Source organism: Flavobacterium sp. LC2016-13 (assembly GCF_009707955.1).
In the GTDB taxonomy this organism is placed as follows: Bacteria; Bacteroidota; Bacteroidia; order Flavobacteriales; family Flavobacteriaceae; genus Flavobacterium.
In genome coordinates, this window is the sequence record NZ_WMDQ01000003.1 from 346029 (window position 1) to 461371 (window position 115343).

The 115343-nt window shown below is 33.8% G+C and carries 87 protein-coding genes (2 of these 87 cut by a window edge); 28 read left to right on the forward strand and 59 right to left on the reverse strand.

Going from position 1 to position 115343, the window contains the following annotated elements:
• The 3 genes in view from GKZ86_RS08560 to GKZ86_RS08570 are tightly spaced (at most 8 nt apart) and all read right to left on the reverse strand, a layout consistent with a single transcriptional unit that may run on beyond the window.
• Positions 1 to 1339, reverse strand: the 5' portion of a protein-coding gene (locus GKZ86_RS08560; RefSeq protein ID WP_154782696.1) for a xanthine dehydrogenase family protein molybdopterin-binding subunit. It extends 872 nt beyond the left edge of the window; the window shows 1339 of its 2211 coding nt (coding positions 1–1339); it begins with the start codon at positions 1337 to 1339; its stop codon lies beyond the left edge, outside the window.
• An 8-nt stretch (positions 1340 to 1347) separates the two neighbouring features.
• Positions 1348 to 2328 (reverse strand): xanthine dehydrogenase family protein subunit M, encoded by a 981-nt coding sequence (locus GKZ86_RS08565; protein WP_154782697.1) that lies wholly within the window; start codon positions 2326 to 2328, stop codon positions 1348 to 1350.
• Positions 2325 to 2963, reverse strand: coding sequence for a (2Fe-2S)-binding protein (locus GKZ86_RS08570; protein ID WP_154782698.1), 639 nt, complete (start codon positions 2961 to 2963; stop codon positions 2325 to 2327). Before GKZ86_RS08570 ends, GKZ86_RS08565 begins: the two co-directional genes overlap by 4 nt.
• A 175-nt stretch (positions 2964 to 3138) precedes the next feature.
• Between GKZ86_RS08570 and GKZ86_RS08575 the strand changes: the two genes are divergently transcribed.
• On the forward strand, positions 3139 to 4275 hold the full coding sequence (locus tag GKZ86_RS08575; protein ID WP_154782699.1) for a cysteine desulfurase family protein: 1137 nt from the start codon (positions 3139 to 3141) through the stop codon (positions 4273 to 4275).
• Here GKZ86_RS08575 and GKZ86_RS08580 read toward each other — a convergent pair.
• The 3 genes from GKZ86_RS08580 to GKZ86_RS08590 all read right to left on the reverse strand — a co-directional run bounded on the left by GKZ86_RS08580 (position 4265) and on the right by GKZ86_RS08590 (position 6610).
• The gene (locus GKZ86_RS08580; protein ID WP_154782700.1) at positions 4265 to 4867 is read right to left on the reverse strand and encodes an NTP transferase domain-containing protein; all 603 of its coding nucleotides are present in this window, start codon (positions 4865 to 4867) and stop codon (positions 4265 to 4267) included. The two genes, GKZ86_RS08575 and GKZ86_RS08580, sit on opposite strands and share 11 nt — an antisense overlap.
• Entirely contained in the window at positions 4857 to 5981 is a 1125-nt protein-coding gene (locus tag GKZ86_RS08585; RefSeq protein ID WP_154782701.1) for an XdhC family protein, read from the reverse strand. Before GKZ86_RS08585 ends, GKZ86_RS08580 begins: the two co-directional genes overlap by 11 nt.
• 149 nt (positions 5982 to 6130) lie before the next feature.
• Positions 6131 to 6610, reverse strand: coding sequence for a copper resistance protein NlpE N-terminal domain-containing protein (locus GKZ86_RS08590; protein WP_154782702.1), 480 nt, complete (start codon positions 6608 to 6610; stop codon positions 6131 to 6133).
• Between the two features lie 227 nt (positions 6611 to 6837).
• On the opposite strand from GKZ86_RS08590, the gene GKZ86_RS08595 reads away from it, so the two are divergent.
• On the forward strand, positions 6838 to 7371 hold the full coding sequence (locus GKZ86_RS08595) for an NADPH-dependent F420 reductase (RefSeq protein WP_154782703.1): 534 nt from the start codon (positions 6838 to 6840) through the stop codon (positions 7369 to 7371).
• A gap of 103 nt (positions 7372 to 7474) precedes the next feature.
• Positions 7475 to 7807: a YegP family protein gene (locus tag GKZ86_RS08600; RefSeq protein WP_154782704.1), complete on the forward strand. Its 333-nt coding sequence runs from the start codon at positions 7475 to 7477 to the stop codon at positions 7805 to 7807.
• Between the two features lie 85 nt (positions 7808 to 7892).
• Here GKZ86_RS08600 and GKZ86_RS08605 read toward each other — a convergent pair whose 3' ends face one another.
• The 11 genes from GKZ86_RS08605 to rhaT form a co-directional block, all read right to left on the reverse strand.
• Entirely contained in the window at positions 7893 to 8807 is a 915-nt protein-coding gene (locus tag GKZ86_RS08605) for a type IX secretion system membrane protein PorP/SprF (protein WP_154782705.1), read from the reverse strand.
• Between the two features lie 422 nt (positions 8808 to 9229).
• The gene (locus GKZ86_RS08610) at positions 9230 to 9613 is read right to left on the reverse strand and encodes a helix-turn-helix transcriptional regulator (protein WP_154782706.1); all 384 of its coding nucleotides are present in this window, start codon (positions 9611 to 9613) and stop codon (positions 9230 to 9232) included.
• A 203-nt stretch (positions 9614 to 9816) separates the two neighbouring features.
• Positions 9817 to 10218, reverse strand: coding sequence for a hypothetical protein (locus GKZ86_RS08615; RefSeq protein WP_154782707.1), 402 nt, complete (start codon positions 10216 to 10218; stop codon positions 9817 to 9819).
• A 554-nt stretch (positions 10219 to 10772) separates the two neighbouring features.
• Complete coding sequence (locus tag GKZ86_RS08620; protein ID WP_154782708.1) at positions 10773 to 11669, reverse strand: carbohydrate kinase; 897 nt, start codon at positions 11667 to 11669, stop codon at positions 10773 to 10775.
• 100 nt (positions 11670 to 11769) lie between these two features.
• Positions 11770 to 12357 carry an LUD domain-containing protein gene (locus GKZ86_RS08625; protein ID WP_154782709.1) on the reverse strand — a complete coding sequence of 196 codons (588 nt, stop codon included), beginning with the start codon at positions 12355 to 12357 and terminating at the stop codon, positions 11770 to 11772.
• Entirely contained in the window at positions 12350 to 13750 is a 1401-nt protein-coding gene (locus tag GKZ86_RS08630) for a lactate utilization protein B (RefSeq protein WP_154782710.1), read from the reverse strand. Before GKZ86_RS08630 ends, GKZ86_RS08625 begins: the two co-directional genes overlap by 8 nt.
• Before the next feature lie 50 nt (positions 13751 to 13800).
• Positions 13801 to 14541, reverse strand: coding sequence for a (Fe-S)-binding protein (locus GKZ86_RS08635; RefSeq protein ID WP_154782711.1), 741 nt, complete (start codon positions 14539 to 14541; stop codon positions 13801 to 13803).
• A gap of 502 nt (positions 14542 to 15043) precedes the next feature.
• Positions 15044 to 16405 carry an FGGY-family carbohydrate kinase gene (locus tag GKZ86_RS08640; protein WP_154782712.1) on the reverse strand — a complete coding sequence of 454 codons (1362 nt, stop codon included), beginning with the start codon at positions 16403 to 16405 and terminating at the stop codon, positions 15044 to 15046.
• A gap of 147 nt (positions 16406 to 16552) precedes the next feature.
• A complete protein-coding gene (locus GKZ86_RS08645; RefSeq protein WP_154782713.1) occupies positions 16553 to 17827 on the reverse strand; it encodes a TIM barrel protein in 1275 nt (424 codons plus the stop codon).
• 187 nt (positions 17828 to 18014) lie between these two features.
• Positions 18015 to 20156, reverse strand: coding sequence for a bifunctional aldolase/short-chain dehydrogenase (locus tag GKZ86_RS08650; RefSeq protein WP_154782714.1), 2142 nt, complete (start codon positions 20154 to 20156; stop codon positions 18015 to 18017).
• Between the two features lie 35 nt (positions 20157 to 20191).
• Positions 20192 to 21241 carry an L-rhamnose/proton symporter RhaT gene (rhaT, locus tag GKZ86_RS08655; protein WP_154782715.1) on the reverse strand — a complete coding sequence of 350 codons (1050 nt, stop codon included), beginning with the start codon at positions 21239 to 21241 and terminating at the stop codon, positions 20192 to 20194.
• A 368-nt stretch (positions 21242 to 21609) separates the two neighbouring features.
• Between rhaT and GKZ86_RS08660 the strand changes: the two genes are divergently transcribed.
• Entirely contained in the window at positions 21610 to 22650 is a 1041-nt protein-coding gene (locus GKZ86_RS08660) for a GntR family transcriptional regulator (RefSeq protein WP_154782716.1), read from the forward strand.
• Positions 22651 to 22923: 273 nt separating this feature from the next.
• On the opposite strand, the gene GKZ86_RS08665 is transcribed toward GKZ86_RS08660, so the two are convergent.
• The 5 genes from GKZ86_RS08665 to GKZ86_RS08685 all read right to left on the reverse strand — a co-directional run bounded on the left by GKZ86_RS08665 (position 22924) and on the right by GKZ86_RS08685 (position 27345).
• The gene (locus GKZ86_RS08665; RefSeq protein WP_154782717.1) at positions 22924 to 23742 is read right to left on the reverse strand and encodes a hypothetical protein; all 819 of its coding nucleotides are present in this window, start codon (positions 23740 to 23742) and stop codon (positions 22924 to 22926) included.
• Between the two features lie 522 nt (positions 23743 to 24264).
• Positions 24265 to 24807: a hypothetical protein gene (locus GKZ86_RS08670; RefSeq protein WP_154782718.1), complete on the reverse strand. Its 543-nt coding sequence runs from the start codon at positions 24805 to 24807 to the stop codon at positions 24265 to 24267.
• 127 nt (positions 24808 to 24934) lie between these two features.
• The gene (locus GKZ86_RS08675) at positions 24935 to 25387 is read right to left on the reverse strand and encodes a hypothetical protein (RefSeq protein ID WP_154782719.1); all 453 of its coding nucleotides are present in this window, start codon (positions 25385 to 25387) and stop codon (positions 24935 to 24937) included.
• 256 nt (positions 25388 to 25643) lie between these two features.
• Entirely contained in the window at positions 25644 to 26342 is a 699-nt protein-coding gene (locus tag GKZ86_RS08680; RefSeq protein WP_154782720.1) for a LytTR family DNA-binding domain-containing protein, read from the reverse strand.
• Positions 26332 to 27345: a sensor histidine kinase gene (locus GKZ86_RS08685; protein WP_154782721.1), complete on the reverse strand. Its 1014-nt coding sequence runs from the start codon at positions 27343 to 27345 to the stop codon at positions 26332 to 26334. Before GKZ86_RS08685 ends, GKZ86_RS08680 begins: the two co-directional genes overlap by 11 nt.
• Before the next feature lie 140 nt (positions 27346 to 27485).
• Between GKZ86_RS08685 and GKZ86_RS08690 the strand changes: the two genes are divergently transcribed.
• The 6 genes from GKZ86_RS08690 to GKZ86_RS08715 all read left to right on the forward strand — a co-directional run bounded on the left by GKZ86_RS08690 (position 27486) and on the right by GKZ86_RS08715 (position 35046).
• Positions 27486 to 29030: a serine hydrolase domain-containing protein gene (locus GKZ86_RS08690; RefSeq protein WP_194632495.1), complete on the forward strand. Its 1545-nt coding sequence runs from the start codon at positions 27486 to 27488 to the stop codon at positions 29028 to 29030.
• A gap of 103 nt (positions 29031 to 29133) precedes the next feature.
• Positions 29134 to 31122, forward strand: coding sequence for a GAF domain-containing hybrid sensor histidine kinase/response regulator (locus GKZ86_RS08695; RefSeq protein WP_154782723.1), 1989 nt, complete (start codon positions 29134 to 29136; stop codon positions 31120 to 31122).
• A 78-nt stretch (positions 31123 to 31200) separates the two neighbouring features.
• Positions 31201 to 31566, forward strand: coding sequence for a response regulator transcription factor (locus tag GKZ86_RS08700; RefSeq protein ID WP_154782724.1), 366 nt, complete (start codon positions 31201 to 31203; stop codon positions 31564 to 31566).
• Positions 31566 to 32780 (forward strand): YaiO family outer membrane beta-barrel protein, encoded by a 1215-nt coding sequence (locus GKZ86_RS08705; RefSeq protein WP_154782725.1) that lies wholly within the window; start codon positions 31566 to 31568, stop codon positions 32778 to 32780. Before GKZ86_RS08700 ends, GKZ86_RS08705 begins: the two co-directional genes overlap by 1 nt.
• Positions 32781 to 32960: 180 nt before the next feature.
• Positions 32961 to 33602: a hypothetical protein gene (locus tag GKZ86_RS08710; protein ID WP_230328243.1), complete on the forward strand. Its 642-nt coding sequence runs from the start codon at positions 32961 to 32963 to the stop codon at positions 33600 to 33602.
• A 13-nt stretch (positions 33603 to 33615) separates the two neighbouring features.
• On the forward strand, positions 33616 to 35046 hold the full coding sequence (locus GKZ86_RS08715) for a glycosyltransferase (protein ID WP_154782726.1): 1431 nt from the start codon (positions 33616 to 33618) through the stop codon (positions 35044 to 35046).
• Between the two features lie 30 nt (positions 35047 to 35076).
• Here GKZ86_RS08715 and GKZ86_RS08720 read toward each other — a convergent pair whose 3' ends face one another.
• From GKZ86_RS08720 to GKZ86_RS08730, 3 genes are all read right to left on the reverse strand, one after another.
• Complete coding sequence (locus tag GKZ86_RS08720) at positions 35077 to 36945, reverse strand: rhamnogalacturonan lyase (RefSeq protein WP_154782727.1); 1869 nt, start codon at positions 36943 to 36945, stop codon at positions 35077 to 35079.
• A gap of 144 nt (positions 36946 to 37089) precedes the next feature.
• Positions 37090 to 39216, reverse strand: coding sequence for a hypothetical protein (locus tag GKZ86_RS08725; protein ID WP_154782728.1), 2127 nt, complete (start codon positions 39214 to 39216; stop codon positions 37090 to 37092).
• Positions 39217 to 39348: 132 nt separating this feature from the next.
• A complete protein-coding gene (locus GKZ86_RS08730; RefSeq protein ID WP_228526564.1) occupies positions 39349 to 42741 on the reverse strand; it encodes a DUF4450 domain-containing protein in 3393 nt (1130 codons plus the stop codon).
• Between the two features lie 238 nt (positions 42742 to 42979).
• On the opposite strand from GKZ86_RS08730, the gene GKZ86_RS08735 reads away from it, so the two are divergent.
• Positions 42980 to 45829: a glycoside hydrolase family 2 TIM barrel-domain containing protein gene (locus GKZ86_RS08735; RefSeq protein ID WP_154782730.1), complete on the forward strand. Its 2850-nt coding sequence runs from the start codon at positions 42980 to 42982 to the stop codon at positions 45827 to 45829.
• A gap of 125 nt (positions 45830 to 45954) precedes the next feature.
• Positions 45955 to 47454 (forward strand): rhamnogalacturonan acetylesterase, encoded by a 1500-nt coding sequence (locus GKZ86_RS08740; RefSeq protein WP_154782731.1) that lies wholly within the window; start codon positions 45955 to 45957, stop codon positions 47452 to 47454.
• A 126-nt stretch (positions 47455 to 47580) separates the two neighbouring features.
• Here GKZ86_RS08740 and GKZ86_RS08745 read toward each other — a convergent pair whose 3' ends face one another.
• From GKZ86_RS08745 to GKZ86_RS08780, 8 genes are all read right to left on the reverse strand, one after another.
• The gene (locus GKZ86_RS08745) at positions 47581 to 47757 is read right to left on the reverse strand and encodes a histone H1 (RefSeq protein ID WP_059114598.1); all 177 of its coding nucleotides are present in this window, start codon (positions 47755 to 47757) and stop codon (positions 47581 to 47583) included.
• Between the two features lie 285 nt (positions 47758 to 48042).
• Entirely contained in the window at positions 48043 to 49371 is a 1329-nt protein-coding gene (locus GKZ86_RS08750) for a glycoside hydrolase family 28 protein (RefSeq protein ID WP_154782732.1), read from the reverse strand.
• A 153-nt stretch (positions 49372 to 49524) separates the two neighbouring features.
• A complete protein-coding gene (locus GKZ86_RS08755) occupies positions 49525 to 50814 on the reverse strand; it encodes a DUF4861 domain-containing protein (RefSeq protein WP_154782733.1) in 1290 nt (429 codons plus the stop codon).
• 37 nt (positions 50815 to 50851) lie between these two features.
• Positions 50852 to 51181: an L-rhamnose mutarotase gene (gene rhaM / locus GKZ86_RS08760; RefSeq protein ID WP_154782734.1), complete on the reverse strand. Its 330-nt coding sequence runs from the start codon at positions 51179 to 51181 to the stop codon at positions 50852 to 50854.
• A gap of 38 nt (positions 51182 to 51219) precedes the next feature.
• Positions 51220 to 52290 carry a glycoside hydrolase family protein gene (locus GKZ86_RS08765; protein WP_154782735.1) on the reverse strand — a complete coding sequence of 357 codons (1071 nt, stop codon included), beginning with the start codon at positions 52288 to 52290 and terminating at the stop codon, positions 51220 to 51222.
• Between the two features lie 198 nt (positions 52291 to 52488).
• Entirely contained in the window at positions 52489 to 54021 is a 1533-nt protein-coding gene (locus tag GKZ86_RS08770; RefSeq protein WP_154782736.1) for a sialate O-acetylesterase, read from the reverse strand.
• A 171-nt stretch (positions 54022 to 54192) separates the two neighbouring features.
• Positions 54193 to 55728, reverse strand: coding sequence for a RagB/SusD family nutrient uptake outer membrane protein (locus GKZ86_RS08775; protein WP_154782737.1), 1536 nt, complete (start codon positions 55726 to 55728; stop codon positions 54193 to 54195).
• Positions 55729 to 55734: 6 nt separating this feature from the next.
• Positions 55735 to 58878: a TonB-dependent receptor gene (locus tag GKZ86_RS08780; RefSeq protein ID WP_154782738.1), complete on the reverse strand. Its 3144-nt coding sequence runs from the start codon at positions 58876 to 58878 to the stop codon at positions 55735 to 55737.
• 407 nt (positions 58879 to 59285) lie between these two features.
• Between GKZ86_RS08780 and GKZ86_RS08785 the strand changes: the two genes are divergently transcribed.
• Both GKZ86_RS08785 and GKZ86_RS08790 read left to right on the forward strand, forming a co-directional pair.
• The gene (locus tag GKZ86_RS08785) at positions 59286 to 62084 is read left to right on the forward strand and encodes a glycosyl hydrolase (protein ID WP_154782739.1); all 2799 of its coding nucleotides are present in this window, start codon (positions 59286 to 59288) and stop codon (positions 62082 to 62084) included.
• 23 nt (positions 62085 to 62107) lie between these two features.
• Positions 62108 to 63232, forward strand: coding sequence for a glycoside hydrolase family 88 protein (locus GKZ86_RS08790; protein WP_154782740.1), 1125 nt, complete (start codon positions 62108 to 62110; stop codon positions 63230 to 63232).
• Between the two features lie 49 nt (positions 63233 to 63281).
• Here the strand turns inward: GKZ86_RS08790 and GKZ86_RS08795 are convergent, their stop codons facing one another.
• The 13 genes from GKZ86_RS08795 to GKZ86_RS08855 all read right to left on the reverse strand — a co-directional run bounded on the left by GKZ86_RS08795 (position 63282) and on the right by GKZ86_RS08855 (position 82117).
• Positions 63282 to 63635 carry a hypothetical protein gene (locus GKZ86_RS08795; protein ID WP_154782741.1) on the reverse strand — a complete coding sequence of 118 codons (354 nt, stop codon included), beginning with the start codon at positions 63633 to 63635 and terminating at the stop codon, positions 63282 to 63284.
• A gap of 70 nt (positions 63636 to 63705) precedes the next feature.
• Positions 63706 to 64239 carry a hypothetical protein gene (locus tag GKZ86_RS08800; RefSeq protein ID WP_154782742.1) on the reverse strand — a complete coding sequence of 178 codons (534 nt, stop codon included), beginning with the start codon at positions 64237 to 64239 and terminating at the stop codon, positions 63706 to 63708.
• A gap of 384 nt (positions 64240 to 64623) precedes the next feature.
• The gene (locus tag GKZ86_RS08805) at positions 64624 to 65367 is read right to left on the reverse strand and encodes a rhamnogalacturonan acetylesterase (protein WP_154782743.1); all 744 of its coding nucleotides are present in this window, start codon (positions 65365 to 65367) and stop codon (positions 64624 to 64626) included.
• A gap of 304 nt (positions 65368 to 65671) precedes the next feature.
• On the reverse strand, positions 65672 to 67021 hold the full coding sequence (locus tag GKZ86_RS08810; protein ID WP_154782744.1) for a glycoside hydrolase family 28 protein: 1350 nt from the start codon (positions 67019 to 67021) through the stop codon (positions 65672 to 65674).
• Between the two features lie 99 nt (positions 67022 to 67120).
• Entirely contained in the window at positions 67121 to 69130 is a 2010-nt protein-coding gene (pelA, locus tag GKZ86_RS08815) for a pectate lyase (protein ID WP_154782745.1), read from the reverse strand.
• A gap of 236 nt (positions 69131 to 69366) precedes the next feature.
• The gene (locus tag GKZ86_RS08820; RefSeq protein ID WP_154782746.1) at positions 69367 to 70965 is read right to left on the reverse strand and encodes a glycoside hydrolase 43 family protein; all 1599 of its coding nucleotides are present in this window, start codon (positions 70963 to 70965) and stop codon (positions 69367 to 69369) included.
• A gap of 180 nt (positions 70966 to 71145) precedes the next feature.
• A complete protein-coding gene (locus GKZ86_RS08825; protein WP_154782747.1) occupies positions 71146 to 72366 on the reverse strand; it encodes a glycoside hydrolase family 105 protein in 1221 nt (406 codons plus the stop codon).
• 40 nt (positions 72367 to 72406) lie between these two features.
• A complete protein-coding gene (locus tag GKZ86_RS08830) occupies positions 72407 to 73618 on the reverse strand; it encodes a glycoside hydrolase family 105 protein (RefSeq protein ID WP_154782748.1) in 1212 nt (403 codons plus the stop codon).
• Positions 73619 to 73766: 148 nt separating this feature from the next.
• The gene (locus GKZ86_RS08835; protein ID WP_154782749.1) at positions 73767 to 74732 is read right to left on the reverse strand and encodes a DUF4861 family protein; all 966 of its coding nucleotides are present in this window, start codon (positions 74730 to 74732) and stop codon (positions 73767 to 73769) included.
• A gap of 10 nt (positions 74733 to 74742) precedes the next feature.
• A complete protein-coding gene (locus tag GKZ86_RS08840; protein ID WP_154782750.1) occupies positions 74743 to 75678 on the reverse strand; it encodes an alpha/beta hydrolase in 936 nt (311 codons plus the stop codon).
• Between the two features lie 91 nt (positions 75679 to 75769).
• Positions 75770 to 77458 (reverse strand): RagB/SusD family nutrient uptake outer membrane protein, encoded by a 1689-nt coding sequence (locus GKZ86_RS08845; RefSeq protein WP_154782751.1) that lies wholly within the window; start codon positions 77456 to 77458, stop codon positions 75770 to 75772.
• A gap of 10 nt (positions 77459 to 77468) precedes the next feature.
• The gene (locus tag GKZ86_RS08850) at positions 77469 to 80615 is read right to left on the reverse strand and encodes a TonB-dependent receptor (protein ID WP_228526563.1); all 3147 of its coding nucleotides are present in this window, start codon (positions 80613 to 80615) and stop codon (positions 77469 to 77471) included.
• Positions 80616 to 80677: 62 nt separating this feature from the next.
• Positions 80678 to 82117, reverse strand: a complete 1440-nt coding sequence (locus tag GKZ86_RS08855) for a glycoside hydrolase family 28 protein (RefSeq protein ID WP_154782753.1) — start codon at positions 82115 to 82117, stop codon at positions 80678 to 80680.
• A 288-nt stretch (positions 82118 to 82405) separates the two neighbouring features.
• Between GKZ86_RS08855 and GKZ86_RS08860 the strand changes: the two genes are divergently transcribed.
• A complete protein-coding gene (locus GKZ86_RS08860; RefSeq protein ID WP_154782754.1) occupies positions 82406 to 83434 on the forward strand; it encodes a LacI family DNA-binding transcriptional regulator in 1029 nt (342 codons plus the stop codon).
• Between the two features lie 159 nt (positions 83435 to 83593).
• On the opposite strand, the gene GKZ86_RS08865 is transcribed toward GKZ86_RS08860, so the two are convergent.
• The 9 genes from GKZ86_RS08865 to GKZ86_RS08905 form a co-directional block, all read right to left on the reverse strand.
• Positions 83594 to 85210: a UxaA family hydrolase gene (locus GKZ86_RS08865; protein WP_154782755.1), complete on the reverse strand. Its 1617-nt coding sequence runs from the start codon at positions 85208 to 85210 to the stop codon at positions 83594 to 83596.
• Positions 85211 to 85304: 94 nt separating this feature from the next.
• On the reverse strand, positions 85305 to 86747 hold the full coding sequence (locus GKZ86_RS08870; RefSeq protein WP_154782756.1) for a tagaturonate reductase: 1443 nt from the start codon (positions 86745 to 86747) through the stop codon (positions 85305 to 85307).
• A 220-nt stretch (positions 86748 to 86967) separates the two neighbouring features.
• Complete coding sequence (locus GKZ86_RS08875) at positions 86968 to 87639, reverse strand: bifunctional 4-hydroxy-2-oxoglutarate aldolase/2-dehydro-3-deoxy-phosphogluconate aldolase (RefSeq protein WP_154782757.1); 672 nt, start codon at positions 87637 to 87639, stop codon at positions 86968 to 86970.
• 10 nt (positions 87640 to 87649) lie between these two features.
• Positions 87650 to 88672: a sugar kinase gene (locus GKZ86_RS08880; RefSeq protein ID WP_154782758.1), complete on the reverse strand. Its 1023-nt coding sequence runs from the start codon at positions 88670 to 88672 to the stop codon at positions 87650 to 87652.
• Positions 88673 to 88860: 188 nt separating this feature from the next.
• The gene (gene uxaC / locus GKZ86_RS08885; RefSeq protein ID WP_154782759.1) at positions 88861 to 90267 is read right to left on the reverse strand and encodes a glucuronate isomerase; all 1407 of its coding nucleotides are present in this window, start codon (positions 90265 to 90267) and stop codon (positions 88861 to 88863) included.
• 24 nt (positions 90268 to 90291) lie between these two features.
• On the reverse strand, positions 90292 to 91083 hold the full coding sequence (locus GKZ86_RS08890; RefSeq protein ID WP_154782760.1) for a gluconate 5-dehydrogenase: 792 nt from the start codon (positions 91081 to 91083) through the stop codon (positions 90292 to 90294).
• Positions 91084 to 91088: 5 nt separating this feature from the next.
• On the reverse strand, positions 91089 to 91925 hold the full coding sequence (gene kduI / locus GKZ86_RS08895) for a 5-dehydro-4-deoxy-D-glucuronate isomerase (protein ID WP_154782761.1): 837 nt from the start codon (positions 91923 to 91925) through the stop codon (positions 91089 to 91091).
• An 88-nt stretch (positions 91926 to 92013) separates the two neighbouring features.
• The gene (locus GKZ86_RS08900) at positions 92014 to 93330 is read right to left on the reverse strand and encodes an MFS transporter (protein ID WP_154782762.1); all 1317 of its coding nucleotides are present in this window, start codon (positions 93328 to 93330) and stop codon (positions 92014 to 92016) included.
• Positions 93331 to 93377: 47 nt separating this feature from the next.
• Positions 93378 to 94823, reverse strand: coding sequence for an MFS transporter (locus tag GKZ86_RS08905; protein ID WP_154782841.1), 1446 nt, complete (start codon positions 94821 to 94823; stop codon positions 93378 to 93380).
• Between the two features lie 458 nt (positions 94824 to 95281).
• Here GKZ86_RS08905 and GKZ86_RS08910 point away from each other — a divergent pair, with 458 nt between their 5' ends.
• From GKZ86_RS08910 to GKZ86_RS08950, 9 genes are all read left to right on the forward strand, one after another.
• The gene (locus GKZ86_RS08910) at positions 95282 to 96220 is read left to right on the forward strand and encodes an alpha/beta hydrolase (protein ID WP_317173579.1); all 939 of its coding nucleotides are present in this window, start codon (positions 95282 to 95284) and stop codon (positions 96218 to 96220) included.
• A gap of 792 nt (positions 96221 to 97012) precedes the next feature.
• Positions 97013 to 97327, forward strand: a complete 315-nt coding sequence (locus GKZ86_RS08915) for a hypothetical protein (protein ID WP_154782764.1) — start codon at positions 97013 to 97015, stop codon at positions 97325 to 97327.
• Between the two features lie 230 nt (positions 97328 to 97557).
• Positions 97558 to 98247: a hydrolase gene (locus GKZ86_RS08920; protein ID WP_154782765.1), complete on the forward strand. Its 690-nt coding sequence runs from the start codon at positions 97558 to 97560 to the stop codon at positions 98245 to 98247.
• Between the two features lie 171 nt (positions 98248 to 98418).
• Positions 98419 to 100203, forward strand: a complete 1785-nt coding sequence (locus GKZ86_RS08925) for an amidohydrolase (RefSeq protein WP_154782766.1) — start codon at positions 98419 to 98421, stop codon at positions 100201 to 100203.
• 2 nt (positions 100204 to 100205) lie between these two features.
• Positions 100206 to 101576: an alginate export family protein gene (locus tag GKZ86_RS08930; RefSeq protein ID WP_154782767.1), complete on the forward strand. Its 1371-nt coding sequence runs from the start codon at positions 100206 to 100208 to the stop codon at positions 101574 to 101576.
• 310 nt (positions 101577 to 101886) lie between these two features.
• On the forward strand, positions 101887 to 102450 hold the full coding sequence (locus GKZ86_RS08935) for a 2'-5' RNA ligase family protein (protein ID WP_154782768.1): 564 nt from the start codon (positions 101887 to 101889) through the stop codon (positions 102448 to 102450).
• 526 nt (positions 102451 to 102976) lie between these two features.
• Positions 102977 to 103900, forward strand: a complete 924-nt coding sequence (locus GKZ86_RS08940) for an AraC family transcriptional regulator (RefSeq protein WP_154782769.1) — start codon at positions 102977 to 102979, stop codon at positions 103898 to 103900.
• Between the two features lie 283 nt (positions 103901 to 104183).
• Entirely contained in the window at positions 104184 to 104909 is a 726-nt protein-coding gene (locus GKZ86_RS08945) for an SDR family oxidoreductase (protein WP_154782770.1), read from the forward strand.
• 125 nt (positions 104910 to 105034) lie between these two features.
• Complete coding sequence (locus GKZ86_RS08950; protein ID WP_154782771.1) at positions 105035 to 105799, forward strand: SDR family NAD(P)-dependent oxidoreductase; 765 nt, start codon at positions 105035 to 105037, stop codon at positions 105797 to 105799.
• Positions 105800 to 105894: 95 nt separating this feature from the next.
• Here the strand turns inward: GKZ86_RS08950 and GKZ86_RS08955 are convergent, their stop codons facing one another.
• The 4 genes from GKZ86_RS08955 to GKZ86_RS08970 form a co-directional block, all read right to left on the reverse strand.
• Entirely contained in the window at positions 105895 to 106407 is a 513-nt protein-coding gene (locus GKZ86_RS08955) for a hypothetical protein (RefSeq protein WP_154782772.1), read from the reverse strand.
• Between the two features lie 172 nt (positions 106408 to 106579).
• A complete protein-coding gene (locus tag GKZ86_RS08960; protein WP_154782773.1) occupies positions 106580 to 107053 on the reverse strand; it encodes a PepSY-like domain-containing protein in 474 nt (157 codons plus the stop codon).
• 88 nt (positions 107054 to 107141) lie between these two features.
• A complete protein-coding gene (locus GKZ86_RS08965) occupies positions 107142 to 107840 on the reverse strand; it encodes a LytTR family DNA-binding domain-containing protein (RefSeq protein ID WP_154782774.1) in 699 nt (232 codons plus the stop codon).
• Positions 107837 to 108877, reverse strand: coding sequence for a sensor histidine kinase (locus tag GKZ86_RS08970; RefSeq protein ID WP_154782775.1), 1041 nt, complete (start codon positions 108875 to 108877; stop codon positions 107837 to 107839). Before GKZ86_RS08970 ends, GKZ86_RS08965 begins: the two co-directional genes overlap by 4 nt.
• A 163-nt stretch (positions 108878 to 109040) precedes the next feature.
• Between GKZ86_RS08970 and GKZ86_RS08975 the strand changes: the two genes are divergently transcribed.
• The 4 genes from GKZ86_RS08975 to GKZ86_RS08990 all read left to right on the forward strand — a co-directional run.
• Positions 109041 to 110423: a TolC family protein gene (locus tag GKZ86_RS08975; RefSeq protein ID WP_154782776.1), complete on the forward strand. Its 1383-nt coding sequence runs from the start codon at positions 109041 to 109043 to the stop codon at positions 110421 to 110423.
• A 10-nt stretch (positions 110424 to 110433) separates the two neighbouring features.
• On the forward strand, positions 110434 to 113718 hold the full coding sequence (locus GKZ86_RS08980; RefSeq protein WP_154782777.1) for an efflux RND transporter permease subunit: 3285 nt from the start codon (positions 110434 to 110436) through the stop codon (positions 113716 to 113718).
• Positions 113708 to 114793: an efflux RND transporter periplasmic adaptor subunit gene (locus GKZ86_RS08985; RefSeq protein ID WP_154782778.1), complete on the forward strand. Its 1086-nt coding sequence runs from the start codon at positions 113708 to 113710 to the stop codon at positions 114791 to 114793. Before GKZ86_RS08980 ends, GKZ86_RS08985 begins: the two co-directional genes overlap by 11 nt.
• Before the next feature lie 495 nt (positions 114794 to 115288).
• Positions 115289 to 115343 carry the 5' end (the start) of a VOC family protein gene (locus tag GKZ86_RS08990; RefSeq protein WP_154782779.1) on the forward strand. The gene runs 377 nt beyond the window's last position, so 55 of the gene's 432 nt are visible here — the first part of the coding sequence; it begins with the start codon at positions 115289 to 115291; its stop codon lies beyond the right edge, outside the window.

Consider the following 115343-nt stretch of genomic DNA (forward strand, 5'->3'; position numbering starts at 1 on the left):
CTAATAAAAATTTGGCCTTTACAGTACTTGAATTTCTATAAGAACCAAAAGTTCCAGTTCCCATTCCGTAACCTACAAGCCATTCGCCTTCACGAACACTTCCCGGTTTATTATTTCGGTTTTTCCAGCCAATACGTTCCATTCCCGCTTCATAGCAATCTAAAAGATATTTGCTGCTCCACGGTTTATTTTGTTCCAGATCTTTTTCGGCATAATTACGTTTACGAAACTCAATCGGATCCATATCTAATTTATACGCTAATTCATCCATGGCACTTTCTAAGGCAAAAGAACCCGTTGCTTCTCCAGGACCGCGCATCCAGATTGGTGTACAAGTATCTAAAGGCACAATACGATATCGGGTAGAAACATTATCGCAGTTATAAATAAATCGCGACATGTTTACAGTACCTTCCATAAAATCTTCATAACTCGAAGTCATTGCGACCGCTTCATGCGTTAATCCGGTTAGTTTACCATCTTTCGTGGCTCCTAAACCCATTTTTTGAATCGTATAAGGTCTAAACCCAACATTGGTAAACATTTGTTCTCTATGCAAAACCAACTTTACAGGTCGGTTTAATTTTTTTGCACCAATAAGTGCAGCAATTTCGTATGGCCAAGTGTGTAAACCCATTCCAAAAGCGCCTCCAAGATATTCAGAATTTACAGAAACATCTTCAGCAGGAATTCCAAAAACACCAGCTACGCTTCTGCGAGTTCCCTCAACACCCTGGCTTTTGGTAAATAAACTCGGTTTATTTCCATCCCATTTTGCAATAATATTCGCCAACTCCATCGGGTTATGAACTTCTGTCGGAATCGTATATTCTTGTTCTAAAACAACTTCGGCATTTTTATAACCATCCTGAACACCTCTATGGTAATCATTGCCTTTATCTGTGTCTATTTTTTTCTCTTTGTCTTTCGCTTTATTAAGATCTGTGGTATGTTCTTCTTTTAAATATTCAGCTTTAATAAGACTCGCCGCATATTGCATTCTTTCGAACGTATCTGCAATTACAAGCGCAATTGGCTGATCGTAATACAATATAGAATCATCTTTGAAAACCTGAAGCGGCTGACCAAAATTGCGTTTGTCTTTTGCTTTTTCGTATCCAACTGGTTTATCTACATTAAGATGTGTAATTACGGCTAAAACTCCCGGCGCCCATTCGGCTTTTTTAGTATCGATAGATTTAATTCGTCCTTTTGCAATTGTGCTTCCAACCAAACATGCATAAACAACACCAGGTGTTTTATACTCGGCAGAATAGGTTGCAGAACCTGTTACTTTAGCAAATCCGTCAACTCTGTTTATATTACTTGTCTTGCTCATAATTCGAATTATTTAGATGCTGCTATTGTTAATGCTTCTGTGATGGCGTTTGGTCCGAGTGTCAATTTAAAATCATTGTCACCGTAACTTCTTGCGCCTTTCATAGCCAGGTCTGCTGCTTGTTTAAAAATAGTTTCAGAAACTGTTTTCCCTTTCAAAAATTCTTCTGCTTCAGTCAATCGCCAAGGTTTATGTGCCACGCCGCCCATCGCAAGTCTGGCATTATTTATTGTGTTGTTTTGAATATCTAAAGCAACGGCCACAGAGATTAATGCAAAAGCATAACTGCTTCGGTCACGTACTTTTAAATAATGAATGTTTTTGGTGAAATTATTATCCGGAATTTCTACTGAAGTAATGAGTTCTTTATTTTGAAGCGTGTTGTCTTTTTCCGGTGTATTTCCCGGAAGGCGATGAAAATCTGTAAACTTAATTTCTCTTTTTCCTTTCGGGCCTTCCACTAAAACTGTCGCGTCTAATGCTGCAAGTGCCACACACATATCACTTGGATGAACGGCAATACAGCTATCAGAAGCACCAAAAATAGCATGCATTCTGTTTGAACCTCCAATTGCGCCACAGCCACTTTTAGGAACACGTTTATTGCATGGCATATCTGTATTATAAAAATACGAACAACGTGTACGTTGTAACATATTTCCGCCCACAGTCGCCATGTGTCTTATTTGTTGAGAAGCTCCGGCCGCTAAAGCCAAAGCTAACAAAGGATGTTTTTCTTTGATTGATTTATCTTCGGCAACCTGACTATTTTTTGCCAATGCGCCTATAGAAACTTTTCCGGTCAGGAATTCAATTTTCTTTAAATCTAAACCCGTAATATCTACAAGTTTGTCCGGAGCAACCACGTTTTTTTTCATCAAATCAACTAGGTTTGTTCCGCCCGCAATAAACATGGCTGAATTTTCCTTGTTAATACTGGAAACGGCTGAACCGGATGATAATGCTCTGATTATTTGAAAGTTTTTCATAATTCCTTCCCTCCTTCCTTAACTTCGGTAATGGCATCAACAATGTTATGATAAGCTCCGCATCTGCAAATATTACCACTCATATATTCTTTAATTTCTTCTCTGCTGTTAGCGTGTCCTTCTTTAATACAGGCAATTCCCGACATAATTTGTCCGGGCGTGCAATATCCGCATTGAAAACCGTCATTTTTAATGAAAGCTTCCTGCATTGGGTGTAATTTTTTTCCTTTGGATAATCCTTCGATGGTCGTAACCTGTGCATTTTGCTGCATTGATGCCAAAGTTAAACACGACAAAATTCGGGTTCCGTTTACATGAACCGTGCAAGCACCGCATTGGCCGTGATCGCAACCTTTTTTTGTTCCTGTTAACTGTAAATTTTCTCTAAGTAAATCGAGTAAAGTTGTTCTTGGCTCAATGTTAAGATCGTGCTTTTTGCCATTTATTTCAATAGAAAGTGGAACTGTTTCTAAATATTCAGCTATTTTTTCATCCCATTTATTCTCTGACGCCATCACCAAAGAAGGCGGTGTCAGGGCGAGAGCGGTAAAAAGTCCTGATTTTTTTATAAAGTCACGACGAGAATTCGACTCGTCTTCTGTTGCTTTATGGTTGATTGTTTTTTTAGCAGCCATTCATTTCTGTATTAAATTAGCAAATCAATCTAGGTAATCCTAACAAATTTAACGATCTTAGATGAGAAAAAGTTATAAAATTCACACCAAAACCTTATTTAGAATAATTTCAATTGAGAGAAATACTATTACATTAAAATTCTAAATTGTAATTTTACAAGACTAAGTCTTAATTATGCCTCATCAACCCATTATATATCTCGATAATAATGCAACTACACGCGTTGATGAACGTGTTTTAGCAGTTATGCTTCCGTATTTTACAGAAAATTATGCGAATGCCAGCAGTAGCCATTTAGCAGGATTAACAGTAAATGAAGCTGTAGAAAATGCTGCCTGGCAAACTGCAAATTTAATTGGGGCTAATGAAGATGAAATCATATTTACTTCCGGAGCTACAGAAGCTATTAATTTAGCGATAAAAGGACTTTCTAATCAGGATAAAAAACATATTATTACAGTTGCCACTGAACACAAAGCGGTCTTGGAAACCTGTCACTATATGGAGACAATTGGGTTTGATGTGACGTATTTGCCTGTTGCTTCTGACGGACTTTTAGATCTTCATCTTTTAAACGAATCAGTTACAGATAAAACACTGATTATCATTATAATGAAATCAAATAATGAAATTGGTGTCATGCAGGATATTAAATCAATTTCTGCCATAGCGCATGCTAAAAATGTGTTGCTTATGTGTGATGCAACTCAGGCTGTTGGAAAAATTCCTTTGGATGTAAAAAAACTTGGAATTGATTTTTTAGTTCTTTCTGCACATAAATTTTACGGACCAAAAGGTGTTGGTGCTTTATACATTTCTTCATCTTTAAAAGTAAAACCGGAAACTCAATTGCACGGCGGCGGACAACAACGAAAATTACGCAGCGGAACGCTAAATGTTTCTGGAATTATTGGCTTAGGTAAAGCTTGCGAAATTGCTGAAAATGAATTAGAAAGCGATCAAAAAAGAATAACTGAATTACGAGATAAACTTGAAAAAGGTTTATTGCAAATTGAAGGTTCTTTTGTAAATGGAAATACGCAAAACAGAATTTACAATACTTGCAACATTTGTTTTCCGGGAGTTAATTCTGAAAGGTTGATTATTGCGTTACAGAATATTGCCGTTTCTAACGGATCTTCGTGTTCTGCGGTAACTTCAGAACCTTCGCATGTATTAAAAGCTTTGGGATTATCTGATGAAGAAGCGCTGAGTTCGATTCGTTTTAGTTTGGGAAGGTTTACAACTTTAGATGAAATTGAAGAAACTATTCTAAGAGTTCATGATTTAGTTATTCAATTTAGGAAATAAGGTTATTATAATCTTCCGGAGTATCGATATCAATGTTTCCTTTTTCAAACGGAACCGAAACTGTATCTTCTAAAAATCTATTGATTATTTTTTTTGCTCCTTCCTGCCCTTTTAACGCTAACAATTCTTTAAAATATTTTTTATCGAAAAGTACAGGCGTTCCCAATGTTCCGGCGTAAGCAGAAGCTATAATTCCTTTGTTGTTTTTTTCGTATTGATCCATTAAATTTTCAAAAATAATATTTGAAACATACGGCTGATCGCAAACGGCAAAAATACATTTTTCAATTTGCGGATATTCCAATAATAAATCACTTAATCCTTTTGCTATTGATGATGACATTCCAATTTCCCAATCCGGATTATAGCTTATTTTGATTTCATCTGTTTTGATTTCTTCTTTTATCAATGCATGATTTGAACCTGTTACAACAATAAGTATTGCGTTTCGAATTAACGATGCTTCTTTTATTGTGTTTTTTAAAAGTGTTGTGTTTTTATAAGCCAACAACTGTTTGGGCTGTCCTAATCTCGCAGAACTTCCTGCAGCCAAAATAACGATGCCCGTTTTATTTAAGATGTCATCTTTCATAAACAGTTGTATTATGTATTTTTTCTGTTTTAAATTTTAAAGAAGTTCCTTTTCTGGCACTTATTACGGCTTTAATTTCAGCTATTATCGAAAGGGCAATTTCTTCTGATGTTTCAGCGCCAATATCAAGTCCGATTGGACCATAAATTCTGTTTAATTGTTCCTCATTAATCGTTATGCCTTCGTTTTGCAAATCATCGAGCATTCGGTTTAATTTTGTTTTCGGACCAAGAATTCCAATGTAAGTACAATTTGTTTCTAACAGCAATTTTAGCATTGCTAAATCATATTTGTAATTGTGGGTTATTAATACGAAATAAACCTGATCGTCAATTGTTATGTTTTCTAATAATTGTTCGGGTTTGCTAACAAATACTTGTTTTGCTTCGGGAAATCTCTTTTGTGTGGCGTGTGTGGCGCGGCCTTCTCCTACTGTAATTTCCCAGCCTAAAATTTCGGCCATTTTTGCAAGTGGCTGAACATCATTTCCTGCTCCGATAATAACAATTGAAACGGGAGGATTTATATACTCTAAAAGTGCTTCGTTTTCGTTGTTGTCTTCTATTTTTTTTATGATTGAAGTTTTATACTGCAGTGTATCTTTTACCTCCGAAAAAATATTCAATGCGATATCATTTTGAAATAAAAAGGGCTGGTTTTCTCTATAAAATAATATGGTTCCAATTTGTGCTGCATTTCTTTTTAAGGAAAATAAAGTTCCGACAACTGCTCCTTTTCGCTCCCATTTTAATTCTTGTAAAAGCTTTATCGGATTATTTTGAATATTATCATCAATATACTCAAACAGAATATGTACGATGCCGTTACAGCCTAATTGCAAGCCAACTTCACTATCATTTTCATTACTTGTATTATATGTAATGAGTTTATTTTGCTGTTGATTTATAGCGAGTAAAGCTTTTCGTAACGCATCGCCTTCTAAACAACCTCCGCTGATAGCTCCTGTCAGGTTTCCATCTTCGGTAACGAGCATGCGTGCTCCGGGCTGGCGATAAGAAGATCCTTCTACTTTGACAACGGTGGCAAGAGCGGTCTTTTTATTGGCTTTTTTTGCTTCTGAATATGCTCTTAGAATTTCTGTAATTTCCCTCATAAGAATAAATACGATCAGCTTAAATAGTGCTGATTGTTTTTGATGTATTAAAAATAGAAAATATTACAAACTTAATCGTATTGAATGCGATTAAGTTTATAATATTCGTATTTAAAAATTACATTTTATTCTTAAAATTATGGTGTGAATTATTTTTTTAAGGTCAAAAAATAATTTAATTCTGATTTAATGATTTCTCTTTTATTGGTTAAGAGATACATCTTTTTGGGATTTTCACTTTTGTATCCGTAATAAATTCGATCAGATTCCGGCTTGTCCCAATTAAGCACATAAATTGTTCCGTCAGGATCGTTTTCTAATCCTCTTTCATAATTAAAGTTGCCTTTTTGAGTAAAGGTTTTTTCGGGTTGTTTTCCTTTATAAATAGTTGTCAATTCAAACTTATAACTTTCTATTGTTCCATCTCCTTGATAAATTTTCAATACCGTTTCAATTCCGCTACAATCAGCACAAGGCAAAAGACCTTCGTAAATATTTACTTTAATTAAGCTATCCTTTGCTATAACTGGGTTCTCTTTTGATAATGGTTTAATTATTTGCTCATTTTTTTTAGAATTACAGGAAATTAATTGTCCTGCTACAGCAAATATAAGTACTAAATTTCTCATGTTTTTCTACAAATATATTAAATATCTTACTAAATAATATTCTTCTGTATTTGATAACATTTGAAAGGATGAAATTACTATACAATTATTTAACATTAGCAACTTTAAAACAGGTAAAACTACGGTAAACCAAGACGTTAGCTTTTTTTAAATTCACTAAATAATAAGAAACCATTTCTTATTATTGATTAAATAAGCTATTTAGGAACAATAAAAAAATTGATATTATGAAAATAGGAATTATTGGAACCGGTTTTATTACTTTAGACTATGCTCATAGAGCCGCTGAATCTGGACATGAAGTATTGATTAGTAATCCGCGTGGCACGAATACTTTAAAAGAAATTGCTCAAAAAATGGGCAAAAATGTAAAACTGGTAAGCACACAAGAAGCTGCTGAAGCCGAGATTATAATTCTTTTTATTCCGCGAGAAGATTTGGAAATTTCTATCGATAACTTGCCTGACATGACGGGAAAGACAATATTACACACAAACAATCCTATTTTTAACCTAAAATCTTTTTTATCTACTGTTTCAGGGCAATCGTCATGCGATCTTGTAACGTCTTTATTACCAGCTGCACATGTCGTAAAAATATTTAATGCAATAGAACAGCCAACAATTTCAAATGATAGAAAAACTCATGAAAAAACAAAAATATTTTATGCCGGAGATAATCGAAGAGCAAAAAATAATGTGAAGGTATTTTTAGAAACGTTAAACTTTTCCGGAGTCGATCTCGCTGGTTACGTTAATTAATTACTATAAAAACAATTATTTTTTTCTACAATATATTTTGTATAATGAAGTTTTGTATTTTTATAATGTAATAAATTCTAATACACAACCTAAACCAAAAACTATGGGAAAATTTGTAATTACTAAAAGAGCGAACGGAGAATTTCAATTTAATTTAAAAGCCGGAAATGGGCAAACTATTTTAACTAGTGAGGGTTATTCTTCAAAAGCTGGCGCTACGAATGGGATTGAATCTGTAAAAACGAATTCGCAGGATGATTCTCGTTTTGACAGAAAAGAATCTAGCAACGGAAAACCGTATTTCAATTTAAAAGCTTCTAACGGTCAAATAATTGGTAATAGCGAAATGTATGAAAGTACTGCTGCCAGAGAAAACGGGATTGAATCAGTAAAAACAAATGCTCCGTCAGCAACTACAGATGATCAAACAGTATAGATAATCATAATATCATTTACATAAAAAAGGTTCTGCGCAAGTAGAACCTTTTTTGTTATAAGCTATCGAGCCAGTATTTAAATCATTAGAAGAATCTTGGCGTTACGAGTCTGGCTTTTGATTTCCTTATTAAGTCAAATCTTAAAAATAATTCATGAGAGCCTGAGTTATAATTTCCTATTCCTGTGGTATCATGATCGTATCCATACCCAATTTGTATTATGTCTGTAACCTGAAAACCGGCCAATGCACTTACAGCGGCATCCCAACGGTATGCTGCCCCAACGGTAAATTTATCGTTTATTAAAAAACTTGCGGATACATCTACTGAAATTGGCGCACCAAAAACGGCTTTTACCAAAGTCGCCGGTTTAAATTTTAAATTAGGATTTAGATTTAGTACATAACCTGCAATAATATAAAATTGTGATTTTGCCGAATAGACAGTTTCTTTAACATCATCATAAAAATTGGTTTTTAATAATTTTGGAGATGATAAACCGATGTACCAATCAGGAGAATGTATGTAAAAACCAACGCCTACATTTGGCGAAAACTGAGACATTTCTCCAACAAAATTCGGATCAGGATTTTCAGGATTTAACATGGAATAATCGACTGAAAAATTATCGAAACCGCCACAAATACCAAATGAATATTTTATATCTGTGCCCCCTAAAATGGTATAAGCAAAATTTGCCATTAAGCCAATATTACTTGCAGGACCAATTTCATCATTTACGATATCCAAACCAATGCCATTGGCACCGGAACCAATTGGGGTCTGGATTGAAAAATTCATCGTTGTTGGTGCGCCATCCAAACCTACCCATTGCGTTCTGTATAAACCCATTGTTGTTGCTACTTGTCTTGATCCTGTATAACCGGGATTAAAAGTCATAGTATTATACATATATTGCGAATATTGTGACTCTTGCTGTGCTGAGATACTAAATGTGCAAAATAAAAATAACATTAAAAAGAGTAATTTATTCTTCATAGATTTACTTATTAGAGTTATCAAACATTTAATTATTACAGTGATAAAAAAACTGATAAGCAATGTCTTTCTAAAGAACATGTACCCTTGGCATAAGTTGTTTTATTTCAAGGCGTAGAATCGTTAACGGCAGAACAAAAAATAGCATGCATAAACAAATATTATTTAGGATAACATGTTTACGGTACGGGTTGAGAAAAAATATTAATTAATTGGCATGAAACAATTAAAGGAAGAATTTAATGCAAATTATGCACTGAAATTAAGTAGTAGGTGTAAAAAACAATCTTTCTTTAATTTTAATTAGATGTAAATATAACTAATCATAAAATACTAATAATCAAATAGTTACTTTATTAATAAAAATATTTCCTGAAGTTATTATTCTTTAAGGATTTATATTTTTGTGTCTGGGTCAATTTTTAAATTTGTCCGAATTTTTTTTTATAGCGACATAACTCTTCTTCTGTTTTTTTTAAAAGTTTTTCGAGGAGTTTTATTTTATCTTCGTAGAGTGTTTTTAAGGTTTCATTATCGGCATTTATCATAATACTGCCATTATTGTTTCCTTTTACGTTATTGAAATTATTGAAGTATTTTTGACTGTCAAAACTAATAATGTCTTCTACGCTAACTTCTAATATTTTGGCAATTTCAACTAATTTTATATAAGAAAGAATGGTTTTTCCTTTTTCAATTTTACTGTAACCTGCCTGCGTGACACCTAGTTGATCTGCCATATATTCCTGCGTATAATTCTTAAGCTCTCTTATGCTTTTTATTTTATTTTTTATTGAAGTGGCCATAAACTTTATTTGGGGGATGGTATAGCTATTACTACAATGGATAATCTTATAAACTACTACATTTGTAGGATAATGAAGCAGTTATTTTTTTTTCTGTTTTCTTTTATTGATAATGATAAAACCATACACAATTGCAATAAACATAAATGCAAAATCGAAATTTGATATTCCGAATATTAATTTATTCATTTTCTTCTGAAGCTTTATGTAATTTGTAAAATTCGATCAAACTTCAAATTCAAATACTGATCAATTTGTTTTCCGATGGCAGGTCGATCGAAAGCGTTAATTTTGGTCTTAATTTCTTTTTTATAAATATCTTTTACAATAACATAATAGTCGAATTCAGGGTCGTTATGAAATCTCAAAATAATTAAAATTGTGTAACACAGTAAAACAGGTATTATGTAATACAACTCAACTATATCTGAAAATATCAAAAAATAATAGGCTAAAGCTGTGACGGTAACAAAAACACTATTTTCAAAAAGGTAGGATTTCTTTTTTTTCAGTAATCCGAGTTCTACAATTTCATTAAAATTGTATTGCCAGTGTTCTGATCCGTAGTAAAACTGGACTTGGTCATGCGTAAGGGTAATGAACATAATTAATTAATCTTTATTATAACACGAGAATTTGTTGTAAAAAACTTAAACCAAGTGGCAGCTCAAAAATCAATTTCATTTTTTAAATTTTGGCATAAAAGAAGCTAAAAATCTAAATAAACCTTGGAGTCGCAATATTACGCATAATCTACTATCTTATTCTTACAAACCCTCTTATAGAATATAACTATGAGTTGTAATTCAATCTAAATATAAATTTTTACTTATTTTTTGATTTTCCCGTTTAGGGATTTACTTATGTTATTTTTTTTGCGTTGGCCTTGAAATCCGTGATGCTTTTCAAAAAAATATTAAATCTGTTTTGTTTATAAAGATTGTAAAAAAAACAAACAACTGTTTTATAGCTTTTATCTTAATATTATAAAATAAGCACGTTTAATTCAATTTGAAAAAATTCACTTTTTTAGTTAAAAATTAATTTTCAATGTTATTTTTTCACTTGTAATGTTATAAGTAAGAATTAACTTCTGATCTGTTTTGTGTACTTCATAATGGTATATAATGAAAATGCCCGCAGAAATTGCGGGCATTTTTTAATTATTAATCATATCTTGAATTCTCGTAAATGAAATTTTGGGATTTGCTCCGGGAGCTGCGGCAACCAAAGCTCCAACGGCACAAGCAAAATCAATTGCTTTTTGAGGTTCTGTATCTTTGAGTAAATACGTTATCAAAGTTGCCAAAAATGAATCTCCCGCGCCTACCGTATCTGCAACTTTAACGGGATATCCATCATTTTCATAAAATTTCCCTTTCCAAAAAAGCAAGGCGCCATCTTTGCCTCTGGTTACACAAATAGCTTTTGTGTTCGTTTTTGCTGAGATATAATTCACGTTTTCTTCAATACTAGTAAAAGATGATCCCAAAGCTGTGGCAATTTCAATTATTTCTTCATCATTAAACTTTATAAAATCAGCGGAAAGCATCAATTGCTCCAGGATTTCGTATGAATAATGAGGTTTTCTTAAATTGACATCAAATACTTTATAAACTTTTGTTTCTAACAATTCTTCAAGTGATTTTCTTGAAACTTCGTCACGGCAAACTAAACTGCCATAGATCAAAACATCAGCATTTGTAACCAAATTTTTCGCCAAATCATTTAGCACAATTTTATCCCAGGCTGATGGATAATTGATCACATAACTTGCCGAACCGGTTTCGTTTAAAGTAACATTGACCAATCCTGTCGGAAATGATTCTGATTGCATAATAGCATCAGTTTCAAGTCCTAATTGTTTCACCTGAGTTAGTATTGCGCCTCCATCTTCATCTATTCCAACACAGCTTATCATGGCAACTTCACAACCTAATGTTTTCATTCGTAATGCTACATTTAGTGGTGCTCCGCCAATTTTTTTTTCATTGCCAAAAACATCCCAAAGTACTTCTCCGTAAGCTACTGCTTTAAGATTTTTATCGTTATTCATTCTAAGATTATTTTATTTCCTTACTTATACAAACAAAAAAAGGGCGATCAATTGCCCTCTTTTTTGATATAATATAAAGATAAAAATATTTTTTTAATTTTTAATCTAATAAAAAAACGATTAATCCTCTTGCTCCATGCGCTCCTAAAACTAAAGATTGCTCAATATCTGCTGTTTTTGACGGACCTGCTATAAAAGTTCCGAAACCGTATTCCTGATTTCCAATTCTCTCATAAGCCTGATGCATTGTTGCAACAAGATCTTTTTTATGTACTATAATTGCCAGATATTGCGCAATAAAAGGCGAAACTCGTTGCCCTAAAACAGCATCGGTTACCCAAAGAGCACTATTTTCTGCAACGCCAAAATGCGCTTTTATAATCGTTAATTCAACATTTTGGAGCGAATGCGCATCATCATTTGTCCAGTCTAATCTCGCAATTTCAGAAAGCTCGGGAATTGTTGAAATGATTCTCTTTTCGACTGCATAATTTGTTTTTATGTAGTTGATGATTTCGTCGTAATTCGCAACTTCTACAGAATCTCCTCCAATATTTTTCAATATCGTTTTATAGGTTTGAAGAATATCAAAATGCTCAGATCCCAAAACATTTAAATTTGGAAGTTCTGTAACGAAACCAGGTTGATTCTGTTTTATTTTTTTTAGAATTTCAGCTTTACTACTCATCTTTTTTCGCTTTAGATTCTCTTGAATTCTTCTTGTACCATTCTCTAAAAGATTCTTGCGGAACAGCTGGCATTTCGCGTTGGTCGTACCATTTGTTCATTTTATTATTGACTAACGATGGAATGTTTTTCATTACAAATCTTCCTGATTTTCCGGCAATATTAAAGATTGTTGGATTCGCCAAAACGGTTGCCATTGTTTTCATCGCAACTGTTTTTGCTGCTGGCGTATGCCCTTCTTTAACCAAAACCTGACGCCATTTGTATAATTGATCGTGAATGTCAATTTTTACGGGACAAACATTGGTACAAGAACCACAAAGCGTACTTGCAAATGGTAAATCGGCATTTTTGCTCATATCGAGATTAGGTGCCAAAATAGCGCCAATTGGTCCGGCAACAGCATTATGATAACTGTGTCCGCCACTTCTTCTGTAAACCGGACAAGTATTCATACACGCGCCACAGCGAATGCATTTTAGAGAATTTCTAAAATCTTCTCGTCCTAATTGTGTGCTTCTGCCATTATCGACAATAACAATATGAATTTCTTTTCCGTCTCTTGGTTTTTTAAAATGACTTGAAAAAGTCGTAATCGGTTGTCCTGTTGCACTTCTCGCTAATAATCTTAGGAAAACGCCAAGATGTTTTCGTTGCGGAATCAGTTTTTCAAATCCCATACAGGCAATATGAACGTCGGCTAAATGTGCACCCATATCAGCGTTTCCTTCATTAGTACAAACTACGATTTCTCCTGTTTCGGCAATGGCAAAATTAACTCCGGTTAAAGCTACTTTTCTGGTTAAGAAGGTATTTCTTAAACTTAACCTTGCAGATTCGGTTAAATATTGAGGATCTATATTCCCTTTTTCTGTTCCTAAATGTTCATGAAAAGTTTCGCTTACATCTTCTTTTTTAAGGTGAATGGCTGGTAGAACGATATGACTTGGTGGTTCTTTACGAAGCTGAACAATATATTCTCCTAAGTCAGAATCGATTACTTCTATACCTTTTTCGGCTAAATAATCATTCAAATGACATTCTTCCGTAAGCATCGATTTTGATTTCACCATTTGCTTTACGTCATGTTTTGCCATGATCGAATGCACAATTTCATTATGTTCTTTGGCATCGGCTGCCCAATGTACAATAATGCCGTTTTTTTGAGCATTTGCCTCAAATTCAATTAAATAATCATGAATATTAGAGAGTACATTATTTTTTATTTGCGAAGCTGTTTCACGAAGTAATTCCCAATCCGGAATTTGATGTGCGGCTTTGTCACGCTTTTCACGAACAAACCAAAGCGTTTCATCATGCCAGTTTACACGTTCTACATCTTTATTAAAACGTGTTGCGGCTTCGCTATGTTCGATTATTTTTTTTGAAGACATCTTTTATGAATTAAAAGTAAATTTTGAAATTATGTGAATTTCTAAATCTTTTAGTTTTCGAACGAATTTAAAATTTCGGCAATATGAATGGTTTTTATGTTGCTTTTTTGTCTTTTCAGAATTCCTTCTAAATGCATTAAACACGACATATCGCCACCGGTTATATAATCAACATGATGATTTTCATGGTCTTTGATTCTGTCTTGTCCCATTTTTACAGAAACGGCTTCTTCTGTAACGCAAAATGTTCCTCCAAAACCACAACATTCATCTTTTCTTGCCAGCGAAACCAAATCCAAACCTTTTATATTGCTTAATAATTGTTCGGGTTTTGAGAAAAATGGCGCGTTTAATTCTGTCATTTGCGAAAGCTTTAAGCCTCGTTGACCATGACAACTTACGTGCATTCCAACTTTATACGGAAAACTCGCCTCGATATGATCTACTTTAAGAATATCAGTAATAAACTCTGTCAATTCGAATACTTTTTTTCTCATTTCAGTTGCCAACTCTTCTTGCTTTTCATCATGTAAATGTTCTTTCACATGCAAAACACAACTTCCTGACGGACAAACGATATAATCAAAACCAGTAAAATTGGCTATAAAATTGGCATCGCATCCTTTTGTTAAATATTGATAACCGCTATTAGCCATTGGTTGTCCGCAACAGGTTTGTCCCATCGGAAAATGTACTTCGCATCCTAATTTCTGTAAAAGTTCATAGGTTGCTATACCCACTTTTGGATAAAACTGATCGACATAGCACGGTATAAAAAGTCCGATTTTCATATTCTTGGTAATTATTTTTATTTTTTCACGCAGATTTTAAAATGATTTAGGCAGATGTGCACAGATAATTATTCAAATTAATCTGCATTAATCTGCATTGATCTGCATTGATCTGCATTGATCTGCATGAATCTGCAAAATTTGCGTGAAATAAAAATCATTTTAATCTTGTAATCTGTGGCTGTTTTTTTCTCTCGCAGATTTGGCAGATTGAGCAGATTTTTATTTTTTATTCTTTATTCTTTATTCTTTTCTTGTTTCACGCAGATTCAAAATGATTTAGGCAGATTTGCACAGATAATTATTCCAATTAATCTGCATTGATCTGCATGAATCTGCAAAATTTGCGTGAAACAAAAATCATTTTAATCTTGTAATCAATCTGTGGCTGCTTTTTTCTCTCGCAGATTTCGCAGATTGAGCAGATTTTTATTCTTTATTCTATTTTCTTTTTTTCTTTCACGCAGATTTTAATTTTTAATTCTAAATTTTTAATTCAATTCTAGTGTTTGTAAAATTTCAAATCAATTAAATCGTTTTGAATTGGTTTTGGGTTCCAGTTTTGATGAATTGCCAACGCTGCGCCCAAAGCACTTGCCTGCGCCATTGATGCCGCGTATACTTCTACATCAGGAAAAGCTTCTGCAAGCAAATTCATAAAAATTGAATTTTTACTAAATCCTCCGTCCACAAAAATCTTTTTTACAGGACTATTATGAATCACTAAATTAGTCGAAAAAACCTGTTGTTCTACCAAATCCAGCATCAATTGATGATAGGCTATGTCGTAATTTTTAAACGTAGCCAGATCTCTTTTTTGAAATGGACATTCTTTAAGAATATCAAAATCATATTTCTTCGGATAAATGATTTGAAAGTTTAAAGCTCTTAGGTTTGAAACTATCTTTTTATCAAAATAAACGTCTTTAAAAGTATCAAACGGAACATTAAAATGTTCTGCTAATCTTTTGGCTTGTATTTCATGTTCGTTACCAGAAAATAAACGTGCCGCTTTTACCGGTTTTTCGGTGTATTGCATATAACACAAACAATCGTTTCGAAGCTCTTCAAACGTTAGTTCCTTGTTATTAAATGGATTTAATGAAATACTCCAGGTTCCCGTCGATAACAAAACAAATGGCTCTGTAAAGTTGATGGTGTACGGAATAATGGCTGATGAACTATCATGCAAACCAATCCCTACAGCTACATCATCATCTTTTTTAATGACATCTTTTCCGTAATGAAGCGGTGCCAATTTTGGCAATATTTCTTCATTTTTGAGCCATTTATGGTATTTCATTTTTTTGAAATTCCACAAATTGGTATGACATCCAATACTTGTAATATCCGTGTATGCTTCATCAGTTAAAAGAAAACTCAGGTATTGCGGTAAATGCAGGCAATACTTTACTTTCCCGAATAAATCCGGATTTTCTTCTTTTAATCGGTAAATCTGCATTCCGGAATTTAGGCTTCCTAAAACAGGAGAAGCTGTTTTTACTGCAAAAACTTCTTCTCCTTTATATTTGTTGTAAAAAACCGTTTTTAGCGCTTTTGGATATTCTTTTAAATAATTGTACAAAGGCGTTAAAACCTTGCCTTCTTTATCAATATAAACAAAACTGGCTCCGTAAGTGCTAAAATTAATCGCTTTTAGAACATAGTTTTCCAGTGTTTTTATTTCTGATAATTGATCGAGAATCCAGTTTTTGAGAACCTCAATATCTTCACAAGGAAAACCATCTTCATCTACTGTTTCGTCCAGATTTACTGATTTCTCCCAGACAATTTTATAATTTTCGTTAAATAAAAATACCTTTTTGTTGGTTTTACCAATATCAAAAATTGCAACTACATTCATTTTAGTTAATTGTAAATTGTGAATTGTAAATTTTGAATTATGATTTTGTCCGAAGAATAAAATGTTATTAAGCTAAGTCTTTTGTCTTTATATCAATCAATATAATCAACAATTGTTTATTAACTTATAACTCATAATTCATAATTATTATAAGCCTGTAGCCATCGTTTTTAATCCTCTTTCTCCAATCAGGTTTTTTCTAACGGTAAGAGTGCGGTATAATTCAACCGGATTTAATGCTGCTCCTGAACGTAAACGGGCTTCAGCAACTAAAGCACGAACATCTGTACGGAATGCGTTTTGCAGAATTTCCTGTGCTTTTACAACATCATTTTCATCTTGTGCAATTTCTAACGCTTTTCTGTCTACCAAAAGTGCCTGCGCATACGCAATCATAATGGCTTCAACAGATTGTAATAAATCTTCTAACGGATCTTTTATGTTGTGAGATGCATCGATCATCCAGCCTAAATCTTTGGCGTGATTCATTCCTCTGGCATCCATTCCTTCTACTAATTCATTAAAAATCAAGAATAATTGGTATGGTTTTAAAGCTCCGGCTGTTAAATCGTCATCGCCATATTTTGAATCATTAAAGTGGAATCCGCCTAATTTGTTTTCCATTAATAATAAAGAAACAATTTGCTCGATATTCGCATTTGGTAAATGATGTCCTAAATCGACTAATGTTTGGGCTTTATCTCCTAATTTTTTTACATAAGAATACGATTGTCCCCAATCTGCCACAGTTGTAGAATAAAAATTAGGTTCAGCACATTTGTATTCTAAAAATAATTTCCAGTTTGAAGGTAATGCATCGTAGATTTCTTCTAAACTTTCTAAAGTGTTTTGATAGGCTTTACGGAAGTTTAATTGTCCCGGGAAAGAAGATCCGTCTGCTAACCAAACTGTTAACGATTCTGACCCTAATTCAATTCCGTGTTTGATAACTTCGATATTATGTGCAATTGCTTGTTTACGAATCGCTCTGTTCGCGTTTTGTAAAGAACCAAATTTATAAGAATGCTCCTGATTTGCCTGATCCTGAAAAGTATTTGAGTTCATGGCATCAAATTTTAATCCGTGTTGTCCGGCTAAGTTTTTGATTGCCTGATAATCTGTTGGAATATCCCAGGGAATATGCAATGAAATAGCCCCTGAAGCATTGTTTAATGCATGAAGCAAACCAACATCTTCGATTTTTTCTTCTAATGAACGTGGTTCTCCGCCTCCTGCAAAACGTCCGAATCGTGTTCCTCCTGTTCCTAAAGCCCAAGATGGAATCGCGATTTGAAAATCGATTAATTTTTGAATAATTGATTCTGTTTCACCAACTTCTGATGCTGTAAAAGCAAATTTATTTTGATGTTTTTTTAATAACTCATCATTATGAGATTCTATTTTGTTTGATCCAATTAACATATTATTTTTCTTTTAATGGAATTACAATCTATAAATATAATTTGAATTCCTGTTTTACTATACTATTTTATGTTATTTGTTTGTTTAAAAATTACCTTCTTTATTTTAAATACTAACGTTCGAGATTATCGAACGCTAGATCACAAAAAAACCACTTTTGCTTAAACAAACTTAAAAAAAACTGTCTTTATCTATAAAAGCCCATTGCAACTCCGCCGTCTACATTCAGGGCGTTTCCTGTTGATTTATTCAGGAATCCGCCAACAAAGGCAAAACACGCATTGGCAATATCATCGGGCAATATGATTTCATTTAATAGTGTACGTTTGGCATAATAAGCCGGCAATTCTGCTACCGTAATACCATACGCTTTGGCTCTTCCTTCTGCCCAGCCTCCAGACCAAATATTCGAGTCTGAAATTACGGCATCGGGATTTACCGTGTTCACACGGATTTTATCCGGTCCAAGCTCTGCTGCCATTAGGCGTGTTAAGTGTGCCTGTGCCGCTTTCGCTGATCCGTAACCCGGGTTGTTTGGTCCTGCAACAACGGCATTTTTTGATACGATATTTACAATATCGCCTCCAAATCCCTGTTTGCGCATTACCTCGATTCCGGCTTTCGATACTATAAATTGTCCTTTTACCAAAATGTCGTACAGTCTGTCCCATTCTTCAAGGGTATGTTCGGCTATCGATTTTGAGATGCTGATTCCGGCATTGTTCACAATAATATCAGCGCCTCCAAAAGCAAGACACGCCTGGTCTAATGCTTTTTCAGTACTTTTTTCATCGGTAACGTTTAAAAGTGTACTTGCAATAGCATCTTTCCCGAAAGTTTTGATAAAATCTGCTGTTGCTTCCTGCAGACGTTCTTCGTTGATATCGTTGATCACCACGCAAGCGCCTTCCTGGGCGAATTTCTTTGCAATTGCTTTTCCTATTCCGCCTGCCGAGCCTGTTATAACAGCTACTCTTCCTGACAATGCTTTTGGTTTTGGCATTCTTTGCAATTTGGCTTCTTCCAGTAACCAGTATTCGATATCAAAAGCTTCCTGATGCGGCAATGAAGTATATTCCGAAACGGCTTCTGCGCCTTTCATCACGTTTACGGCATTCACATAATATTCTGATGCCAAACGTGCCATGGTTTTATCTTTGGCAAAAGTGAACATTCCAACTCCCGGATATAAAATCACCACAGGGTTCGGGTCACGCATCGCCGGTGAATTCTCTTTTTTACATGTATTGTAATAATCCTTGTACATCGCTCTGTAAGCCTCAAAAGCCGGTGTCAGTTTGGCTTTGATGGCATTGACATCGGATAGATCTTCGTTTGGATCCAATTCTAAAACCAATGGACTGATTTTGGTTCTTAAAAAGTGGTCCGGACAGGAAGTCCCAAGCGGTGCCAGTTTTTCCAGATCGTTGGAGTTGATGAATTCCAAAACCCTTTTATCATCGGTATAATGTCCAATCATTTGGCGTTCTGACGAGCAGAAACCTCTTAGGATCGGTGCTACTTTTGCTGCTTTTAGTTTTCTGGCTTCTTCCGGCAGGCTTTCTATTTTTTGTCCTCCAAAAACAGGACGTTTTTTTCCGTAGTTATTCTCAAGATATGTGGCGCATTTCTCGATTACTTCAAGGGTATTGATGTAACTTTCGTATGATGTATCTCCCCAGGTAAATAATCCGTGAGAACCCAACATAATTCCTCTTAGTTTTTTGCCTTTTTTTCCGGCTTCTTCCAGACAAGATCTTAATTGTAATCCCAAGTCGAAACCCGGACGCTGCCAGCCTACCCAGCCTATTTCGCCGTCGAATAATTCCTCGGTGATTTTTGCCCCGTCTTTCGCTGCTGCAATGGCAATTGCCGCATCGGGATGTAAATGGTCAATATGTTTGAAGGGTAAGAATCCGTGTAAAGGCGTATCAATAGAAGGTGCTTTTGAGGCCAAATCAAAAATACAGTGGTTGAATAATTCTACCATTTCATCTTCGAATTCAATTCCTTTGTAAACGTTTTCCAAATTGCGTAATCGGTCTAAATACAATGCCGCACAGCCTGATTTGGTCAGTGTTCCGATATCTCCTCCCGAACCTTTGATCCACATTACCTCTGAACTTGCTCCCGTTAAAGGATCTTTGTCAGTGATTTTTACAGAAGTGTTTCCTCCTCCGTAATTGGTTAAACGCAAATCGGCCCCAAGCAAATTGGAACGATAAATGAAAAGCCCTACTTCATCTCCTGCCAATGCGGCTGCCTTACTCTCATCCCAAAGATAGCTTACGTGCTTAAAATTCATATTGATTGTATTTGTATTCGACATTGTTTTTATAATATATTTGGTTGTTTATTATATACTTATAATGAATTTCCGATTCCGACCAAAACAATCGAAAGCATGATTAATCCAATTCCCAATAAAAAAGTATTGAATGTTTTTTTAGAAACTCCTGACCATTCTTTTAAATAAAATCCCCAGAAATTGGCAGTTAAAATAATCGTTGCCATGTGCAGAATCCATGAACTGGCGCCATTTCCCAGTTTGCTTTCTCCCATTCCGTAAAAGAAAAACTGCAAAAACCACATGGTTCCGGCAAGGGCAGAAAAAAGAATATTTTTTGTAATTGGAGTTTGTTTATTGGTATAATCTCCAAAGGTTTTATTTTTAAAATTAAGGTATAAACACCAAATAAAATTGGTTGTAAGTCCGCCCCAAAGTAAAACGATATAGGTTACATTATTCTGAAACAAAGGGTTACAACCTGATACCACGGCAGCTTCGGCCATTGGTTTTCCGGCTTCGATTCCGTAATTGAAGAATGAACTTAAAACTCCAGATATTACTGCGATGATAAGCCCTTTTACCAAATTAAAATCTTTGTCTTTATCTTCATGTCCTACGGCGAAATCTTTCTCTTTTAGAATTCCGGCTTTCCCTGAAATGGCAATTCCCAAAAGACAAACCGCAACGCCTAATAAAACTAATTGTCCTCCGTTGCTGTGAAGCATGTGTGTAAAAGAAACTTTTCCCGGTGTTGGATAAAAATTATAATAAATAGAAGGAACTAAAGCTCCAAAAGCGGAACAAAAACCTAATACGATTGAATTTCCTAATGACATTCCTAAATAACGAACACCAAGTCCGTAAGTTAGTCCTCCAATTCCCCAAATTAACCCCATTGAGAAAGTAAAAGCTTTGATTGTTGGTGAGGCTGCAGCGATAATTTCCGGAAAATTTGGAATCGTTAAATAAGCTGCAATTGGCGGAACGATAAGCCAGGAGAAAAAACCTCCTACGAGCCAGTAACTTTCCCAAGCCCAATTTTTAACTTTTTTGAAAGGCATATAAAAACTCCCAGAAGAAAATCCTCCTATGGAGTGAAAAATAATTCCCAGTAATGATTCCATTTATAATTTTGTTTTTTGTGGTTATGTGATAGTTAATCTCGTTTTGTAAAATAAGAGAATGTAAAAAACAAAACTATCCTGTACTATCCTTTATATTATATGTTAAATAGACGTGTTATTACAAAGAAGAGTCTCTTTATATTGAAAAAATAAATTTAAAATTTCTATTTTAGCAATCGATTTCGCAATTACTAAAATCTCATTTATTTAATAAATAAAAAATCAGATTGAGGGCTAAATAAGCTAAATTAAGATTATTCTTATTATTTTAAATACCGTTATAATGGTAGTTTGCTAGTTTAAAACTATTTATAAAAATATAATTTAAAATTGCGTTTTATTAGGAGCGTAATTTGAAAATCAAGAACATGATCAAACTTATTAAAATAGATGAAGATTCAAGGGTTCCTAAGTACAAGCAAATTGTTGATTCGATTTTGCAGAATATTGCTAATGGAAATTTGAAAATAAATCAAAAAATCCCTTCGATAAACAGCTTTAGTGAAGAATTTTATATGTCGAGGGATACGGTTGAGAAGGCTTATAATATTTTGAAAGAGCGAAAAATTATTTCATCGATTAGAGGAAAAGGCTATTATATTACCCGGACAAAACTTGAATCTAAGGTAAATATCTTGTTTTTGTTTAATAAACTGAGTGCGTATAAAATGAAAACATACAACTCTTTTATTAATACGGTTGGTGCAAATGCTCACGTGGATTTGCATATTTATCATTGCGATGAAACGCTGTTTTTGAATCTATTAGACAAATTTGAGAGCGTTTATGACTATTATGTAATCACGACTCATTTTAAAACTGACGAACTTAAGCATTTGAGTTTTACGGATGATGTTGTAAAAGCGATTCAAAGAATTCCGCAGGAAAAACTGGTTATCATGGATAATATTAAGCTTTCTATGGAAGGCGAGATTATCAAAATATATCAGGATTTTGAAAATGATATATATAATGCTTTAAAAGAAGGAATCGCCAAAATATCCAAATACAAGCGATTAATTTTAATTTATCCTGAAAAAGCAGTTTACCCTTATCCAAGAAGAATTTTACACGGATTTAAAAAGTTTTGTGTAGAGCATGAAATAAATTTCGAGATTTTAAGCGAGGTTTATGATGATATGGTTTTGAAAAAAGGGGATTTATTTATTACGATTGAAGAATCGGATTTGGTGAATTTAATGAAACAGATTCGCGATGAAGAATATGTTTTAGGAAAAGATATTGGTGTGATCTCTTATAATGATACGCCTCTGAAAGAACTTTTAGGTATAACGGTAATGTCGACCGATTTTAATGTAATGGGCGAAACTGCTGCCCGAATGATTTTGAATAAAGAAAAAGGATCTGTTAAAGTGCCTTTTAATTTTATTGATCGGAATTCTATTTAGGTAAGGTTCAAAGGATCAGAGGTACAAAGGTTCAAAGGCTTTTTTAGGCGCTTCGGGACTGAGGTTCTAAGGGACTGAGGTTCTAAGAAACTAAGTATTTTAGCTGTTTGTGAAAAATCTGAAGTCTTTGTTAGATTTTGATTTTCATAAGAATATAAAAAAAATGCGCAAACGTCTTTGACTTGCGCATTTTTTCATTAAAACTTTTTGTAGAGCGGTATCTGAATTTTTTAAGCTTCAAATATATTAAATAGATCTAATCGCCTTTTATAATTAATTCTGTAATTGATTTTTGAGACTGTACAACTTACTTCTAAGATTTTTTAACATTAGAGGATCTGAAACTTTACCTTTAACCCTGTCTAAAAAAATAGGTTCTCCGATAGTCATTTTTAGAACATGTCCTTGTTTGTTAAACATTTCTGAGATTAATTTTGAAGTTTGCAACATGGGATGAATTGATTTTAACATACTGAAGAAAAAACCATTATTTCCATGAAAATATATCGGTAAAACAGGAACGTCTGATTTGCAGATAATTTTGCCTACTACAGGATGCCATTCGGGATCTGTTATTTTACTAGTCTTAAAATCATAAGATGAAACTTCTCCGGCAGGAAATATTGCAACAGGAGTACCTTCTGATAAAGTTTTGAATGTCATTTTTAATCCTGTAATGCTCGCAGAATTTTGCACATTCTCGAACGGATTTACCGCAATAATGCATTTTTCAAGATTTGGAATTTCCTTTAATAAAAAATTCCCCATATACAATGTATCAGGACGTATTTTCGCAATTGTACTTAACAAAGCCAATGATTCGATACCTCCATAAGGATGATTTGCAACAACTATAAATGCTCCTTCACGAGGAATATTTAGTAATTCGGTTGCATCAAATTGAACTTTTACACCAATTTTCGTTAAAACATGATTGGCAAAATCTGCACCCTCAAGATTACCGCCTTCTCTTACAACCTCATTTAAATTATTTATTTTCAATACTTTCATTAAATATGAGGATAATCCTGGTATTGGAATTTTAGAAAGTCCTGCAGCTTCTGAAAATTTTTCTTTGGATATCAATGTCATATTTTATAATTATTAAGGTTGAATGCGAAATCAATTAGAACTAGCAATAGTTATGTTTATTTGTGAAATTTTGTTTATTAAATCATGACTTGAAACAAGAAAAGACAGATGGTAAATCATCTCCGTATTTTTATTGCAATCGTGGTAAAGATAATCGGATTTTATATGCGAAAATTGAATATGTAAATAAAATAATTATTAAGAGAAAGTATATTTTTCTTAATGTTGTTTTTCTTAATTATAGAAGTGAAAAAATCGTCTGTTTTTTCTTTTTTTTGCAATCCTAATGTACAGAATTCGATTTTTTATTAGTGGATTTAAGGGTTTTAAAAGAAACCTAACTTTTCTGGTTTGAAGTTCTCATCGTCCACAAAAATTTAGAGACATCCAAAGTCATTTGATTTTGGAGGTTTTTCGTTTCAAGAAGGTTAATCTTTTATACTTGTGTTTGAATAGCCATATTTAATAACATTAAAGGTTCGAATTTTTTAAGTTATAAAATTAAAGCTAACCAAAAATGTTTTATAATCTATTTTCTATTTTATTTAGTTCTTTTATTGCTTCATCAGCTCCGACTAATCGGTCTTCAAAAAATGAATGGTATCTAACTGTATCTATGATTAACTCTTCAAATTCATTTTCTAAAACTCTTAAATGGAGATAATTTGGTTTAGCTTTTCGATAAATATTATAATCAATTATTGTAATACCGTCAATCTTGTTCATTTTAAAAATTAATTTTTCAAAGATTTTAACGTTTTTAGAGTTCTTCATTGTCCACGTTATTCTACTGATTTTTCCTGAATCAACTTTTTCCATTTGATAACTATCCTCTGGACTTAAGTCATATTTAGATACAGTTAATAAAATTTTGCTAAATTTTACTGCTTCTAAATATTTCCCATCACTTTTACTAATTAATTTTCCATGCTCACTTTTTCTTAAGTCATTACCTAAGCTTATACAAGTTTTTGAAAAATTAGTGTTACTAAAGGATAACTTCTCCTTACGATCTGTAAAAGAGTACAAAATAAGAATTAGAAATAGGATTATAATTTTTCTCATTTGTTATTCTTAAAATTGGTTAAAAATGTAAAAGCTTTACCTGTGGCTTTCTCTACTAAAGTGGAGATTCGCAGAACAGATTCAAATTACAATCCAATTATGGATGTTTAAAATTTAGATAAAAAAATCATTCCTGAATTGTAGAACTAAGAGATTTAAACTCTACAGTATTATTTTTATTGAATTTATAGCTGTAAATTGTTCTTCCAGAAATATGTCCATCGCTATAGTCAGCAATTAACCATTTATTTCCAAGAATTTGAATGTTTTCAAAAAACATTTTTCCACCTAAAATGGGCTCTAATGGAATTAATTCTGGATTTTTTCGTAATGAATTTTCAATATACTTTTCAGGATTTTTTATTCCTTTATTAATGAAATCTATTCCTTCAGATTCAATATCAAACCAGTAATTTTTATTCAACTTGGCTTTTTTAAATTCTATATTTAGGGAATCATTTTTCTGCTTCAAGTGAATGTTTTCTGATTTAAGCTTTTCGATGGTTAAATTTGACTCATAATTTAGTTTTTCACAACTTAAAATGGAAAATAACATTACAACTAAAATTAATTTATTCATTACGTTTATTTTGTAAATTTTGCTTTTTAATTGAATTGCTTGCTAGTATTAGCTTGCTCTATGAATAACTTTTTTTAGTCTAATATAAGAAAAATCTCTACAATAGCTAATTTATATTTTAATTCAAATATTTACTTAAAAACATCTGTTAGATTTAGAAATAAAGATCCTTCACAGGGTCGAACCAACGACATGAAAGTAGTGCTTTATTAAAATTAAAAAAAACCTAATCATAATGTAACTTCAACCAGAAATTTTAATACCCCAACAAACTTCTCACTCTTACTTTATAAGTTTCACCAATTGGCAATCGTTTCTTACCTATAACAATTTTGCCTTTTTCGAGATAATTAATCGAATTCAAATTAATTATAAAGGATCTGTGGATACGCAGAAAATGTTCCGGAGGTAATATTGTTTCCATATTTTTCATTGTTTCAAGGGTAACAATTTTTCCTGCTGTAGTCAAAAAGATTAAATAATCTCCTAATGCTTCGATGTATACTATAGACGAAAGATCTGTTTTATGAAGGCGATGTTCTGTTCTAAGCATTAAATGACCGGTACAATTTCCGAGATTATTCTGAATTCGCTCTTTGGCTTTTTCAGCTGCTACAAGAAAACGGTCAAAAGTTATGGGTTTAAGCAAATAATCTATCACATCGTTATTGAAACCATCTAAGGCATATTCCGCGTAAGCAGAAGTTATAATTACCTTCGTATTCGTTTCTTTTATGAGTTCCATTATTTCGATTCCTCTTATTTCCGGCATTTGAATATCCAGAAAAAGAAGATCTGCATTCTCCTGCAAAACTGCTTTTATGGCTTCGGGAGGTTCAGTTGTTTTTAAAACGAGAACAAAACCGGGAGTATCGGCCACATAAGAAGCCAGCAATCGTATCGCGGGATGCTCATCATCAAGAATTATACATCTTATAAGCTCTTTATTTATCATTTCTAATTGTCAGTTTTACAATAAACGATTCGTTATCTTTTTCGATTTCTAAAGTATGATTTCCGGGATATAGTAATTCAAGTCTCTTTTTTACGTTTTCGATTCCAATTCCGCCAACAGCATCTGTATTTATTCTCGTTGTTAGATTAGAACATTGAAAAAACAACTGTTCTGCATCACTTTTCAAAATCATTTTTAACCATGTTTGATCTGATTTTATTGCGCCGTGTTTGAATGCATTTTCTATAAAAGGAACAAATATCAACGGAGGAAATAGTTGCTGGGGATCTTCTATATCAATTTTAATCTCAATGTCTGATGGTTTCTCAAATCGGAGTTGCTGTAAGTAAATAAACTTTTCAAGATACTCGATCTCTTTTTCTAATGCAATTTTCTCTCCTGCATCATACAACATGTAGCGTAATAATTCGGCAAGATGGTCAATTGCGGGAAGTGCATGATTACTTTTTTCATGAACAAGTGAATATATATTGTTAAGATTGTTGAATAAAAAATGAGGATTAATCTGCGACCGCAAAAATAATAATTCTGTTTGCTTGTTTCGAAACTGCAGCCTAACATGTTGTAAATCCCGATATTGTGAATATCTGATAAGATAAAAAACACAACCAAATGCAATATTGATTATTGCGGTAAAAAAAACTAAATGAAAATGGTCACGGCTTCTTATAGGTGAATTTTCGAAAAATACCGTCCAAAAAAAACTCAAATAAAAAAATGAAACTGAAAGTAATAGAATTAGAACTAAAATAGCCAGCATATTTCTGAGAGGATAAAACCGATGCAAAGTCAAATATGTACCAATTGATAAACCATAGTAAAGAAACATATCAATAATAAACCGAATCCAGGTTTTTAGATGATAACTTCCGTTAGGAATATTGAAACGACCGTGAACAAGATTGGGCAGTTGACGCATTCCGAACGACAACATATAAAAGACTATAAACGCAAGCGTAAATAAAAAAATTCTTCTTTTCATTACACAAAGTTATATTATTATTGGCTCCGTTTTTAGAATTTACAAACGTGTTTATCGATGATTTTTCCGTGTTCAACGAAAAATTTAAAAAGACCTTAGTGTTTCCTGTTTCTTTGATTATGAATCAATTAAACAATCACATGAAAACTATTATTCTTTACATCGTAACTGCCCTCGCCTGTCTTATCATGCATCATTGTAATGGTCAGGGTGTCATTTCTAATTTAGAAAATTATTTTAAGATTCTTGCGCTTTCCAATCAGCATAATGGAAATATCCTTGTCGCTGAAAATGGAAAAATTGTTGCCGAACTTTCTTCGGGATATGCCGATATTCCTTTAAAGAAGCCTTGCATTTCCTATTCAAGATTTAATTTGGCATCGATTTCAAAAGTAATTACCTCAACGGCGATTTTGCAATTAAGAGATAAAGGAAAATTTAAACTTGATGATCCATTAATACTGTATTTGAAAGATTTTCCTTTTAAAGAAATTACAATCAGGCATCTTCTTACACATACATCGGGTTTGCCTGATCTTGAATTGTTTGAGGAAATTGTAAAACGTTATCCTGACACGATTATAACCAATCAAAACGTAATTCCCGAGCTTCAAAAATGGAAACATGGACTATATTTTAAACCTGGTGATAAGTTACAATATTGCAATACAGAATATAATTTGCTGGCTCTTTTAATTGAAAATAGAAGTGGACTAAAATTGGATAATTATTTAAAGAAAAACATATTTCGTCCCGCCGGAATGCATAATGCTTATTTAAGTATATATCCTGATTTCGTTAAAAACGATAAATTGGCTGTAATAGCACACGCCAAACCTCATCCAGGTTATGATAGTACTTATATTGCTGTTGATTCCATTCCCAGATACAAATACCTGAATTATAACAATAAAGGAACTGTTGGACAAGGAAATATAATGTCGACAACGAGCGATCTTTTACTTTTTGATAAGGCTTTTTTTGATGGTAAATTATTAAAAGGAAGTTCGGTTACAGAAGCTTTAACGCCGCTTACTTTAAACAACGGAACTACTTATTATGGCGGAATGGATACGCTTGAAGTCGAAGGAAAAATGACTTATGGATTAGGCTGGGAAATATTTGAACAACCTTTATACGGAAAATCCGTAGGACACGGCGGTTATAAAATTGGTCTTGCGACTTTTTACTGGCATAATATGGATAAAAATCAGGTCATTATTGGTTTTGATAATACCGCCGGCAGCGAATTTGGTCGGTTTCTAACTTCTTCTATTTCTATTTTAAACGGAAAAGCACCATTGGAATTACGTACTTCGAAATCTCTTGTAACACTTTATGGAACTGCTTTGGTAAAAAATGGAATTGATTATGCAGCCGCCATTTTAAATGCGAATAAAACAAATAAAAAATATTATTTAAGTGAATGGGAAATGAACGAATTGGGTTATAATCTTTTCTATATGTCTTCATTTAAAAACCATCAGGAACTTGCTATCGAAACTTTTAAATTGGCCACTTTTCTATTTCCGGAAAGTTTTAATACTTACGACAGTTACGCTCAATTATTGATGGAATCAGGTAAAAATGAAGAAGCTATTATGATGTATAAAAAATCAATTGAACTTAATGAAAACAACAAAGAAGGAAAACAAAAATTGGAGCAATTGCTAGGTCAAAAATAATTCTCCTTTTTATATACAACTGAACCTAAATTTTAAGCAGCTATAATATTTTGTAATCTTTTATTTAAATTATATTTATTTTTACAGTTCATTTTTATACAACATGACTACAAAAGAAGAACCTATACCACATAATGAATCAGAACGTTTGGCAGCATTAAGGCGTTATAATATTCTGGATACGCTTCCCGAACATACTTTTGATGATGCAACGAAACTCGTTTCTTATGTATGCGGCGTACCTATTGCGCACATTTCGTTTATTGACGAAAGCAGGCAGTGGTTTAAATCTGAAATTGGAGTGGGCGTATCTGAAGTTCCTCGGGAAATCACTTTCTGCAGGTATACTATTCTGGACTCTAAAATGGTTGAAATACCAGATACACATTTAAATGAGCGTTTTAAAAACGATCCTAATGTTACTGATGGTTATAAAGTCAGGTTTTATGCCGGTGTTCCACTTACAACTCCAGATGGTTATAACATCGGAACTCTTTGTGCGGTAGATCATGTTTCTAAAAAACTGAATGAAAGTCAGCGAAATGCACTTTCAATTATTGCAAAACATGTGATAAATCAGTTGGAATTAAGAACAAAAAATATAGAACTGGACGCTCAGAAAAAAATTGCCGAACTTGCAGTATTGGCAAAAGATAGTTTTCTGGCCAACATGAGCCATGAAATCAGGACGCCTTTAAATGCTATTATTGGTTTTACAGATCTTCTTGCCCAAACAAGGTTAGATGCTATTCAGCGTGATCATATTGACAGCGTACAAATCGCCGGAGAAAATCTGCTTCTTATCATTAATGACATTCTGGATCTTTCTAAGATAGAATCTGGCAATTTAACTATTGATGCACAGCCATTCAACTTAAAAAAAACGCTTAAACATATTTATAACCTGCTAAAGATAAAAGTTCCTGCAGCTGTAGAATTCAATCTTTTTCTGGATGCCGATATGCCGGAAATGGTAATTGGTGATCAGGGAAGACTAAACCAGATCCTGGTTAATCTTGCAGGTAATGCGCTTAAATTTACTTCTGAAGGTGAAGTAACTATTTCTGTAAAAAAGATTGATGAGACTGAAGATCAATATTCTATTCGATTTTCTGTTAAAGATACTGGTATAGGAATTCCCAAAAGCAAACTGGAAACTATTTTTGAACGTTTTACTCAGGCAGAAGAAAGCACAACGAGAAGATTTGGTGGTACAGGACTTGGTCTAAGTATTGTAAAGCAACTGGTAGAATTGCAAAATTCTGAAATTCATATAAAAAGTCAGGAAGGGCGCGGTTCTGAATTTTTCTTTACTCTTGTGTATAAGAAAGTAAATCAAACCCAAACAGAAACGGTAGTATCATCTGAAGAAAATTTGGACAAACTTAAAATACTGCTTTGTGAAGACAATGTTTTAAACCAAAAACTCGTAAAGAACGTTATTCATAACTTTGGATTTGAATTGGATATCGCCGAAAATGGTGAAGAAGCAATAGCTCTTTTATCAAAAAACAAATATGATCTGGTATTGATGGATCTTCAAATGCCTGTTAAGGATGGATACCAAACTACATTATATATTAGAAATGAAATGAATTTATCCATTCCTATTATAGCAATGACGGCACATTCTCTTGCAGGCGAACAAGAACGTTGTTATACCGTAGGAATGAATGCTTATGTAGCCAAACCTTTTAAACAAACTGTACTTTTACAGGCTATAAAATCAGTATTAAGCAACGCTGAAAAGCCAGTGCAAAAACGTGAGCTCGATTTATCTTACTTAGATGAAATGGCATGTGGCGACATAAAATTCAGGCAGGAAATGATAGATCTTTTTATAAAAATGATTCCAAACCAGGCTGATCAACTCGAAAAAGCTTTCAATATTAATGAAATTGATACCGTTAAAAAACTGTCTCATCATATGAAATCCAGTTTAGATATGTTTCTGCTGAAAGACCTTTCCAATGCTTTATCTGTTATTGAAGAAGAAGCTTATACCGGAGCATTTACTAGTGAAAGTGCAGATAAAATAGACCTGATACACTGTGGAATCGCTGAAGTAGTTAAAATTTTAAATGAACTATGATAAAACAAAAATTAAGTATAGCTTTACGTTATTTCCTAATTTTGTAGAATTAATTTGCTCCAAACAAAAATTTAAATCATGAGAATAATCTTAGCTGAAGATAATGATATCCTACGCAAATCATTATCCTTTTTCCTGGAATCTAAAGGATTTACTGTTGATCAATTTTCTGATGGTAAGGATGCATTACAAGCCATTGAAGTTAATAAATACGATCTTATACTAACAGATATAAATATGCCCGGCATAAGCGGAATGGAAATTACACAGTATGTAAGACAGAGAATTGGTTCTGACATTCCGATAATTATACTTACTTCTTCAGGCGTAGAACAAACCGAGCTGGATTCTTTTGATATAGGCGCAAACGAATTTATTGCCAAGCCTGTTAGTCCGGCTGTGTTGTTGGTGAGAATTAATAAATTACTAAATACACGCGCTTAATGAAATTTCTATATTATACCCTTTTTTTACTATTCATATCAAACACGATACTGGGGCAGGAAATTAATTTTGATACAGCCATGTCTGAAGCAAAACATGAAGTTGAAAAAGGCAACTACGATAAAGCTTTATCAATACTTGAACCTTTGAGTGCAAAATTTCCTGAAAATGAAGATGTAAAAATTTATATTGGCCGTATATACAGCTGGAAAAAAGATTATAATACCGCTATAAAAATCCTTTCCCCGATGGCAGACAGGTCAAAACCTGACGCTGAAGCTTTATTGGCTATTATTAATGTATATTTTTGGTCAGAGCAATTTGATAAATGCAATTTTTATTGTGACAAATATCTGGTTATCGACCCTAATTCTACAGATGTAATTCTAATAAAAGCCAACTGTCTTGAAAAACTGGGTCGTGACAAAGAAGCATTAGAAGCAGTTGAAAAAGTACCTGTAAATGAAAACAATACTCAGGCAATTACGGGCTTGCGAACACTTATTGGCCGTAAGGCAAAAAATGCAATAGCCGTTTCATACCTAAATGTCTCTACATCTAATCCGGGACAATCACCATTGCATTACGGATATGTCGAATATTCTCATAAGTTTAGCAAATCAGCACTTGTAGGACGTGCCAATGTGGGATACGCAAACAATGACACACAAATGTTATTTGAAGCTGATTATTATCAAACATTTTCCAAACGAAATTATCTTTATGTAAATGCGGGTGTTTCAACAGGACAAACCATATTTCCTGTTGCAAAAGCAGGTGTAGAATATTATTTTACTCCATACAAAAAGTTTGATTACTCACTTGGCTTAAAATTTATGCATTTTGAAACCGAAGATGTAACATTACTTACAGGGCAATTATCCTATCGAATGGGCACTTATACCCTCGCCTACAGACCTTTTTATGATACAGGAAACGAATTATTCTCTCACGTTTTAAGTTTACAGACTACAAATGAAGAAAAAGAAAGTTTGCTAAGATTAGAACTGCAATACGGAAATGTTCCCTACCTATATCTTTACAATAACTTTATTGAGCCTTTAAAAGCTTACAGAGTTGGCATACAATACCAGCAGCGTTTTGGAAAGTCATTTTTTGTAAGACCTATTTTCCTATACGAGTATGAAGAATATTTACCTGAGCAATACAGAAACAGATTTAATGCTCAAATAATTATTACTAAACGATTCTAATATGAGTAAGCTCTGGGAACTTTATAAAAGTGGTGTATGGGTACAGCCTTTTCTATTGCTGTCAATAATCTTGTTTGTAGCGACATCATTTATTCTGTATATATTGATTGTCAGTAGTCGTAGTAAGAATATAAAAAAGAAAGACTTCGTATCGAATACAATATTCTTATTGAAAAATTAATGTTCTCTATCGTTTTTCAGGACATCTCTTTTTCAACAATTAGTGAAGATTTGGAATATAGAAGACTTTCAAAAACAACTTTTTTTAGAGAAGTTCTAATGGAATCTATTATTAACCTTCATAAAAATTACGAAGGCATTCATGCAGAGAAACTTGAAGAATTTTATAAAGAATCGGGATTAATAAATGATTCCTTTAAAAAACTCAAAAGCCTGAAATGGGAACTAAAATGTAAAGGAATTACCGAGCTTGCCGAACTCAATATTACCGATGCTTTTCAGAGTATCATAAAAGTCTCTAAAGGACGAAATAAAACGCTAAAAATTACCGCCTTAAACGCCGGTATTAAACTTGCCGGAACAAAAGCAATAGTACATCTTACTGGGCACGCTCATCCTATTGATGATTGGACACAGATCAATATTATAAGTGCTTTTAAAAAACATGATATAGGAGATACTAAAGGTGTTGAACTCTTACTCGAATCTCAAAACACAACTGTTATTGTACTTGGTCTCAAACTTATAGAAGAGCTTAAGCTTACTCAAAAAATTCCTTATATCACACAATTAGTTGACAGGGCTCCAAATACGATGATCAAATATGAAGCGCAAAACGTATTGCAGCTATTAACAGTTTAAAACAATATAAGCAATGACTTTTTTTAATAGCGAAATAACATTATTTATTCATATCTATCTAATTCTTATACTTGGTTATGCGATATTGATTATGTCGTCCTATCTTATATTAGCTCATCTTTCTACAAGAGAACTAAAGGAATATCTTAAAAAGAACAGTTTTGTAGACTATAATGTGCTTCTTACAAGTCAGTTTGCACCAAAACTCTCCCTAATTGCACCTGCTTATAATGAAGCCTTTACCATTGAAGAAAATGTAAAATCTTTACTTTCCCTAAATTATAATAATTATGATGTAATTGTGGTAAACGACGGTAGTAAAGATAATTCAATGGAAATCCTCATTAAAACCTATGACCTTGTTTTAACAGATCTGAACATTCACCCAAAAATTAAAACAAAAAAAATCAAAGGTCTTTATACCTCTCGAAATGCTGCTTATAAAAAACTGATCGTTGTTGACAAAGAAAATGGCGGTAAAGCCGATGCTCTTAATGTTGGTCTTAACATTGCACAACATCCTTATGTGGTATGCATTGACGTTGATTGTATTTTGGATAAAGATTCGCTGCTTAAACTGGCAAAACCTTTTCTGGAATCTCACGGAAAGCGCATTATTGCGACTGGCGGCGTTGTGAGAATAGCAAACCAATGTATTATTAAAAATGGACGTTTGGTCGAAGTAAATATTCCGGATCTTATGTTGCCAAGAATACAGGTTTTAGAATACCTAAGAGCATTTCTTTTGGGAAGAATGGCTTGGGGCAGACTCGATGGATTATTACTTATCAGCGGTGCTTTTGGTGCATTTGATAAAGAAATAGCTTTACTGGCAGGTGGTTACGATACAAAAACAGTAGGCGAAGACATGGAACTGGTAGTCAGAATGCGTCGTTATATGCTGGAAAACAAAATCCCTTACTCCATAAGTTATATTCCTGACCCACTTTGCTGGACCGAAGCGCCGGAAGATTTTAAAATCTTCAAAAAACAACGCAGTCGTTGGATGAGAGGAACAATTGAAACACTTAGCCTTCACAAAAAAATGTTCTTAAATCCTAAATATAAACTATTGGGAATGTTAAGTATTCCTTATTGGACATTGTTTGAATTCCTGGCTCCCGCAATAGAATTTATTGGTATTGCGATTACAATCGTGTTTTTTGTATTCGGTTTAATTCACTGGCATTTTTTCTTTTTACTTTTGCTTTTTGTTTACTGTTTTGCAATTTTATTCTCCGTTATTGCCTTGTACAGTGAGGAGCGTACGTATCATAAATATCCAAAACAAGCAGACTTTTTTAAGCTGCTTTTAGCTGCTTTCATAGAACCTTTTTATTTCCATCCAATGGCTGTATATGCTGCTTTAATTGGTTATAAAGAAAAAATTATGGGAACCAAAGGCTGGGGTGAAATGACAAGAAAAGGCTTTACCAAGAAATAATAGATTCTAAAAACTTTGAACCTTTGAACCTCAGTTCCTTTGAACCTCAACTAAAACAATATTAGGTTTAGGCGCTGGTTTCATGCCTGCTCCCATATAAAAACTCGTATGTGGCGGCTGATTATAACCAACATTTTGCCACGCAATACTCAATCTATATTGCGGATCGTGCATTAAAGTATATTGCCTTATTTCTGTTGGAATTGTCGTAGAATAAATCCTCAATTCTTTATTATCTTCAGATCTTAAAATTAATTCTTCTCGCCAGTCTCCCAGAATATCGGCTGAAAGCGTCGGTGTTGATTTTGTGCCATTATTAGATGCCGCTCCGATTGCCATAAACAATCTTCCCTGGTTGTATTTATCAATATAATTTGAATTTAAAAGTTCTCGTGAAGAATCTCCATCCCAATAAATTAAAAAATTGGTTGATGTTGGTGCTTTCCCTATTATATTTCCTTTCATATCATGCAAATCCGGAGATCCGGACCACCAGCATTGCGCTCCTTTTATCGTGGAATCTATATTATCAGCGACGCCACGACCTACGTCTTCATTAAGAGAATCGGTAAATAAAACCTTCCCATCCGCTGCAGAAAATAATGTAACGCCCGGGCCTTTTGTTCCGTTTTCGATTTCATGAATTCCAAACGCTTTCAAACCGGGAATATCGGGATCAAGATCAGAAACATGCAAAGCGTCGCCATGTCTAAAACCTGTTGTATACAATCCTTTTCCATCATCATCCACACACATCGAACCATAAATGATTTCATCTTTTCCGTCATGATCAACATCCGCAACTGTAAGTCCGTGATTTCCCATTCCTGAGTATGGATTCTCGGCATCTTTACTATCAAAAATCCATCTCGAAGTAAGTTTACCATTTTTAAAATCCCAAGCCGCTAAAACCGTTCTTCCGTAATATCCTCTGCACATTACCACACTCGGATGAATTCCGTCTAAATACGCAATGCAAGCCGTAAAACGATCAATTCTGTTTCCTTTCGTATCGTTTCCTCCACTTCCACCTCTTCCGCCCCAGCCAGCGAGATCACCTCTTTCCGGAATATAATCTACAGTTGTAATCAATTTTCCGGTTCTCCCGTCAAAAACCGAAAGATATTCCGGACCTTTTAAAATTTTACCTAAAACCGGAGAATCAGGATCACGATCTACCCAATCTTTTGAGGCATCTCCCACAACATTATTTTGACTATCAGTTGTTCCGTCAGCCGTTTTGCAGACAAATTCTGAAATTCCGTCACCATCCAGATCATACACCATAAATTGAGTATAATGTGCGCCTTCGCGGATATTCTTTCCAAGATTAATCTGCCATAGAAATTTCCCTTCTAAAGTATAGGCCTGAAATATAGGCGGATCTGTAATTCCTTTAAAAGAATTATCTAAACTTTTTCCTGTCATGTGAACAATCAAATCGTATTTTCCATCTCCGTCTAAGTCTCCAACCGAAAGATCATTCGGAATATATCCTTCTACTTCTTTTAATTTAATTGACAAATAATCTTTATCAGGACTTTCGGCTGCAATTGTAAAATTTCCTTTCGCTTCCTGCTCTTTTCCTTTTAAAACCGTTTTTACAAACCATGTATTTTCTTCATGAACATTTGCTTTGATGTCCAGAAAATTGGTAGCACCAACAATAGGTTTTTCATTTAATTTGATTGCTTTTTTAGTACCGCTTTTTCGGTATAAATTAAAAGCCAAATCATCAGAATCTGTTCCTAAAACGCGCCATCCGATAAAAAAATGATCCTTATTTTTTATGGCAATTATGCCTCGGTCTAAATTTTCCATTTGCCTTTGAGCGAAAATGGTATTTATCAAAAACAATAAAGCAAACAATAATTTATTCTTTTTAAAAGCTATTTTCATATTTTATTTTTTTTTGTTTCACGCAGATTTTAAACAGATCTAAGCTGATTTGCACAGATTTTATTTTCTATTCTTTGCGAACTTTATGATAAATTTTATATTGATCTGCTTAAATCTTTTTAAAATCTGCGTGAAACTTATAATTTAAAACATCCTTTTAAATCCCTCACTTTGTACTTTCCATGTTCCATCTTTAGGGAAACCCGGGTTTTCTTCTGTCGATCCGTCCCAACCGCCGCACATCATGGCAACTGCCGTTAAAAGTCCACCGTTTCCGGGCAGATAAAGCGTTAATCTTTCTGCCTGATAATTGTGACCATTTTTTAAATATGTATTTGTGGTCACATTCATAAACAAGGCATCAATAGCTTTTTCAGGCATATTTAAACGCGCGGCCGACATCGCTGTCATCGGAAAATCCCAACCCCAGGTTTTATCCCACGACCAGGTTTTCCAAACCAGATCAAACGTATTCTTCATGATTTTTTTATCTAAAAGAGACGTTTCAGGAAGCATTCCAAAAGTTCCTAATACCGATGGGTGATCTGTTTTAAATTCTGGATTTGTGTATGAATCTGTAGCACTTTCTGTGGCTAAATAAACCTGATCTGCCACTGGCAACGGAGATAATTTAGCTAAAACCGTTTCCCATTTTTCAGGCACTTTCTGGTTTAACTTTTTCTTCCATGAGATTGCCGTTTTCAAAGCCCAGTTCCAATACGCCAATTCATAAGTTGGGTTAAAAGTTTCCATCGCCTTAAAGCGTTCTTGTGCCGGAATTACTCCGGGTCCCAAAACATAACGATCGTTTTTAGTATCATAATTTGCAAACGAAGCCATAAAATCAGCCGTTGCAAAAACGCGTTCGCTGTATAGATTTAAAGTTTTATTTGTTGAATTTGCCCTGTACATTAATTCAGCATAAGTTATAAAATGCGGCTGTTGCCAAATCAAAAATGAACCTACAGATGACGGACTTTCATTTCCGTCCGGATCTGTCATTTTTTGCCATCTTGCTCCTTCAAAACCTTGTCTTTTCGCTATGTTTTTTGCCTTATCAAAAACCTTCTGATACCACGGAAGACTTTTCTCTAATAATTCCGGTCTATTCCAAAGTGCAAAATGAACGCCATGCCACCAATGCATTTCTAAATGCGGTTTTCCGTACCAACTGTTATATGTTAAACCTGTTTCCTGTGGCGGAATTTTTCCGGTACATTGTACTTTGGTTAAATATTGCGACAAAATAACCCTTCGTTCTAATTCTTTCGCACGCGGGTCTGTACTTCCTGAAAAATCTACCGCAGCGCCACTTTTCCAGAATTGTTCCCAGCCTTTTATACTGCTGTTTTCAATTTCTGCAAAAGAAGAATTTGCTGCTTTTTTATCTGCCAAAGCAAAAAGACAACTTAACTCTAAAGTATTCGTATTTAATGCTTCAACTGTAAAATAATGATCTGCTATCTTTTTTATCTGCGCATTTCCTTTCCAGTTTAAATTGACATTGTATGAAATACTATCCATAACATGCGTTATAATTGCTTCTGTTTTAGACTTTTCTACAAGAGTACTTTTATAATCTTGTTTTCCTTCCCATTTTGTTCCCATATCTGACCAATCTCCGGTTGGAAACGGAATTCTCAAACTGATTTTTAAACGTTTTTGCAGCAATAAATCTGATTTGACTTTTACGCCAATTGCATCTTTTTCCTGATGAGAAACCGTTAAAACCGTTACCTGAATTCCTTCTACTTCAAAAGAACTTTCTATTTCTCCTGTCCATAAATTCAATTTTTGAGAAATCGATTTAATATCTTCAGGTTTTGCTGCGGTTCCGTCTTTCTTTGTAATTTCAAAACCTAAATTCCCCAATTGCAATAAATGCGGATTTTGCCTGAACCAGTTTACGGCTTCGACTTTTCGTGTTGGTTCTTTGATCTGAACGGTATACGAAATATCTCTTCCGTATTGTTTATAATCTCTTAATGTTTCTGAGAATTTATAATTATTGGTATTTTTATAACTATCCCAACCCCATTCTGACTGTGTTCCAAGCGGGATTCCGTTTTCATATTTTTTTGAAAAAGTCTGTAATCCGGTTGCATCAACTGTAAAAGCAAAAGCTCCGTTTCCAACAGTCAAAGAAGCCAAAGTATCAATAGCTGAAATTTGAACATTGTGTCTTGTTACCAATGCTTTTCGATCTATTTTCTGTTGCGCCGATACTGAAATAGAAAATAGAATTGCAATAATTAATTGATATTTTTTCATTTGATTTAATTGTATAGTTTCGTTTTTGATATTTTTAAATTCAACGCATTTTTGTCATCTTTATGAAGGAAGGATGACAAGATTGAGAATAAAGTTCCAAAACATCAGTTTTTAAAGTTTACTATTTTATAATTATCTAATTAGCGTCGCACTCATTAAACCAATTACAACATCATTAGCAATTGTTCTTAAAATCAAACTTTTCAGGGTTTTATTTTTATCCAGAGGCAAATCTAAAATAGTTCCTGCACCGCCATCAACACCATAATTCGAAAATCCTTTTATAGTTGTAAAATTTTTAAAGGTTCTAGAAATTTCACCTGTTTTAAAATATACTCTTGGTGGTTTTGGTGCATCTGTTGTAAATGCAAGTCCGTCAACAAAATAATCCTGCTCAATTGGCCACCAGTTTTCAGGATTTTTTAAAGGCAAAACCTCCGAAGTTCCATCAGTATAATTCACTTTTATTTCGCCATTGATCATTCTGCTTTGCATTGGGTTTGTTGTTCCGGCCATCATCAAATAAATATGAGAAGCTTTTCCGTTTAACGGAATATTGATGCTTTCTGGAAAATTATCCCACATGGATGTGAAGATGATATTTTTCTGATTTTCATCAGAAGGCGTTTGAAACGGAATTCCGTTTGGAGTTGTAATTTGTCCGTTCCCTTTTGCCTTTTCGCGTAAGCCTTTATCATCAATTTTTACAGAAACATTTGGATAACACCAATTTCCAATTCCTTGTTTTGGAAGCTGTAAAGTCACCGTATTAGGTCTTGGCGATACATATTCGTAATTAAAAATGTCGGTTACTTTTGAATTAAAAAAAGAAGTAAGCGAAATGGTTTCTGCACGTTTTGATTTATCTAACGGAATATCCCAATTTGTAATTTCTCTTTCCGATTCCGTTATAGCTTTAATATTCAATTCAATAGGTTTCCACCACGATAATTCTCCTTGACTTAATTCTACAAAAAAGACTTTGTTACCAACCGAATTCACTTTTGCCTTGAGCGCATTATCTGTTTTTGAAATAACACTTAAAACTTGCTGCGGATCGTAAAGAGAGATAATTTTTGCCTGAGCCGTTTTGATTTCAAAAATTTCATTAGAAACATAATCCGATTTTGGATTTATATCTTCTAAAGAATTTCCTTCCCATTTAATGGAAATCTCATAAATAGAATTGTACGGAACTTCAATACTGATTTTTGGTTTTCCGATGCTTTCCGTAACTACTTTCCATGAAACCGTTTTTCCGTTTACGGAGATATTTTCTACACTTTCAAAAGATGCATCCAAAACTAATTTCAAATTCATTTTTACAGAAAACTGATTTTTAATCCAATATTTTTCTTCTTTATTTTCTCTTTTAAAATCAATTGAAATATCCGGAATTTCTAAAAAAGCATTATTCCATGTTGAAGGAAAACCGGGTTTAATCGTTAAAACTTCAGCCAAAGCATCAGGCTGAATTCCGAAAAGACCTTCAACCAAAGTTCGCGATGCCATACCAATTGGATCAGCAAAATCGCGGTACAATTCACCACGTATGGCATCCTGATATAAAAGTTGCTCAAAACCACCCGGCGAAGCGCCCAAATACATACTTTCTACCAAAGCACTTTCCCACATTTTAAAAGCTTTATCAGCTTGTCCGCCTTGCCAAAAAGCCAGCGAAGTATGCAATTGTTCGGCCAAAGCCACATTGTTTATCGACCATGTATAAGGCTGCCAATTGGTTGTGCTTATGACATACAGATCTTTTTTATCAAGTCCTTCTGCAGAAATAGGAATATGCGGAATCTGAGTATCTACGTAATTCAACATTTGGTAACTCTCAAAAGGAGTTGATAATTCTGAATCAATGGTGTGATAAATGCTCCAGATTCCGGGTGTTTCATGCAATAATTTGTTTCCGAGCGCATCTTTATATTCTGCAAAAATTCCTTTATTCGGAATCCAAAGTTGGGCATTTGTAGCTTTTAGGATTTTGTCTGCTTCTTTTGAAAACGGACTCGGATCTTGTTGTATTTTTTTAGCTGTTTCTGCAACAACTTTATTCGCATAATAATTATACGCCGAAGAATGAATTACGCCTCCGCCGCTATATTGCAAAGCGTCGCTCGCCCAAATAGATGCATACGCATCATAAAGTCCGTCGTTATCAGGATCGAAATTTCGTTTTTCCCAATTTAAATGTCTTTGAATTGTTGGCCACATTTCTTTCATAAACGATGCATCACCAGTCCATTTAAAATGTCTGAGCATCTGATCTATAAAAACCAAATTCATATCATAATGATGTGCAACGTTATTTTTATTTGGGTTTCGGCTAATATAACCGCTGGTGAACATTGAGGTTCCCATTTCTTCTTTTTGGCGCGCTAAATTCCGAAGAGAATCAAATACAACCGGACCATTTTCAGGAGTTAAAACCTGAGAATTACTATAACTCGTAAAATGCGTTTTGGCGCGATCATGCCATCCCAACGGATCTGCGGTATAAGCACCACGCCAGGCATTTAGGTACATTCTCCAGGCAATTGCTCCGTGCAGATAAGCCGGACTTTCCCAAATTCCGTCAGCTGCAATCGAAAGTGCAGCACCTAAAGTATTGATATAAGGATCCGGAGTTGAGACTTTAACTCTATTGGCTAAAAGTTGTGTTTCCTGAACTGATTTTTCATAAAGCTGACTCAGGCCTTTTTGAGAAAAATCTATTTTTAAATCTTCGGTAGCAAAGAGCCAATACATTGCTTTATCTGCGTTATTTTTTGTTTTTCCTGTAATAACCGGCAACGATTCTGTATTTGAATTATAGAGTTCTAAAGGCGAATTTTGCTGTTTTGCATTTGCTAAATGTGTTGAAGATTCAGGAAAAAAACCAACCAGACTTTTATTATTTCCTGATTTTTGTTTGTTATTTTCAGAACCGTATTCCAATAAAAAAGATTGTTTTTTTAAAGTGTATTTGTTTCCCAGACAGTATTCGGGATGTAAATAAAATACAGATTCAGGATCTGCACCAATATCGCCGTCACGACTAAACTTTTTTCCTGTCGCGCCACCAAAAGCCCAAATTATATTGGTATTTTTCGACAAGTTTTTGCTGTAGACTTTTACAATAAATCCCTCTTTTTCTTTTAAGGCAACAACATCAATATATAAAGTTGCATTTTCTAAAATTGCATCCTGAATTTCATAATGCATTGTTCCCAGAATATATCGTGTCTCAATTTTAGAAGCTTCCGTAATCCATTTACTGGTATTTTCGTTTACAATTCCTAGTTTAAAATCCCCTCCCATTCCGGGCATGTACATTGCAAATTCAGGTAAATCGCCGGTTTCAACCCTAAATCCGGTATTAGAACCATAAAGTGCACGATTGAATTTTCGCGTACCATTTTTTAATACAAAACTATTTCCGTCGGGCGCATAATGTATTTTACGCAAGGTTTGTTTCTCCTGTCCAAATGTTAGAATTGAACATAAAAAAGACAGGTAAATTAGGGAATGTAGCATTTTAAATTTCATTCAAAAAGTCGCATTAAAAACATTAATTGTTAAGCTATATTTATAAGCCAATTCGTAATTGTTTGATAATTTAATTGCAATTTCATTGTTTTTTTATTTTTTACTATCCTGTACCTACCTGATTTTATCAATATAATAATTTAATATTCTTTAATATTTTAACATCATAGTACAGGATACTATATAAAATAAGAACTGCTAGTTTTGAAATACTATCTCATTAACTATGCAATTAAAAAACATCATTTATCTTTTTACAATTGTTGCAATTTTCACTCAAAACATTGCAGCACAACAAACTGACAAAATATTTCTTTCGGGAAAAGATTTTGAACATCCGGTACAATGGGATTTTTATTGTACTGATGGAAATAATAGTAAAACGTGGTCGAAAATAAATGTTCCGTCTCAATGGGAATTAGAAGGTTTTGGTGAATATACGTATGGCCGCTGGTACAAAGAATTAAACCAAAAAGAACCGAGTAAGGAAGAAGGTTTATACAAATATGAATTTGAAATTCCTGCAAATTACAAGGACAAAAATATTCTGATTGCCTTTGGCGGTGCGATGACGGATACGGAAGTAAAAATCAACGGAAAATTAGCCGGAATAATACATCAGGGCGGTTTTTATGAATTTAAATATGATATTTCTTCACTATTAAAATTTGATTCAACAAATATTCTTGAAGTTCATGTTTGGAAACATTCTGCCAATAAATCAGTAAATGCGGCTGAACGAAGAGCCGATTGGTGGCTGTTTGGCGGTATTTATCGTCCGGTTTGGTTAGAAGTTTCTCCTAAAACACATATTGAAAATATTGCCGTAAATCCTAAAATGGATGGTTCTGTTACGGTTGATTTAAATCTTAAAAATATTCCTAAAAACACCTCTTTAGAAGCTATTATTAAAGGCGTAAATGGAGAAAATTTTGAGACTTTTACTTTTCCGATTAAAGCAAAAACTACCAAAGAATCAATTACTGCGCAATGGAAAAATATAAAACCGTGGAATCCTGAAAATCCTAATTTATATGAATTGGAATTGGTTTTAAAACAAAACGGAAGTGTACTTCATGAATATCATAAAAAAATTGGTTTCAGGACTTTAGAGTTTAAAAAACAAGATGGTATTTATGTAAATGGCACTAAAATTATCATGAAGGGAATTAATCGTCATTCGTTTTGGCCGGAAGGAGGCCGAAGTACCAGCAAACGTATTAGCGAATTGGATGTTAAATTAATTAAAGATATGAATATGAATTCGGTACGTGGACATTATCCGCCGGACGAACATTTTCTGGACGTTTGTGATTCTCTCGGGCTTTTTGTTCTGGATGAACTGGCTGGCTGGCAAAACGCTTACGATACCGAAACGGGAACTAAATTAGCAACAGAAATGATAACACGCGATGTAAATCATCCGTCGATAATTATTTGGGATAACGGTAATGAAGGCGGCTGGAATTATAATATTGATACTGTTTTTACTGAAAATGATCCTCAAAAAAGAATTGTAATTCATCCATGGGCTGATTTTAACGGCTGGGACACGCATCATTATCCGACTTATTTAACGGGAATGCATCGGTTTAATTCGGGTGAAAATGTGTTTTTTCCAACGGAGTTCATGCACGGAACTTATGATAACGGACACGGTGCTGCTCTTGAGGATTTCTGGAATCGGTATAAGGAAAGTCCGCTTTTTGCCGGAGGTTTTATGTGGGCGCTTTTAGATGAGGCGGTAAAACGCTCTGACTGGACGGGAAATGTAAAATTTGATTCGAAAGGTTCGCTTGCCGCAGACGGAATTCTTGGACCTCATCGCGAAAGAGAAGGAAGTTATTATACGGTAAAAGAAGTTTGGGCTCCGATTCAGTTTCAACCTAAACAGGTTACAAATGATTTTGACGGTACATTTTTGATTACGAATGATTATCTTTTTAGTAATTTGAATTTGTGCAAAATGGACTTTAAAGTTGTAAAAGCAGATCATAATATTCTTTATAATAATGAAATTGCCAAAGAAATAAGTTCCGGAAAAATTGAAATTCCGAGTATAGAACCCGGAGAAACCAGAAAAATCAAATTTAATGTTCCGGGCAATTTTTTAGAAGGAGATATTTTATCGATATCGGCTTACGATCAATTCAATAAAGAAATTTATACCTGGACATGGCCGATTCATAAGGCTAAATTTTATGCCGCTAAATTTATAAATGTTCAAAATACAAAAGCAAAAGCTTCGGTAACTAAAACGGAAAAAGAAATCATTTTAAAAGGAAATAATGTTACGGTTACTTTTGATACTTCAACGGGAGAAATTTCTTCGATTAAAAATGGAGTTGCCATTATTCCGTTAACAAACGGCCCGCGCCCGATTGGAATGAAAGCTAAGCTTAAAGATATTCAAATTTCTCAGGAAGGCGAAAAAGCGATTTGTAAAGTATCTTATACCGGAGGTTTGTCTTCTATAAAATGGATTATGGAATCTGACGGGAGGTTTAAAATGGAATTGATTGCTTTGAAAAATGCTTCTGGCGGTGAAGGTTTTGACGGTGCTTTTTTTGAAGATAAAATCAGCTCTTTTGGAATTACTTTTAGTTTTCCTGAAAAGGAAGTGACGGGTATAAAATGGTTTGGAAGAGGACCTTATCGTGTTTGGAAAAACAGAATTAAAGGAACGACTTATGGTTTTTGGGAGAAAGAATATAACAATACCATTACGGGCGAAAGTTTCGAAAATTTGATTTATCCCGAATTCAAAGGTTATCACGCCAATTTATTAGCAGCTAATTTAAAAGCCGGAAATTCATCTTTTAAAGTCTTTAGTGAATCTGATCATTTATTTTTGAGATTATTTACGCCTGATTTGCCTAAAAATGCTTTTCCTGGAAGTAATCCGCAACCGGCATTTTCGGAAGGAGATATTTCATTTATGCATGAGATTCCGGCAATGCGCGATTTTAAACCTTTGGAGCAACAAGGTCCACAAAGTCAGCCTACTAATATTCGGATTAAAAGTGGCGATGACGGAATTTTAATGAATTTGTGGTTTGATTTTAGGGCAAATTAATATAATATAAAATGTTATACAAATACCTAACAGGTTTTGGAAACCTTTTAGGATACGCGCTATGATTTCCTAACAGGTTTTCAAAACCTGTTAGGAATGATTTTAAACGATAAAAATTAAGAAATATGAGATTGATTAAAATACTCTTTTTTATATCTCTGGCAGTATTATTTATCAATTTTACTTCCAACCAAAATAATAAACCTACTGTTTTTATGGTTGGCGATTCTACCGTAAAAAATGGTAAAGGAGATGGTGCCGGCGGGCTTTGGGGTTGGGGAGATTATATTGGTCAGTTTTTAGATACTACAAAAGTTAACATTGAAAATCATGCTTTGGGCGGAACAAGCAGCAGGACTTTTCAGGATAAAGGTTTATGGACTGTGGTTTTGAATAAGCTTAAAAAAGGTGATTATGTTTTAATTCAGTTTGGGCATAATGATGATGGAGCAATAAACGATAGTCTACGAGCCAGAGGAACAATAAAAGGTATTGGAAATGAGACTCAGGAAATTGACAATATCCTTACAAAAAAGCATGAAATTGTGCACAGTTATGGCTGGTATATTCAGAAAATTATTCAGGAAGCAAAATCTAAGGGAGCGATTCCGATTGTTTGTTCTCCAATTCCAAGAAACGACTGGAAGAATGGGAAAGTGCCTCGCAATAATACTTCTTACGGATTGTGGGCGAAACAAATTGCTGAAAAGGAAAAAGTAACTTTTATCGATTTGAATGATAAAATGGCCATTGAAATGGAAAAGTTGGGCGAAACAAAAATAACCGGAACTTATTTCTATAAACGTGATCATACACATACATCTGCCAAAGGCGCTGTACTTGCAGCTTCGGTCATTATCAATGAATTGAAAATCAGCAAAAATTCTTTAAAAAAGTATATTTTAGAGAATCACAAAATTGTATTTCCTCCTAAGAAAAAGGTGTTTTTAATTGGAGATTCAACTATGGCAAATAATGATAATCCTGATGCTGTTGGCTGGGGCGTTGTGTTTTCTACGTATTGTGATACAACAAGAATTGAAGTGATTAATAAAGCTCGCGGCGGACGAAGCACGAGAACTTTTGATTATGAAGGGCTTTGGAATGAAGTTAAAAATGAACTGCAACCGGGAAATTTTATTCTGATTCAGTTTGGTCATAATGATGCGGGAGCTGTTGACAAAGAAAAACTTAGAGGTTCACTGAAAGGAAACGGCGATGAAACCCAGCAAGTAATTCGACCTGATGGTACCAAAGAAATCGTGCATACTTTTGGATGGTATCTGGAAAAATTTATTCGGGAAGCCAAAGAAAAGGGTGCGATTCCGATTGTTTTAAGTCAGACACCAAGAAATGAATGGCCGAATGATAAAGCTGAACGAAGAACAGAAACTTATAATAAATGGTCGCAAGACGTTGCAAATAAAGAAGGCGCTTATTATATTGATTTAAATCAAATTATGGCTTTAAAATATGAGGCTTTGGGAAAAGAAAAAGTTAAGACATATTTTCCTAAAGATCACACTCATACTGACTTTGAAGGCGCAAAACTTAATGCTCTTACCGCTGCTGAAAGTATCAAAAAATTAAAAGAATGTGATTTGAAAAACTTTATTGAATTATGAGTTAAATGTTAGAAGTAAGCTATACCAAGTTAAACTCATAACTTATAATTCACAATTCATAACTAATAACTTTTGGGCAAAAAAAAACCTCGTTTAGAACGAGGTTTTATCTTTTGAATACAAAGATTATTTTTTTGATTCTTCGATAGAAACTTTTCTAAACTCTTTTAAAAGTTTTTCAATTTCTAAAGTAGCTTTACGTGCTCTAGCTCCTGCAGCTTTAACTCCTTTTTCAGTTAATGACTCAGATTCTGTTTTGAATGTTTCGATTTCGGCGTTGATTTTTACTAATAGATCTTTCATGCTTATACTTGTTAAATTAAGGCGCAAAAATAAAAGTTTGCTTGAAACATAACGCAAGTTTATTGTTAAAATTATCACTCAATTTGTCATTTCAGTTAATATTTAATTAACCGCGCTTCTTCATTATTCATAATCAACCTATTACAAAAAATACTATTAAAATATTTTTTTTGTTATTAGTTCATAATCACTGCTTAATAATCTATTTCGCTTGTTTTTCTTACGCTCAAATTCAGTCAAAAGAACTTAAAATTCAACATGCCTATAACTTTGTTCTTCTGTTACTTACTCAATCAACTGTTTATTTACATAAACATTTTTGAATGTTACACCGTTTATAATCGTTTTATCAATAGCGGTTTTGGTGGCTTCGATATTTAAATTTTCGAAAGTAAAATTCGATAAACGAACATTCGGATCATTTTCTACTCCGTAAAAAGTCTCACATTTAAGATCGATATTTTTTAAGGTTACATTGTCTCCGTAAGACAACGGAATATCGGGACGGCCTTTTAAATCAAAAAATTGTTTCCAGGCAAAAACGGCCAGACAGGTTTTGGCTTCGCCTTTTATATCTTCAACTCTTATGTACTCGTATTTTTGGGGTGTATCCGGGCGCATTTTAAGCCATAATAATCTCGAAGCGCCATCGATTTTGCAATTACGCATGATTATATTTCTGTTGTGAATAGATTCGCTTCCGTTGGTTAATGAAGAATGGCAAAATCCAAAATTGCAATCTTCAATGATTATATTGGCATTTGGACCGTTGTTTTTATCCTGATCTGCATAAGGACCTTTTCCACCTTTTAAGGCAATCGCATCGTCGTTTACAGACATATAACAGCCTTTTACTAAAAAGTTGGTGCAAATATCAATATCAATTGCATCTGTACTTGGAGCTTTTACGCCAATGTGTGGAGAAAAAATATACAAATCGAGCATTTTGACATTATTGCATTTATAAAAATGATTGGTCCAAAAACCTGAATTAATCAATTTTACATCCTGAAGTTGTACATTATTCGAATTCCAGATAAAAACTAATCTTGGTCTTGAAACTTCAAGATTGGTGCATTTTGGATTTTCTTTTCGTCTTTGCCAGAATGCTTCCCAATATTTTAAGCCGTTTCCGTTAATGGTTCCTTTGCCCGAAATAGAAAAATTATCGACTCCGTAAGCATTTACCAAAGCCGGAAAATAATCCAGGTTTTGTCCTTCCATTCTTGATGGCATAATTGGGAAATCGGCAATATTATCAGAGCCTTTTAAAACGCCGCCTTCTGAAACATACAAAGTGGTTTTGGGTTTAAAGAATAGAGCACCGCTTAAATAAACGCCTTTCGGAATCACGATTACTCCGCCTCCATTTGCTGCAGCTTTGTCTATGATTTTCTGAATGGCTGCGGTTTGAATTTTAGAGCTGTCTTTACTAACGCCGAAATCTGTAATGGTATATTTTTTACCTAAATCTTTTAATTGAATTTTGGTGTAGTCTTTAAACCAATTCGGAATCGCTGTTCCGTCAGGAAATGTGTCGTTTTTATAATTTTGCGAGAATGCTGATTGTGTAAATACAGCAATGCAAATTAAGGTTTTAAAGATATTTTTCATTTTGGTTTTTGTTAGTTTTTTTGTTTTTTGTCAGACTGAGCGAAGTCGAAGTCCTGCGCAAGGTGTGTTATATCATAACGGATTCACAGTTCGTTGCTCTCTGGATGTGATTTCTCTCCCGAAGCCTCGGGATCGAAATGACACAATTTGTGTTTACTTTACCTCAACTTTAATTTTAACCGAAAGCTGTTTTGCTAACGTTGTTACATAATTGGCAAAATATGCTGAATCTTTAAAGTTTTTATCTGCGCTTAATTCCCAGCCGGCAATTGGATAATAACTCACTTCCTGATTATTTTTTACATTCAATTTTATTAAATATGAATCTGTCAATTGTCCGGTTTTTGGCGCTTCCATATAACCTTTATAAACGTTTTTAGGAATAATTATAGCGGTTCCTAAAATCCATTGGCGCTCGTAGGTTAGTTTGTCATGTTGAATAAAACAGACAAAATCTCCTGAATCTATAACTTGTAGCGGGTTTTGATTGTTCAGGTTAGAAAGTGCTATTAATAATGTTTCTTTTCCTTTTAAACCATCAACCGCAATGGTGTTTTTATAACCGTACATTCCCGGCCAGATCGAAGTGGTTTCTTTTGCCTGATATTTATTTCCTGAAGCTTCCCAATTTTGATAATTATAACTTAAAACTGAATTTACAGGGCCTTCGCTAACAATTTTAAAGGTTGTTTTTTCAATATTATTTAGTGTATCGCTGGCAATAATTCCTAGTCTGTTTATTTTGTTATCTATCAATAAAGCGAAACCTCCTAATCCGGCAGAATTTCCAACAGGAAAAATATCTCTTCCCCAATCGTACATAACATGATAATTATCTTCAACGGCGCCTTTACTGTTTATTCCTACATCTTCGGGCGTAATTGCAGGTATTCTTTTCCCGAAAACGTCTTTTGAATTTCTTCCATCCAAATAATGCCTAAAACCTACTTTGTCATTTTCCCAGGTTGGCCCGTCGGTTTGATATTTCTGATATCCTAATTTTTTATGTACCTGATTAGCCAATAAAACTTCTTGTGTATCCGGATGAACGGGCAGGTTTTTGCCTTCTCTTTTTCCGAATCTGGCACTTGTTTTTATTGGGAATTTCGGATTTGTTTTAGACCAATTCAATGTTATTGTTTTGGTTTCTTTTGGCGAAAAATCTGCAACAAAAAATAGTTCATCCCATTTTCCGTCGTTATCCAAATCATTTAGCTGCGCTGGAATTGTATCTTTTTTATGTAATAGAATAGCAAAATCATTTGTCACGTCTTTTACAGCAAGTTCACTTCTTTTAATTGAAATTGCTTTTTGAGGCAATTCTAAATTTGAAGTATTCTTTAAGACAATTAATTTTTCGGTTGTTTTTTTCTGCGCATTGCAGCTTGCAAAAATCAATACTGAAAATGTAATTTGTGCGTAAAGTTTAATTGTATTTTTCATTCTTTTTAGTTTTTTCTTTTTTAAACAATTTAAACATTTAATCAATATGAAATACCTCTTTTAAGGAAACTGCAACGGGCGAATTATCTGCATTTGTCTCCATAATATCAGCCATATATGTCCACCATTTTTTCATAATTGGATGATTTGGCAAAAAATTAAAATCAAAATCCGGACTTATTTTTTGAACTCCAAAAAGGATCATCGTTTCTTCATCCAAAAAAATACTATAATCCTGAATTCCGCTTTCTGAAAGCAATGTTTGTAATTCCGGCCAAATTATCTGGTGACGTTTTTTATATTCTGCTTCAAAACCTGGTTTTAATTTCATTTTAAAAGCATTTCTTATAATGTCATTATTTTTCATTTTTTGAATGTTTAAAATTAATTACCTCTGAAATTTTATCAAACTATTTTAAAAATAAAAGCAGATGCTGTTTCGTATTTTCCGCCTTGAGAAGCTGTAAATAGATAAGTTGCTTTTCCGTTTTGAAACAGTAATTGCGGACGTTCTGCACGACCGTATCTGTTTAAATGTTTTGGAGCTTCGGGTTGTTTTATATATTTATTTAAAGGCTGATACGAAATTAAAGGATCGCTCCAATGAATACCATCATCAGAATCCATATAAAGACCGTTATCAATTCCGAAAACGCCCATATCTCTGGCTAACATTTTGAATTTTTTATTTTCATACCAGACAAAAGCATCTTCGCATTGTTTGTTATCTCCCAGTTTAGAAAAATCTATAAGCGGATTATTTTGATGTTTTATATAAGGTCCCTGAAGCGATTTTGAAATGGCTAATCCGTATTTTCTATTGCCTTTGATGGGGAATTTTGGATGTACATAATTTTCTGTATCAAGCGATTTATAATAAAGCCAATATTCTCCGTTTGGATGTTTTAGAAATGAAGGATTTGTCGTTAAAAGATCATCCCAGGAACCCTTTTCTCCAGGCAATAACAAAGGTTTATCTGGTCTTTTCCACGGACCGAAAAGCGAGTCTGAAGTGGCTAAACCGATGCGTTTGGTGTCCATTTTTCCGTTAGAATTTCCCATGAAGAACAAGGCGTATTTTCCGTCTACAAAATGAATACTTGGATTATGGCACGTTGTGGCATCCCAAAAGCCTGTTCCGCGAGGTGCCAAAATAGTACTCACATATTCGTATGGACCTTCGGGATTATTGGCGACGGCGTGAGCAATTTCAGAACTGCTGATCCAGCCGCTCATGCCTTTTGCTTTTGGCCAACGGGAAAAAAACACATGAATTTTACCATCGGGACCTTCAATAGGACTGTTGCACCAAACGTAATAATCTTCAAATTCAAGTGCGCGCCCAACAGGCCGAAGTTTTTTTTCGAAATCGGAAAGCTTGGGATCGTCTAAAAAATTATCGCTTCTGACTGGAAATGGAAGACATAAACCAATCAAAGCAAGTGAATTTCCAATTATAAATTTTCTTCGGTTCATTTTAATTTTTCTTATCAATCAACTCATTAAAAATTTTAATTTAAACACATAGAAACATAGATTTTTATACTCAGAAAAAGAGTAAAATAAGAAACTCGTTTCTTACACATAGCTAAATGAATTTAGATAAGTGAAACGCCTTTCTTTAAGTTTGTCAGACTATGTTTCTATGTGTTAAAAAATAAATGAATGTATGTTTTATTTTTTCTCTGTTTTAATTTCCCAATCATCTGTTCTAAAAGGTGAAGCCGGTAAATTTTCATTATTGAATAAATTAGGCTCGGGAACTGCTTTCCATGCAAAACGCACAGCAATTGGCTCTTTTACTTGTAACGAAGAAACTATAATCGTTTTTCCGCTGATTTTAGCATCGGCGGGATAAAATACCTGATCGTTTCCTGCTATTTCGAATTCTTTTAAAACATCTCCGTTTGCCTTTAATCCAGATTCGGCATAATCAAAAAACAGCTGTACTTTTTGTTTTTTAATTTTCATCTGATTGTAAATTGGTCCTGAATACACCAATTTATTTTCCCCATACGTTTTAGCTCTTGCAATTAAAGCTAATCGGTGTCCAACGGTTTGTTTGTCGATTGGATGAATATTTTGTGCGTCTCCAACATCTGTTGTTACGACCATTCCGCTGTTTGGAATCGCTTTTAAAGCCATTAATTGTGCTTCTCTGATTTCTGCATTTTGTCCTTTATGAGGTGTAATCTGTACGTAATAAAACGGAAAATCGCCTTGCTTCCATTCTTCTCTCCAGCTTTTTACCATTATAGGAAATAAAGTTCGATACAAAAAGGCTTTTCCGGAATTGCTTTCGCCCTGATACCAAATCGCTCCTTTTATAGTATAGTTCACTATAGGATGCAACATAGCGTTGTACAATACATAGGAAGTTTTATTAGGTTCTTTTTTAGGCTTTTTTAATTGTCCTTTTGGTGCGTTTTCTGCACTTGCAATTCGTTCGTTTGTTAAACTCAAATAATAGGCTTCGAGCTTTTCCTGATATATTTTTTCATTTTTTGCATCTTCCTGAAGAATGGGCAAAAAGGCAACTTCTTCTTCTAAAATATTTTGGGCTGTCCAGGCTTCGGCTTTTGTTCCTCCCCAGGAAGTCGAAATTAATCCGATTGGGACATTTAGTTTTTGGTATAGATCTCTTCCAAAGAAATAGGCTACGGCTGAGAATGTTTTGATTTTTTCAGGTGTACAAACTTTCCAGCTTCCTGAAACATCTTCAAGTGGTTGTTGAGAAGCGTTAAGTGCAACTGTAAAAAATCTTATATCGGGATAAGTGGCATTTTTTACTTCTTCTTCGTAATTTTTAACTCCGGTTTTCCATGTTTTTTCTTCTCTCCCAACAGGAAAAAACATATTCGACTGGCCGGAACAAAGCCAGACTTCTCCGATTAGAATATTATTGAGTACAATTTTATTGTTTGCATTTATGGTTATGGTGTATTTTTTATCGCTTCCGTTTGGTGTATCAACAGTTGTTTTCCAGTTTCCTTCTGCGTTGGCGACAATTTCAATTGGAGTATTTAACCACTCTAACTGAATATTTATTTTTTCGTTTGGTGATGACCATCCCCATAAATTAACTTTTGCATTTTGCTGCAAAACCATATTATCACTTACTAATGCGGGCAATTTTACTTGCGCTGAAAGCTGAAATTGTGCACTTAAAATGAATAAAAATATAAGGAGTTTTTTTAAGTAAATCATTGGTTTTGAATTATTAAGTCCTAAACATTAAATTTAAAATAGTTAATCCCGAAATGCATCCTGTGCTTTCCTGTTTTATTTTGAATATGAAAATGAAAAAATGCTGTCAGTAGAGACAGCATTTTCAAAAAAAACAAAATATGAAAAAAAAAAATTGGGGGCAAAGTTTTTTTAATCGTAACCTTTATTCTGGTCGTAAAGTCCAGGGACTGCTAAAATTTCTTGTAATGGAATTGGATATATCAGGCTGTTATTATCTATGGTTCTGATTTTTCCGCCGGTATCTTCAACTGCTTTCCAGGCATTCATAATGGTTACTGCATTACCTGATCTGATTAAATCAAACCATCTTGTACCTTCTGAAAAGAATTCTTTTCTTCTTTCATCAAATAATTGATCTAAAGTAATATTAACCGCATTTGCCGGAACTCCAGCTCTTGTTCTTATCTGATTTACAATATCATCAACCTCTGCCTGAGTACCGCCACCACCGTGAAGTGTACATTCAGCCATCATCATTAAAACATCTGTGTAGCGTATTATCATAAAATCTACACCCCAGTCTTCACGTCCGTTTCCGTATCTTGCGGGATCAATGTATTTTTTAAAGATTGGCAGTGTATAACTTCCTTTGTATGTTCCTGTTGCTACTGTATAACTGGTTGCGATACCAAATGTTTTTCTGGCATCATTTGCAGCAAACTTATTTACAAATTCATTTGATACGGGTTTGGCTTCTAAAGACCCCTGCGCTGATAAATTTACTGATGCAAAATACGGTTCGTACCCAAGTTCTACCATAAAATTACCTCCAACTGCACTCGGAAGATTTTGAGTATAAGGAATTGTAAGTACATTTTCTTTGTTTAAAAGACCTTCAATTTTAAAAATTGCAGCGTAATCTGTACCAAAAGTAAATAATCCGCTTGTTTTAATATCGTTTAATTGTTGGTACGCTTTATCCCATTCGCTTAAACCAAGTGTGGCGCCATCAATTCCGTAAGTTGGGCTTGAACGTGTCATATACACAAGGCCTAATAATGCTTTTGCTCCATATTTAGAAACTCTGCCGTAATTTGCTGCATCATAAGCTGGAGTAAGATCAGGAATAGCTTGTTCTAAATCTGATATAATTAATTTATAAATATCAGCAACGGGAGTTCGTGGTATTTTAGTAACTTCCTCTGCTGACATTGTTCTTTCGATTAGCGGAACTCTTCCAAACCATCTGATTAAATCAAAATAACAAAATGCTCTAAGAAATCGAGCTTCGGCAATCATTGACGTTTTATCAGCGGGATTTGTAAAAATTAAATCTCCTTTTTCTGCTAATTTTTCTAACAGTTGATTTGCTTTATAAATGGCGTTATAGTTGCTTGTATAAGCTTCTTTTACGTAGGTATTCGTACTTATATTGGTATAAAAACTATTAATTCCTTCCCATTCTCTTGATGCCGTAGTAGTTGCGTACAAATTATCTGATCTTGTTTCGCTTAAATTCATTACTCTGTTAGCATAACCATAGGTTCCTGCTCCATGAAAAGCAACTGAATATGTAGCATTTCTTGCCTGAACAAAATCAGACTGAGTTAAATAAAAATTCTCTATTGTACGTTGTGATAGAGGCAATTGAGTCAATTCATCTTCGCAAGATGTAAAGGCAAATACTGCCAATATGCTTGCCGCTAAATAAATATACTTTTTCATTTTATTTTAATTAAAATTAATGTTTAGACCTAAAACAATTGATTTTGCCAATGGAGCTCCTCCGTAATCTACCGGTACAGAGTAATCAGTATTTGAACTTGCGGAAGTATTTACGGCTTCTGGATTGAAACCAACTTTATACTTATTCCAGTTAAACCAGTTTTCTCCCGTTATATACAATCTTGCATTATCGATTCTGCTGATGCTTTTTACGGCTTGTCTTAAGTTATATCCTATTGAAATACTTCTAATACTCACATAATCTGACTTATACAACCAATCTGAATTGGCCTGATATCCAAATGATGTTCTCCAGTTTCCTCTTACTGCAGGATCTACATCTAAAGAATTTTCTACAGATCCCATTCCGGTACGATCAATAGCTCTTCCGGTTAATCCGTAAACTGTTCCTCCGTTTTGACCTTGTACTAAGACACTCAAATCGACATCTTTGTATTTAAAAGTATTGGTAATTCCCCAAGTATATTTTGGTGTAGGATTTCCTAAATCTACGCGGTCGTCAGAATTGATTTTTTTATCTCCGTTTTGATCAATATATCTCGGATCTCCCAAAACCAGTTTATTTCCGCCAATCGTCGTTCCGCCTTTATCAATATCGGCTTGAGTAACAACTCCGTTTTGTTGTAAACCAAATATGGTGTACATGGGTTTACCTACTTCTAATTTCACAAAAGGAACTCCTCCATCAAAAGAATTACTAATTTCAATTTTAGACTGATCTTTTCCCAATGCCAACACTTTGTTTTCATTATGACTAATATTTGCTGATGTTCTCCATTCAAAATTATTTGTCTTAAAGTTTAAAGTGTTTAACTCAAATTCCCATCCCTGATTTTGTACTTCTCCAATATTGGTAAGGTAACTTGTAAATCCTGAAGCGGCCAGAATTGGAACTCTTAAAAGTAATTCGCTATTATTTTTTCGATACATTTCAAATGTTCCTGATATTCTGTTTTTTAAAAATCCGAAGTCAATTCCATAATCAATACTTTTCGATTCTTCCCAGTGCAGTTCAGGATTTGGTATTGTAGAAGCTCCCAATCCACCTGCATTTGTTCCTCCAAGCGTATAATTATATTGTCCCAAAAGTGCATAAGGACCGTAAGACGGAATGTTATTACTTCCGTTTGTACCCATACTTGCTCTCAGCTTTAAGTCACTAAGCCAATCTACATCTTTTAAAAATGCTTCTTGTTTTAGTCTCCATGCTAATGAAAGTGAAGAAAATACACCCCATTGTTTGTCAGTTCCAAATTTCGAAGAACCGTCACGTCTGATACTCGCAGACAAAATGTATTTTTCTTTATAGTTGTATTGCAACCTTGCGAAGTAAGAAAGCAAAGTATTTTTTTCGGCAGTAGTCGAACCTAATGATCCTGTTGGTAATGTTTCGATACCGGTATCCTGATAAAGTCCTCCTGATGACATGGTTGATTTTGTAATTTCATACGAATTAAAAGACTGTCCCAAAAGCAAATTAAAATTGTGATTTCCTATTGCCTGATCATAATTCAGCGTGTTTTCATTTACTAAATTCTGTCTTCTATAGGTGTTATAAGCTCCTCTAATACTGGCAATAACATCATTTGGTGTGTAACTTTCGTTAACATTATCAGAGTTATCGAAGTTAATTGTACTCTTAAAAGTAAAACCTTTAGCAAAATTGTAACTGGCATAATATGAAATTAGTGTTCTGTACATCGAATTTCTTCCTTTTCTTGCCAGTGCATTTAGCATATTCGTTGTACTGCTTCCCCATGCGTATCGTGTCGTATATTTTTCTCCGGCTGCATTAGAAGTACTTTCAAATACAGGCGTTGCAGTAAGGGCTTTAAATAATGTATTGTCTTTTCCTTCTACTCCCGGATCATTTTTTACAGAATATGAAGGAGCCAAATTAATTCCCATTTTAAATTTTTCGGATAATTTAACATCCACGTTTGCTCTTGCAGAAAACAAAGTATAATCTGTACCAACAATATATCCGGTGTTTTTTTGGTAGTTTGCCGATACGTAATAATTTACAGCTTCTGTAGCTCCTGAGGCTGATAATTGATAGTTGCTAAATTCTCCGGTACGAAAAACTTTATCCTGCCAATCGATATAATCTAATCCCGGATGGCCTGGCATATCCCATCTGTCATCATACAAATACGTGTAATATTTGCTATTGGCTGTCGTTAATGGTGCTGCTGGATTTGCTGCATTATAGGCCGCTATTCTTTGGGCATTGTTCTGACTGGCAGATGCACCTGCTATACCGGATGCTGCCCATTGACCGTCGATCATTGTTTTGGCTCTGCCAATCCATTGTTCTGCAGATAGCATATCCACTCTGTTAGCTTCTTTATTAAGACCTCCATAGGTATTAAAAGTAAATTTTGGTTTTCCTAATTTCCCTTTTTTCGTTGTAATCAAAACCACACCATTTGAAGCTCTTGATCCGTAAATTGCTGCCGCTGCCGCATCTTTCAACACTTCGATAGAAGCTACATCATTAGGGTTCATATTGTCAAGTGGACTTCCGTTTGAAAACCCGCCATTCACATTTGAGCCTTCGGTATAAATAGGAAATCCATCAATTACGTACAGCGGTTCATTTCCTGCGGTAATAGAACCTGCTCCACGAATTTCTATACTAAAAGGCTGTCCCGGTAAACCTGTAGTTTGTTTTACACGAACTCCCGCAACTTGCCCTACTAAACCCTGATCGATTCTTGAGATCGGTCTTTCGGTAAAATTTTCTGTTTTAATTCCGGATATTGCTCCGGTGGTTAATTTTTTCTTTTGTGTTCCATAACCAATAACTACGACTTCATTCAAATTTGAACTTTCAGTATCTAAAGTAACATTGTAGGTATTTGAGCTTCCTACTTTTTGTTCTTTTGTCACAAATCCTATGAAAGAAAAAACCAAAGTTTCACCTTCAGAGACTTTCACACTATATTTTCCGTCGAAATCAGTACTCCCTCCTCGCTTTGTTCCTTTAACGAAAATGTTAACTCCGGGAATAGAAAGTTTAGACGGATCAGTAACTGTTCCTGTAACCACTTTTTCTTGCGCATAACCCGTTGCATGCAGTAATGCAAAGAGGGTCATAATCAGCAAAAGATTAATTTTATTTTTCATACAAAGTTTGGTTTGGTTAATTAATTAGTTTAACCAAATTTATTTAGAAGCATATTTCACAGCATCCTGTAGTATCCTGTTAACTTTCAATATCTTATAATATTTTTTATGTTTTTTTTAACTAAAACCCTCTTTAAGTGGCTGATTTACAATGCGAAAAATATAATTATTATATTGAAAATTTTATTTAATATTTTTTTTTGAATACATATTTTTTTAAATAAAAAACTAAGAATAGATGAAAAAATTAACCAATTTTAAGGATATATAACTTTTAAAAATAAAATTAAGACAGGATGCTACAGGATAGCAATTTCATGAAGTACTAATACTTTTACTACATACTCTTTTCTATTTTAGAAACCAGAGTACGATCAGGTCACTATAACAATTTTGAATATTTTATAATGAGACAAACCAAATTCTATTGCTGCATTATATTTTTTATTTTATGTATTTCTTCTTGCTTTGCGCAGGAAAAAGTAACCTCGCCATGGCCAAAATCGACTAATATTAATCAGCCTTGGGCGCGTTGGTGGTGGATGGGAAGCGCAGTAGATAAACCCAACTTAAAAAAGAGTCTTTTAGATTTTTATAAGGCAGGAATTGGCGGTGTCGAAATTACACCCATTTATGGAGTTAAGGGAGAAGAGAACAATTTCATCGATTATTTGTCTCCAAAATGGATGGAAATGTTAGACTATACCATTCATGTTGCTGATAGTCTTCATATGCAGGTTGATATGGTTTTAGGAACCGGCTGGCCTTATGGCGGTTCTCATGTTACTTTGCCTTACGCCGCTACAAAACTGATTGTTGAAAAATATCAGGTTAAAAAAAACGAAACCATCGACAGAAACATAACCGTCAGCAATACGAAAGAAAAAATTCCTGCAGCACTTTTATATGTAGTCGCTTACGGAAATGACGGAAGTTATATCAATCTAACAGATCAAATTAAAAACAAACAAATAAATATAAATGATAAAGGAATTGAAGGAAATCCTATAGCGTTACCAAATCAGTTAGAACAAAACAAGTTGAAATGGAAAGCTAAAAAAACAGATTATATTTTATACGCTGTTTTTAGCGGTAAAACAGGACAACAGGTTAAAAGAGCTGCTCCGGGCGGAAATGGTTACACTTTAGACCACTATTCTGAAGAAGCTCTAAATGCGTATGTTGTTCCTTTTAATACTGCTTTTAAAGGTCGGGAAGGTAAAATAAGAGCTATTTTTAATGATAGTTTTGAAGTTTACGGAACCGATTTTACACCAAACTTTTTTGAAGAATTCATAAAATTAAGAGGTTATGATTTGAAAAAGGAGTTACCAAATTTGTTGAATGAAACCGATAATGAAATTGGAAATCGTATTAGAAGCGATTACCGACAAACTATTGCTGATTTATTATTGAATAAATTTGATAAATCGTGGACAAATTGGGCGCATTCCAAAAACTTTAAAACTAAACTTCAAGCGCACGGTTCACCGGGAAATCTGATCGATTTGTATGCTTCTGCAGATATTCCGGAATGCGAAACTTTTGGTTCTATGCCTTTTGAAATTCCAGGTTTCAGGCGTGAAAAAGAAGATATCCGTGAGGGAGATGCTGATCCGGTTATGTTGAAATTTTCATCATCTGCAGCACATATTTCCGGTAAAAACCTGGTTTCTTCCGAAACATTTACCTGGCTCAGAGAACATTTTAAAACCGCGTTATCACAATGTAAACCTGAGGTTGAAGATTTAATGCTCAATGGCGTAAATCACGTTTTTCTTCATGGTTCTACTTATTCGCCTGCAAGAGCTGCATGGCCGGGATGGCAATTTTATGCTTCGGTAAATTTTAATTCAAATAATAATATTTGGGAAGATGCTCCTGCCCTGTTTTCTTATATCGCCAATTGCCAGTCGTTATTGCAACAAGGAAAATCTGATAATGAAATTTTACTTTACTGGCCTATTTTTGATACTTGGGATAAATACCAAAAAGGAGATTTATTTTTTCAATTCAAAATTCATTCTTTATCGGAATGGCTCTATGAAACTTCTTTTTACGACACTACAAAAAACCTGATGAAAAAAGGATATGGCGTAGATTTTATTTCTGATAATTTTATTGCAGAAGCCAAAGTAGTTAACAGACAAATTAGTTTACCGGGCGGTACTTTTAAATCATTGATAATTCCATCTTGCAAAAAAATGCCGCTTGCTACTTTGCAAAAACTAATTGAACTTCAAAAAGCCGGCGCTACAATTATTTTTGAAGGATTACCGGAATCAATTCCCGGATTTAATAATTATAAAAAACAAGAAGAAGAACTCCAAAACCTTTTATCAGCTAATAGCAATTTAGCAAAACCATCGGATATTTTTACAGCTTTAGAAAATGCTAAAATATATCCGGAAAGCCTTGTAAATACAGGTTTAAAATATACCCGAAGAACTATCGACGGAGAAAAAATATATTATCTCGTTAATCATACTTCTAAAACGATAGACGAATTTATTCCGTTGCAAATTGGTAATAAAGAAGTTCTAATTCTCGATCCGTTAACTAAAAAAACCGGCAATGCAATTGTAAACAAATCGAGTGATAAAACACTGGTAAAAATTAAAATAGAACCGGGGCAATCTTATTTTTTAAAAACAGAAAATACAGCTTCTCAAAAAAAATGGAATTATTTTGAACCAACTGCCGAACCGGTTTCTTTAAAAGGAAACTGGAAAATTACCTTCGATAAAGGCGGTCCAAAATTACCATCGGAGGCTACCATTTCTAATTTAGAATCATGGACAAAATTAAGTCCGGAAGCCGAAGCTTTTTCAGGATCTGCGACATATAATTTGCAATTTGAAAATCCGAATTCTAAAATAACCAACTGGAGTTTAAATTTAGGAGATGTTCGTGAAAGTGCCAAAGTCTGGCTTAATGATAAATTTATTGGTACAGCCTGGTCTGTTCCTTATAAACTAAACATCTCAAAATTAAAACCGGGAAAAAACACCTTGAAAATTCAGGTGACAAATCTTTCTGCAAACCGAATCAGGGATAAAGAACTAAAAGGTGAAGAATGGAAAATTTTCTACGAGATCAATATGGTTGATAAAGATTATAAAAAATTTGATGCTACAAAATGGAATCCAATGCCTTCAGGATTATTAGGACCGGTTACGATCACTCCATTACAAGAGCAAAACTAACTATTAAATAACGAATATTAAAAATGAGAAAATTACTTTTACTTTTCGCTATATGCTTCTCATACACAAGCACGACAAGCGCACAACAGCCTTTTGATAAAAAATTAGTGCTAAAGCAAATGATATTAGCCAATGATTATTTTATGCAAAAATGGCCTGATACAGGTAAAACAATTGTAACAAACAAAGAGCGCCCCAGTAATATCTGGACGCGTGGCGTTTATTATGAAGGTTTAATGGCTTTGCACGAAATTTTTCCTAAAGAGGCTTATTATGATTATGCATATTCCTGGTCAGAGTTTCATAAATGGGGATTTAATAGCGGAAACACGACCCGAAATGCTGATAATTATTGTGCAGCCCAGACTTATATTGATTTATACAATTTAGAACCTGATCCGAAAAAGCTAAAAAACACACGCGCCAATATCAATATGCTTTTGAGTACGCCTCAACTAGATGATTGGTCTTGGATTGATGCTATTCAGATGGGAATGCCTGTTTTTGCAAAACTGGGAGTTCTTGAAAAAGACAATCGTTATTTTGAAAAAATGTATGAGATGTATATGTATTCGAGAAACAAACACGGCGATCATGGTTTATTTAACCCAAAAGATGGTTTATGGTGGCGCGATGCTGATTTTGATCCTCCGTATAAAGAACCAAACGGTGAAGATTGTTACTGGAGTCGCGGCAACGGATGGGTTATTGCTGCATTGGCAAAAGTGCTTACTATAATTCCGGAAAATGCACCGCACAGGGAGCAATACATAAAAGATTTAAAAGCGATGGCTGCCGCTTTAGTTCCAATTCAAAGAGCTGACGGATTCTGGAATGTCAGTTTGCACGACCCTGCTAATTTTGGTGAGAAGGAAACATCTGGAACTGCTTTATTTGTTTATGGAATTACGTACGGAATAAACAGTGGAATTTTAAAAAAAGAAACTTATTTGCCTGTTGTTCAAAAAGCATGGAATGCCTTAGTAACCGAAAGTTTGCATACAAACGGTTTTCTGGGTTATTTACAATCAACAGGAAAGGAGCCTAAAGACGGACAACCTTTATCGTATGATAAAATCCCTGATTTTGAAGATTACGGATTGGGTTGTTTTTTGCTCGCCGGTTCTGAAATTTATAAAATGAAATAAAAAAGTTGGGCTTGTAAATGCCCAACTTTTTTTGAATTAATTACAACTTTTATACTACATCATAAAAAAATAAGGCCTTTTGAAAATTATCAAATGGTGATTGATAAAGGCTTTTTTTTGAAAATTTTATCTCTGGTATTTTAGCAACATAATCGGATGTGTTATTAAAATACAATTTCAAATCTTTAAAAATTTCTGTTCTGGATTGCGAAGCATCAATTATTTTTAGGTTTTTAATTTCATCCAGCAAAAGCAGGCTGTTATGCAATTGTTTATTAAAAAAACAAACCATAACATTGGTTTCTTTCTTTTCTAATTTTAAAAATTCTATCAATTCAGACTTTTCATAGATAACAAAAATAGAGCGATCGAAATGACCGGATTCATTTTCATTTTTTATCAAAAAAGATTTTTCATGAAATTCAAAACCTTCTTTAAATTTTCTTTTAAACATTTTTAAAAAAACATCTTTATTATCCTTTTCCTGGTGCTCCATTTCCTCCACTGATACCATCTTTACCGCTTTTACCATTAATTGGTGTCCATGAACCTGTTGATGTCTGAACATAAACAATACCCGATACAGTATCGGTATAAATGTTAATATCATCACCAGGATATGTAGGAGTTCCTTTTATGCCCGGAGGCACAGTACCTTCCTTAACACCTACTTTTCCATCTTTTCCTGTACCAGAACCTGCTTCACCAGAAACTGCTAATCTCATCCATTTGTCAATATACCAGTAGTAGTAACCAGGTGTAACATCTGCGGTAGTTTCTGTATTAAAAACCAATAAGCTATCAGCTTTACCTAACTTAGGATCAATATCAATTGGCCCATAATCAGTTGTACTTCTTAATTCAACTCTGGGTATCAACATACCTTTTGTTTTCGAGGTAACCTCTAATTGGGCGGATGTATGCGGTTTTATTGTTCCAATACCAACCTGAGAACGGGCCGAGAAGGTAGCCAAAACAACAAATAAAGGGAGTAATCTATTTTTCATAACCTTTTAATTATTATGCGTTTAATTATTTTCTTAAGTCTTTAAAATTCAAACATCTAGATTTGAAGGTGCAAAGTTCTTCTGAAAATCAATTTATTTTTGCCTGTAAAAGTTTTTAAACTTATAGATTAAGGTATATATGAAAATAGAGTGTATTTTTATAGGAAGAATCCCTATATTGGAGAAGAAAAATACGGGTGATGGCGTTTAGACTAAAATAAACTAAGTATTTAATAAACAACAAATTAGCTTATAAAAATACAACAAAAAAAAAGGGATAAAACTTACATTTTATCCCTTACTACTATTTTACTCTATATACTTACGCATAGTTAGTAAGTATTGTCTAAATGCCGGTATCCTTTTTTGTGGATGATAATTGCATTACTGAATTCCTTTTTTGAGATTTTCTAAAGATTTATCATCTAATGCTTTAATATGATTTACTACAATTTGGGCAATTGTTTTGGCTCCTAATATAGAAAGATGTGTATCATCTGCCTTATCTTTATCATAATAAGGATTTTCTCCTGCTTTAAAATGCAAGTGCAGTTGTTTTGATTTTTCCGGTCCATAGGATTGTTCTAATATTTCTGTATAATATTCTAAATCGATAAATGGTACTTTATATTCCTGAGCAACTAAACGGGTTTCTAAAGGATAATCGCCATGGGTAGGAACTAATACTCCTTTTTCGTTAAAATTACGTCTGGCAATAGAAGTCAATAAAATTGGTATTGCTCCTTTTGCCCTGCTTTCTTTTACAAAACGAATTAAGTTATATCTATATGCGGTATGCGGATTTGTATAACGGGTAGAATCTTCTATTTTTTCATCATTATGTCCGAATTCAATAAAAACATAGTCTCCTTTTTTGAGTTTTTTATATATAGAATCCCAACGTTTTTCATTTATAAAACTTTTGGTACTTCTGCCGTTTACCGCTTTGTTTACTATTATAATATCATCCTTAAAAAAAGCTTGCAAAACTTGTGCCCAGCCATGCTCCGGATTACGATCCGGATCTTTCTTGTTTGCCATTGTAGAATCTCCAATACAATACACTGTTGTTTTTTGTGCAAAACAGGCTGTTGAGATTAGTAATAAGATTAAGATATATTTTTTCATTTTTTCTTTTATTTTTTATTATAATTGTCAGTCTGAGCGTAGTTGAAGACCTTTTACGTTATGAATGTCCTTCTCCCGAAGCCTCGGGATCGCTCAGGAGGACAATCGTCGTGTTTTTACTTTATGGATGCTCTTTGCGTAGACGCACTGCTGTGCGTCTCTACAGAAAAATCTTTGTCCCTTTGAACATCTGCATCTTTGTGCCTAAAACAGACGCACTGCAGTGCGCCTCTACAGAAAAAACCTTTGAACCTTTGTCCCTCAGTACCTCAGTACCTCAGTACCTTAGAACCTCAAAAAAAACCTATTTCGCTGCCGAAGGCACTGTTGCTCTTTGTCCTATAAAAACATCGGTCATTAAAACGTTTTCGGCATTTTCATTTGATAATGCGTTTTTTGCTGATTTGATTTCAATATTGTTTAAAGATATGTTTCGGATTTTTTTCTCCGGGAATCCCTGAATTACGATTCCGGATTCTGATGCCTTATTACAGGTAATATTAGAGAATGAAACATTTGATATATCGGATTGAAAACCTTTTCCTTCACCATGATAATTGGCTGTAATATAAAGACAATCTTCTACTTCGTCTAATTGAATATTTCTTACAAAAATATTTTTGATAAAACCGCCTCTGTCGGCATTGGTTTTTATATAAATTCCTCTCTTTAAATAGCCAACTGTTTTACAGTTTTCTACATACACATTCTGAACTCCGGCTGACATTTCACTTCCTATAACTACACCGTGAAGTCCTTTAAAATTGCAATTTCTTATTATAATATTTTCACTTGGTGTTGCTGCATTAGCTCTTCCTTCATGATCTCTTCCGGCTTTAATGGCTACATTATCGTCTCCGTTATCAAAGGTTACATTTTCTATTAAAACGTCTTTAGCATATTCGGGATCAATGCCATCGTTATTATAATTTAATGATTTATAACTAATGCCGCGAACAGTGATACTTTCAGATTTTAAAAGATGTAAACACCAAAACGGAGAATTTTCTATTCGGATATTTTCGACTAATATGTTTTTACAATTAAAAAATTGAATCATTTGCGGGCGTAGAAAGTAACCATTACCAAATTTTCTATCTTTTAAAGCCAGATTATTATGGTTCATGTCGCGGCTTAAATTTTTACCTGTATTTTCTTTTGCCTTAAAACTTTTCCATGTTTTTCCTCCTTCTCCATCAATTGTTCCTTCGCCTGTAATGGCTATATTTTTGCAATCATAGGCGTAAATTAATGGACTGTAATTGTAAAGCATTGTTCCTTCCCAACTTGTTAAAACCATTGGTAAATAATCTTCGGGTGTATCGCTAAACTTAATTTTTGCTCCTTTTTCGATTTTAAGATTTACATTGCTTACAAAGTGAATGGGTCCGTTAATTTTATAAATCCCTTTTGGAACAATAATGGTTCCGCCGTTATTTTTTTTACAGAGTGCCATCGCTTTATCAAAAACCGTTTTATTATTGGTAATGGAATCTCCCTTTGCTCCAAGTTTTTGAACATTAACCTGATATGCAGGAAAAACCGGCAACTGTATTCTGTTTATTATTGAATCTACTTTGGTTGTGGGAAATGCATTATTTTGCGCGAAAGAAGCACAGGAAATCAATAAAAAAAGGAGATATTTTAGGTTCATTTTTTTTAAGGTTCTAAGTTACTGAGGTTCTATCCCGAGGCTTCGGGACTAAGGATTCTAATTTTAAACTTAATCCCGAAAAGTTTAATAACTCAGAAGCTATAAATTGTACCAATTCGGTATTGAATCTTTTAGAATATTTTCTATGGTATATTTTTGGGCTTCTGCTTTTTTGAGCTGATGTGACCATGATACTCTTTTTGTGGGTTGATATCCTTCTCCGGTACAATTATATTCGGCATAAAAGGCATTTTTTTCTGCATCAGGTTTCGACCAATTTTGCCAGCCTTCAGGTTTTATGTGTTTTTGCATTTCACAGTTTATATAAACTGTTTTTGCATAAATACGCCACGGTCTTCCTAAATAAACGGCTGTTGCTTCAGTACTTGCAGTGAGTTTACAATTTTTAAAAACAAAACCAAACGGAGTTCCTTGTGGTGTTGAAGCTGCTGTAATATAAGAATTTTTGATGCTTTTAATTTCACAATTTTCAAATAAAGCTGTAGCACTTCCAAAAATAAAATCGGTTGTACCTTCAATATAACAATCTTTAAAATATTGTTTTGCTTCTTTGCCCGATAAATACAAAGTGTCCTGATTTCCTAAAATAATGGAATTTGAAATTTTAGCTCGATTTGCTACTACTGATAGTGCAATCGCCTGGCCATTATCTCCGGAAGTATTTTTAATGGTTAAATTGGATGCCGAAAAATCGTCTCCTTCCACTAAAACAGTATAGGTATAAAAGGTACTATTTCGACCTAAATTAATTTTCTTGAAATTATCATCAAATGTAATAATGGTATTTTCTTTACTTTCTCCAATTAATACTAAATGTGTATTCCACTCCGGAACACGTACTTTTTCATTATAAATTCCATTTTTTATGTTTATTACAACTTTCTCATAAGGAAAAGACGGACTTGCATTTATGGCATCCTGAATTTTGGTAAAGTCACCTGAACCGTCTTGTGCGACTGTTATGTAATTATCTTTTTTTTTTGATGTTGTTTCTGCCGATGAAATTTTTACTCCATTTTTGATTGCCCATTCGGGATATTTTTTCAATACTTCTTTTCCGGCATCAGAATACCAGGAATAGCCATTTCGCCTTTCAGAACCAATTTCGTCGAGCGATTTCTTTCTGATTCCGTCACGATCACAAAAGAAAGGTTCATTGGTTTCAAGATCCATAAATCTGGCCCAAATTGGTGCCGCATTTACTGTAGGAATCATTTTTTTATCGACAATTTTTCCTGCGTCGTTTAGAACTCTTTTTTCTTCGAGATTGGTGATTTTTGTTTTTTCAAACCATGCCTGAGCACTTTTTACTGCTGTGATAATTTCCGGTGAAGGTTTTTCTATCGACATCAAAAGCAATACAATTTTTACTGATTCATAACCACTTAACGAGGCTAATTCGAAAGCTCTTGCATTTGCGGGAGCAAAAGTAACTTCATCATGTTGTGCGCACCAAGCGGTTAAAATGCCATTTTGTTTGTATTGTGTTTTTAAGATACAATCTATTCCTTTATCAAAAGATTTTTTCGCTTTTTCGACAATTGCCACAGATGGTTTAATGCTATAAAAATCTGTTTGTTGACCGATTTCTTTCATTACATCTAAAATATGTACCATCGAATCGTCATTGTATGTAATATGCGTGTAATAGCCCTTTTTTAAAGGATAAAACTGAGGCCGTCCACCATTATCATATTGTGCTTCAAGCAGATAATCTAAGCCTTTTAAAAAGGACTCTTTATAGCGATCATCTTTTGTCTGAGCATACATTTTAGACATAAAAAGCATTTCCTGAGTCGTTGCTCCGTTGTCTGTTGTGGTTTCTTTGGTTGTTTTTTTAAGAGCCGATAATTCTGTTTTTTGGGCAGAAGTCAGTTCTTGCTGCATTTGGATATTTTTTGGCCAGCCGCCAATATCTCTTTGATACAACAATACATTTTCTGCTATTTTTTTTGCTTCATCGGTACCAAACCAGGACGGATCATTTTTACGAATAATATCCGGCCAGTTTTTAAACGTATTTTGAGCATTTAGTGCAACACTAAATCCTACTATAAAAAATATCGTTATTTTTTTTAATTGAATCATTTTAATCTGTTTTTACTTTTGGTATAAAAAGCTTTAATCATAGAATTTTCAAAAAAGGCACAAAATTCTCTTTTTTTTCAAACAAAATCATTTTAGCTATTTTTAAGCTTATTTCTTACTAATAAACGTATTTAGATATCGTTTTTTTAAATTCGTTTAAAAAAACATTATTTATGAAAGCCGTTTTTTCAAAATAAAAAATGATTTTGCTGTTTTATGATCTTTTATCTATTTTTTTATTTCGTTATCCTAAACCAATCTACTGCAACATTTCCCGAGTCATTCGTCACTTTTTCACTCAAAGCAAAAAGTCCAACTTTTGCTCCAATCCATTTTCCTTCTTTAGCGATAAACTCATTTCCAATGGGTTCGTATTTTTTATCATCAAAACTATAGAAGAAATTGCAAACACCACCTTTTTTAATTTTTACTCTTAAGTAGATTGTATTGCTTTTTATTAAAAGTGGAGTTGTTTCTGTTTCAGAAACTTTTTTATCGAAAGTTCCTGTTTTCTGATTTAAATATAATTTCCCGTTATCGTTCTTTAAACTCAAATAACTATAATCTAATCCCATTATTAAAAGTCCTGTAGATTCTCCGTTTAATCTGGTATTAAAAGTTAACTTGGTTGTTGTTGTAAATTCTTCGGCAGGAAATTTTTGCAATAATAAATTTGGTGCTTCAAAAATCTTGTTACTTTCTTTGATCGTTGGCAGACAAAACAAATTTAAATATCCTAAACTTGTTGGAAATCCCCAATTGATTTGAGCATTTGCCTGCCATTGCCATTGTAATCCTAATTTAGGCGAATTAAACTCGTCTGATTCTGCTGGAGTTTCTATTGGATATTTCTTGCCCACATTTGGTTTTTTAAATGTTGTAACCGGTTCTCCAATTCCGTTTTTATCAAAATCCTGTCCCATTACAGGCCAGTCATTTTCCCATTTCATAGGTTGAAGATGCACAATTCTTCCGTATGCTCCTTTGTCCTGAAAATGAATAAACCAATCTTCTCCTGTTTGTGTTTCCACCCACGCTCCCTGATGTGGACCGTTTATATTTGTTTTTCCCTGCTCTAAAACTTTCTTTTTCTCATAAGGCCCAAAAACATTTTTTGATCTTAAAACCGTTTGCCATCCTGTCGGAACTCCTCCTGCAGGAGCAAAAATATAATAGTAATTATTTCGTTTGTAAAACTTTGGTCCTTCAATAGTCCCTTCGCTTTCATGACCGTCAATTACCATAACTTCGTCGTTATTTGCAATTGTTCCTTCGGCATTCATTGTGCAAACAACTATTAAACTTTTTATTCGTGCGCGGCTGCCCGCAAAGGCATGAACCAGATATACTTTTCCGTCATCATCCCATAACGGACTTGGATCTATTAATCCTGAACCTGCTTTTACCAAAATTGGTTCAGACCACGGGCCTTCGGCTTTTTTGGCTTTAATCATGTAAATTCCGAAATCAGGATCCGGATAATAAATATAAAATTCATTATTATGAAAAGTGATGCTTGGCGCCCAAACGCCATTACCATGTTGTACTTTATCAAAGGTTTCTACAGGAATTTGTTTGGTAAGTGCATATCCGATAATTGTCCAGTTTACCAAATCTTTAGAATGCAAAATTGGTAATCCCGGAATGCAATTAAAAGATGATGCCGTCATATAAAAATCATCATCAACTCTTACAGCATCAGGATCTGAATAATCTGCATGAATAATGGGATTTGTATACGTTCCATCTCCATTATCAGGTACCCAAACTTGCGCAGAACTCTTTTGAACTGCGATTAGTGCCAATAAAAGGAAAATGATTTTTATGTTTTTCATCTTTTGGTTATTGTTGACTTTCGAATTAGACCTAATAGGTTTTAAAAACCTATCAGATCTCTTTGTGTGATTTTCAGTGCGTTGCTCTCTGGATGTGATTTCTCCTCCGTCGAAATGACACAACTTTGTCGTAACAATCCTCACTCTTTACTCTTTACTCTTTACTCTCTCTAAAAAAACTTATCTATTCAACTCTACAGCCGCTAAAATAAAAGGTCCGGTTGCTTTAGGATCGTTGTCTTTCTTTTTTTCGTTAACATAGTATTCATAAGAACCGTCTCTGTATGGAGTTCCTCCTAAACCTGCAACCTGACAAGCTTGTGTTAATGTAATTCCGCCGTCAGCGTCTACTTTTATCAGTTGTTTGGTTAAACCATCAAAAGCTTTGTTTGCTAATTTTTTATATTTTGCGGGTAAATATCCTTTGTTTGCACCTTTTGCAAAAGCATAAGCAAACATTGATGATCCTGAAGCTTCAAGATAATTTCCTTTTTCTCCGCCTTTATCTGTTACCTGATACCATAAACCTGATTTATCCTGGTATTTAGCCAAAGCCGCAGAAACATTATTTAAGTATTTTACCAGTTCTTTTTGTTTTGGATGATCTTTTGGCATGTAATCTAAAACATCAACCAAAGCCATTGCATACCAACCTAAAGCTCTTGACCAGAAGTTTGGAGAATTTCCTGTTTCTTTATTTGCCCAAGCCATTTCCTTGCTTTCATCCCAACCGTGATATAATAATCCTGTTTTTGGATCAGTTGCGTGCAATTGAATCAGTTCGAATTGTTTTGCGATATCATCAAAACTTTTTCCGTTTTCAAATGTTGCTGTATATTGTGCATAAAATGGTTCTCCCATATACAAACCATCTAACCACATTTGGTTTGGATAAATTTGTTTGTGCCAGAATCCACCACTTTGCGTACGTGGCTGCTCTGAAAGTTGTTTACGTACTAATTGCAATGCTTTTAAATATTTTTCTTCTTTTGATTCAGCATAAATATTAAAAAGCAAACGTCCCGGTACAACCAAATCGATATTGTATTTATCAAATTCGTAGGTTTTGATTGTTCCGTCTGCCTGAACTAATTCATCTACATAACCTCTGATATAAGCTTTATATCTTGGGTCAGGATTTTTTTTGTATAATTCTTCGATTGAATGCAAAACCAAAGCATGAACATAATCCCATTTTGGCTTTTTAGAATCGTCGATCATATAAGCTTCTGGATGACGTTTCATTAATGTTAACGTCATTTTATCAGACCATTTTAAATCTTTAGAAATAACTATATCCTTTTTTTCCGTTTCTTGTGAAGTTACTTTACAACTCATAAAAGTCATAAAACACATTAATAAAACCGATACGAAATAACCTTGCTTTCTATTATTTTTCATTTCAAAATATATTTAAATTCTACTTTTTCTTTTTCAATCTTTATTTCCCAAGTTCAGCGGCACTTAATATAAATGCGGCCAAAGCTGGTGAACTGTTGTCTTTTGTTTTGCTTTTGATATAATATTCATTTGATCCATCACGAAAAGGTTTTCCTCCAAGACCTACATTCGATGAAACATTTGAAATTATAATTTCATTATTGGCTTCTGTTTTTACAAATTCTTTTATAAAAGCGTCAAATGATTTTTGTGCTGTTTTTTTATAACTTGCGGGTAAATATCCTTTATCTGTACCTTTTGCCAAACTATAAATAATCATGGCCGAAGATGATGATTCTACAAAATTATCTTTCATTTCCGGTTTATCAGTTACCTGATACCATAAACCTGATGTACTTTTATATTTGATAATATTCTTAGAAATCTCATTCAAAAATGTAACCAGTTCTTTTTGTTTTGGATGGCTTTTAGGAAAATAATCTAAGGTTTCTACCAAAGCCATCATATACCAGCCAATTCCGCGTCCCCAAATGGTTGGCGATGTTCCGGTTTCTGGATTTGCCCATCCAATTTGTTTGCTTTCATCCCAAGCCTGATATACTAAACCTGTTTTTTTATCTACTAAATGATTTTGAACCAATTCAAATTGTTTCGCAATATCATCTAAAGCTTTACCATTTTCATACTTAACAGTGTATTGCGCATAAAATGGTTCTGCCATATACAAACCGTCAATCCACATTTGATTAGGGTAAATTTGTTTGTGCCAAAATCCACCGCTAGTCGTTCTTGGCTGACTTTCTAGTTGGTTTCTTAATTGCTGCGTTACTTTTAGATAGCGATTGTCTTTCGTTTCCTCATACAAATTAAACAGCAATTTTCCCGGATTTACATAATCGATGTTGTATTCTTTAATCTCATATTTTTTAATATTTCCTGAACTATCAATCATTTCATCTGCATATTCCTTGATGTAATTGAGATACTTTTTATCTTTTGTTTTTTCATATAATTTTTCAAAAGAAAACAAAACCAAACTCATTTTATAATCCCATTTTGGTTTTTCGGTTCCGTCAATCTGCCAGGCTTTCGGATATTTATTTAATATCGTTACTGCTGCCTTTTCTGACCATTTTGAATTGGCAGAAAGACCATTTTCTTTAGACTGCGCGATTGTTTTACTACTAAAAATGAGTAGCAGAACAATTGCGTAATTGATAAAATTGATCTTTATAAAAGTTGATTTAAACATATTTTTTTTGTTATTTTTTTCACGCAGATTTGGCAGATTGTGCAGATTTTTATTTTTGTATCATCTAATTCTTCAATGGATTAAAATCTGTATATTTTTTAATCCTTAAAATCCTTTAATCTGTAGCTATTATTCTTTAAACAACAATTTACATTTTACCTTTTTTGTTCAGTATTTCTAATTGTGCATCTAAATATTTTACAAATTCTTCCTGCGATTTAATTCCGTCAATTTGTTGTTCCCATGCGCCTAAAAAGTAGAATGAAGTGGCTTTTGTTGTTGGTTTAAAAACCAATAAATAATCTAAATCTGTATCAGCAACATTTTCAATTGTTTTTACTTCATAAAAAATAGCCAATCCTAATTTATCCGGCACTAAAGATTGTGCTCCGTAAGTTGCTAAATAAGCCCATTTTTTATTTTTACTTTCTTTTTTAAGTAGTTCTGCACCTTTTTGTTTTCCAATTCCGGTACAAATTCCTTTAATTTCTTTTGAAGCTTTAATGGTATGTTGCGTATATAACTGATCAGGTTTGATCGTCAATTCTGTACTGAAATCAATTTTATCCGAAGCTGTTTTCCAACCATAATAACGCACTTTTACATTAGATTCATTGGTTTTATTTGCAACATCTGCAATAGTAGAATCTACTTCACGAAAGTGTAATTTTTCATTGTTCAAATAACGATCAATAGATCCAATTCCGATTGCTTTTCCTGCTTTCAAAATATCAGCACCCCAATCGCTCATTTCATGGTAAGAATCAAAATTATCCTGACCTACTTTAGGCAAAATCATTTCTGAAGTTTTCTTTCCAAAAATATCAATTGCATTTCTCCAGTCCAAATACAAACGATATCCAATTTTATTACTTTCCCAACCTGGTCCTTCGTAACGAATATCAAAAGAATGATCTGTATGTTCCGGAGCTACTTTTAGTCTGTCAACATTTTTAAAAACAGTTCCGCCAATATATTTTCTGCCTTCCCATTTTCCATCCGTCTTTGCAGAGACTTCAGCATAGGTTTTAGCTGTTTTTATATCGTATTTTTGAGCTTGAACTGCTGTAAAACCTACTAAAAATAAGGTTGCTAATGTGATTTTTGTTTTCATTTGTATTGTATTATTTAAAAATTCTGTCTAAAAATTGTGTTGTGTAAGTAGCGGTTTCATTAAACCAGGGTTGAAAAAACCAAAACGAATGTGGTGAATCCTGAATTGTTTTTACTTCATTATAAATCTTGTTCGCATTCAAAATCGCAATCATATCGTCTCTTCCCGCATGAAACCTGTCAAAACTACTGTTTATGAAAAGTATTGGCGGTGTATTTTTATTGGTATGGCTTAAAGCCGAAGCATTTTTCCAGTTTTCCGGTTTTTCTTCATAAGAACCTCCAAGCCAAAATGATGCCATTTCGCCTTCTGAAGATTCAGGATGTTTAAAAGCTAAAACTCCATCTATATCAATAATCGCATTTACTTTTGATGATGATTTACTTTTGTAAGCTGCATCTTCAAAATCCGAATTTTCATTTGTTGTACCAATCAAAGCTGCCATTTGTCCCCCTGAAGAGCAACCTAAAACGGCAATTTTGTCTGGATCTACATTAAATTTTCGGGCATTATCTTTTATAAATTTAATCGCATTTTTTACATCATAAACTCCTTCGGGATATTTTGCTTCTAATGATAATCTGTATTCAATGGCAAAACAAGCATAGCCTTTTGAAGCTATTTCTCTTGCCAAAACATGCATCTGATTTTTATTTCCTGATCTCCAGCCGCCGCCATGAATCATGATTACTGCCGGATTTAACTTTTGTTTTTTATAAAAAAAAGCATCCAAATGTAATGCTCTGTCTTTATTTTGCTGATAAACAACTTCTTTAACTTCAGCAATTAAACTATTATTTTGTTCCTGAGGTATTGTTATAAAAGGATATTTTTTAATTAGTTTATTATATGTGCTTTTTACTGTGTATGAAGTATCGATACCAGCATTGCTTTGAGCAAAAATGGCATTGGAAATCAACAGTATTATAAAAAGCATTTTATTCATAATAACAAACTCATTTTACAGTTAAGAAAGGAGTTTGAAATACATCAAACTCCTTTTTAACTTCTTCAAAAAACAATCCTTAAAAAAAATATTAATATGCAGGATTTTGTGGGAAATCTTTATTTCTGTTTAAATCTAATGCGCTTTGAGGAATTGGTCTTAAAATTTTAAGGTTTCCATTTTGTCCCATAAATGCTGCTGCATTAGTTACTTTAGGATTGTATAAAACCGTTCTTTCTACTAATGTTCCGGTACGTTTTAAATCGAACCAACGGTGATATTCTCCTAATAATTCTCTTCCTCTTTCGTCTAATATTGTATTAATGTCAACTGATGTCAATACCGGAATTACTCCTGCTACTCCACCGCCGGCTCTTCTTCTTACTTCGTTTAAACGTGCTAAAGCCAATGTTGGCTGACCTGCTTTAAAATAAGCTTCGGCAGCAACTAAATACGTTTCTCCAAGTCTTGCAACAATAAAATCACGTGTACTGCTTCTGTTTGTTGCAGGCGTAATAGGCGTTGTATTGTAGTTGGCACTTGTAGCACCGCTATAAGGAGCGTTTGGATCATCGAATTTACGAACCGGAATTAGGTTGTAGTCTCCACCGGAAGCAGCTGCAGATGAATAAGTTCCCCAATTGTGGTATCTAAATGTAGCCGCATTTGCTTTTCTTGAAGCATTAGCTGTATTCCAGGCTGTTCTGTCTGCTAATGTAAACCAACGTGGTTCATAAAAATCTGTGATTTTTAAAGCTGTTTTATCTGTTACAGTGTAAAAGTCATAATATCTGCTGTAGATTTCTGTCATGAACGTATTCTCCCAACGTTTGTCACCTTGCTCATATAATGATAAAGCATAAACGGTTGGACAAAGTGTATAACTTCTGTTTGGATAAGGATTTCCTGAGGCTGCAGCTCCTAAATATGAACTGAACCAATAGTTTTGTGAACTTCCTAAAGCCGTTGTTCCGGTTGCATTTGAAGCTACTGAAAATTGAACTGAAAAAATAGTCTCTGCATTCATTTCATTTCCTGGCTGTACAACGCTTGCAAATGGCACATTTAATGCCTGACCTGCAATTGCTTCATCTGCTATAGATGCTGCTGTTGTAAAATCCGCCGGAGTTCCAAAAGTTTCATATCCTCTTGTTAAATATACTTTTGCTAATAAATCCTGAACGGCTCTTTTGTTTACTCTACCTGTATATGCACCCGTTGCTACTGCCGGAAGTGCTTCGTTAAGATCTTTAAAAATCTGCGTATATACTTGTTCTGCTGTATTTCTGTCGAAAGAAGTAACAGCTGTATTATAATTATCCAGTACAATTGGAACTCCTCCGTAAGTTTGCACTAATAGAAAATAAGCATTTGCTCTTAAAAATTTAAGCTCACCAACACGTGTATCTAAAGTGCTTGTTTTCTCTGTTAAATTAGCATAATACAACCCTTTATTGGCTTGTTGAATAGCCATATAACAAGTTCTGTACAATAAATCGACTCCTGCAGATGATGACGATAAAGTTAGATATTTAGCCAGTCCTTCCGGTTCTTGATTTCTTCCTTCAGAATACATATCTGTACCTGCTTCAAATAACCACGGATCTCCACCATAAATATCCTTTAACGTTGCATAATTCGTGTTTACCAATGATTCGAAACCCGGAGCGGTAAGAAAGTATGTTTCTGCCGAACCAAACGCACGATTGTCTTCCTCTATAAAATCAGAACAAGAATTTAGAGTAAACAGTATTCCTATAATTAATAATATCTTTTTCATCTTTTTTAATTTAAAATTTTAAACTTAATCCCATCTGAACCGTCATTGTTGCCACACGATTAAGTGCTAAAGGCGCAGTTGCCCATTCAGGGTCGTATCCTTCGTAATTTGTAAATACAAAAGGATTCAAGACATTAACATATAATCTTAAACTTTTTATTTTTAACTTGTTTACTAAGTCCGGATCAAAACTATATCCTAAGGCTATGTTTTGAACTTTTACAAATGAAGCATCTTTGTAGAAAGCCACATTGTTAGTATCATAATAAACTCCGGCGCCACGTGGTAACGGATTTGTATTCGAATATTGAGCAGGAATTCCGGCTCCGTTTGCAGGAACGTACCAATCACCCAAGTCTAATTTTTGACGCCCTCTGTCTGTAACATCAGCAAAATTATCGTGGAAACCACTAAATACTGTCATTCCCTGATTGGTGATTATAGAAATTCCTAAATCAAATTGTTTTACTTTTAATGAGGTAGAGAAACTTCCAGACCATTTAGGATCGTAGTTTCCTAAAATAGCACGGTCGTTATTAGCATCAATTTTTCCGTCATTATTTAAATCTTTTACTTTTGCCTCTCCCGGTTTTTGACCGTAACTCGCTGCCTGAGCTGCTTCGCTTTCCTGCCAAACACCATCAAAAACATAGTTATAATAAGAATGGACATTTTCTCCAATAAATAAATTGTTTCCAACATCATCTACTAGATCCTGTCCGTAAATAGAAAGTAATTTGTTTACGTTTTTAGTAAAAGTAAAACTGGTTTCCCATGTAACATTTCTAGTCTGAACATTTTTAGTTGTCAAAGCAACTTCAACACCTTTATTACTTACAGAACCTACGTTTGCAGTAATAACAGGAACACCAATTTCTAATGGCAATGCTTGTTGAAACAATAAAGATTTAGATTTTCTGTCGTAAACATCTACACTACCGGAAATTCTATTTTTGGCAAATCCAAAGTCTAAACCTAAATTCACCTCTTTTGTTTTTTCCCAGGTTAAATCAGTATTTCCTAAACTTGAAGCTGTAAAGCCATTAGCGATGACACCATTAAAATCATAATAAGTAGGTGTTTTTAAAAGGCTTAAGCTTGAATAAGGTTTAACCTTATCATTTCCGGTATAACCGATACTTGCTCTTAGTTTAAAGTTAGAAATGAAACTTAAACTTTTCATGAATGATTCCTGATGCAAATTCCATCCTAAAGCTACAGATGGGAAAGAAGTCCATTTGTTATCTTCTGATAAAACAGATGAACCATCATAACGTACAGAAGCTGTTAATAAATAACGTCCTTTATAAGCATAATTAAAACGGGCTGCATACGATTCTAATGTATTTTTAGAATACGGAACGAATATGCCTGAAGGAATTAAAGCAATTGTACCACTTCCCGGAGTTAAAGTATACGTAGACTGAGCGCCTGAACCTAAATTATAAAAACCGGTTTCAAAAGGATTTTCTCTCGATGCTGCAAAATAAGTTTCAGTAGTATTAGAATAAAAACTCTGAAGTCCTAAAAGACTAAATACGTGATCGTTTTTTAATGTATAATTGATATTAAACTGGTTGTCCCAAGTATAATTGAAGTTTTGCATATTGGTTACGTCTCCAGATGGCAAACTTTTATTTTTAAGTCCAAAATCGGTTTGAGCTCCAAATGATCTTCCTTCTCTTGCATCCATTTTTCCTGCTGAAAAGGTAGTTTTAAATGATAACCAGCTATTTACTTTATATTCAGCAAAAATATTTCCGATAGTAGTAAATCTTTTGATATTATCCTGAGAATTTGCAATTTCTAAAAGTGGGTTATAAGAACCAGTTTTATTAATAGCAAGAGCTCCATTTGGGTATCTTAAGGTACCTGGTTGCTGGTTATAAGTACCTATGATTTCATTTCCAGCAGCATCAATTGCCCAAGGCGATGTAAATGGATTTTGCCTAAAGGCTTCCTGCATTGCAATTGGGCTTCCTAATTCTTCATCTGTTTTAGAAATTGTAAGGTTTACTCCAAAAGAGATTTTATCACTTAATTTATGATTTACTCCTAGCTTAAAATTATATTTATTGATACCTTCATTATCAATAACTCCGGTTTCTTCCTGCGTTCCTAAACCAATATTATAGGTTAATCCGCTATTTGCACGACCAGTAATATTTAAATAATTATTTGATGTCATTCCGCCTTTAAGAACGGCATCCTGCCAATTGTAAGTTTGGTTATTAGCAACTCTCTGATACAAAACCGGATTTGTACCAGCCTGACCTACAGCGGTATTTAATTCTGTTGCATCAATATCATTATAGGTTGGGTTTGTCGCCGAAATTGTAGTAGCCAAAAAAGCCGATTGATGGTAATACCACCATTTGTCCGGACTCATTAATTTAGGCAATCTTACGGCTTGTTTATTACCATAAGAGCTTTCATAAGAAACGGAAACTCCTTCTTTTGCATTTGTACCACTTTTGGTTGTAACAATAACAACTCCACTTCCTCCTCTTGATCCGTAAATTGCTGCAGAAGAAGCATCTTTCAATACGTCTATTCTGGCAATATCCTGTGGATTTAAAAAGTTGATATTATCCGTAGGAACTCCATCAACCACAAAAAGTGGCCCGGATCCGTCTTTGTTAATAGAGTTTGCTCCTCTTATTATTACGTTAAATCCGTCACCTATTCTTCCTGTATTCGAAGTTACCTGAACCCCCGCAATTCCACCTTGAATTGCTTCCATTGGGTTAGTTACATTTCTTTCGGTGATTTTTGCTGCGTTTAAGGTATTAATTGCACCGGTAAGATCTGTTTTTTTTGCAGTTCCATAACCTACAACAACAACCTCAGTAAGTGTATTTGTTTCTTCTGAAAGGCTTACGTTTACTTTAGTTTTTCCTGCAATGCTTACTTCTTTGGTTTGAAATCCTAAATAACTTACTATTAAAATAGCATTTTTATTTGTAACATTGATTTTAAAACTTCCTTCAAAATCAGTTGAAGTTCCATTCTTTGTTCCTTTTTCCTGAATGTTCACGCCTGGTAGCGCTAATCCGGCAGCATCAGTAATTTTTCCTTCTACGACGCTTGATTGTGCGCTCATAGTAGTACTCAACAGGAAATTTAGGAAAAATAAAAACACAAGATTGTGCTTCATTTTTTTCTTTAATAATTGTTTAATGTTCATAATGTGGTTTGTTGGTTAAATGATAGTTTTTCTTAATTTTTAGTTTGTTCTACTTTTTTTCCATTGATATAGGTATTGATAAAATTGATATTTTTTACATTTTTTAAGGAATAGATCGAGTCTACTTTCTGAATTACTACGTTCCTAAGTGTTATATTTTCCACTGGAGATTCTGCATAACCGTCTGCTAAAACGCCATATTTTCCGCCGTTTTTAACCTTAATGTTTTCAAGGGTGATATTTCGAACTACCGGAATAAAATTTCCTGTCTGGCTGCCGTAAACATTATAAGTCATCGTTGCTCTTAAAACACATTCTTTAACGGTACCTACTTCAATATTTCTAACAAAAATATCTTCGATAACGCCTCCTCTTTTTGAATTTGTTTTAATGCGGATTGCTCTGTCTAAGTTTGGACTGTCCATTAGACAATTCTCTACAAAAACATTGTTAACCCCTGCCGAAATTTCGCTTCCAATAACAACACCGCCGTGACCGTCGATCATTTTGCAATTTTGAACAATGATATTTTTACTTGGTATTGCAACTCTTCGTCCATCGGCATCTCTTCCGGCTTTTATCGCGATACAATCATCACCAGTATTAAAAGTGCAGTTTTTGATAATGATGTTCTGAGAATATTCAGGATCACAACCGTCATTATTAGGACCGTGACTGTTTACGGTTACGCCATCAATGATAATATTATTTGATTTTAAAGGATGTAAAATCCAGAATGGAGCATTTATTACGGTAACATCTTTTATTAAAACGGTATTACATTCAAAAAACTCGATGAAACTTGGGCGTAAATAACGTCCTTCGCCGAATATTCTTTCTGCAACCGGAACATTTTTTTCAGCCATGTCGACTAAGACTTCACGATTTGTTGGATCATTTTGTGACGGAATTCCTTTTTGCCAGCCATAACTTTTACCACCAGACCAAACCCACCAGTTGGTGCTGTCTGCCTGACCGTTTAAAGTTCCTTTTCCTGTTACGGCAACATTGGTTTTGTTTTTGGCATATATAAGAGGAGAATAATTCATTACTTCTGTGCCTTCCCAAGATGTATGAACAATAGGATAATCTTTAGGATTTATACTGAAAAGAATTTCTGCATGATCTTCCAAATGCAAATTCACATTACTTTCAAGATGTATGGCTCCGGTTAAGTATTTTCCATTGGGAACAATTACTTTACCTCCGCCATTTTCAGCACAAGCTTTAATTGCTTTCTCAAAAGCTGCTGTATTTAAGGTTTTACCATCTGCTACAGCACCAAAATCATTGATATTATAAGTCTTATCTGAAAAATGTGTTTGCGGAATCGTTTTAACGATTAATTCCATTTTTTTCCACGGATCAGTCTCTGAAACAGAAGAAACTGGCTTTCCGCATGACAAAACAAACAAGATGATTACACAAAAAAATGTAACTGATCTAAACGTTATAAACTTATTTGTAATCATTTACGTAGTAATTTATTTATCTTTTTAATAAAAAGCCAACAATTATGTAATCGATTACACGAAAATATAAAATTACATCGTATGAACCAAATTTATTTAGAAAAAATTTATATATTTAATTTTTATTACTAATTTTATTTACATTTTGTGTAAAAAAACACATAATTTATTATCATTGTATAACTGAAAACGTTTTAGTTGTGAATTATGGTAATCGATAACAATGTATATCAGATTATATAAAAAAAATGTATTTTTGTCTATAAATAAATCAAAAACTATTTTTGAATGAGCGAAAAAATAACCATCTACGATATTGCAAAAAAATTGAATATCACTGCAGCGACGGTTTCCAGAGCGTTAAATAACAACCCTAAGATAAAAGAGAGCACACGTGAATTAGTTATAAAAACTGCAGCTTCAATGAACTACAAGCAAAACAAACTTGCTTTAGCATTAAAAAGCGGTCGTAGTAATAATATTGGTGTTATTGTTCCTCGTATAGATAGTAACTTTTTTGCCTCTGTAATCCGAGGAATTGAAGAAGAACTACAACCTCATGGTTATCAGGTTATTATTTGCCAGACTCACGAGGATTTAAAAAGAGAAAACGAAAATCTTTATACTTTAATTGATGCCCAAGTTGATGGAATTTTAATGTCGGTAACAGCCGTTACTGATGAAAATGACGGGGCTTTTCATAATGTTTTACAGAAAAATGTTCCGCTTATCTTTTTCGATAGAAGCAAACATATTGACGGAGTAAGTTCTGTAACGATAAATGACTTTAAAGGTGGTTATGAAACTACAAAACACTTAATTAATGAAGGCTGCACAGCTATTGCGCATTTATCAGGGGATCAATCTCTTGAGATCTTCAAAAACAGGTTTTTAGGTTATAAACAAGCGATATTAGACAGCGGATTAACTTTTAAAGAGGAATATGTAATACGTTCTAAAAGTAGTGTTGAAGCTGGAAAAGAAGCTGTTGATATATTATTACAATTAGAAATTCCGCCAGACGCCATATTTTCTTCGAGTGATTTTGCTGCCTTAGGAGCCATTCAGGAATTAAAAGAAAGAAATATCAGTATACCAAAAGACTTTTGTGTGGCTGGTTTTAGTAACGAGCCTTTTACTAAATTCATGGAATTATCGATAACTTCTGTAGATCAGTCTCCGCTTGAAATGGGAAAAATGTCTGCACGTGTTTTCTTAGAACAAGTCGATAAAACCGATACTATTAAAATAGAAAAAAAGGTAGTGCTTGCCCCGGAATTACACATCCGTAAATCATCGTCAAGAACAGCTATTTAATTTTTTTTCCACCATATAAGTTATATAAGTTCATTTTAATTACTACGTATAATAAAAAAGGCAGCTCTTGAAAGAGCTGCCTTTTGATTTTAAGCTAAACACATTACAATATGCGCAATGCTAAAATGAACTTATATAACTTATATGGTGAAACTTCTTTTACAAGGAAACTCCTCTTTTCCAAGGAATAAAATCGTTTTGATTTAAAATTGCAGCTTTGGTTTTAATCGTTCCGCTGGCAACATCAATAATAAATTCAAGCATTTCATCTGCCATTTCATCAATCGATTTTTCTCCGGTGATAATTCCTCCGGTATCAATATCGATAATATCAGACATCTTTTTCGCTAATTCTGTATTAGATGAAATCTTAACAACCGGCGCAATTGGGTTTCCTGTAGGAGTTCCTAATCCTGTTGTAAACAAAACCATATTCGCTCCTGAACCAACCATTGCAGTTGTACATTCTACGTCATTTCCGGGCGTACATAACAATGTAAAGCCTGGTTCATTAATATATTCTCCATAATCGAAAACACCTGTAATTGGTGAAGTCCCTCCTTTTTTAGCAGCACCAGCAGATTTCATTGCATCTGTAATCAAACCGTCTTTAATGTTTCCCGGAGATGGATTCATGTCAAATCCTGAACCTGCATCTACAACTGTTTTTTCGTACCATTGCATTAAGTCTAAGAAACGTTTTCCATCCTTATCATCTACACAACGGTTTACTAATTCCTGCTCTACTCCACATAATTCAGGAAATTCAGAAAGAATTGTAGTTCCTCCTAAAGCAACTAAATGATCCGATAATACTCCCAATGTTGGGTTAGCAGAAATTCCTGAGAATCCGTCAGAACCACCACATTCCAATCCAATTCTTAATTTAGATAATGGTGCAGGAGTTCTTTTTATATCGTTTGCTACTTTAATAGCTTCAAAAGTATCTTTTACAACACTGCTCAACATGGTTTCAATAGTACCAATTTGCTGTTGATCGTAAATTAAAACCGGTTTTTTACTTCCAGGATTAATAGCTTCCAAAGCATCTTTAAAGATTTGAATTTGAAGATTCTGACATCCTAAACTCAAAACTGTAGCTCCGGCAACGTTAGGATTGTTTACATATCCGGCCAATAATTTAGCCAAACTGTGCGAATCCTGACGAATTCCACCACAACCACCTTGGTGCGTAATGAATTTCACTTCGATATTATTGAATAAATTAGCATCGTTAGAAGCCGCTTCATTACCAGTACCGCCAGTTTCTGTTTTCACTAAAGAACGAAGCAATAACTGATAATCGTTTTCTTTAGGTTTCATTAATTCTTTCTCGAAAATATCTTTTAAGATTTCGATATTTCTGTTTTCACAAAAAACTAACGGAAAAAACAACCAAACATTCTCAGTTCCAACTTGTCCGTCTTCTCTGTGATAGCCCTGCCACGTTCTGTCTTTCCATTTGTCAATATTTGGAGCATTCCAGCCAATAGTTTCCGTTTTACCGGTTACTTTATCACTTTCATGTTTTACATTTTCTGTAGAAAGCAAACCTCCTTTTTCAATTCTGGCACTTGCTTTTCCTACCAAAACGCCATACATAATAATACGCTCACCTACCTCGAAAGTATGCATCGCGATTTTATGTTTCATTTTCACATCTGTTAAGATTGTGATATCTTGTCCTTCAAAGTTGATTACCTCACCAGCAACCAGATTCACTAATGCAACTGCTACATTATCTGAAGGGTTTACTTTTATTAATTTCTTTTGCATGATTGTTATTTTTAAGTTGCTAAGTTACTAAGATGCTAAGCTACTAAGATGCGTCCAAAAACTTAGAAACTTAGCATCTTAGAAACTATTCCAATTAATATTGTTTGCTGAAATTAGCAAAACCTTTTTCTATTCCGTTCGCTTCAATTTCATTTAAAGCTACTACTAAAGCTTCAGATAAACCTTTAATTTTAGTTAAATCTTCTCCCCAGAATTCAGTGTTAGCTAATATCTTAGCTACAACTAAATCTGCAGATCCTAATTGCCAGGCGTTTTTAAATGCTTCAACTATCTCTGGAGAATCTTTTACAGGTAATGCTTCGTTATTCCAGGTTCCTTTGTAGAATTGAATTAAACTCGCTAATGAAAAAGTCAAATTAACTGGCAATTTTTTCTTTGTATTATAATATCCTAATAAACTAGGTAAAACTCTTACTTTGAATTTTGAGATAGAATTTAATGCAATATCAGCAAGTGCATGTTTGATAAATGGATTTTTAAATCGGTCCATTACCTCTTCAGAATAGGCCGTAATTTCATTTTTGTCCATATCCAGCGTTTCACTAATTTCACTAATAACGCTGTTTACAAATTTTCCTGTAAAATCTCCGTCAACAGTTTCCATTACTAATTTGTTACCATATAAAAGTGAAAAAGGAACCATTGCCGTGTGTGCACCGTTTAAAATACGAACCTTAATCATTTTAAAAGGACGTATATCATCAACGATTTTTACATTCAAATCTGTTTTATGAAAAGGTAATTTTGCTTTTAAAGCATCGCCACCTTCAATAGCCCAAAGAAAGAAAGGTTCTGCAGCAACAATTAAATTGTCCTGATAATCTAATTTATTATTGTATTCTTCAATTTCAGCTCTTGGATATCCAGGAACAATTCTGTCAACCAAAGTACTGTGATACGTACAAGCATCTGATACCCAAGTTTTAAATGCATCCTCTAACTTCCATGTATCGCAATATTGTAAAATATATTTTTTCAGCGTCTCTGAGTTATAATCAATCAATTCACAAGGAATGATTGTTACTGCTTTAGAAGCATCTCCGTTGAAATGTTTGAATCTTTCATATAATAAAACCGTCAGCTTAGCAGGAAATGAAACTGGAGGCTGCATATCCGGAGTATCACTTTCAATGAATTCAATTCCAGCTTCAGTTGTATTTGAAACAATAAATTGAAGTTCTTCTTCTTTGGCTAAAGCTAAATACGCTGCAAATTCAGTATATGGATTTATAGCTTTTACAATATTAGTGATTAACTCAATATCTTGTATTTTTTCGCCTTTTTTAATTCCGTTCATAAATAAGGTATAAAGACCGTCCTGATCATTAATCATATTTACCATACCGTCTTTCAAAGGCTGAACTATTGCAATACCGGCATTAAAATCGACTTCTTTATTTAGTTTGTGAAAAGCATAATCAACAAAAGCTCTTAAAAAATTACCTTCTCCAAACTGAACTACTTTAATTGGCTGTAACTTTTCTAATCCTGTATTTATTCTATTTAATTTTTTCATTTTAAAATTCATTAAAGTGTTATAAATAACCACATTAAATACCTTATTATTTCCATAGAAGTCTTTTTTAAAATGTAAAAGAAACATTACACCTGTAAGAGTAAAATAAAACTTGCTGTGAGGAGTGACAAACTTTATTTAGCAAGCGTAATGTTCAATTACAAAACGTTAAAAAACTAAAAAAAACTGCATTCAAATAAGGAATCGGTATGATTACTCCCTATTTATTTTTAATATTTTTGATGATATCCAGAACCTGACTCACTTTCGTTTTTAGTCCTTCATAATCATTATTGTCTAATATATCTTTCGAAATCAATTGCGAACCAAGTCCAACACAAGTTGCACCTGCGTTTAACCATGAAGACAAGCTTTCAACTGTTGGATAAACTCCTCCTGTTGGCATAATACTTGTCCACGGGCAAGGTCCTTTTATTGCTTTAATAAATTCCGGGCCGTAAATATCCGCAGGGAATAATTTCACGATTTCGCAACCTAATTCTTCAGCTCTTGCAATCTCTGTAAGTGTTCCGCAACCTGGTGACCATAATACCTTACGGCGGTTACAGGCAATTGCAATATCTTCTCTAAAAACTGGCGTTACAATAAAGTTAGCGCCCAAACTCATGTATAATGAAGCTGCTGCTGCATCTGTAACAGACCCAACGCCCAAGATCATTCCCGGTAATTCTGCCAATGCATATTTGTTCAAAGCTCCAAATACTTCATGAGCAAAATCGCCTCTGCTGGTAAATTCCATTAATCTGGCACCACCGTCATAACAGGCTTTTAGTACTTTTTTGCTGATCTCAATATCCGAATGAAAAAAGAGCGGAACCATTCCGTTTTCTTTCATTTGCTGAGCTACTTCAATTCTTGAATATTTCGCCATTTCTAATTTATTATCTTGAAACTAATCCGGCTGAATCACCGTCTAGCATATTTTCAACTTCTTTTAAGGTTACCAAATTATAATCGCCTGCAATTGTATGTTTTAAGCAACAAGCTGCTACTGCAAAATCTAATGCTTTTTGATTATTATTTTGATATTCAAGCAATCCGTAAATCAATCCGCCCATAAAAGCGTCTCCACTTCCTACACGGTCTACAACCGGAGTTACTTCTTTTACGGCAGCCTGATAAATGGCTTTTCCGTCAAATAAAACACCGCCAATTCTTTGGTGAGAAGCACTTACAGAATAACGTAATGTTGTGGCTACTGTTTTTAAATTCGGAATTAATTCGAATAATTTCGTGTATAAAACTGGAAGCGATTTTTCATCCTGATAATTCGGATTTACTTTCGGAATTCCCAACATAAAATAAGCAGTATCAATATCTCCCAAAATAACATTGCTGTATTTTAGCATTTCGGGCATAACCTCACTTGGAGTTTTGCCATATTGCCAAAGTTTCGATCTGTAATTTAAGTCGCATGAAATCGTAATTCCCAGTTTATGAGCCACTTTAATAGCTTCTAAACAAGCTTCGGCAGCACTTTCAGAAATTGCCGGAGTAATTCCACTCCAGTGAAACCATTCTGCACCTTCCAAAACTTTTTCCCAATCAACCTGTCCTTTTTCGATAGTTGACATTGCGCTATGAGCACGGTCGTAAACTACATTGCTTCCGCGGGTTCCGGCACCTGTTTCAAGAAAATAGATTCCTAAACGCTCACCGCCGTAAACAATATTTTTGGACTCGACATTCATTTTTCTGATTTCTTTTAATGCAGAAAAACCAATTTCATTTTCAGGTAATCTGGTAACAAATTCAGCATTTACGCCATAATTTGCCAATGAAACACATACGTTAAATTCTCCACCTCCATACGTAGCACCAAATGCCGTAGATTGCGAAAAACGTAAATGTCTTTCTGTCGATAAACGCAGCATAATTTCTCCAAATGCAACTACTCTACTCATATTATTTTATGTATTTACCCGTAAGATTTTCTTTTTTTACCATTAAGAAATTAAGAAAAATTAAGCTTAACGGAGTATTTTTTTTGCCACCGATTTTAATGATTAAAAGATTCAAGTTTAAATGATAAAAATCTTTATTCTCGCCTCTTTCCTCTATCAATCTTTATTCTTTATTCTATACTCTTAACCTAAAATTTAAAATACTCTTTTGCGTTGTTATATGAAATATCCGCAACCAATTTTCCAATCCATTCCATATCAGCAGGAAGTTCGCCACGTTTAATTTCATCTCCTAAAAGATTACATAAAATACGTCTGAAATATTCGTGTCTTGGGAAAGATAAAAAGCTTCTTGAATCTGTCAACATTCCAACGAAACAGCTAATTAATCCCATATTCGAAAGGGCATTTAATTGTTTTGTCATTCCGTCTTTCTGATCTAAAAACCACCATCCTGAACCAAATTGTACTTTTCCTCTAACGCTTCCGTCGTTGAAATTTCCAATCATCGTGGCCATAACTTCATTATCAGCAGGATTCAGGTTATAAATAATCGTTTTTGTCAATTTATCTTTGCTGTCTAATGCATTTAAGAAAGAAGATAATTTTTGCGCCTGCGGATAATCTCCAATAGAATCCCATCCTGTATCAGGACCTAAAATTCTGTGCATACGCGCATTATTGTTTCTTAGTGCCCCTAAGTGAAACTGTTGTACCCATCCAAATTCATGATATGTTTCTGAAAGGAATAACAAAATTGCACTTTGAAACTTCAATCCTTCTTCCGGAGTTATGGTTTGATTTTCTCTTTTCTTTTTGAAGATTGAATTGATTTCGCTTTCGGTAAAGTTTTCAAAATAAATCTGATCTAAACCGTGATCACTTAATTTACAACCGTTTGCTGTAAAAAATTCAATTCTTTTTCTTAACGCAGCACATAAGTCTGTGTAAGTATGAATCGCAACTCCGGATACGTCCCCCAACGTATCCAGATATGCGTTATAGCCATCATTAGAAATTAAGATCGCTTTATCGGGTCTGAAAGCTGTACTCATTTTAGTTCCAATTGGATTTTTAGTAAGTTTCTGGTGAAACTCTAAACTATCAATCGGATCTTCGGTAGTACAAACTAATTCAGCATTTACTTTTTTAAGCAGGTTTTGTGTGCTGTAAGCCTGAGAATTTATTTTTTCAGAGGTTTCGATATAAATTTTCTCTGCTGATTTTTCATTCAGTAAATCATAAATATCAAAATAACGTGCCAATTCTAAATGCGTCCAGTGGTACAAAGGATTACGCATCGTGTAAGGAACCGTTTTTCCCCATTGTAAGAACTTATCTTTATCTGAACCATTTCCTGTTACAAATTGCTCGTTTACACCCAACGTACGCATTGCACGCCATTTGTAGTGATCACCATTGATCCAAACCTGAGTTATGTTGTCAAAAATTTTATCTTCGGCAATAAACTGAGGATTTAAATGATTGTGATAATCTATAATAGGCTGATTTTTGGAGTAATTGTGGTATAACTCTTCAGCAAATTTATTTTCAAGTAAAAAATTGTCGTTTATGAATGTCTGATTTGAGCTCATGTCTTTTAAAATATAATTTGAAAATTATTCTTCGTTTGATGGTTTACCAATGGTCGCTAAAATTCCACCATCAACAAATAAAATATGTCCGTTTACAAAATCACTTGCTTTAGAAGAAAGGAATATTGCTGCTCCGGCTAAATCGCTAGGATCTCCCCATTTTGCTGCCGGTGTTCTGCTAATGATAAAGTCATTAAAAGGATGTCCGTCTACGCGAATAGGTTTTGTTTGTTCTGTCGCAAAATATCCAGGTCCAATTCCGTTGATTTGAACATTGTATTTTGCCCATTCTGTCGCCATATTTTTAGTCAGCATTTTCAATCCGCCTTTTGCAGCAGCGTAAGCGCCAACCGTATTACGGCCTAATTCGCTCATCATTGAGCAAATATTAATGATTTTTCCTTGTCTTCTTTCGATCATTCCTTTGGCAACGTGCTTAGAAACAATAAACGGAGAAACTAAATCAATATCTATAACTTCTTTAAAATCGGCAACTTCCATTTCGATTAACGGAATTCTTTTGATGATTCCCGCATTATTAATCAAGATTGAAATTGGTCCAACTTCGCTTTCAATTTTTTTAACAGCTGTTATAACTTCCTGTTCATCTGTTACATTAAATTTATAACCAACTGCATTTATTCCTTCATTTTGAAGTTCTTTTACGGCATCATCAATTTTTTGTTGAGATGAATTTCCGTTTACAACAATTGTTGCTCCCGCCTGTCCTAATCCTTTTGCCATTGCCATTCCCAGTCCGTGAGTACTTCCTGTAATAAGGGCAATTTTTCCTTTTATATCAAATAAATCTGTCATGATTCTTATCTTAAATCTGTGATTTTACAAACATCCATATCTCCGTAATCTAAATTCTCACCAGCCATTCCCCAGATAAAAGTATAATTACTTGTTCCTGATCCTGAGTGAATTGACCAAGGCGGAGAAATAACTGCCTGATGATTGTTCATCCAGATATGTCTTGTTTCCTGTGGTTGTCCCATAAAATGACAAACGGCCTGATTTTCCGGAATATCCAAATAGAAATAAACTTCCATTCTACGATCGTGCACGTGAGCCGGCATCGTATTCCAAACACTTCCCGGTTTTAATTCTGTCATTCCCATTTGCAATTGGCAAGTGGTAACAATACCGCCAATAATCATTTGATTAACTGTACGGTGATTTGCCGTTTCCATTGTTCCTAACTGTAATTTATTAGCTTGTTCCAAACTTACTTTTACAGTTGGATATGTGGTGTGAGCCGGAGCTGAATTAATATAATATTTAGCCGGATTTTTGCTGTCATTACTTTTAAAAATCACTTCTTTATTACCACTTCCAATGTATAAAGCATCTTTAAAACCTAATTCATAAGATGTTCCTTCAACAACAACAGAACCGCTTCCTCCAACATTTATGATTCCCATTTCTCTTCTTTCCAGAAAATAGCTCGCTTTAAGCGGATCTATACTTTCCAGTGTTAAAGGTTTTACAGGAACTGCAGAACCTGCTATATATCGATCGTAATGAGAATATGTTAATGAGATTTCGTTCTCCTGCATTAAATCATCAATTAAGAATTCTTCTCTTAATTGTTGTGTGTCATATTTTTTTACTGCTTCAGGGCTTGACGCGTATCTCGAACTATATTTTGTCATAATTTTTATTTTAATGTAATCGATTGCACAAAATTATATTTTTATCTTTAAATATCATAATCAAACACCAAATTTATTTGTGTTGATTTTACACTTCTACTTTTTTCATCTTCGGAACTAAAATATGCATGATTAACCAAGCCAGTAAATATGAGGCTCCGCAGATACAAAACATAATAAAATAACCCGTTTCGATTTTTCCTATTTTAGTATAATAAACAAACATGTTTTTTTGAACTACTAAAGTTAACAAAATCCCTCCAAGCGCTCCAAACATACCTCCGATTCCTGTAACTGAAGCAGTTGCTTTTTTAGGAAACATATCTGATACTGTTGTAAAAATATTAGCACTCCACGCCTGATGCGCAGAAACCGCCAAACCAATAACCAAAATAGCCCACCAAATATTTATCGCACCTAAATATTGAGAAAACACAACCGGTAAAACAGCAAAGGCATAAAGTAACATACTTGTTTTTCTTGCCTTATAAGCCGGCCAGTTTTTGTTGATTAGTTTTAATGGTAACCAGCCGCCGCCAATACTTCCGATACTTCCAATTACATAAACTAACGCGCAAGGCCAGATAATTTCTGTTGATGAAAGTTTGTATTGTTTCATTAAAAAATCAGGCAGCCAGAATAAATAGAACCACCAAACCGGGTCTGTCAATAATTTTCCGATGGCAAATGCCCAGGTTTGACGAAAACTAAGCAATTTTAACCATGAAACTTTTTCAGTATCTTCTACTTCAACCGTTTCTACTTTATCAGAATTAATATATTCAAATTCAGCCTGAGACAATCGTTTTTGCTTTTCGGGTATTTCATAAAAAATGAACCATAAAACCAACCAGATAAAACCAACAATTCCTGTTAGAATAAAAGCCCATTGCCAACCATAATTTTCTGCTATAAATGGCACTGATAATGGAACAATGATTGCTCCGATATTACTTCCCGAATTGAAAATTCCTGTTGCTAAAGCTCTTTCTTTCTGCGGAAACCATTCGGCTGTTGCTTTTATGGCCGCGGGAAAGTTTCCGGCTTCTGTAATTCCTAAAAATACACGTGCTATTAAAAAACCTCCTGTTCCTGTTGCCAATGCGTGACCAATTGCGGCTAAACTCCACAATCCTGTGGCAATGGCATAACCAATTTTTGTTCCTAATTTATCTATGATTCCACCTGCAACCAGCATTCCCATTGCGTAGGCTATTTTAAACGCCAATTCAATATTCGAATAATCTATAACTTCCTGTTCCGGTGTCCAGTGAAAAGCTTCTGCTAAAAAAGGTCGCAGGTAACTAATTACATTTCGATCTAAATAATTTACTGTTGTAGCAAAAAATACTAATCCACATATGGTCCAGCGATATTTTCCTATTGCTGCATTGGTTTGGTTCATAGTTTTAGGTTGGTTTGGTTAGTTGGTCAGTTAAATCATAAATGTTATTAAAGATTTGTAATCGGACTGTATTTAGGAACTAATGTTTTCATTACACTCCATCCAATTAAATAACAAACGGCACAAATTGAAAAAATGATAAAATATCCTGCTTCAATTCCTTTAAAGCCCATAAAAATCATATTTGTTTCTTTAGCATGATCAAATAAAAGACCTGATCCTTTATTGATTAAAGTTGACCCTAAGCCTCCTGCCAAACCACCAATTCCTGTAATCGTTGCGATTGCTTTTTTAGGAAACATATCTCCAACGGTTGTAAAAATATTAGCCGACCAAGATTGGTGGGCCGCACCTGCAATACCAATTATAATAACGGGAATCCAGTAACTTATATATCCTAAAGGCTGTGCAATTAATGCTAATAATGGAAAAAAGGCAAAAATTAACATGGCTCTCATTCTTCCTTCGTATGGGTTCATTCCTTTTTTCTCTACGAAATAAGTTGGTAACCAACCGCCAATAATAGAAAGCAGCGTAATCATGTATAAAACAAACAACGGCAAAGCAGCTTGCGTAGAATCCATTCCGTAAACAGAACTTAAATATGCCGGTGTCCAGAATAAAAAGAACCACCAAACACCATCTGTCATAAATTTACCAAAAGCAAAAGCCCAGGTTTGTTTGTATTTAAAGCAATCCACAAAAGATACTTTAGTTGTAGTTTCAGGAATATATCCCACTATTTTACTATCAGCAATATCGTCTTGTTGAATATATTCTAGTTCTGCAGTACTTACTTTTGGGTGTCTTTCTGGTTTATCGTACATAAAAATCCAAAATCCCATCCACACAAAACCTAAAGCACCAATGATGATAAAAGCCATTTCCCATCCAAAAGATTTCGCTATAAACGGAATCGAAATTGGAGCTGCTAATGCACCAACTGTGGCACCTGCGTTAAAAATACTGGTAGAAAAAGCCCTGTCTTTTTTAGGAAAATATTCGGCCGTTGTTTTAATGGCTGCAGGAAAGTTTCCGGCTTCACCAATGGCTAATATAAAACGGGCAAAAATAAATAAGCTCACACTTACATTAATTACCATTCCCGTATCATTTACATTTTTAATGATTTCCTGAGCACCTTCAAAACCTACAAACCAGTTGCCTGTAATAATTCCTGCAGTTGCAATTCCGCAAAATGCATGCAAACATGCACCTATAGACCAAATTCCGATTGCCCAAAGAAAACCTTTTTTAGTATCCAGCCAATCCACAAACCTTCCTGCGAATAATAAAGATACAGCGTAAAAAATGGAGAATAATGCCGTAATATTTCCGTAATCGTTGTTAGTCCAGTGAAATTCAGGAGCAATAAAATCATTCCACGTCAAAGAAAGAACTTGTCTGTCTAAATAGTTAATTGTAGTTGCAAAAAACAATAATGCACAAATACTCCAGCGGTACTTTCCTGTGTTTTGTTTGATTTGATTCATAATAATGAGTTGGTTGGCTAATAAAGTAAATATTACTAATTCAAAATATTCAATTTTACAATACTCTCCGGTTAAGCGTTCATTTAGAACCATCTAACTGAAATTGTGCAACTAAATTTCAAATAATGTAATCGATTGCACAAATATAGGTTATAATCTTAATATTCCAAATTAATTATATAAAATTTTATTTTGATGGTTAAAATAAACATTTCACATAAAAAAATGTATGCAAAATTAAAGATTAAACAATATATATGTTAAAAGCCGATATGCTAAATTTGTCCGTTTTAGGTGTGAAAATAGTACTAAAACTGGCACTTCATATTTTATTTATGAAGACTATTCCTATTCAAAAATAAATATACTTTTATAACAGCGCGAATGCTTATAAATCAGGAAAATGATATAAATTTGAATTTGACCGAAAAACATAATAGTAACAAATCTTATCTAAAGTGAAAAACTTAAAAAATTTCCTCATAAACAATCCATTCTTAAACTTGATTTTCCTTTTCGGAATGATCAGTCAAATACAAGCGCAAAATCAGGTTCTGCCTTTATGGAAAGTAATTCCACAAGAAATAAAAGCTCCGGATTATAAAGAAAAAGAAATTATTAAAGACGGAAAAGTACAAAGTACAAGTTTGGTTTCTATACCAACTTTGAGTGTGTTTTTACCTTCTGGAATTAAACTGAATCAAACGGCTGTAATTATCTTACCCGGCGGTGGATACCAGCACTTAGCGATTGACAAGGAAGGAACCAAAGTAGCGGAATGGTTTAATAGTTTAGGTATTGTTGCTTTTGTTTTAAAGTACAGATTACCGAGCGATTTAATCATGACCAATAAAAATGTTGGTCCTTTGCAAGACGCGCAGGAAGCGATACGTGTTGTGAGACAAAATGCTGCGAAATGGAATATTGATCCGAATAAAATTGGTGTTATGGGATTTTCTGCAGGCGGACATCTTGCATCGACTTTATCTACACATTATGATGATCGCGTATACGAAACTTCATCAAAAGTAAGTGCGCGTCCGGATTTTTCTCTTTTGATTTATCCCGTTATTTCGATGCAAAATGATATCACCCATAAAGGTTCTCAGGTTAGTTTATTAGGAGAAAATGCTTCGCAGGAATTGATAGATTCTTATTCTAATGAAAAAAAGGTTACCGCTCAAACTCCGCCCGCTTTTTTAATTCACGCCACAGATGATGGTGCCGTTTTACCTGAAAACAGTATTAACTATTATCTGGCACTTAAGAAAAACGGAGTTACAGCAGAGTTACATTTGTATGAAAAAGGTGGTCACGGTTTTGGTCTTGGTGTAAATGATACCAGCAAATTCTGGACAAAATCTTGCGAAGAATGGCTTAAAAGCAACAATTACTAAATAAAAAAGGTTTTTAGATTTAGCTATAACTAAATCTAAAAACCATAATAAAAATTAGACTTTATTGTATTGTTTGTAAATTTCTACAACGATCCACGATCAAATGAATATGTCAAATTTTCTTTTTTAACTAAATTGTTTTTCCAAAAAAACTCTTCATAGAAGTAAAATGATGTTTAAAAAGGCAAAAAAATCATTGGCTTTAATTCTATACCACAAAACTAAAAGCTACTTTTTAAAATTCCTTACGGCTTTCCACATTTTGAAAAGTTTTTTTTCTTTAAAGACGCTAAGTATCTAAGGTTCTTAGTTTTTCCCTACAATTATTTTAAAAAAAACTTAGCAACTTAATAGCTCAGTCCCGAGACTTCGGCACAGTAACTCTTTTTTCTTATTCTAGATTAAGTTGAAGCTGTTGAGAAAGAAATAAATTTGCTAAATAAATTACAAGTTCTGTCAAAAACTGAAATTAAAATCTAAAAGAAAAACTTAGCCACTAAGAACCTCAGAACCTTTCTTATTCTAGATTAAGTTGAAGCCGTTGAAAAAGGAATAAATTTGCTAAGTAAATTACAAGTTCTGTCAAAAACTGAAATGAATATCTAAAAGAAAACTTAGCCACTTAGTAGCTCAAAAACTTAGAAGCTTTTTTTCTTATTCTAGATTAAGTTGAAGCTATGATGAAACAAGTAAATTTGCTAAAGAAATTACAAATTCTGTCAAACTGAAATTTTAAAAGATTCAGCAAATCAGTCCCGAAGCTTCGGAATAGTAACTTTAAAACTAAAAAAAATGAAAACTCTTGAATTCTTATTACTCGGAAAAAACGAAGCGATACTGGCCATTTTACTTCGACTTGTAAATGCAGATGCAAACTGGAATGCAATTGCTTTCAACGACGAAAAAGAAGCTCAGGAATACTTTCAAAATCACAAAATCGATATTGTTCTGTTGAGTTCCGGAATCGAAGATCATATCGAAAAAGAATTTACTTCTTTTTGCTTAAAAAATCAGCCAGAAGTAGAAGTAATTGAACATTTTGGCGGAGGAAGCGGTTTACTAAAATCTGAAATTCTTCACCGATTATATCTAAAAGGAAAAAATTAGGTACCAGCATTTTCCTTTTTAAAATTCATTAAAAAGCTTTAAAATATTTCATTCACGAATATCCAATTTTCAATTGACGATATATCGTTAAAATCTTTATTGCCTTTTCTGAAAAACCTTTTAAAATCAACACATTACAAACAAGGCATTTTATTTGAATGCAATACCTTGAAAATCAAAAGCAAATAATTTTTAAAAAACATTTTTATTCACAACAAAATCACATTATCATGAAAAAATTAATCTTAACAGCAGCATTATTATTCGTTACTTTTATTGGTTTCGCACAAAAACCAAGTCCGGCTTTATTAAGTCCAACAAACCACACTTTAGTTCTTATCGATTATGAAAGCCAAATGGCATTCGCCGTAGGAAGTACTCCAATTGATCAGCTTCGCAACAATACTGCTTTAGTAGCAGGTGCTTCAAAAATTTTCAAAGTTCCAACAATTGTAACAACTGTTGCTGAAAAATCATTTAGTGGACCTGTTTTCCGTGAAATCGAAGAATTCTACCCACAAAAAACTTCAAACTATATCGATCGTACTTCAATGAATACCTGGGAAGATGTTCCTGCCTACAAAGCAATTACCGAAAAAGGTAAAAAGAAATTAGTTTTTGGTGGTTTATGGACAAGCGTTTGTATCGTTGGACCAACATTATCAGCAATTGCAGAAGGTTATGATGTGTATGTAATTACAGATGCAAGTGCAGATGTTTCTAAAGAAGCGCACGAAATGGCGATTACACGTATGGTTCAGGCTGGTGCTCACCCAATCACTTCATTACAATATTTATTAGAATTACAACGCGACTGGGCTCGTCAGGAAACTTATGCGGCAGTTACTGATTTAGCTAAAAAATACGGTGGTGCTTACGGAGTTGGTATTCAATATGCACATGAAATGTTGAAACACTAATTTATATTTTTTAATTAAAAATTTAGAATTAAAAATTAAAAATCTCCTCAATCTGTGTGAAAAATTAAACGACACTCTTTAAACTTTTTTAATTTTTAATTCTCAATTTTTAATCTACCTAATAAGGCTGTATAAAACGTACAGTCTTTTTTTTACCCAAAAACCATTATTATGAAACTTACTTTTAAAATATTAGCGTTTCTTTTAATCCTTTCGCTTCCTGTTTTCGCTCAAGGCAAAAAAGCTACTTTAATCGTTCATCATGCTGTTATTCATACCTTAGATGATAAAAATACAATCGTTGAAGCTATGGCTGTTGCCGATGGAAAAATTCTGAAAACGGGAAAAAACAGTGAAATATTAAAACTAAAAAATAAAAACACGACTGTAATTGATGCCAAAGGAAAAGTAATAATTCCGGGAATATTTGATTCTCACATGCATATTATTCGCGGAGGAAGATTCTTTAATACCGAATTGCGCTGGGATGGCGTTCGATCTCTAAAAAGAGCTTTGGCAATGTTGAAAGAACAAGCACAAAGAACTCCAAAAGGACAATGGGTTCGTGTTGTTGGAGGCTGGAATGCGTATCAGTTTGAAGAAAAAAGATTGCCAACTTTAGCCGAAATTAATGAAGCTACAGGAGATGTTCCAGCTTTTATATTGCATTTATACGGTCATGCTTATTTAAATAAAGCAGGAATTGAAGCTTTAAAAATTGATGACAACACACCAAATCCAAATGGCGGACTTGTTGAAAAAGATGCCAACGGTAACCCAACCGGATTATTAGTAGCTGAACCAAATGCTTTTATTCTATACTCAACACTTTCTAAACTTCCTGAATTAACTCCAGACGAAAAAGTAAATTCTACAAAACAATTTATGACCGAAATGAATCGTCTTGGCGTAACTGCTATTATCGATGCAGGCGGCGGATTTCAAAACTTTCCGGATGATTATGGCGTAACAAATGGTTTATGCAAAGACAGTGATCTAACCGTAAGAATGCCTTATTATTTATTTGCTCAAAAAGCAGGAAACGAACTTAATGATTACAGTAAATGGGTAAGCACTGTTGAAATTGGTGAAGGTTGTGACGATCATGATACGGGTAAAGTAGAATATCATGCTCAGGGCGCGGGAGAAAATTTAGTAATGAGCGCGGGAGATTTTGAAAATTTCGACAAACCAAGACCTGAATTAAGTCCGGCAATGGAAGGACAATTGAAAGAAGTTTTATCTCTATTAATTAAAAACAGATGGCCATTTAGAATTCACGCTACTTATAACGAGAGCATTACAAGGTTTTTGAATGTTATTGAAGATATTAATAAAGAAACGCCTTTAAACGGACTTTTATGGTTTTTCGATCATGGAGAAACGGTTTCTTTAGAAAATTTAAAACGCATAAAAGCTTTAAACGGCGGATTGGCAATTCAGCACAGAATGGCGTATCAGGGTGAAAGTTTCATTAAAAGATATGGAAAAACGGCTGCTGCAAATACAGTTCCACTTAAAAAAATACTCGAAATGGGAATTAAAGTTGGAATGGGAACTGACGGAACCCGTGTTGCAAGTTACAATCCGTGGGTTGGTTTATATTGGTTAACAACGGGAAAAACTTTGGGCGGTTTAAAATATATGGCTGACGAAAATATTCAGGACAGAACAAATGCTTTAAAATTATTTACTTACGGAAGCGCACAATTAATCAATTTAGAAAAAGACCGAGGAATGCTAAAAGAAAATAATCTGGCTGATTTCGCTATTCTTTCTGATGATTATTTTAATACACAAGAAGAGAAAATCTTAAATATTGAATCGAAACTTACTGTTGTAAACGGAAAAGTAGTTTATGCCGATAATGATTTTAGAACATTTGCAAACCCAACACCAAAAGCAATTCCGGATTGGAGTCCTGTAAATTATTTTGGAGGATATCAAAAAAACTAATTATGAAGAATATATGCTATTTATTGCTGGTTTTTGGGTTCATTTTTTCTGCAAATGCACAACAAAAACCAGTATTTCAAAAAGTTCGATATGATGATGATTTCAGCTATCTTAAAACTGATTCTGTCAAAAATTTATACGAAAAAATCAAATATATTCCGCTAGGAAAAAATGATAAATTCTACACTACAATTGGCGGTGAAATCAGAGAACAATATACGTATACCGTTAATGATAAATGGGGCGACGAAACCGACAGCGGCGATGGCTATTTACTTTCCCGATTTTTACTGAATGCTGATGTTCATTTCGGAATTTTCAGGACTTTTGTTGAACTTCAAAGCAGTTTAGCAAACAGTAAAATCGATCCGAGTCCGGTTGATGAAAATAAATTAGATCTTCATCAGGCTTTTTTGGATGTTGATTTTCTTAGAAACGTAAACCAACAATTTACATTTCGCGTGGGAAGACAGGAAATGTCTTATGGCTCGCAACGCTTAATAAGTGTTCGCGAACGTCCAAACAGCAGACTTTCTTATGACGGAATGAAGTTATTTTTCAAAGATAAAAACTGGCAGACAGATGCTTTTTATACACATCCAATTGCGAATGTTCCGGGTATTTTTAATGATGATTTTAATGATAATGCCAAGCTTTGGGGAAGTTATACCGTAATTCATAAAGTGCCTTTTATTCAAAATGTAGATTTGTATTATTTAGGATTATGGAAAAACAGAGCTGTTTTTGATGATGCTATTGGCGAAGAAACCAGACATTCATTTGGAACCAGAATCTGGAAATCTAAAGGAAACTGGAAATATGATTTTGAAGGTCTTTATCAATTTGGAACTCTTAACAACAAAACCATTGCTGCCTGGACGCTTTCGTCTAATACATCATATACGTTTGAAAACATTAAATTTAATCCTGAACTTGGTTTAAAAACAGAAATCATTTCCGGAGATAAAAACAGCGGCGATAATCGTTTGGAAACCTTTAATCCATTGTACCCAAAAGGTGCTTATTTTGGTTTAGTCGGTTTAATTGGTCCGGCAAACTTAATTGATATTCATCCTTCAATTGCTTTGGATTTAACTGAAAAATTAGGTTTTGGAATTGACTATGATATTTTTTGGAGACAAACCATAAGAGACGGTTTATACGCACCAAATATGCAACTCTTATATTCCGGAAAAGACACAACCGAACGTTTTGTAGGTACACAATTGATCTCTAATTTTGATTATACGGTAAATTCGTTTTTAACGCTGTCTGTAGAAGGCGCCTGGTTTAATGCGGGTTCATTTTTAAAAGAAGTGGGTTCTGGAAAAGATTATTTTTATGGCGCTTTGACAGCTCAATTTAAATTTTAAATTTGTGTAAGCTAAAAAAGTTTAATGATGAGAAATGTCCAATGAAAAAAGAAAATCTAATCAATTTTATTCTTTATATAAAACAACTTGGGCATCTATCAATTTATTTGACTGTCTTCTTTTTAACTTTATATTTGATTCAGGGAATAAATGTTTTTACTAATTACGGAAGACTTTTAATATTATTAGGAATACAATTATTTATAATTTTAAGCTGCCATTTTCTATTGAAAAAACTTCGTGAATATTAATTTATTACACAGAACTAACTCAATTTAAATTCTAAATTTGTGTAACCCAAACCTATAAAATGGAAAAAAAGTATTCGGTTGCCATTTATCCTTCGCAAGATGTTATTGATTCAGTCAAAACGATGAAGGATTATTTAAAGAGCAAAATAGATTGGTATAACAGCTGCAATTCTGTAGCGCATATCACAATCTGCGAATTTACAATCGAAGAATCTCAAATAGACAAATACAAGCAAAAGCTTTTTAAAACCTGTGATACTTTTACTCCATTTCAAGTTTATTTAGATCATTTTGGATCTTATGAAATGAGCGGTGCTTTTTACATCTCTCCTATTGAAGATTCCAAAAACAATCTAAAACCCATTATGAAAAAGGTTCAGGAATCTTTGAAACCTTTGAAGCTCAAAAAAAGCGACGATCCGCATATGTCTATTGGCAGAAAGTTAACTCCTGAAAATCTTAAAATAGCGTCACAAATTTTCACCACTATAGAAATTGATTTTTTGTGTAAGAAAATTGTTTTAAGAGAATTAGATCCTGTTAAAAAACAGTTTTTTATAATTGATACTTTTTCTTTTAATGGAAATTCGCAACCTGAGTTTGTTCAGGGAAGTTTGTTTTAGATTTTTGCCACAAAGACGCTAAGGCACAAAGTTTTTTTCTTTTAGATTTCCTCGCAAAGTGTGTCATTTCGACGGAGGAGAAATCACATAAAGTAATTCGACAAACAAAATCGCCAATCTTTGTAGAGCTCCGAGTGAGATTTCTCCTCCGTCGAAATGACACAAAATGCGAGAAAAAAATCTGCTTAATCTGCAAAATCTGCGTGAAAAAAAATCTCACAATCCCAATAGTCATCGAAAGCAAAGTCGCAAAGTTTTCTATCACTCAATCCGTAAAGTGTGTCATTTCGAGGAACGAGACTCTAGCGATAGCGAACAGACGAAGTAAATCACATAAAATAATTCGACAAAGATTAGCGATTTTGTTTGCGGAGTCTCTAGTGTGATCCTTCTCCCGAAGCTTCGGGATCAGGATGACAAAACTGCACTCAAAACCACAAAGTCAAGCAACCTGAAACTTTAAACCTGAAACAAAAAAACAACTCTTAAAAATTTCGTATATTTGAATTTTACAATTCACAACAATATGAAATCACTTGATTCATTTTATAAAGATATAACCGAAGGTTCAACTGTCGAACCAAATTCCTTATTGCCAAACGACATTCAAAAAGAGATTGGTCATTTTAATGTTTTTGATATTAAAGAACTGCTTGAGCGTCTTCAGGGAAAATCGATTATGCCTTATGATCGCAGGGCTTATTATAAAATAAGTTTGATAAAAGGTCACAATAGAGCTGAATACGCTGATAAAATAATTGAAATTGAAAAACAGGGGCTTTTATTTGCTACACCTAAAATTCCTTATAATTATGTACCGCAAGACACCAATCAATCGGGACAGTTTTGCGTGTTTACAAGTGAGTTTTTATCTAAAACTAAAAGCGGAATTGATTTAGACGAACTTCCTATTTTTGCTTCGGATGGTTATCCAATCTTTCAGCTTAATGATGATGAAGTTCAGGAAGTCACACTGATTTTCAACAAAATACAAAAAGAAATCAATTCTGATTATGTATATAAATACGATTTGATTCGGAATTATGTCGCTGAATTAATTCACTTCGGACAAAAATTACAACCAATAACAGCGCTTTATTCTAAACATAATTCGGCAGCAAGAGTTTCGTCTTTATTTGCTGAATTATTAGAAAGACAATTCCCTATAGAATCTCCGCATCAAAGACTTGAGCTTAGAACGGCCAAAGATTTTGCTGAAAGACTATCGGTTCACGTAAACCATCTTAATAAGGTATTAAAAGAAAACACCGGAAAAACTACCACAGAATTAATCAGCAGCCGTTTAATAAACGAAGCGAAAGTACTTTTAAAACAAACAGACTGGAATATATCTGAAATCGCCTTTTCATTAGGTTTTGAAGAACTGGCACATTTCTCTAACTTCTTTAAAAAACAAACTTCTATAACGCCTTTAGCGTTTAGATTGTAGAATGTTGATTTTAGATTGTTGATTTTAGATTGTTGATTTTAGATTGTTGATTTTAGATTTTAGATTATTGTAGAATAGTTGTGCCACGCTTTGTCCTCCGAAGCTTCGGGATCGCTCAGGAAGACATAAAATGAGAATTGAAATTTGAAATTTTTAATTCTCGATTTTTAATTTTTAATTTCACTTCCCTGATTTGAATTTTGCAAACATCGGTTTGATATTTACAATTCCCCAACCCTACTTTGCTCCTACCTTTGTCTTATCAATTTAAAAGATAGAAAAGATGAATTTATCAAACAACAAAATTTTAATAACTGGCGGTGCAAGCGGTATAGGACTTGGACTTACCCAAAGATTTATTGAAGAGAATAATACCGTAATTATTTGCGGCCGCAGGGAATCAGTTTTAAATGAAGTTAAAGCAAAATTTCCATCAGTAATTACAAAAGTATGCGACTTATCAGATGAGAAAGATCGTGTAGCTCTTTATGAATGGATTGCTGAAAATCATCCTGATTTAAATGTTTTAATTAATAATGCGGGAATTCAAAAATGGGTTTCAGTTACTGATGCTGATTTCTACGAAAGTATGAAAGCTGAGCTTGCTACAAATATTGAAGCACCATTACATTTAACTTCATTATTTATAAATCTAAAATCGCTTACTACGGTAATGAATGTAACTTCGGGATTGGCCTTTTCGCCTTTCGCAAAAGTTCCTGTTTACTCGGCTACAAAAGCATTTTTTCGCTCGTTTACGCTTTCATTGCGTCATTTATTGAAATCAAAAAATATCGAAGTAATCGAAGTTATTCCGCCTGCACTTAACACAGATCTTGGTGGAGTTGGTTTACATGATGCACATCCAAGCGTGAGTGATTTTATTGTATCTATTTTTGAACAATTAAAAGGAGGAAAAGAAGAACTTACTTTTGGAACAAGTGAAACAAGATTAAACGCAAGTGTGCCAGAATTAAAAGCTTCATTTAACGCATTACATTCTTCTTAATTGTTAATTGTAAATGGTGAATTGTTAATTGAAAAAACATTTTACATCTCACCACAAACAACAAACAACAAACAACAAACAACAATCAATCAATAATTAACAATCAATAATTAACAATTATAAAAATGGCAGTAAATACAAAAATTGCTCTTGTTACTGGCGGTAGCAGAGGTTTAGGGAAAAATATGGCGATTGCAATTGCCAAAAAAGGAATTGACGTTATTATTACGTACAACAGTAAAAAAGAAGAAGCTGATGCTGTTGTAACAGAAATTGAAAAATTAGGTCAAAAAGCAGCTGCGCTTCAGCTAAATGTTGCTGATTCTAAATCTTTTGATGCTTTTTTCGAAGGTATTTCTTCGACTTTAAAAGAAACTTTCAAAACTGATAAATTCGATTTTTTGGTAAACAATGCCGGAATCGGAATTCATAATTCATTTATTGGAACAACAGAAGAAGAGTTTGATCAATTGACTAATATTCAATTCAAAGGGCCATTTTTCTTAACTCAAAAAGCTTTGGCTGTAATGAATAATGGCGGAGGAATTATTAATATTTCTACCGGATTGGCAAGATTTTCATCTCCTGGTTATGCAGCTTACGCTTCTATGAAAGGTGCAATCGAAACTTTGACAAAATATCAGGCAAAAGAATTAGGCGAAAGACAGATTAAAGTAAATGTTGTAGCGCCTGGAGCTATTGAAACTGATTTTGGTGGCGGCGTTGTTCGTGATAATGAACAATTAAACAAAAATCTGGCATCAATTACAGCTTTAGGAAGAGTTGGTTTACCAGATGATATTGGCGGAGTTGTAGCTTTTTTATGTACCGAAGATGCTCGTTGGGTAAACGCACAACGTATTGAAGTTTCTGGCGGAATGAATTTATAATCTGATTTCTATTCGTAAAGAATTAAACCCGACAATTCAGAGACTTCTGAATTGTCGGGTTTGTTGTTTTTAAATATATTGTGATTAGTATTTTTTTATCCTATTTCAATTGTTTTAATTAAGTTTCCTTCAGTATCAAAAATCAGATTATAATTTTTTCCATCTTTTTTAGTCCTTACTTCATAAGTTGTTTTGTTTTTAGCATCAACAACAGAATATGATTCTCTTGCAGTTACGACTACAGCTTTGGTTTTTGTTTTAGTTTTTGATTTCGAGCTTGGTTTCGAATTTGATTTAACCGGATAATTGGCATCAAGATAAAGTTGGGCATCTTTTGGTAATTTATCGGTTGAAATTTGCTCTTTATATAATTTTAAATTTGCATCGCTGTCATAAACGGCATAAGCCTGAGTTTTTGCTGTCGTCGTAAATTTTGCTGCAAATCTAATATCGTTTTCATTCTTACCATATTCCATCGTCCAGTATGGCTTTTTTTGAGGATATTGTTTTTCAAAAGCCAATCTTATATTCTCTGTTGGCTGCAAAATACTTTGTGCAATTAAAAAATGACAATATAAAAAGGCGATAAATAAAAAAAAGTTTTTCATTATAATATTTTATTAATTAAATAACCAGCTTTAAGGTAGTAAAATTACTACATTTATTTAAGAAATAAAATAATGTTTAGAATATTTTCTATAAAAAACAAAACCCGATAAGTTTAAAAACTTATCGGGTTTGCCCTTTTTAAATATAATTGAATTAGTAAGCAATCTTAATTTAATCTTTCTGGATTATGACATCAAAACCTCCGTTTTTATCAAAAACAACATCATAAAATGCTCCATTTTTTTCTATTCCAACTTCATAAGTTGTTTTGTTTTTATCATCTGTCACTACTGCTATTTCGTGAACATTTTTTGCGGGATAATTCTTTTTAAGATAGGCCTGCGCTTTTGGCGGAAGCTGACTTAACGGAATCTGTAATTCGTATGCTTTTAAAAGTCCTAAATTATCATAAACTGCTAATGCCTTTGTTGTTGGATTTGCATTGTATTTTGCTTCATAACGAATTTCATCATTATCATCTCCCACATATTCTAAAGACCAAACCGGTATTTTATTAGGATATTCTTTTTCAAAAGCAAACCTGACCTTTTCCGGCGGCGTAACTTTTTCAGTAGAATTTACATTATTTTGAGCCATTAAAAAACTACTGAAAGAACAAATAAAAGCAAAAATTATGTTTTTCATGATTTCAAGTTTTAAATTACACTTCTAAAAATAAGTACTAAAACTACTACTTTTAAATGAATTTAAAATGAATTTTTATAAAATTTCTTTATTTTTTTAATCGATCGAATAATTCCCTTTTATAGGTTATTCCAATTGGTAATCTTTCTTTTTTTATGATGACAAAATCTTTTTCAACCTCTTCTATTTTATCAACTGCGATGATATAAGATTTATGAATTCGCATAAATTTTTTCTCCGGAAGGCACTTTTCTAATTCTGTTGTTGTTATCGATGCCAAATAAGTTCTTTTGATGGTATGCAATTTCACATAATTACCAAAACTCTGCGCAAACAAAAGCTGATCTAATTCAATATCAATAAAATAACCATCAACTTTTACGCTTACTGAATTAACGGCAACTTCTTCTTCTTTGATTTTTACATTTTCTGTTCCAAAAAAACGATCAATTGCTTTTAAAAATCTTGGAAAAGAAATTGGTTTTAAGAGATAATCAATAACGCCGTAATCATAACTTTCCAGTGCAAATTCAGAATAAGCGGTTGTTAAAATAGTTTTAGGATGTATTGGAATAATCTTCAATAATTCCATACCTGAAATCTCGGGCATATTAATATCCAGAAACATCAAATCGACTTTGTTTTCACGAAGATAATCCATTGCTTCAATACCATTATATCCCTGAAAAACAAGTTCTAATTGCGGATTTTGTTTGATATAGTTTGCTAACACATAATGCGCTGCTGGTTCATCATCTACAATAATGCATTTTTTGGATTCTCTCATTCAACAAACTTTTTCAGTTGTAATTTTAAATCTACGATGTAAGTATTTTTATCTTCCTGAATATTCAATTTATAGTCTTTTCCATAAATCAGGTTCAAACGTTCAATGGTATTTTTCAAACCAATTTTAGTCGAAACAACATCGGTTTTTTTATTCGGAATTGAATTTACAACATGTAAATGCAGTAAACCGTTTTCGACAGTAACAATGATTCGCACAAAACACTTTTCGATAGCACAGGTTCCGTGTTTAAAAGCATTTTCTATAAAGGCAATTAATAACATTGGCGAAACTTTATAAGCGTTTTCATTATCAATTTTACAATCGTATGTAATTTCACAACGATACGCCACACGTTCTTTTTCAAGCTGAACATAACTGTTTATAAACTCCAGTTCATCTTCTAAAGATACACATTGTTTGTTATTACTTTCAAGCTGGTAACGCATAAGTTGCGATACTTTCATAATTAAATCCGGCGTTCTGTCCGGAAATTCTAAACTAATGCCGTAAAGTGTATTGAAAGTATTAAATAAAAAATGCGGGTTCAATTGTCCTTTTAATGCATTGAGCTGCATTTGGTTAAACAACAATGTTTCATCGGTTTGTTTTCTGTGAATTCTATAGAATTTAAAAACAATAATCGGGCTCAAAATACAAACCAAAGTTCCTAAAACACTTGCCATTTGGTAGATATAACTTCGCTGATGTGAGTTTTGATACAAACGACAACTGCTAAATATATCGAGCATTGTAATTTCATATAAAATGACAGAAAATACAAAAACTCCAAAAAGTGTCAAAAATATATAGGTTAACGGACGTCTGGTTTTAAATAATATAGGTAATAGAAAAAAACGATTAAACTGGGCGTGCATGTACAGGATGAAGTAGAAAAAAATCCCCATTAATATGGAAATAAAAGAACTAAACAACATCCAGTCATTTTTTAAAGTATAAATCGTAAAGGAGAAGGCAACAACGGCAATTTCCTGCCACCATTTGTTATCCAATATGTTATCAAATTTTTTAGTCATTTTTTAAACTTAAATAGTTTACAAATTAACCACAAATTTTTAGTTTTTATTTCCATTTTATGACAAATTGAATTCGTCATTTTTGATTGTATTACATCATTTAAGATGACTTTTATCAGCTAAAGAGAAATAATTTTGTGCTATAATTTCACACTTTGAGTTTATGTATTTCAAAAAAATTACTTTATTATTTTTCTTGATTTTTGCCTCAATCGGTTATTCACAAACCTTGTCTTTAAAAGAAGCTATAAAAACAGGTCTTGAAAACTACGGTTCTATAAGAGCAAAAGCCAACTACACCAATGCTTCGCGAGAAACGCTTAAACAGTCTCGTCGCGATTATTTACCCAATCTTAATTTATCGGCTCAACAAGATTACGGAACCATTAATGGGCAAAACGGTGCTTTATATGGTTTTAATGGTTTAGGAACTGCTTCTTCCGGACCTGCACTTCCGAATCAAAACTGGAATTCTGCTTTTGGAGCGCTTTATTTAGTCAACATGAACTGGGATTTTTTCACTTTTGGAAAAACAAAGGAAAGAATCAATTTGGCTAAAATTGATGTTCAGAGCAAAGAAGTCGATTTGAAACAGGAAATGTTTCAACAGCAAATTAAAATTTCTGCCGCTTATCTTAATTTATTGGCTAGCCAGAGATTACTGATTTCGCAACAAAAGAATTTAAGCCGCGCCGAAGTTTTTAAAAGGACAGCCGTAGCCCGTGTGAAGAACGGATTATTGGCCGGAGTAGATTCAACCTTGGCTACAGCCGAAGTTTCTAAGGCTAAAATTGATTTGAATCAGGCGAGAAATTTCGTCAAGGAACAAAACAATAAACTGGTTGATTTGATGGGCGTTGCTCCACAGGATTTTGTTACGGATACTTTATTCGTAAATCAAATTCCAAAAGAACTTTTAACCGGAATTGCTTCAGATAGTTTACATCCGTTATTACAATTATACAAAACGAGAATTGATTACAGCAATCAGCAAGTTAAATTATACAAACGCTTTTATTATCCAACAATGACTGCTTTTGGCGTTTTGCAAACGCGTGCTTCAGGATTTAATTCTGATTACGGTACAGATCAAAATTCATTTAGCAGAAATTACTGGGACGGCGTAAATCCGGATCGTACCAACTATTTGGTGGGAATTGGAATTAGCTGGAATTTGACTACTCCGTTTAGAATGAGTAAACAAGTAAGCGCTCAAAAGTACGTTTCTCAAGGTTTACAGGAAGAATACAATCAGGCTGACAGAGCATTAAAATCTCAATTAGCATTAGCTGATGACAAAATAAAAATTACTTTAGACAATTTTGCCGAAGCTCCAATTCAGGTGAATGCAGCGCAACAGGCTTATTTGCAAAAATCGACTTTATACAAAAACGGCTTAACAACTTTGACAGACATAACGCAAACTTTATACACACTTAACCGTGCAGAAATTGACCGCGATATTGTCAATAATAATGTTTGGCAATCGTATTTGCTAAAAGTGGCTGCAACTGGCAATTTTGACTTATTTATAAATGAATTTTAATTAGATCCCAATGAATTTAATACGTTTTGCACTCCGCAAACCCATCTCCATATTAGTATTGGTTGCGGGTCTATTTTTCTTCGGAATTGGTGCCATCAAGGACATTAAGGTAGATATTTTACCAAAAATGAACTTACCGGTTATCTATATTGCGCATCCGTTTGGAGGTTATACGCCAGACCAGATGGAAGCTTATTTTGCTAAGACTTATGTCAACATTTTACCTTTTGCCAATGGTGTAAAATCGGTAGAAACCAAAAATATTCAAGGGTTAATGATCATGAAATTAACCTATTATGAAAACACAAATATGGCGCAGGCTGCAGCCGAATTAAGTTCACTTTCGAACAGGATTCAGGCGGCATTTCCTCCGGGAACCCAGCCTCCGTTTATCATTCGTTTTGATGCATCTTCTCTTCCAATCGGACAATTGGTTTTGAGTAGTAAAATCAGATCAAATAACGAATTACAGGATTTAGCCAACGTTTATGTTCGTGCTTCGTTTACTTCAATTCCCGGTTTATTATCTCCGGCACCTTTCGGCGGAAGCCCAAGAACTATTGAGGTTAACGTAGATCCTGATTTATTGCGTTCGCACAATATGACACCGGATCAGGTTGTTGAGGCAATTCGTATCAACAACCAAACGGCTCCATCAGGAAATGTTAGAATGGGCGATATAAACTACATTACACCAACTAATAATACGATTAAAGAAGTTAAAGATTTTGAGAATATTCCGTTATTTAAAGGAAGTGTTCAAAACTTAAAACTTGGTGATGTTGCTACTGTAAAAGATGGTGCAGATATTACTGCCGGTTATGCTTTGGTAAACGGAAAACGTTCTGTTTATATTAGTATTGCAAAAGCCGGAGATGCATCGACTTGGGATGTGGTTCAGAAATTAAAAGCTGAATTACCTAAAATTCAAAGTACACTTCCTGAAGATGTAAAATTATCTTATGAATTTGACCAGTCTGTTTATGTAATTAATTCGGTTAAAAGTTTAATTACTGAGGGAATTATTGGTGCGGTTTTAACGGGATTAATGGTTTTACTTTTCCTTGGAGACAGACGTGCAGCATTAATTGTAATCTTAACTATTCCGATTTCGATTATTTCAGGAGTTTTATTTCTGAAATTATTCGGACAAACGATCAACTTAATGTCTCTTTCAGGATTAGCTCTTGCAATTGGTATTTTGGTGGATGAAAGTACGGTTACGATCGAAAATATTCACCAGCATCTTGATATGGGAAAACCCAAGGCGCTCGCCATTTGGGATGCGTGTCAGGAAATTGCTTTGCCAAAATTATTGATCTTACTTTGTATACTTGCCGTTTTTGCTCCCGCATTTACGATGGTTGGTATTCCCGGAGCGTTGTTTTTGCCTTTGGCTTTAGCAATTGGGTTCTCGATGGTAATTTCATTTTTACTTTCTCAGACTTTTGTGCCTGTAATGGCAAACTGGTTAATGAAAGGACATGAAAAACACGAACATGCACCAAATATTACAGATGATGAAGCAGAGTTTGAAGCTTGCGGTTTAACGCCTGAATCTGAAAAACACCTGATCACGCAGAAAAAAGCATACGTAGAAAAAGATGATACAGACAGTAACGGAAAAATTGGCGCTTTCGAGCGATTCAGAATCCGTTTTATGAGAACTTTAGATCGTTTATTCCCTTATAAAAAAATAACAGCTTTAGTTTATCTTATCGGAATTACAATTCTTGCCGTGGTGTTTATATCATTTATTGGAAAAGATGTTTTTCCTAAAGTAAATTCAAGTCAGTTTCAATTAAGAATGCGTGCTCCTGATGGAACCCGTTTAGAACGAACTGAAGAAAAAGCGGTTATTGTTTTAAAAGAATTACAAAAAATGGTTGGTAAGGAACATATCGGAATTTCGTCTGTATATGTTGGTCAACACCCGTCGTTGTTCTCGATTAACCCGATTTATTTGTTCATGGCAGGTTCTCATGAAGCTGTTTTCCAGGTGAGTTTAAAAGAATATCACGTGGATATGGATGACTTTAAAGATGACTTTAGAGCCCGAATTAAAAAGGTTTTACCAGACGTTAAACTTTCTTTTGAGCCAATCGAACTTACTGATAAAGTGTTGAGCCAGGGTTCTCCTACTCCAATTGAAGTTCGTATTGCCGGAAAAGACAAAAAACGAAATGAATTATACGCCAATCAAATTGTAGAGAAATTAAAGAAATTCTCTTATTTCAGAGACGTACAAATTGGTCAGCCAATTCATTATCCTGCAATGAATATTGATATTGACAGAACCCGTGCTGCTGAATTGGGCGTTGATATGAATGATATTTCGAGATCGCTTGTAGCTTCGACTTCATCTTCAAGATATACAGAGAAAAATACCTGGGTCGATGAAAGAGCCGGATTATCATACAACGTTCAGGTACAAGTGCCTTTGAACAAAATGAAAAGCAAAACAGATATTGGAGAAATTCCGGTATTAAAAAATTCGCTTCGTCCTGTTTTAAGTGATGTTGCCAAAATTACACCCGGATATGTAAGTGGTGAAAATGACAATTTAGGGGCTATGCCATACATTACCGTTACAGCCAATATTAGCCAGGTCGATTTGGGCACGGCAGTAAAAGATGTTGATGCAACAATTAATTCATTGGGAGAATTACCACGTGGTTTGTTTATATCTCCAATTGGTTTAAGTAAAGTATTGAGCGAAACATTAAGTAGTTTACAGGTTGGATTATTGGTTGCCATCTTCGTAATCTTCTTAATGTTAGCCGCTAATTTTCAATCGTTCAAGGTTTCGCTGGTAATTTTAACAACGGTTCCTGCGGTAGTTTTAGGAGCGTTATTAATGCTTACGATTACAGGATCAACATTAAACTTACAATCGTATATGGGAATCATTATGTCGGTTGGGGTTTCGATTGCAAATGCCGTTTTACTGGTCACAAATGCGGAACAATTACGAAAAATAAATGGCAATGCGCTAGAGTCTGCGCGTGAAGCTGCGGCGTTACGTCTTCGTCCGATTATCATGACTTCGGTTGCGATGATTGCCGGAATGTTGCCAATGGCAATTGGTCACGGCGAAGGTGGCGATCAGGTTTCTCCGTTGGGTAGAGCCGTAATTGGTGGATTATTATTTTCGACTTTTGCCGTATTACTAATCCTGCCACTTATCTTTGCATGGGCTCAGGAACATACCACAACACAATCTATTTCTTTAGATCCTGAAGACGAAGAAAGCATCCATTATATCTCATCATTAAAATCAGAAAATGAAAAATAAAATTATACAATCGATCGCGTTACTTTTTGTAGCGGTATTTTTCCTTAACAGTTGTAATTCTAAAAAAGAAGAACCTGTTACGGCAGAATTAGAACCTAAAACTGAAACTTTTCTTTTAGAGAAAGAAAAACTAACGACAGAATTGCGTTTACCGGCAGAATTAACTGGTTTTCAACAAGTAGATTTATACGCTAAAGTAAGCAGTTTCGTAAAAGTTTTAAAAGTAGATATTGGTTCTAAGGTAACTAAAGGACAACTTTTAATTGTATTGGAAGCGCCTGAAATCAGTTCTCAATTGGCTGCTGCCGAATCCAGATTAAAATCGATGGAAGCTATTTATGCAACAAGCAAAAGCACTTACAACCGTTTGTATGAAACCAGCAAAGTAGAAGGAACAATTTCTAAAAATGATTTAGAAATGGCAAGCGGAAAGAAAAACTCAGATTACGCACAATATCAGGCGGCGGTTGCTGGTCATAAAGAAGTTTCGATTATGAGAGGATATCTTGAAATTCGTGCTCCGTTTGACGGAATTGTAGCGGCAAGAAACGTGAATTTAGGAACGTTTGTTGGTCCTGCAGGAAAAGGTTCTGATTTGCCTTTATTAACGATTCAGCAACAAAACAAATTGCGTTTAGCGGTTTCTGTTCCTGAATTGTACACAGGATATTTGCATAATGGCGATGAAATGAGTTTTAATGTAAAATCATTACCTGATACTTTTAAAGCTAAAATTACAAGAATGTCAGGCGCTTTAGATTTGAAATTAAGATCTGAAAGAGTCGAAATGGATGTGCAAAACAAAGGGAATTTATTGCCTGGAATGGTAGCTGAAGTTTTATTACCGCTTAACGCAAAAGACAGCACTTTTGTAATCCCAAAATCTGCACTTGTAAGCTCAGCTGAAGGTACTTTTGTAATTAAAGTTGTAAATCATAAAGCTACAAGAGTTGACGTTAAAAAAGGAAGAGAAATCGACGATAAAGTAGAAATCTTTGGCGATTTGAACCTGAAAGATAAACTGGTAAAAATTGCCAGTGAAGAAACTAAGGAAGGCGATATCATAAACGAATAACCTGCGTTTAGCCTTCATTTTAGTGATTACCAAAAACTGTACGCAATTATTAAATGCGGCATCTTAGATCATTACTGATTTAACATGCAAATCAATTTGCCTTAAAGGGCAGCACTCTGATAATGTGCTGCCCTTTTTTTTGTTTCAGGTTTTTGGTTTCAAGTATCCTGCAAGGTTTTTTTCTAACCTTGTAGGTATTTTATCAGCTGTCGAAATTTTCTCGCAAAGACGCAGAGGCGCTAAGTTTTAAAATTATTTTATATAAACATTATTGTTGTTCTGAGCGTTACGAAGCTTCGCAAGAAGGCTTTTGAAAACTAAACTTGATTTTAAATATTAATCTATAATTTCCCCTTTAATTCACAAAAATCCTAGATATCAAGTACTTGCTGAAATTATTTTTAAAATACTCATTAAAAAATTTGCGAAACCAAATAGTTGCATATATATTTGCAACCGATCAGTTTCTTAATTAATAATTTTAAAATAAATATTATGGCAATTATTAATCCTTACATTCACTTCAACGGAAATGCCGAAGAAGCATTTA

Excerpts from the sequence above, each read along its gene's own strand:
- GKZ86_RS08565 (WP_154782697.1), bottom strand. The coding sequence starts at position 2,328 with ATGAAAAACTTTCAAATAATCAGAGCATTATCATCCGGTTCAGCCGTT.
- GKZ86_RS08570 (WP_154782698.1), bottom strand. The coding sequence starts at position 2,963 with ATGGCTGCTAAAAAAACAATCAACCATAAAGCAACAGAAGACGAGTCG.
- GKZ86_RS08575 (WP_154782699.1), top strand. The coding sequence starts at position 3,139 with ATGCCTCATCAACCCATTATATATCTCGATAATAATGCAACTACACGC.
- GKZ86_RS08580 (WP_154782700.1), bottom strand. The coding sequence starts at position 4,867 with ATGAAAGATGACATCTTAAATAAAACGGGCATCGTTATTTTGGCTGCA.
- GKZ86_RS08585 (WP_154782701.1), bottom strand. The coding sequence starts at position 5,981 with ATGAGGGAAATTACAGAAATTCTAAGAGCATATTCAGAAGCAAAAAAA.
- GKZ86_RS08590 (WP_154782702.1), bottom strand. The coding sequence starts at position 6,610 with ATGAGAAATTTAGTACTTATATTTGCTGTAGCAGGACAATTAATTTCC.
- GKZ86_RS08595 (WP_154782703.1), top strand. The coding sequence starts at position 6,838 with ATGAAAATAGGAATTATTGGAACCGGTTTTATTACTTTAGACTATGCT.
- GKZ86_RS08600 (WP_154782704.1), top strand. The coding sequence starts at position 7,475 with ATGGGAAAATTTGTAATTACTAAAAGAGCGAACGGAGAATTTCAATTT.
- GKZ86_RS08605 (WP_154782705.1), bottom strand. The coding sequence starts at position 8,807 with ATGAAGAATAAATTACTCTTTTTAATGTTATTTTTATTTTGCACATTT.
- GKZ86_RS08610 (WP_154782706.1), bottom strand. The coding sequence starts at position 9,613 with ATGGCCACTTCAATAAAAAATAAAATAAAAAGCATAAGAGAGCTTAAG.
- GKZ86_RS08615 (WP_154782707.1), bottom strand. The coding sequence starts at position 10,218 with ATGTTCATTACCCTTACGCATGACCAAGTCCAGTTTTACTACGGATCA.
- GKZ86_RS08620 (WP_154782708.1), bottom strand. The coding sequence starts at position 11,669 with ATGAATAACGATAAAAATCTTAAAGCAGTAGCTTACGGAGAAGTACTT.
- GKZ86_RS08625 (WP_154782709.1), bottom strand. The coding sequence starts at position 12,357 with ATGAGTAGTAAAGCTGAAATTCTAAAAAAAATAAAACAGAATCAACCT.
- GKZ86_RS08630 (WP_154782710.1), bottom strand. The coding sequence starts at position 13,750 with ATGTCTTCAAAAAAAATAATCGAACATAGCGAAGCCGCAACACGTTTT.
- GKZ86_RS08635 (WP_154782711.1), bottom strand. The coding sequence starts at position 14,541 with ATGAAAATCGGACTTTTTATACCGTGCTATGTCGATCAGTTTTATCCA.
- GKZ86_RS08640 (WP_154782712.1), bottom strand. The coding sequence starts at position 16,405 with ATGAATGTAGTTGCAATTTTTGATATTGGTAAAACCAACAAAAAGGTA.
- GKZ86_RS08645 (WP_154782713.1), bottom strand. The coding sequence starts at position 17,827 with ATGTTAATTGGATCAAACAAAATAGAATCTCATAATGATGAGTTATTA.
- GKZ86_RS08650 (WP_154782714.1), bottom strand. The coding sequence starts at position 20,156 with ATGTCGAATACAAATACAATCAATATGAATTTTAAGCACGTAAGCTAT.
- rhaT (WP_154782715.1), bottom strand. The coding sequence starts at position 21,241 with ATGGAATCATTACTGGGAATTATTTTTCACTCCATAGGAGGATTTTCT.
- GKZ86_RS08660 (WP_154782716.1), top strand. The coding sequence starts at position 21,610 with ATGATCAAACTTATTAAAATAGATGAAGATTCAAGGGTTCCTAAGTAC.
- GKZ86_RS08665 (WP_154782717.1), bottom strand. The coding sequence starts at position 23,742 with ATGACATTGATATCCAAAGAAAAATTTTCAGAAGCTGCAGGACTTTCT.
- GKZ86_RS08670 (WP_154782718.1), bottom strand. The coding sequence starts at position 24,807 with ATGAGAAAAATTATAATCCTATTTCTAATTCTTATTTTGTACTCTTTT.
- GKZ86_RS08675 (WP_154782719.1), bottom strand. The coding sequence starts at position 25,387 with ATGAATAAATTAATTTTAGTTGTAATGTTATTTTCCATTTTAAGTTGT.
- GKZ86_RS08680 (WP_154782720.1), bottom strand. The coding sequence starts at position 26,342 with ATGATAAATAAAGAGCTTATAAGATGTATAATTCTTGATGATGAGCAT.
- GKZ86_RS08685 (WP_154782721.1), bottom strand. The coding sequence starts at position 27,345 with ATGAAAAGAAGAATTTTTTTATTTACGCTTGCGTTTATAGTCTTTTAT.
- GKZ86_RS08690 (WP_194632495.1), top strand. The coding sequence starts at position 27,486 with ATGAAAACTATTATTCTTTACATCGTAACTGCCCTCGCCTGTCTTATC.
- GKZ86_RS08695 (WP_154782723.1), top strand. The coding sequence starts at position 29,134 with ATGACTACAAAAGAAGAACCTATACCACATAATGAATCAGAACGTTTG.
- GKZ86_RS08700 (WP_154782724.1), top strand. The coding sequence starts at position 31,201 with ATGAGAATAATCTTAGCTGAAGATAATGATATCCTACGCAAATCATTA.
- GKZ86_RS08705 (WP_154782725.1), top strand. The coding sequence starts at position 31,566 with ATGAAATTTCTATATTATACCCTTTTTTTACTATTCATATCAAACACG.
- GKZ86_RS08710 (WP_230328243.1), top strand. The coding sequence starts at position 32,961 with ATGTTCTCTATCGTTTTTCAGGACATCTCTTTTTCAACAATTAGTGAA.
- GKZ86_RS08715 (WP_154782726.1), top strand. The coding sequence starts at position 33,616 with ATGACTTTTTTTAATAGCGAAATAACATTATTTATTCATATCTATCTA.
- GKZ86_RS08720 (WP_154782727.1), bottom strand. The coding sequence starts at position 36,945 with ATGAAAATAGCTTTTAAAAAGAATAAATTATTGTTTGCTTTATTGTTT.
- GKZ86_RS08725 (WP_154782728.1), bottom strand. The coding sequence starts at position 39,216 with ATGAAAAAATATCAATTAATTATTGCAATTCTATTTTCTATTTCAGTA.
- GKZ86_RS08730 (WP_228526564.1), bottom strand. The coding sequence starts at position 42,741 with ATGCTACATTCCCTAATTTACCTGTCTTTTTTATGTTCAATTCTAACA.
- GKZ86_RS08735 (WP_154782730.1), top strand. The coding sequence starts at position 42,980 with ATGCAATTAAAAAACATCATTTATCTTTTTACAATTGTTGCAATTTTC.
- GKZ86_RS08740 (WP_154782731.1), top strand. The coding sequence starts at position 45,955 with ATGAGATTGATTAAAATACTCTTTTTTATATCTCTGGCAGTATTATTT.
- GKZ86_RS08745 (WP_059114598.1), bottom strand. The coding sequence starts at position 47,757 with ATGAAAGATCTATTAGTAAAAATCAACGCCGAAATCGAAACATTCAAA.
- GKZ86_RS08750 (WP_154782732.1), bottom strand. The coding sequence starts at position 49,371 with ATGAAAAATATCTTTAAAACCTTAATTTGCATTGCTGTATTTACACAA.
- GKZ86_RS08755 (WP_154782733.1), bottom strand. The coding sequence starts at position 50,814 with ATGAAAAATACAATTAAACTTTACGCACAAATTACATTTTCAGTATTG.
- rhaM (WP_154782734.1), bottom strand. The coding sequence starts at position 51,181 with ATGAAAAATAATGACATTATAAGAAATGCTTTTAAAATGAAATTAAAA.
- GKZ86_RS08765 (WP_154782735.1), bottom strand. The coding sequence starts at position 52,290 with ATGAACCGAAGAAAATTTATAATTGGAAATTCACTTGCTTTGATTGGT.
- GKZ86_RS08770 (WP_154782736.1), bottom strand. The coding sequence starts at position 54,021 with ATGATTTACTTAAAAAAACTCCTTATATTTTTATTCATTTTAAGTGCA.
- GKZ86_RS08775 (WP_154782737.1), bottom strand. The coding sequence starts at position 55,728 with ATGAAAAAGTATATTTATTTAGCGGCAAGCATATTGGCAGTATTTGCC.
- GKZ86_RS08780 (WP_154782738.1), bottom strand. The coding sequence starts at position 58,878 with ATGAAAAATAAAATTAATCTTTTGCTGATTATGACCCTCTTTGCATTA.
- GKZ86_RS08785 (WP_154782739.1), top strand. The coding sequence starts at position 59,286 with ATGAGACAAACCAAATTCTATTGCTGCATTATATTTTTTATTTTATGT.
- GKZ86_RS08790 (WP_154782740.1), top strand. The coding sequence starts at position 62,108 with ATGAGAAAATTACTTTTACTTTTCGCTATATGCTTCTCATACACAAGC.
- GKZ86_RS08800 (WP_154782742.1), bottom strand. The coding sequence starts at position 64,239 with ATGAAAAATAGATTACTCCCTTTATTTGTTGTTTTGGCTACCTTCTCG.
- GKZ86_RS08805 (WP_154782743.1), bottom strand. The coding sequence starts at position 65,367 with ATGAAAAAATATATCTTAATCTTATTACTAATCTCAACAGCCTGTTTT.
- GKZ86_RS08810 (WP_154782744.1), bottom strand. The coding sequence starts at position 67,021 with ATGAACCTAAAATATCTCCTTTTTTTATTGATTTCCTGTGCTTCTTTC.
- pelA (WP_154782745.1), bottom strand. The coding sequence starts at position 69,130 with ATGATTCAATTAAAAAAAATAACGATATTTTTTATAGTAGGATTTAGT.
- GKZ86_RS08820 (WP_154782746.1), bottom strand. The coding sequence starts at position 70,965 with ATGAAAAACATAAAAATCATTTTCCTTTTATTGGCACTAATCGCAGTT.
- GKZ86_RS08825 (WP_154782747.1), bottom strand. The coding sequence starts at position 72,366 with ATGAAAAATAATAGAAAGCAAGGTTATTTCGTATCGGTTTTATTAATG.
- GKZ86_RS08830 (WP_154782748.1), bottom strand. The coding sequence starts at position 73,618 with ATGTTTAAATCAACTTTTATAAAGATCAATTTTATCAATTACGCAATT.
- GKZ86_RS08835 (WP_154782749.1), bottom strand. The coding sequence starts at position 74,732 with ATGAAAACAAAAATCACATTAGCAACCTTATTTTTAGTAGGTTTTACA.
- GKZ86_RS08840 (WP_154782750.1), bottom strand. The coding sequence starts at position 75,678 with ATGAATAAAATGCTTTTTATAATACTGTTGATTTCCAATGCCATTTTT.
- GKZ86_RS08845 (WP_154782751.1), bottom strand. The coding sequence starts at position 77,458 with ATGAAAAAGATATTATTAATTATAGGAATACTGTTTACTCTAAATTCT.
- GKZ86_RS08850 (WP_228526563.1), bottom strand. The coding sequence starts at position 80,615 with ATGAAGCACAATCTTGTGTTTTTATTTTTCCTAAATTTCCTGTTGAGT.
- GKZ86_RS08855 (WP_154782753.1), bottom strand. The coding sequence starts at position 82,117 with ATGATTACAAATAAGTTTATAACGTTTAGATCAGTTACATTTTTTTGT.
- GKZ86_RS08860 (WP_154782754.1), top strand. The coding sequence starts at position 82,406 with ATGAGCGAAAAAATAACCATCTACGATATTGCAAAAAAATTGAATATC.
- GKZ86_RS08865 (WP_154782755.1), bottom strand. The coding sequence starts at position 85,210 with ATGCAAAAGAAATTAATAAAAGTAAACCCTTCAGATAATGTAGCAGTT.
- GKZ86_RS08870 (WP_154782756.1), bottom strand. The coding sequence starts at position 86,747 with ATGAAAAAATTAAATAGAATAAATACAGGATTAGAAAAGTTACAGCCA.
- GKZ86_RS08875 (WP_154782757.1), bottom strand. The coding sequence starts at position 87,639 with ATGGCGAAATATTCAAGAATTGAAGTAGCTCAGCAAATGAAAGAAAAC.
- GKZ86_RS08880 (WP_154782758.1), bottom strand. The coding sequence starts at position 88,672 with ATGAGTAGAGTAGTTGCATTTGGAGAAATTATGCTGCGTTTATCGACA.
- uxaC (WP_154782759.1), bottom strand. The coding sequence starts at position 90,267 with ATGAGCTCAAATCAGACATTCATAAACGACAATTTTTTACTTGAAAAT.
- GKZ86_RS08890 (WP_154782760.1), bottom strand. The coding sequence starts at position 91,083 with ATGACAGATTTATTTGATATAAAAGGAAAAATTGCCCTTATTACAGGA.
- kduI (WP_154782761.1), bottom strand. The coding sequence starts at position 91,925 with ATGACAAAATATAGTTCGAGATACGCGTCAAGCCCTGAAGCAGTAAAA.
- GKZ86_RS08900 (WP_154782762.1), bottom strand. The coding sequence starts at position 93,330 with ATGAACCAAACCAATGCAGCAATAGGAAAATATCGCTGGACCATATGT.
- GKZ86_RS08905 (WP_154782841.1), bottom strand. The coding sequence starts at position 94,823 with ATGAATCAAATCAAACAAAACACAGGAAAGTACCGCTGGAGTATTTGT.
- GKZ86_RS08915 (WP_154782764.1), top strand. The coding sequence starts at position 97,013 with ATGAAAACTCTTGAATTCTTATTACTCGGAAAAAACGAAGCGATACTG.
- GKZ86_RS08920 (WP_154782765.1), top strand. The coding sequence starts at position 97,558 with ATGAAAAAATTAATCTTAACAGCAGCATTATTATTCGTTACTTTTATT.
- GKZ86_RS08925 (WP_154782766.1), top strand. The coding sequence starts at position 98,419 with ATGAAACTTACTTTTAAAATATTAGCGTTTCTTTTAATCCTTTCGCTT.
- GKZ86_RS08930 (WP_154782767.1), top strand. The coding sequence starts at position 100,206 with ATGAAGAATATATGCTATTTATTGCTGGTTTTTGGGTTCATTTTTTCT.
- GKZ86_RS08935 (WP_154782768.1), top strand. The coding sequence starts at position 101,887 with ATGGAAAAAAAGTATTCGGTTGCCATTTATCCTTCGCAAGATGTTATT.
- GKZ86_RS08940 (WP_154782769.1), top strand. The coding sequence starts at position 102,977 with ATGAAATCACTTGATTCATTTTATAAAGATATAACCGAAGGTTCAACT.
- GKZ86_RS08945 (WP_154782770.1), top strand. The coding sequence starts at position 104,184 with ATGAATTTATCAAACAACAAAATTTTAATAACTGGCGGTGCAAGCGGT.
- GKZ86_RS08950 (WP_154782771.1), top strand. The coding sequence starts at position 105,035 with ATGGCAGTAAATACAAAAATTGCTCTTGTTACTGGCGGTAGCAGAGGT.
- GKZ86_RS08955 (WP_154782772.1), bottom strand. The coding sequence starts at position 106,407 with ATGAAAAACTTTTTTTTATTTATCGCCTTTTTATATTGTCATTTTTTA.
- GKZ86_RS08960 (WP_154782773.1), bottom strand. The coding sequence starts at position 107,053 with ATGAAAAACATAATTTTTGCTTTTATTTGTTCTTTCAGTAGTTTTTTA.
- GKZ86_RS08965 (WP_154782774.1), bottom strand. The coding sequence starts at position 107,840 with ATGAGAGAATCCAAAAAATGCATTATTGTAGATGATGAACCAGCAGCG.
- GKZ86_RS08970 (WP_154782775.1), bottom strand. The coding sequence starts at position 108,877 with ATGACTAAAAAATTTGATAACATATTGGATAACAAATGGTGGCAGGAA.
- GKZ86_RS08975 (WP_154782776.1), top strand. The coding sequence starts at position 109,041 with ATGTATTTCAAAAAAATTACTTTATTATTTTTCTTGATTTTTGCCTCA.
- GKZ86_RS08980 (WP_154782777.1), top strand. The coding sequence starts at position 110,434 with ATGAATTTAATACGTTTTGCACTCCGCAAACCCATCTCCATATTAGTA.
- GKZ86_RS08985 (WP_154782778.1), top strand. The coding sequence starts at position 113,708 with ATGAAAAATAAAATTATACAATCGATCGCGTTACTTTTTGTAGCGGTA.